Below are 115,343 nucleotides of genomic sequence, written 5' to 3'. Positions count from 1 at the left end.
TCACGTTAGAATAAAATAGCTAAAAAGCACGTTTACTCTCACAACAGGTCTCATTATGATGCGCGCATCTCAACTCTATGGAAGGCCGCTAAGATGCGCACCGCTCTTGTCATTATCACTCTACTATCATCACTTATGACTATTAATACTCAAGCAAAACCTGCAGATACTGCAGCTAGATCTCAGCCAATCGCAATTTTAGGTGCGATGGATGCTGAAATTGAAAAGCTACTACCTGAAATCACACAACGCCAAACTCATACAGTTGCTAAAAATACTTATTACACAGGCTTTATCGAAGGCAAACCTGTTGTTGTTACCCGCTCAGGTGTGGGTAAAGTTAATGCCGCCATCACCACTTACGTGTTGATTAACCAGTTTGATGTAAACAGTATTATCTTTACGGGTATCGCTGGCGCGGCAGGTCCTAAACTGAATGTTGCCGATGTGGTGATTTCGACTGCACTAGTACAACACGATGTAGACTTAACCGCTTTTGGCGCGCCAAAAGGTCAGCTTGATGGTTATGATGATCGCTACTTCTACGCTGATGAAAAGTTACAAGCTCTAGCGCTAGAAGCGGCGAAAGGAGCGGTCGGCGAAGCGCGCGTACACTCGGGCATTATCGCAACGGGCGATCAGTTTATAGCCGATAAAGGCATAGTCAGCATGCTACTTCAAGAGTTCAATGCTATCGCCGTAGAGATGGAAGGCGCTGCAGTGGCGCAGGTCACCGATATGTTTGATATTCCATTGGTTGTCATTCGCACCATCTCTGATAAAGCCGATGGCTCGGCGCATCTTGTCTATGAAGAGGCTAAGCAGGTAACCGCCGACAACTCAGTGGCCATCACACTAAATATGATCCGCGAAATGTAATGAATAAAGTTTGAATTCGCTTCTAGATTAAAAAGGCGCTAAACCTGATGGTTTAGCGCCTTTTTAATCTGGCCTCGGCTAGCCTTGAATAAACCACTATTCTTTTCTGCGGCAACTTGTATACTTTTGACTATCAACCTAACGATCAGAATCTATTATGTTTGTATATGAGCGTACTCGAGGTGTGCTTTTTTCTTTGGGTATGGGCTTACCAATCCTTTACGGGGCAATTACGCAGCATTTTCTCCAAGCTGCATTTATGAGTCTAGGTGCATTACTCGCATTGCTACTCGACCCACGTAGCCAAGCATTAAAGCAAATCTTAGCTATCGTTATTGGAGTTTTGGCGGTGATCTGTGCCGCAGCGCTTGGGTTCACATTAATCGGTCATCCACACATGGCCATTGCGGCATTAATCGTGTTCGGCTTTCTCGCCGGTCTCCCCAAACCAGAACACGCCTACTGGGGGCTATTGGGCAAATATATTGCTACAGCACTATTATTGGCCCAACTAGGATTTCCTGCATCAACCGCTATCGGTATAGCCTATTTTTATGGCGCACTTCTTGCCTTATTCCTTATCTTACTGCAAGGCTGGCTATATAAAATTGACGAGGTTGGTCACTCGCCTAGCAATGAGTTTTTTCAGCTTATTAAAGGTGACACCAACGGCCCTTTTTATGGCTTAACGTTACCACTTACCATACTTGCTGCAACGCTCAGTGCGAATTGGTTGCATGTCAACCAGCCCGGTTGGGTCGGCTTGACGATATTATTCGTGATGCACATCAATGATAGGCTTTCTTGGTACCGCTTATGGGACCGCATAGTTGGCACCTTGCTGGGGATCATTATTGCTTACTTATCGGTTCGCTATCTTGATCAGATTGGCTTAGCGCTGGTAATTGCCGCTTTTGCCTTTTGGATCCCATATAGCCTCAGGAAGAGCTATTTACTGTTTAGCCTCTCGATAACGGTCACTGTGATGGTGGCAATCAATTTTGCGCTATTACCTAATGGTGATTTAAACCTTATGAGTTGGCGTTTCTATGACACCTTAATTGGCTGTTTTTGGGTCGCAATCGCGCTCATTATCACCCATGGGATCCATGTTTTTAAAAGCAAAATATAACAAATAAGCAGAATATCCACTTGAAAGGTAAGGGGAAACCGCGGGGTTAAATTATGACAAAAGCGCTTTTGAAATGTGGCAATGATTATCGAAGCACAAAACGATAATCATCGCACCGTTAGGTTACATAGTGACTTTTAGAGAAGCTAAATAAACCGCAAATTAATCACCGCTATACCCAGTTTTTACGCTATCGCTACATGAGTCACTGAGTATTTTATGCATCTTCTTTTAAATAATCCTTTAATTGGCGACATTTATTCGTTCTGTTTTCACTATCACTTCCGCCCCAGTCGGCCTCAACTTGGTGGATAAGCATCTTAATCACCCGAGTCACACGTTCATCTTGCGACTCCACTCTAACGGTAAACTCATTACTCCCTTGGGTGATTTTAGTTTGGTTTCGGGTTTGCCATTGCTTAAATGCATTTTGGTAAAAAAGCTCTTCATCCTGACGCTGACAAAACTTAGCTAATGGTTGATACATGACCGACTGAACAAACACCAACTCATTAGGCGAATAGCCTTGAGTCTCTTTACCCATGGCTAAGACTTGAAAACTGGTTAGAATACTGCCGAGCAGAAGAAATAGCGCCACAAACCTCATAACAACTCCTTGTCATTGTTGCAAAAATATTGTCATAAGTATCTACTCCATCTACTCTTACAGCTATGATTAAGATCAACTAATGAGTAAAAGCACATATCAAATACATGAAAATAAGTCACGATCCGCCGCCACCATCAACAGCACAATTGCCGTTGGTACCAAGCTGGCTGACAACAACGTAGGCCATACATTTTAAAAAAGGCGCTAAATCATCAGATTTAGCGCCTTTTCACTATCTATGAGCAAAACTCGATTAGACTTCTATACCTCAACTTTCTTGCTTGGATAGGTCTTGCTGAAGCTAACCTTGCCAAAATCTTCTAAAATCGCGTAACAGGCTGGCACCATAAACAGCACCAGCGCCGTTGATGCGAAGATACCGAACACCATAGAGACCACCAGTGGCTGTAACACCTGCGCCTGAATACTGGTTTCTAATAACAGCGGCAACATGCCTGCAGCGGTGGTGAGTGAAGTAATAAATACCGCTCTAAAGCGCTCTTTGCTAGCACTCACTACCGCTTCATGTACCGATTGCCCCTCTTCTACGTGGTAGCGAATATATTGCACCAGTAGAATCGAGTCATTGACGACCACGCCTGCAAGCGCCACAAAACCCATTATCGAGGGCATACTCATGGAGTAACCCAATAACAGATGGCCCCATAGCACGCCGATAAGCCCAAGTGGGATCACCGCCATTACCACTAACGGCTCAATGTAACTCTTGAACTGCAAGCTTAAGATGGCAAATACCGCTAATAGACCGACGATAAAGCCGCTGGCCATGGAGTTTTGCGTAGTCTTGCTTTCTTTGACTTCGCCCTCATAACTGACTCGTATACCCGGGTAGCGCTTTTTAAGCTCAGGCAGTAACTCGGCCTTAAAGGCATCGTTAATCTCACTGGCGTTGGCTAAGTGAGTATCTACTTCGCCGGTAATGGTGACAAAACGCATGCCATCGAGACGAGATATTTTGACGTAGCCTCGCTGCCACTCAAAATCTGCCACCGCCGATAGCGGTACCTGCTCACCGTCGGTGCCGATGGTGATTGGAAAGTTGGCGAGATTTTCAAGCTTAGCGGCATCGGTTTTATCGAGCTGCACATCGATTTGAATACTCTCAGGCCCCACCTGAATATTGTCGGCAGTTTGATGAAAGTAGGCTCCGCGCAGCTGACTGGCAAGCATCATGCCGTTAACCCCAAACGCCTCGGCGCCGGGTTTCAGGGTCATTAATATCTCGGCTTTACCCGGTCTCATGCTGTCCATTACGCCCGAAACGCCGTTAAAGCCTTGCAGATATTGCTGCACATCGATTGCGGCAGACTTAAGCTCGTCTAAATCATCACCACGGACACGAATCTCAATCGCCCGCCCGGCAGGTCCCATTTTCGGTTGCTTAAAGACAATCGCAATCGGGTCGACCATCTCCCCTACGCCCTGCTGCCACTCACGAATAAAGGTGCTCATCAAGGTTTGGCGAACTTCGGCGCTCAGCAGATCGACTTTTACGGTTGCCACATGGGCGCCGTTTTCACCCGCGTCGGCGTTAAAGTTAAAGCGCTCGGTGATATGCTGAATGAGACGATGACCGTCCTCTTTTTCACTGTATTTATCACCTAGCGCCTTGGCGACACTGACGACGCGGTTAACCACATGCTCAGTCTGCTGTAGCGTTGAGCCCGGCGGTAAAATAATGCGCGCCTCGGCCACATCGCCATCAAGCTCGGGGAAACCGACAAACTTAATCGCGCCACCTGCAACTAGAGAGATTGAGATAAACAGCAGGCTTATCACCGAGCCCATAAACACGTAGCGCCAGTTGATCACCCACTCTACCGCCGCCACTAACTGCACGGTTCTAAAGTGTTCAAATTTATGATTAAATTTCTGCTTAAAGCGGCTGGTTTTTCGCTGTTTCCCTTTCGCTGAGTGAGCTAAATGGTTGGGTAAAATCAAAAATGCTTCCACAAGGCTGATGGTTAAGATCAGCAGCAAGGTTTGCGGCACCACTCGCAGCACCTTGCCCATGTCGCCTTCCATAAAGGCGATACTGGAGAAGATAAATACTGTGGTTAAAAATGATGACACGACCCCCGGTAGCACCCGCTTTACGCCTTGGATCACCGCATCGGCCTTGCTCATGCCGCGCTCAATGTGAGCCGCTATCGACTCGGCTATCACGATGGCGTCATCCATCATTATGCCAATCGCCATCAAAAATGCTACCAGCGTCATGATGTTGATGGTTAGCCCAACCTGCGCCATAAAGAACAGGCTGCCCATAAAGGCGATTGGTAGGCCCATGGCAACCCAGAACGAGTAACGCAGACTAAAGAACAGCCACATACACAGGAACACCAGTACCACACCCTGCCAACCGTTCTTAACCAACATGGTTAAGCGGTCCCACAGCAAGGAGCTTAAGTCGTTTGAGGTGCTGATGCTGATCCCATTGGGCGTGCGCAACTTCTCGGCGTCTAAAAATCCAATCACTTCCTCTTTAAGGCGCAGGGAATCTTGAGACTTGTTCTTATACACGGTTAAAATGGCAGCTTGCTCACCATCGAAGCGAATGCTCTCTTCATCGAGCTCGAATCTGTCGGTGATAGTGGCGATATCACGCAGACGCACCACCCCACCCAGTGCATCGGAGCGAATGACAATATTGGCAAGACGCTCTGGCTCAACCTCGCGCTGATCGAAGCGAATAAGAATGTTCTTACTTGGGGTCTCCACTGTGCCGCTAGGTAGCTGCACGTTTTGTTGCTCAATCTGTTTAGCCACATCAGCAACGCTCATGCCTAAGCGCTTGATAGCACCGAGCGAGATCTCAACCAGTAACTGATGGGATGAAAACCCCGAGATCTCAACCTGACTAATGCTGGTATCGAGCTTCAAACGGCGCTTTAAATCTTCCGCATAGGCTTTAAGCTCAGGCTTGCTAGTCGCTGCCGACACAGCGATATCGATAATACGCTCGTTAAAATCGAGTTCTTCGACAATCGGCGGCTCAATTTCCGCCGGGAAATCTTTAATGGCTGAGATTTTAGTTTGTACATCCACTAAGCTGCGACTCAAATCAGCCTTGTCATCAAGCTTTAGTGTCATGCGCGCCACGCCCTCTAATGCATCACACTTGGTTTCGATGATACTGCCAAGACTGTCGACAGCATCCTCCATTCTAAGACAGAGGTTCTCTTCAACATCTTGCGGTGATGCGCCGGGCAGCACCACCTGAGCGGTAATGTAATTTTTTGAAAACTCGGGAAAGGTCTCCCGCTTAAGCTCTGGCAGCGCCTTAATACCCAGCACAATAAAGGCCAGCATCAGCAGTGTTGTCGCCGTGGGATGGCGAACAAAAAATCCAATCACGGCAACATCTCCCCTTTTGCAGGAACAGCTGCCTTTGTGTCGACCCCTTGGCTGCGTAGCGCCATACCATTAACGGCGGGAATAAGGTCGGTTAATACTAACTGCATTCCCTCTATTAGCTTACCTTGCACCGCCGCTTGCCCCTCTTGACGGAACAGCACTTGAACATCGACAAGCTGTAAACGCTTGTCTTGGCTCATGATATAGAGCTTATCACCGTGCAGCGCACGCTCAGGCACCATCCAGTAGTCACGCTCGCCGCCTTTAATACGGGCACTGACAAACATGCCATTCACCAATGGTGGCGACTGGCCCATTTTTAGATCGCGATACTGCTGCTCAACCTGCAAAACAACGCTTACAGTCGCTAATGTGGGATCCACCGTTTCACCGATTCGAGTGATCTGAGCTGGCCAACTAAAGGAGTAAGTGGCGCCCTTTAAGGTGATCTCGGCGCTCAAACCCAAAGTCTCGGCGCGAGGTAACTGCTTCTCTTGCTCCTGTGGTCGGTTAACCGTTTTCATCAGGGTCATCACATCACCCAGTGACACTTGAGCCTCGACCTCCATCACTTCAATGCCATTAATGCGCGCTAACACCTGCTGCGGCGATACCACCTGGCTACTTTCTACATTGACCTCGGCTACGCGGCCTTCAAAGGGGAGACGGATTTCGGTCTTGGTTAGTTGACTCTGCGCTTCCTGCTCACGGGCAACGGCTTGCAGTCGTTGTGCCTCAAGAATTTGTGTCTCGTTTGGCATCAAATTCAGGCTGTTATCTAACTCTTGCAGTTTTTGTTGCTGTGCAAGTAGGTTTTGCCGTTCACCATCGAGCTCTGATTGGGAGATAAGGTTTTGTTTTCGCAGTGTCTCTTTGCGTTTTAGATCGGATTTAACCAAGTCATAGCGATTGTTTTCAATCTCCAGCGATAACTGCAGGTTTTTAAGTTGTAGTTTCTTACCTTCTAGCTGACCTTCTAGGGCCTTACGGTCAGCCTGTGCCTGAGCCAGACGGATTTGATAATCTAGCGGGTCGATAGCCAGTAACAGAGTGTCTTGTGGAAGGATTTTACCCACAGCGAGATCTGGGTGTTTATACACCACACGACCACCGACCTCAGGCAATAGTTGCCACTGGATCTTAGGGCTGACGCGGCCAAAGGCATCCACTTGCGCCACCACAGGGCTCTTTTCTAGAGATATAACCTCAACTAACTTACTCGGCTCTGCCTGTAGCTCTAGTGGTGGGTGACTACGTAGCTTGACCACTAACACCAGCACCACAAAACCCACGGCAACCGCAGGAAAGAAATACCATCGCTTACCCTTAAACGCTGACATTATTGCTTCCCCCCATAGAGACCCTGCTGCAGAAGTGTAATATTGTGTTTGGCCAATTGAGTATAAAATTCATCATTGAGTTGATAACCGTGCAGTTTTGCCATTGATAACGGCATAACAAAGGGAAAAATCATAAGACTGAGTATCGACATCTTCACCATCATAGGATCGAAATCGCCGCACTCTTCGAGTAACTGTTTAGGCATAGGAGTCAGATCAACAATAGGCGTAAATAACTTAAAAATAATGCCTTTTGCTTCACTTGAACCATCAGAGTTCATTAAGCGAAATAGAAAACGGGGAAATTCGGGGTTGGGGATCATGGTTTGGTAAAACTCAGTGATCAGATCCGCTATCGTGGGCTTGTCGTGACTTTTTTGTAGTGCTTTCGCACGTTGATAGATAGGCTGGATCTGCTCGGTCACCATGGCCTCAAACAGGCCTAACTTATCACCAAAGTAATAACGGATCATTGCCATGTTAACGTCAGCCTGCTGGGCAATTAGCCGAATGCTGACGCTATCATAATCTGAAGCGGTAAAGCATTGGTTTGCTGAACGAATAAGCGCGGCGCGAACATTTTGTTCACTCGCTTTATCAAACGCTTTACCGGGGCAGACTTTATTGGTTGTTTTCTCAGGCATGACACCAAACCGCATTATTCACTTGAATAGCGCAAGTCTACTGTCTGGCCTGTTTTTTTGCATGAACTATCGTTATTCAAAAACCAGAGTTTTGAATAACTGCACACTCCATAAAATTAACCCGTTAGCTTGCAAATATTATTGAACTAAAGCTAATAAGATCAATTCATAAGGCTGATGCATTTAGGCTAATGAAAAGCGGATCATATACATAGAAGTGATCCCTGGATAAATCTGCCTAATTAATATCTTAAGCTCTTCAAGGCTCATATTCTCTTGCTTGGCATGGGTGTCATTTAACTCATCAAAAGCCACCTCTTCCACCGATAAAATGTCTAACTCGCCATAGCAGCGACCATCTTCTAAATTTGACACGCTAACACGCTGACCAGCCTGATAGAAAGACTCTGACTCATCACGCAGTGTAATCGTTTTCTTACCCGATAAAATATCGGCCTCGAAGCGGCTAAAAAAGGTGATCTTATTCGGTGGGTTCATTCTGCTATTGCTACTCTTTAATGCACCACTATTGATGCTTTGACATTATTTTAATGTCTTAATTTAAATTGATACACCCCTTTTGTGAGCTGTTTGATGATACCGGTAAAAACATCACTTTCACTTTAGCCGCAATACTGCAGTAGCGGTCACGCTTCGTTTAAGGTAAAATCCGCATCCGATTTCTAGCTTGGCGCACAATGTGCCACAATTGTCGTAATATAGACGTTATTAATAGGCATATCGTAGAGAACTCATGAACAGAAAACAGAAGATGATCAAAAGGACCGCAAAACGTGCTAAGGCTCGCCTTAATAAGCACACTGCGCCTACGATCAAAAAATATGTATCTAAAGCTGAGCGCGCTGAACAGCAGGCTAAACTTGATGCAGAAGCTGCCGAGCAAGCAGTACTCGCTGCCGAAGGGACACCTGACACAGATACAGCAACTAACGACGCATCGGTAGAAGCGAACGAAGAAAAAGCAGCGTCGGCAAATTAATCTCTAAGCCGAGTTTCTGCACGACTTTTATCGTTTGATTGAGCTTACTTGGTTGAAGCGTTATCTTCTTTTACGCCAATAAGCTCAGCTACTTCATTACTGGCCTCACAGTCTTGTTCTTCATTCACCATGGCCATATTGGCACAAGATGACGACATTGGACTCTGGCTACTTAAGCTTAACTCCTCATCAAACTCAGTTTTCTCTTCATCTTTCGGTATATTAGCTCCATAAAGCCCAGCAACGGTCATGGTTTGCACCTTGTCTACCAACTGGTACGCCACTAGCACTCCCAAAATGCCAAAGATAATCGAACCGATTGCCTGCCCTATTAACACACCATAGACTCCCCCCCACTGTGCGCCAAAATACACAAATGGAATGGTGCCTAATGTTGCCTTACCGACATTAAACAGGGTCGAATACTTAGCCTTACCTAAGTTGTTAAATGAGGCGTTAGCGACAAACAAAATACCCGAGAAGATAAAGAACACTGCGATATAGGAGCAGAAAAACAAGATCAGCTCTGCAGCATCGCCTTGCATATCAAACACGCTGACGATTTGGTGACGAGTTAAGAACAGCAGCAGTGACACGCCCAGTACATAGGCTGTGCAAAACTGAATAGCACGGGTTAATGACTCTTTGACTCGCTCAAACTCCAGCGCGCCATAGTTTTGGCCAACGATAGGCCCAACGGCACCCGATAGCGCGAAGATCATACCGAACGACACAGGAATAAGGCGGCCCAGTATGGCCCAGCCCGCCACATAACTATCACCAAAGTCGGCGATAGCGCGAGTCACCACGGCATTGCCGATAGGCGTGGCCACGTTAGTGAGCATCGCTGGTCCGGCAATGGCGAAAATCGGTTTAAGATCTTCGATAAAGTGATCGAAATTAAAGCGGCCAAGTAAGTTATGTTTAACCACCACACCTTTAGCGGCAACCGCAAATACCGCAAATCGAGCCATAACAGAGGCAACTGCCGCGCCCTCTATCCCCATGGCAAACATGAAGATAAAAATCGGGTCAAACACCGCATTCACCCCGCCTCCGATTAAGGTCGATACCATCGACAGCTTGGCATCGCCGACCGCTCTTAGTGCACTACCGAGCGCCATGGCTAAGCAGATAAGCGGCAAGGAAGGTACAAGGATATTGAGATAACTCTCGGCAAGTTCAGCGGTTTTTCCAGTGGCTCCTACAAGACTTAAGAGCTCTGGAATAAACATGTATATGGTAAAGGCCACAAAAACACTAATCAAAAAGGTCACAACTAAGCTGTTTAGCAACAAACGCTTAGCTATTTCAGTCTCTTTAGCGCCGATAGAGCGCGACACTAATGCACCGAGTGCAATAGAGAGACCAATACCAATAGAGGTGGTGAAAAATGAGATAGTACCAGCATAGCCTACCGCTGCGGCCAGCTCTTGCTCCCCGAGTAAACTAAGGAAGAAAATATCTAATAAATCGACCACAAACAGCGCCGAAATACCGATAGCAGCGGTAGAACTCATCACTAAGATATGACGTAATATCGATCCCTGTACAAACTTGGCTACAGCCATATCACCTCGATGCCCTTGGCTAATCCATTATATTGATAGTATTTACAAGTCAGTCTCTAACTCGCTGCCACAATGGTCGCAGTAAAGTGCATTATTGTCATGACCGACTTTAAGACAGTTACTGCAGCGCCTTAGATCACGCGTGCGGCCTATCTCCTGGGAAATTTCAGCAGTTAAAATACCCGTTGGGATCGCAATAATTGAATAACCCAACAACATGGTAAATGCCGCTATTGCCTGGCCTAAAGGAGTTTTAGGAGTAATATCACCATACCCTACCGTTGTAATGGTCACAATGGTCCAATAAATGGATTTAGGAATGGAGCTAAAGCCATTATGAGGTCCTTCAACCACATACATAATGGCACTCAAAACGACCACAATAAGACTGACTGAGAAAAAGAAGATAAATACCTTTCGGCTCGACTGCATCATGGCGCGCAGCAGCAGATTACCTTCGCTTAGATAGCGCAGTAGCTTTAAGACACGGAAAATCCTAAACAGACGTAGGATCCTAATCACCAAAGTGAAGTTTGCGCCCGGGAAAAATAGCGCTAGGTATGAGGGTAATACTGATAATAGATCGACCAAACCATAGAAACTTTTGGCATAGCTGAGCGGTTTAGCCGAGCAATAGAGTCTTAAGATGTACTCGACGGTAAAGATAATGGTAAAGCACCACTCCATGATGACGATGATATCGCCATATCGCTCATGCACTTTAGCTACTGTATCAAGGAAAACAATTAGCACGCTCATCACGATACATATCATTAAACTGATATCAAAATAACGACCAGCCCGCGTGTCGGTGCCAAAAATAACCTGGCGTAACTTAAGTTTTAACAAACTTTCTTGATCTTTCTTTGTTGCCATTACTACAGCAACTCCTTACAAAAAGTGGCGAAGAAGTCGTCGACTTAAACCGACGAATCAACGTTTTAAATTAGATGATATCAATAGTGTGACACGCATATGTGGATAGCTCAAAAATAATCTTAGCCTTTAGCATCAACACTCACGCCATTTTAAGGTAATATGGCCCCCATAATTGACTCTTTTTTAGCTTATTTGCTCAAGGTTTTTCATGCGTTTTATTGTTTTGTCACTCAGTTTGCTAATGACTAGCATGCTTTTTTCGACGCTCACTTTCGCAAGCACTATGGCCAACGGTAAAGCCGACTTAGTGATAGTCACCAAGTCTGAAGCAAGCATGACACTGCTGCGTCAAGGAAAGGTGTTTAAGAAATATCGCATTGCCATGGGTGATAACCCTGTAGGCCACAAGCTGACCGAGGGCGACCAACGCACTCCCGAAGGACGTTATCTATTGGATTATAAAAAATCAGATAGTGCTTACTATCGCGCAATTCATATCTCCTACCCGAATGATGAAGACCGTCTGCGCGCCGACGCTCTGGGGATCAGCCCTGGAGGGCAGATCATGATCCACGGTGAAAACCCTAACTCTAGCCTGAGCCCAGAAGAAGCCCAGATGTATAATTGGACCGATGGTTGTATCGCGGTCACTAATGCCGAGATGGACGAGCTTTGGCGAGCGATTGATGAAGGCACTCCCATAGAGATCTGGCCCTAAGCGTTTTTCACTGTTCTATTCCCCCTAACTTTTTTCAATCAGAAATTAGCATCATTTTTATTTCATGCTCATTTTGCTTTAAGGCACTCCGATGACATACCAAGAATTAATCAATAGCTGGTCGGCATTCAGCCAACGCATACAGGCCTTTACCCAAGAACTAGGCTTAGACTCTCTGTATTTAGAATGTGACCACAGCGCACTTCGCGTCAATAGCGTTGAGGCCGCCGATGAACTACGTCACGGGTTTTCAAGCGTCGGCAAGATCATTTCTGACAACATGATTAACGGCCGACCTATTCTGATTATCGAACTCAACACGCCACTAATGATGGGCACAAGTGCCATTGAGTGTGTGGAGCTGCCCTACCCAAGCGATAAAGTCTACCCGGTCGAAGGTTGGGAGCACATTGAGCTGGTACTCGATTGTAATGCTAAAGATTGCGATACACTGACTCAGGCGCTGCTTGAACATGCCCCACAGCTAGCGCCAGTCTTGGCTGGAACAACCGATATTAAAGTTAAAATGAGCTCACCGAAAGGCGATAAAGAGCGCCTTGCAAATCCAACCATTGCCTTTAAGAAAAACGGCATTTGCGTCAAGGTGCATGCTCACGGCATTAAAGCGGTGATCGCTTCGGAAGCAGAGTAAAGCGCGATAAGGTATAAGGTTAAAGACTTGGAGGTTTTAGGCTTGCGTACTAACTGCTCCTAGGTCCTAGGTCCTAAAAAGCCTACTGCTAAGTCGATTGCCCCACTCACCTAAAACAACAAACGTGAGGCTTGCTTTAAAGCAAGCTTAATCAGGACTCAAGGGTATGTCAGCATCAGGCTTTTTCTTGGCATATCGATTATAGCCCTGCAATAGGGTAAAAATGATAATGACTGAGGTGCCGTTGATAATGCTCACAGTGGAAATCACTACCTCATATAACGTGCTAAAGTTCATTGAAAAACCGCCAAAGCGATACATTAAATAGAGCATAGGTAACTGCATCAAAATGCCGGCAAGCCAGTTAAAAGGAAGGCGTGGCAAAAAACGGCGATAAAGACTTATTACAAACAGTGCCAACAGCAGCGAAATAAAGCCATCGTGTAACAACAGCATTAACCACTCAGGACTATTACGAGTTAGCCCTTGGCTCGCAGTTATAAAACTAAGAATGGGAGAGAAGCTTGCCGAAAAGTGAAAGCCATAAGTGATAAGCAGAGCTATCACTAAGCCAAAACCAAAAGCGGGAATATATTTCATATGCAACTCCTTTGCACTCAGTTAAAAACTGAACAGCCTAGCACTTGATTATCAATAACTTACATTTCTTCGTTCTAGTCTTGTATCTCTTTTTGTACTGCTAGCGCAGCGATAAAAATGAGCCCTAACAGTGGAAAGAGTGACAGCAAAGCGCCAATTATCGCGACGAGTTTAGGAGTAGGGTTTTACGTTGAGCCAGATAGAAGCTTATCCCACCAATCACTAACATTGCCATTAACAATATCAGCAAGATAAATTGACCAAAAAGTGTTGCATTGATACTCATTCGCAAATTTCCTTTTGCTTATTCGCTCTCATTTTTGTAACAATTATGTTAACTGCAAACGGCCTTTCATTTCAATCGTATTGCTTCAAGCTGACTAGAAATAATCATAAAAAAAGTCATAAAAAAGCCTCATCTAAATGACGAGGCCTTTGTATCAAAGCTGCTCACTTCAGTGAATAGCTCAAAGAGTAGTGACTACAGCGTTAGCAAGTAATCCAGTCCACCCGTTATCGCCGCCACTTGCGCTACAATGCAGTTTTCATCATCTGATAATGGGCTATCAGGATAGACTTCTGTGGTCGTCACATATTTAGCGTCTGTCACCCCAGCACATAGGCCAAGTGCCTTAGTGGCGTAGTTAATTACCCCGAACTGGGCCAAGTCCACACCAATTAACTTACCGCTATCATCAGCTGGAGCAATATGTGTCACCTGCTCTACCGATTTAATCATTGCCGTTTGAAATTCATCTTGCGGATTGATGGTATCGCCAACTAAGTAAAATCCATCTGGTATATTCCAGTTAGTGTGCTCTACCGCGTCACGCGCTGCCAATGCAGGTCTAAATTCACTGTTATCGGTATCGGTGGTTTCATGTAAGTCGATATGGGCAAACATCTCGACACCCAGCTCCGCTAACAGCTTGATTAACGCTGCAGACTCTTCTGCCGAGCTATCAGCATAGAAAGAGCGGTTAGGGTCAATAGCCTTTGGATTCCAGCGGTTAATGGTTTCATAGCCCCAAGGGCTAATACAAGGTGTGACTAAAATATTGAACTTATCGCTGTAATTTGCGGCTTGAGTCTCAATAAAGCGAATGGCGCCTTGAACACCACTGGTTTCATAGCCATGCACGCCACCTGTCACTAAAATAGTGGCTTTGTTTGCATCCCAGTTATGCGTCTTCACCGCAAATAAAGGATAACGCTTAGCATCGTATGAAAGCGCGCCGTATTGCTCGACGTCAAAGCGGTCTTTAAGGGCTAGAATTTTACTCACGACTTCATCTTGGTAAGAGCGCTTAATCGACTGAGCATTAAACCACTGCGCTTTTTCTGCATCGCCCCACTTTTTGCCTTTCACACCAATTGAATATGCTTGCTGCTCCATTATTCTTCCTTTTGGCTTGGTTTTCGCTCCAAGCTCTTCTATAACTAATTACCAAATGCCATCTAACCTTATCGCTAAACAGGCGAGATTAAATTGCTCGAAAGCATAAACGTGATATTCATCGATATCAATGCAGTTGTCTGGATTAGTTTTCATGGCGCGAGTGTGATCAAATCAACAAAGACTATATGAAGCGGGTTATCTAACAAGGAGAGTCTATATGAATGCACTAAGACACGGTTTCTCTATCGGCATAGAGAGAGTGAGTGACGAGTTTTTCTTAACCTTAAAAGCCAAGGGTAAACTTACCCACAGCGATTACCTTGCGATTACCCCTGTGATTGACTCGGCACTATCTGAGGTCAAGCAACCTAAGATTAAAGCCTTATTCGATGCGACAGAGCTTGAAGGTTGGGAGCTTAGCGCCGCTTGGGATGACTTTAAGCTGGGGCTTAAGCATGGCAATCAATTTGTTAAAATCGCCCTATATGGTAATAAAGGCTGGCAAGAAACCGCCACAAAACTAGGGCGCTGGTTTGTCGCAGGAGAAATCAAGTTTTTTGAGAATGAAGATGATGCGCTCACTTGGCTACATCAATAAGCCCTCTAAAATAAGCCCTCTAACGCCTTGTTGCCTCATCTGTTGCTTTCTTTATTGCTTCCTCTACGGCAATAGGTAAGCCAAAAAGACCAACGCCAGCAGATGCTGGCGTTATTTTTAAACTTGCAGAGCTTATACCTAGCGGAATTATCTTCCGGCCAATGCTCTCGCAGGCGGAGTTTGGCTCGCTTTCCACGCAGGATATAAAGTCGCGATAACACTCATCACAAAGGCTAAACAGACAACGGTTATCACATCACCACTTTTTAGCTGCGAAGGTAAAAAATCAATAAAGTATACATCTGCCGATAACAGCTGAACGCCTAATACTGACTCTATCGTGCGTGCTATGGCACTTAAATTAAGCGAAATCATCACCCCTAATACGCCGCCAATGGCGCAGCCCAAAATGCCATTAAAGGCACCTTGGACGATAAAGATCAGCATGATTGATGCTTTTCTCATGCCCATGGTGAGTAAGATAGCAATTTCGGACTGTTTATCTCGCACCGCCATCACTAAGGTCGACACAATATTAAAGCAAGCCACGGCGATCACTAACGCAAGCACCAGATACATCACCATACGCACCAGTTGAATATCTTGATATAGGTGACCTTGAGTGCGAGTCCAATCAGAAATATACACATATTGCTGCTGGCTATAACCTAAGTCTCTTATCAGTCTTGGTGCAGCAAATACGTCGTCAACTTTAATGCGCACACCCGAAACGTTGTCACCTAAGTTCAAGGTCTTTGCGGCATATTGCATCGGAATATAAGCTGTGGTCATATCCAGCTCACCGCCAAGCTCAAAAATGCCCGAAACCACGAAACGATGACTTTTAGCCGCGCCAATTTTACTTTGTGACTGGCCATTGATATTGGGCATATACAAGCTTAACGACTGACCAACCTTTAAATCTAAACTCTTAGCTAATCCCTTACCAAGAACGATATTATTAGTGTTTTGCTCGCCTAGGCTCTGCCAGCTCTTGGCAGACATAAACTGCTGAATGTTCGAGACTTTGGATTCGGTGTTGATGTCGATCCCCAGTACAGTCAAAGCTTGAAAGCCACCGACTTTTTGTACTAAACCCTGCATACGCACAAACGGCGCAGCGGCGGTGATCCCCGGCACTTTATTGGCATCACTGACGATGGATTGCCATTGATGAATCGGCTCATTAACACCAATTAACTCACCATGTGACACTACGCCTAACAAGCGATGCTCTAACTCTTTTTCAAAACCATTCATCGCCGATAACACGACGATAAGCACGGTCACACCGAGCGCGATCCCCGCGGTTGACGCAAACGAGATAAAGTTAATAAATCGATTGGACTGACGCGCTAAATAGAAGCGCCAGCCAACCCACATCGCTAACAAACTTCTCATGCGTTAAGTTCCTCGGCTTGCACCAAGCGGCCATCTTTCATATGCAGCTGCCTATCCATTCTTGCCGCTAAGCTTTGATCGTGAGTCACTACAACAAATGCTGTGCCCAGCTGCGCGGCAAGTTCAGTGATCAGCTCATACACGGCTTCGCCGCTATTGGCATCGAGGTTACCCGTGGGCTCATCTGCTAGCACTAACTTAGGATCATTAATCAGGGCTCTGGCAATCGCCACCCGTTGACGCTCACCACCAGACATCTCTGCCGGAGTATGGCTTAGCCTGTGCCCTAACCCCACGCGCTCGAGCAGTGACTTAGCTTTGGCTTCAACTTGTTTACGACGTTGGCCTTGAATTAACGCTGGCATAGAAACGTTTTCAAGCGCGGTAAATTCAGGTAATAGATGATGAAACTGATAGATAAACCCTAAATTTTCATTGCGTATCTTGGCTTGACGCTGACTCGATAACTTATACAAGTCTTCCCCAAGCATAGTGACCGTGCCACTGGTTGGGCTATCAAGTGTCCCCATAATATGCAGCAAGGTACTCTTACCCGAACCTGAGCTACCGACGATAGCCAGTTGCTCACCTTTAAATACCTGTAAGTCAACATTATGCAAAACCTCAGTATCGACAGAGCCTTCTTGATAACGTTTGCTGACACCACTGACTTGTAGCAATAATTCTTGATTCATTGTTAACTCGCTATTGTAACTTATTCTGTTCTTAGTCATATCCGCTACTCGTATCCTTGCTACTCATATCTAAGCGCGGTAGCAGGCTGCACATTCGCCGCTCTAATTGCGGGGTAAACGGTGGCAACCAGCGTGATCACTAATGTACCGACTACAATCCACGTCAGCTGGCTTAGTTCAAGCTGCACAGGTAAATTTTGACCTGCTCCTAAGATGGAGATCCCAAGTGCCTGAGTGATGGTGTTTAAGTTAAGGGTTAGCAAAGTACCGACCGCCACACCGGAGATGAGGCCGATAACAGCATTGAGCGAGCCTTGGATCATAAAAATCCCCATCACATTTGCTGTCGTTAAGCCTTGAGTCTTGAGCACGGCAACGTCAGTGGTTTTATCAACCACCATCATCACCAAGGCAGAGACAATATTGAATGCGGCAACGGCGATAATCAGGCTGAGCATTAAAGACATCATGTTCTTTTCCATCTTAACCGCGCCGAACAGGTGGCCGTAAGTGTCACGCCAATCCGTTGTAGTCACAGGCACGGCAAATTGGTCAATCACTTCAGGCGCTATTTTAGCGGCGTTAAAAGGATCATCTAGATACAAGCGCAACTCTTTAATTTCACCTGCTTTTTGTCTCATCAAGCGCTGAGCGTCATCATGATGGACATAGGCAAGCGTAGCGTCCACTTGTGAACCCATCTCAAATACGCCAGCCACGGTAAACTTGCGCTGGCTTGGCACTGGGCCAAGTGGTGTATACACCACGCCATCGCCGCTCAGCACGCGAATTTTATCCCCGGGGACAACATCGAGCATTCGAGCGAGTTCCGCGCCTAAAATAATGCGATATTTTCCAGACTCTAGTGCATCAAAATCACCGGAATAAACCTGCTTTGTAGTATTGGGTAAGCTTTTTTCCTGCTCTGGATAGATCCCATAAATCTGCGCAGCGCCAATATTACTCGGCGATTGCACCATGGCTTGAGTAGTGATACTGGGGGTCGCGCCAATGATGCCGGGAAGCCCGTTCAGCTTGGCGACTTGTTCAGGCCAATCAACAATCGCGGTTTGCGAATGCACGGTTAATTGCGGCACGGCACCTAAGATCCGCTGTTTAAGCTGCCCTTCAAGGCCGTTCATAACAGAGCTGACCACAATGAGTGCTGCGACACCGAGTAAAATTCCAGAGACGGCAAAGATGGTAATAAATGATGCAAATGCATTGGATTTACGTGCTCGCCAGTAGCGATAACCAATATAAAACGATAATGAAAAATTCATTAAAAAACCCAAATATAATCGACTTAAGCTGAGCTCGATAGCCATGGTAATTAACTGGCTAGCCCCCATTAAAATGGGATAACAGATCCCCAGCGCTTCGCAAAAAGAACTAATATTTCCTCAATATCTTCTTAATACTGATTAAATACTAAGACATTTGTGTGTCTAACCTTGCTAATTCATAAAGATGCGCACGATAATAGGGGTATTAGCCCCCTAAAAACAAGAGGCAAAACCCTTGTTAACCGACTCTACAGCCTATTTTAGTATTAATCATCCATTTGATGTCTATTTGAGTCCTTGGGATAGTGCTAAACCACTACCGTCGCCCGAGCAACTAGCTATGATGTTGCCCACCAGCTTACAGCTTATTAGCGATGTTAACGCCCTTGAATCAGATTGCCTTATACAGCTGCGCCACCTCGATGACGAAGCAAAAGCTGTGGTGGAGTTTTTAAAGCTACAGTCCCGTAAGATTGACATGGTGCTGCAACACGTCATGGCCAAAGAGGAATATGAGGGAACCCGCTATAACGGCAGCCGTTTCGGTGGTAGTGGTATTACCCTTGTTAGCACTGCGCCAATTGAACTTGGACAGATGTTTCAAGTGACATTGCACATTAAAGAGGAGCTCGTGGCTCTGTTATGCCTTGCTAAAGTGAAAAGCTGCACCTTGCTTGAAGCCGATACACAAGCTAACTCTGAAACAACTTCAGAAGCTAAGCCTGCTCAATACGCCTGTGAACTGGCCTTTAGTGTGATCCAAGACAGCGATGTAGAACAACTGGTCAAAGCCAGCTTAAGCATACAGCAGAAGCAACTTAAACTGCGCAAGTTAGCCCGCTAAGACAAACAGAATTTTCACTGGCATGAGTTGAAACAAGCCTCTACAATACTTAGCAACTTTACTGCTAATGGACTTGTTTCCTCGCCTTAATGAATGCTTTTTCCGTATTGACTCCACCAGCGGTCAAGAGTGCCAAATTGGCACAAACGCTGTGTACACTTAGCGGCGCAGCCCAAGCGCTAACCATCGCCAATATTGCTAAGCAACACCAGGGGGTGACCTTGGTCGTGACTGCCGATACGCCTAACGCTATCGGTCTCGAAGCTGAGCTAAGTTATTTACTCAGTGAGCAATCAATACCGATCTGGCTGTTCCCTGACCGAGAAACACTGCCTTACGATAGTTTTTCGCCGCATCAAGATCTGGTTTCTCAGCGACTCGAAGCCCTATCACGGATCCCTCAAGCTCAGCAAAGCGTTGTCATTGTGCCCGTCACCACCTTAATGGTGCGCCTACCGCCGCAATCATTCCTTACCGGCAATGTTCTGATGCTCGAAAAAGGCGATAAATATCGTCTTTTGGATGTGCGAGAGCAATTAATAAATACCGGCTATCATGTGGTTGAGCAAGTTTATGAGCATGGCGAATTTGCCGTGCGCGGCTCTATCATCGATATTTTCCCTATGGGCTCGAGCCAGCCTTTTCGAATCGAGTTATTTGATGATGAAGTGGAAACTATCCGCAATTTTGACCCCGAAACTCAGCGCTCAAGTAAAGAGATAAATGCGATCCGCTTGCTGCCAGCAAAAGAGTTTCCAACCGATGACGCCGCCATCGAAGGTTTTCGACAAAGATATCGCCGCCGCTTTGAAGTCTTGGTCAAAGAGCCGGGGTCGATTTATCAAATGGTCAGCAAGAAAACCATGCCTGCCGGTATTGAAAACTATCTGCCGCTATTTTTTGATGAAACCGCGACCTTATTTGATTACCTGCCCGACTCAACTCAGCTTGTCACCGTAGGCGATATTGAAACAGCGACTCAATCGCACCTTAATGAGGTTGAAGCGCGTTATGAAGATAGGCGCGTCGATCCATTAAGACCATTGTTAGCACCGCAAGAGCTGTACCTGCTTACAGAGCAGGTTTTTTCCTCTTTTAAGGCCCTGCCTCGCTTTGGGCTTAAAAATGAAACCTATACTGGCACGGCTCTACAAGGCAAAGTCAGCAAACTTCCGGATATCAGCGCCAATCATAAACTCAAACAGCCGTTAACCGAGCTTGATAAATATGCGGCACTGGGCGATCGCCTCCTATTTAGTGCCGAATCAGAAGGCCGCCGTGAAGCGCTATTAGAGCTGCTCGCTAAGATTGATATCAAGCCTAAACTGTTTAGTCACTTCGATGAGTTCGTCGCCAGCAAGACAAAACTGGGTCTGATTGTTTCTCCGCTGGCCCAAGGCTGCATCGTTGAGAAGAAAACGGGTGGCAAATTTAGTTTAATTTGCGAAACCGAGCTCTTTGGTCACCGTATTTCACAGCGACGCCGTCGTGATAAACAGCGCCAGATAAGCTCCGATGCACTGGTTAAGAACCTTGCCGAGCTCAAAGTCGGCCAACCCATTGTTCATTTAGATCATGGTGTAGCGCGCTATCAAGGCTTAGAAACCTTAGACACTGGCGGCCTCGTTGCCGAGTACCTTGTACTTGAATACTCAGGCGGCGATAAACTCTATGTGCCAGTGTCATCATTGCATCTCATCAGTCGCTACAGTGTTGGTCCAGATGAAGAGGCAACACTTAACAAACTCGGTAATGAAACTTGGGCCAAAGCGAAGAAAAAAGCGGTTGAGAAAATTCGCGATGTCGCTGCAGAGCTGCTTGATGTGTACGCCCGTAGGCAAGCACGTCCTGGTGAAGCTTGCCACATTGACCAAGAAGAATACGCCCAATTTGCCAATAGTTTCCCTTATGAAGAAACCGTTGATCAAGAGACCTCAATTAATGCGGTACTTGAAGATATGCGCTCACCAACAGCGATGGACAGACTAGTATGTGGTGATGTGGGCTTTGGTAAGACAGAAGTGGCTATGCGAGCCGCCTTTGTTGCCGTCAATGATGGCAAACAAGTCGCCATTTTAGTACCGACGACCCTGCTGGCTCAGCAGCATTATGAGAACTTTAAAGACCGTTTTGCCGACTGGCCATTTAAGATTGAAGTGATGTCTCGCTTTAAAACGGCGAAAGAGCAAACTCAGGTGATGAAAGACTTGCTCAACGGCAAAGTCGATATCGTTATCGGCACCCACAAATTGCTGCAATCGGAGGCTAAGTTTGAGAACTTAGGCTTGTTGGTCATCGATGAAGAGCACCGTTTTGGCGTAAGACAAAAAGAGAAGATCAAGGCGCTACGAGCCAATGTCGATATCTTAACTCTAACGGCGACCCCTATACCTCGCACATTAAATATGGCGATGTCGGGTATGCGTGACTTGTCGATCATTGCGACCCCGCCAGCCAAACGACTCGCCGTGAAAACCTTTGTCAGAGAATACGATGAAGCCACTATCCGCGAGGCATTACTGCGTGAAATCTTAAGGGGTGGCCAAGTCTACTTCTTGCATAACAGTGTTGAAACCATTGAAAAGCGCGCAGCTGAAATTAGCGAACTCTTACCTGAAGCAAGAGTTGTTACCGCCCATGGTCAGATGCGTGAGCGTGAACTTGAGCGGGTGATGTCTGATTTTTATCATCAACGCTTTAACGTATTGGTGTGTACCACCATTATTGAAACCGGTATTGATGTGCCATCGGCCAATACCATCGTCATTGAACGGGCTGACAACTTTGGTTTGGCGCAACTGCATCAGCTTCGTGGTCGTGTCGGACGCTCGCATCACCAAGCCTATGCCTATTTGATGACACCTCATCCAAAGCGAATGACAAAAGATGCCCGTAAACGTCTTGAAGCCATTGGCGCGTTAGAGGATCTCGGTGCAGGCTTTATGCTGGCTACCCAGGATTTAGAAATTCGTGGTGCCGGTGAACTGCTTGGTGACGAACAGAGTGGCCATATCTCCAAGATTGGTTTTACTCTCTACATGGAGATGCTAGAGGATGCGGTTAAGTCACTAAAACAGGGCAAGGAGCCGTCGCTTGACCAGATGCTACGTCATCAATGTGAAGTTGAGCTGCGAATTCCTGCGCTATTGCCAGAAGATTATGTCGCTGACGTCAACATGCGCTTATCTTTATATAAACGCATTGCCAACTGTGAAACCGCTAAAGCCCTTGATGAATTAAAAGTCGAGTTGATTGATCGTTTCGGTATGTTACCCGAAGCCACCAAAAACTTGATGGAAATGACGCTTTATAAGCACTTAGCCACACAGTTAGGCTTAAGAAAAATCGAAATGCATGCTAAAGGTGGTAGTATAGAGTTTGGTGAAAATAACAAGGTTGACCCAACCTTTATCATCGGCTTACTGCAAACTCAGCCCCAAGTATATCGAATGGACGGGCCCAATAAGCTAAAATTTGCTATGCCTTCTGAAACAGCAAAAGATAGGCTCGCATTACTCAAACTGTTAATTGAGCAGTTGTTTCAACATCGTCTTGGAGAATGATCGTGTTAGGACTATCTAAAAACAAGCTAAGCGCAGCTTTAGCTGTTAGCCTTTTATCCAGCCTATCTGTAAGTGCCTTTGCAGCAGAGGAGCGCTGGTTTGAGGTCGAAGTCTATATCTTCGAACGCGATGTACCCAGCGTAGAGCAATGGCCTACGAAGATCACTGAAGCACGTAGCCGAAAAACCGTCGACTTTATCACGCCTATGGTCAGCACTGACTTAACCGCGGTGAGTATGGGGCTTAACGGTTGTACTTCAACTGATTGGGCGACCGACAGCGTAAACTGCAATGAGCAGATGAGCAGTGCGAACCATAAAGCGATGGCGGATGTGCCGATGCAGATAGCGGCGGCAAAGCCTGCTATCGCGCATTTAGGTGATGGCGCTGTGTTACTGGCTCAGAGCCAAAGTCAGTTTCAAGATATTATGGCAACGATTTCTCGCGAAAAAGGCACCCATAGCCTTTTACATATGACTTGGCAGCAATCTATGCTTCCGCGTAATCGCGCTGTTCCCGTTAAGTTGTATTCGGGTCATGATTACTCTGAAGAGTATGAATTTAACGGCCACCCTATTAAAGCTACAGATCCCAGCTCTGAGTTTGGCAACTTTGACTTTATGGGCTCACAGCTTAGCAATGATGCCAACAAACCGGTGTGGAAGTTTGACGGCACAATCAATATCTATCTGCAGCACTATCTGTTTATCGAAACTGACTTTAGATTACGTGAACCGGGTAGCAAAACCGTTTTAGTGGCTAAAAATGAGCTCAGAGCGTCTGCTAATGAGATAGAAACCGGGACAGGAACAGCAGAAACAACGCCTCAAGAAGTGACGACACCTTACCTTTACTCTATTCCTATGGTGCAAAATCGTCGCGTGCGTAGTGATGAGGTGCATTATTTTGACCATCCTAAGATGGGGATGATCATTCAGATAAGAAAAATGGAGCCTCCTACCGCTAAAGTCGCAGAAACAAGCATGGACACCGCGACCTTACCCGAAGCAAGCATTTAAAGCTAAATAATTGAAAAGTCGAGGTAGATCTCATCTGCCTCGTCCTCTTCAACCACCACCGCTTCAACTCGAGACATGGGTGCGCCTATATAGCACCAGCTAATCAGCTTATCCACGGCTAGCTGGCTACCTTGGGCTAAGATCTGTACCGAGCCATCACTCAGGTTACTCACATATCCCGTCACGCCCAGAGCATTGGCTTGAACCAGTGTGTTTTGCCTATAGGAAACACCTTGTACTTTCCCTTTCACTTTAATCATGACACGCTTCATCGCCAGTTCCTTATATGAGCGTTAGTGCAATCCCTATCGAGGGTTTGTTTAACTAATATCAAGATTTAACTTATAAATAAGATAACCCAAACCCCTGCATTGAGCAAAATATCCCCATAAAAAAACCACCTACAGCAAGATTGCTATAAGTGGCTCTATTGGGCTTAAAGTACCAAGACTGAAAGATTAGTCTTTAAACTCTTTAATTCGATTTAGCTGGGCCGCAAGAGATATGAATTTGTGCTGCTGCTCTTCATCCCACTCAATAGAATAATAATCCTTTAACGCAGACTCGACTTGCGTGTTGTCATTAACGTCATCCTGCCTTGCTAAAATACACAGCGACTTACCCGTGTTCAAATCACGAAAGCCCTTCACACATTTATTGGCGATATCGCTGTACTCTTCTGGTCTATCAATACTGCCGACCATATTCTCTTGAGGCTTCAAATTTGGATTAATGAGTACCGACTTAATTCCATTTAAAAAACCAATCCGCTCAGCCCAGTAACCGCCTAAACCTACGCCTATAATTAACGGCGACTCATCATCAGATGATGCGATCTGCTTACTCACTTCATTAAGTAAATGCTGCATATCGTTTTTGGGATGCTGGGTGCTGTAACTCACTAAACGTACATCATCGTCAATGAATTGCAGCTGACGCATCTTGTCGTGATTACCTGGGCTTGTTGCGTCAAACCCATGAAGATAAAGGATCATTCTCGTGCTCCAAATAATTTTGTGTACATAACTAACTGCTAACTTAGCAAGCTGAACTTGTATCTGTGTTGCGTTAAATCAAATTTTTAGCAATAGCTTTTGCACGCTCCCAACGTGTATTGTCTTCAAGGGCTCTGGTCACTCGGCTCAGTTCTGGCTTTAGTAAGTTTGCACTAAGGCCCTTATCATCACTCGGCCACTGAACGTTATTGAGTACCTCAGTCGCTCCTTCGCTATCGTTACACACTAAAATCATGTTGCAGCCCGCATCGAGAGCAGCCTGCGCCCTTGCCGTGTATCCACCAGCCACTGCAGCGCCCTTCATCCCTAGGTCATCAGAGAAAATGACGCCGTTAAACGTTAATTGCTGACGCAGTACGTCTTGCAACCAAAATGAAGAGAAACCCGCAGGCTGACTATCGACTTTAGGATAAATAACATGTGCAGGCATAATGCCTTGTAATCGATTTTTGGCGATTAACGCCTTAAATGGCTGCATGTCATTAGCAAAAATATCATCTTTTGTGCGCTCATCAACTGGCTTAGCAATATGCGAGTCGGCTTCGACGCTGCCGTGGCCTGGAAAATGTTTGCCAACCGCGCACATACCCGCTTGTTCCATACCATCAATAAATGCACCAGCAAGTTCTACCACCTCAGTCTTATCAGGGCTAAAACTTCTTGTGCCTATCACTTGGCTAACACCATTTAAGTCGAGTACGGGGGCAAAACTCAAATCGATATCAACAGCCAATAACTCAATAGCCATTAGATAGCCTAGCTCTGTAGCCCACTCCTTGGCCTGTGCCATATCGCCTTTTGCAGCGGGTAAAATATCTCCCATCGCAGGCAGAACCGTAAAACCATCACGAAAACGCTGTACTCTGCCACCTTCATGATCGACGGCAATCACGATATCGGGACGAACCGCGCGAATAGACTGAATAAGGGTGACAAGTTGGACGCGATCAACATAATTACGACTAAATAGAATCAATCCACCTATCATAGGGTGAGCTAATTGCGCCGATTCAGCTGCACTGAGCTCCGTGGACTCGATATCTAACATCAAATAACTCATATAACCCTCTAAATTTTTAATCACGATGTCGCTATAGTCTAACTAAACTTGGAATAGCCTCGTCCTTTTCTCATAACAGAATGAGCAATAAACACATGTTAAACAACCATTATTTAAAAAATGGCAGCCTAAAAAACGACGATTTTGTTAATAAAGTATAATTAGCTTATCTAATGTTTGAAAATTGCATACAAAAAAACTAATGATAGAGAAAAAGCCAAAGTATGGGATACTTTTTTACATCAATTAATTCAAGCGACTAAGATTAACATTAAGTATCGTTGCTACACGCTGAAGAAATGAAATATATCAAGAATAGAGTCATTCCTCCATTGAGTTCTATCTTCAGTTATATCTTAGCGAATGGGTAATAATTATAACGACTAGAGTAATAAAGGTTTAGCATGATTAGTGTATTCGACATGTTCAAAATTGGCATCGGACCATCAAGTTCTCACACTGTGGGTCCCATGAAAGCCGGCAATATATTTATCGAACAACTACAAGCATTAGATCACCTCGACAGCATAGATGAGTTACGTTCAGAACTGTTTGGCTCTTTAGGTCAAACAGGTAAAGGCCATGGTACAGGTAAAGCGGTGATCTTAGGCCTAATGGGTGAAGCCCCTGATACCGTTGATACAGACCGCATTGATGGAATTCTAGAGCAAGTCAGTAACAATGAACGCTTAGTCCTTGCCTCTGGTCGAGAGGTACTTTTTACACGTGCTAACGGCATTATTTACCATAGACGTAAGAGCCTCCCCGCTCACGCCAATGCTATGACCTTATATGCATATAAAGATGGCCAATGCGTTTATGATCGCACCTATTACTCTGTCGGCGGCGGGTTCATTCTCGATGAGGATGAAATTAAAGCCCAAGATGCTTCACCTGCGGCTCCCATTAAATCGGCTCCTTTTGATTTCGACTCGGCCCAGCATTTGCTCGAGCTTTGCACTGAAAATGGCTTCAGCATTTCGTCACTCATGATGGCCAATGAACTGAGCATTGCCGATGCTGACGATATTCACGACAATTTGTGGCAAATATGGCAAACCATGAAGACCTGTGTCGAACGTGGCTACCAAAAAGAAGGCATACTGCCTGGCGGGCTCAAGCTTAGACGCCGTGCACCTTCACTTCACCGCCGTTTGAAGGCAGAAGGCAGAAACTGTGTTGATCCACTCACGGCGATGGACTGGGTCGACCTATTTGCACTTTCAGTTAACGAGCAAAATGCCGCCGGCGATCGCGTTGTCACCGCTCCAACCAATGGCGCTGCAGGTATTATTCCGGCGGTACTGTGTTATTACGACATGTTTGTGCAAGAAGTCGATAGAGACGTATGCTCTCGCTACCTGCTTACCGCCGCTGCAATTGGTATTCTTTATAAGAAGAACGCATCTATCTCTGGCGCTGAGGTCGGCTGTCAGGGTGAAGTTGGTGTAGCTTGCTCTATGGCCGCTGCCGCGCTGACTGAGATCATGGGCGGCACTGTTGAACATGTTGAGAATGCCGCAGAAATCGGTATGGAGCATAACCTAGGATTAACCTGCGACCCTGTAGGCGGCCTAGTACAGGTGCCTTGTATCGAGCGTAATGCTATGGGTGCGGTAAAAGCGATTAATGCCTCTCGCATGGCGATGCGAGGTGATGGTAACCATAAGGTCTCACTCGACAAGGTGATTAAGACCATGATGGATACCGGTAAAGATATGCGTAGTAAGTACAAAGAAACCGCTAAGGGCGGCCTAGCGGTTAATATCGTAGAGTGTTAATCACTGACTTTTGTATAGTTGGTATAACTCAATAGCTTAACGTCTAAAAACAAAAAACCTCGCAATAGCGAGGTTTTTTATGCTTTTATGTTTTGTTAGCGCACTGGAAGCTCAATATCTTTAAACATCGCCTCTATCTGCTGCGCATCTCTTAGCGCTACGGCTTGCTCAACGACGGGACGAGTCAAGTGCGGAGCGAAATACTCAATAAAATCATACATATAAGTGCGTAGAAAGTTTCCTTTCCTAAAACCTATCTTAGTCGTGCTATGGGCAAATAGGTGACTGGCATCGATTGCGACTAAATCTTTATCCATATGCTCGTCAATCGCCATCGAGGCAATCACTCCGACACCGAGTCCAAGCCTTACATAAGTTTTCAGCACATCGGCGCTGGTTGCACTGAAGACGACTCTTGGTTCAAGCCCTGCGCGGTTAAAGGATTTTTCGATTTCAGATGCACGATCAAAGCCAAATACATAAGTGACCAAGGGGAAACGAGCGAGATCTTCAATACTAATATTGCTTCTCGATGCCAACGGATGATCACGCGTTACCACAATAGAGCGGTTCCAGTGATAACAAGGCAGCATGATCAAGTCACTGTACAGGTGCATTGCTTCAGTCGCTATCGCAAAGTCAGCATCGCCTCTAGCGGCCAGCTCACTGATCTGTGATGGCGTACCTTGGTGCATATGTAAGTTAACTTTAGGATAACGGTCAATGAAGCCTCGAATGATATGCGGCAATGCATAACGTGCTTGGGTATCTGTGGTGGCGATATTGAGTTCACCTTGATCGGGCTTAGTGTACTCTTCTGCCACTTTCTTGATGCTTTCAACCTTACCAAGTATATCATTGGCAATGTTGATCACCTGCTGACCCGCAGGGGTAACATGAGTGAGGTGTTTGCCGCTACGCCCAAAAATTTGGATCCCTAGTTCATCTTCAAGCATACGTACTTGTTTACTGATACCAGGCTGAGATGTATACAGATTTTCCGCGGTAGCAGAAACATTGAGATTGTGATTTACGACCTCTGCAATATACCTAAGTTGCTGCAACTTCATCTTTTATCCTTCCAATGGGCAGGCGAAGTACCTGTCTAATAAATAAGTAATGACGCATTTAACTATAATTATTGGTTATAGTACAAGGCAATAATTAAATCAAATGGAATATAGCATAATAGTCGAACACTGCGAAGCAGTTATATCGAAAGCATGATGAAGATTACTACCCTAGAATGTTGATTTATAGTAGCATTAAACGAATTGTAAATTTATTGGTTTTGCTATGATATTTGCTTCAGTCTTGATTTTACTCGGCGTCCTATTACTTCTAGTAATCGGAATTAGCATCATTCAGCAACAAAAGGCACGAGTAGAAGCTGAGCGACGTATTGAGCTTGCACGCCATAGAGCTGTGATCGATGAGACCGAAGAAGTTTTATCTAATACAGGCCTGTTCCCTTGCTCATCAGATCTTATTCTTATGCTTTACCGAAGAGTTGAAAACGCACTGACTGGCGCGCTTCCTATCGCTCGTAATCAGAGTAGCGATTACGAACGCCGTCTAATTGATTTGCGTGGCCAGATCCAAGTGCTGCAGTCCACGCCAAAACCTGCGCCCGCTATCGAGCTATTTCGTTTGCCAGACAGTGACCGACAGATCCTCACCCTTGTACAAACGCTTAAAAAGATGAAAGCGATTTTACGAGCCGAGCATAACAAGGGCAAAGTTGATCCCAGTGTTTTCAGCCAAGAAGAGCAGCGTATCGATAGCTTACAGCTACGTATAAATGTTGACTCTATGCTAGGGAGAAGTAGAGCAGCCTGCTTTATGAAGCAGTATGGTTCAGCCAAGCAGATGGTCACTAAGGCGTTAGCTACGCTACATACGATTAAGGCCCAGACCCCAAATGATCCATTTATCGCCCAAAAGGTAGAAGAAGCGAAAGCCATGCTTGAGGAGATCACTGGAGCTCAAAAATCCGCTCAACCTGTGGTAATAAAATCAAAAAGCGATGACGATGATATTGATGTGTTGTTCCAACCGAAGAAGAAATGGTAAAGCTAAATCATCATTTTTAGTATGGGGCTAGGTTAAGAGACAGGTTGAGGAGATAAGTTGTTTCTAGTTAGATGACTAATACCAATCAGTATAATTACCAATCAGTATAATCCTGTTAACTTTATACCAATTGCATTAATCCATAAGCACAAAAAAGCCCCGACGATTCGGGGCTTTTTTATGGCTTAGAAAAACAAATTACTCTGCTTTTTTCGCCTTAGCCTTTGGCTTAGCTTTGGCCTTCGGTTTAGCTTTTGCTTTCGCCTCAGTAACCCACTTGCCATCAATATACTTTGATGACCAGCCAGTAGCCTTGCCATCAACATCGGTCGCTACATACTGCTCTTTAGTCTTACGGCTAAAGCGCACAGAAGCCAGGTTACCGTCATCATCTGCCACTGGAGCATCGGCTAGATACTGATACTTAGGCCATAGTAGCTCACGATACTTAATCAGTTCTTCCACTAACGGACCACGTGTTTCTCGTGACTTAGGGAAAGTACTCGCGGCAAGGAAAATACCTGCGGCGCCGTCTCGTAATACAAAGTATGCATCTGATTTAGTACATTTAAGCTCTGGTAAATGAATAGGATCTTCTTTAGGCGGCGCAGCTTCGCCACTCTTAAGCAGTTTACGCGTATTCTTACACTCAGAGTTAGTACAACCAAAGTACTTACCAAAACGACCGTTTTTAAGCTCCATATCGTTGCCACAACGATCACACTCAATAATCGGACCTTCGTAGCCCTTGATCTTAAACTGACCGGCTTCGACTTCGTAACCATTACAGGTAGGGTTATTACCACATACATGCAGCTTACGTTTTTCATCAATTAGGTAGCTATCCATGGCAGTACCACAGATACCACAACGGTGTTTAGCACGCAGCGCTTCAGTTTCAGCATCTTCACCACCTTCACTTATCGCTTCTTCACCAGGCGTTAAGTTCAAGGTCGTCTTACAACGCTCTTTAGGTGGTAATGCATAACCTGAACAGCCAAGGAATACGCCAGTAGTCCCCGTTCGGATCCCCATTGGACGACCACAAGTCGGACACTTAATATCATCAGCGATCACCATTTCATTCGGGCGCATACCGCCCTCTTCTGGTGGTAACTCTGCAATTTCTAGCTGTTTAGTGAAATCTTTATAGAAGACATCAAGTACTTTCTTCCACTCAAGCTTACCCTGGGCAACATCATCTAATGTTTGCTCCATGCTCGCAGTGAAGTCATAGCTCATCAGATCTTGAAAACTACCGACTAAGCTGTCACTGACAATTTCACCCATCTTCTCAGCGTAGAATCGACGGTTTTCAACTTTCACATAACCACGGTCTTGAATGGTTGAAATAATCGTTGCATAGGTAGATGGACGACCAATACCGCGCTTTTCTAACTCTTTAACAAGAGAAGCTTCACTGAAACGCGCTGGCGGCTTAGTAAAGTGCTGCTTAGGCTGTAACTCTTTTAGCGTAACGGCATCACCTTGTGCCACATATGGCAAGGTGTTGTCTTCTTCGTTTTTCTTCTTGATGGCTGTTTGAACGCGTGTCCAACCATCAAAACGTAGAGTACGGCCCGTCGCTTTTAACTCATAATCACCGGCTTTAACGGTCAAACGAGTTGCATCGTATTTTGCAGGAGTCATCTGACAAGACACAAACTGACGCCAAATAAGCTCGTAAAGACGCTGTGCGTCACGCTCCATGTCCGACAAAGATGCTGCGCTAACTTTTACGTTAGAAGGACGAATCGCTTCGTGAGCCTCTTGAGCGCCCTCTTTGCTGCCATAACGGATCGGAGATTCTGGCAGATACTTATCGCCATATTCTTTAGCAATCATATCGCGCACATTATCTAGCGCTTCTTGGCTTAGGTTTGTCGAGTCGGTACGCATATAAGTAATATGGCCCGCTTCATACAAACGTTGAGCCATCATCATGGTCTTCTTAACGCCATAACCTAAACGCGTACTCGCAGCTTGCTGTAACGTTGAAGTGATATATGGTGCAGAGGGCTTGCTTGATGTTGCTCTATCTTCACGAGCAGCCACCACAAAGCTTGACTGAGATAATTGACTAACTGCAGTTTGGGCTTGAGTTTCATTAACCGGGTTAAATGCTTTGCCTTGGAACTTAACGACCTGCATCTTCAGCAAGTCATCGGTTAAGGTATTTAACTCAGCATGAACATCCCAGAACTCTTCTGGCACAAATGCTTTAATTTCGCTTTCACGCTCAACCACTAGACGAACAGCCACAGACTGTACGCGACCCGCAGATAAACCACGTGCCACTTTCTTCCACAACAGTGGTGATGCCATAAAGCCTACAACACGGTCTAAGAAGCGACGTGCTTGCTGTGCATTGACCATGTTAGTGTCGAGCACTGATGGCTGACTAAATGCATCTTGGATAGCAGACTTAGTAATCTCGTTAAATACCACACGCTGATAACGAGACTCGTCACCACCGATCACTTGCTGTAGATGCCAAGCAATTGCTTCTCCCTCTCTATCCAAATCGGTTGCGAGATAGATATGGTCAGCAGATGCTGCCAGAGTTTGAAGTTCTTTAACGACTTTTTCTTTACCAGGTAAAGTTTGATATTTGGCTTTCCAGCCATTTTCGGGATCGACCCCCATACGCGCAACTAACGCTTGCTTCGCTTTTAAACTCTTATACTCAGCCTTCTCCTCTGGAGACATCTTCTTCACTTCAGCAGCCGTTTTACTAACAACTTTAGCTTCTGAACTCGATGATGTAGGCAGATCACGGATGTGACCCACACTCGACTTAACGATGAAATCTTTGCCTAGATATTTATTAATAGTCTTGGCTTTGGCCGGTGATTCGACGATTACTAGCGATTTACCCATAGATTAATTTGCGCCAACGAGTCTCAAAAATCGGAAATTTGGCTCCATATATAGAGTGTTGTGTAATGAGTTTCAAGCTAATCCCTCTTTTTTTTGCACTGAAGTACCATTTTTTAACCGTTTTCGAAATAAATGTGAAAAAAAATAGTGCGTATTTAAAAACTAATATTTCATTAATAGTCATCAAGCATGTATCAGTTGTGCATTTTGATGCAAATTCAATATTCTCACCAAATTATACTCGCTTGTGCAGCACTCAAGCTTAAGTATACTGACCGTAATAATTACAACTCAGAAAAGAAATTACAACCTGAGACACCCTAAAGGAAAACAAGAATGAAGCATTTTGAAGCGAATTTCGACGGCCTCGTTGGGCCAACGCATAATTACGCTGGTTTATCATTTGGTAACGTCGCCTCATTAAATAACGCTGCTGCAACCTCAAGTCCAAAAGATGCCGCAAAGCAAGGACTCAAAAAAGCAAAAGCGTTAGCCGATCTCGGTTTAGTTCAAGGAATGCTTGCCCCGCAAGAACGCCCAGACCTACACACACTGCGTAGAATAGGTTTTACTGGCACAGATGCTGCAATCCTTAATAAAGCTGCGAAAGAAGCACCAGCGCTTCTTCGGGCCTGCTGTAGTGCATCAAGTATGTGGACAGCTAATGCAGCCACGGTCTCTCCGAGTGCAGACACTCACGATGGTAAGCTACATTTCACCCCAGCTAACCTTGTCGATAAGCTTCACCGCAGCATTGAGCCGATAACTACAGGTAACATTCTTCAAGCTACGTTTAACGATAGCCGTTATTTCAAACATCACCAACATCTGCCTGAACATACCAGCTTTGGTGATGAGGGTGCAGCTAATCATACTCGCCTCTGTGAACAATACGGACATGCTGGTGTTGAACTCTTTGTCTATGGCCAGGAAACGACTAACCCTTCGGCGCCAAGACCCCAAAAATTTCCTGCTCGTCAAACTCTCGAAGCTTCACAAGCCGTTGCGCGTTTGCATCAATTGGATGATGACTGCACGGTTTATATTCAGCAAAACCCAGATGTGATTGACCAAGGTGTTTTTCACAATGACGTCATTGCCGTAGGCAACCAGAACGTCTTGTTCTACCACGAGCAGGCGTTTTTAAATACCCAAGCCAAGTTAACTGAAATTAAACGCAAGTTTGGCGAGTCAGCGATTCACTTTGTTGAAGTACCGACCTCAAAGGTTGCGATTCAAGACGCAGTGAAGAGTTATCTGTTCAACACCCAAGTGGTGACCTTACCCTCGGGCGAAATGGCAATTATCGCACCAACAAACTGTCAAGAAAACCCAGCGGTGTTTGCCTACCTCAACGAACTCGTCACCCTTGATACACCGATTAAGCAAGTGCTTTACTTTGATGTTAAACAGAGCATGCAAAACGGCGGCGGCCCAGCTTGCTTGCGCCTACGCGTCGCCATGAATCAAGATGAAGTGGCAGCGGTTAACCAACACACCTTAATGAATGATGCGCAGTTCACTCGCTTAAATCTGTGGGTCGATAAGCACTATCGAGACCGTCTGTTAGTTGAGGACCTAGCCGATCCACAATTGCTCCTTGAATCACGTACTGCTCTTGATGAACTCACTCAAATCATGAAGCTAGGCAGTGTTTATCAATTCCAGAGATAAACTCTCGCACTTAGTTTTTCCGATTTACAAGTGTAAAAAAGCCCCGCATTGCGGGGCTTTTCATTACAATTAATTAGTTTATTGAGATAGGTAATGAAAGCACCTGAGTTTTCACTCCGCCTGGCGTCTCTACAGTGACAAGGAATGTACCTGAGTTTGGCTCATCCTCCCCTTTTAACGTCACGCTAAACTGGCGCCCGCCATTATAATTGGTGCTAGGCCAAACGTACTCTGAACCACTCACAACCGAACCCGCGCTAGCAGTAAAACGAACCTTAGAGCCTGCTGGCATCTGCTGGTTGTGAAGATCGGAGATGGTAAAATACACAGTACCCGTAGCCTTACCGATAATATCGATACTTTGATCATAAGAACCGTTAGCGCCACTATAACTATCAACGATTAATACGCGAGAAGGGTCTGTAGCCAATGCCGAGCTACCAGACATCACGATAACCAAGCTGCCACGAACATAAAGAGACTTAGAGTCACTCACGCCATCGGCGCAGGCGTCATGAACCGGATTTGAGCACAATACCCCGTTATATTTACCATCTTTAACATCAAAGACACCATTAGAGTTAAAGTCTATTAATTCTTCTAACTCGCCACCGAGTTGACCATTATCTTGCTGAGGGTTAAACAGGCCATCTTCATTGTAATCATTGAAGGCATCATCTAAATCAAATGGCATGCCGCTTACATCAGTTTGTGTCCTAAACGCCGTAACTTCATCGGCATCAAAACGACCGTTACCGTTTAAATCAGGGAATGACTCTTCACCAATAGCTGTAGCAGAAATTGTCGCTCGTCCGCCATACTTTTGGCCGTAATGGTTACCGTACACACCTAAATTAGAGTCGAAAGATAAAGTCGCGATGGGATCGTTAACTATCACTCCAGCACCATTGATCAACTGATAGCCTTCAGGCCTCGCTTGTTGACTCGTCCAGATAACGCTACAAGCACCTTTTTTAGTCTGACAAGCATCTTCAATTGAACCGCCTTCGGTGGTAAATGAGATCGTTGTTCCGTCTGGTACAGGGTTGTTAAATGCATCTGCCAAGCGAGCTGTGACACTAACCTCTGTTCCATCAACATCCCACCCTTCGGCATTTAATACTGAAGCAGATAACGAGAAGCTATCTTGATCTGGGATCCCTGTAGACACCACAAGCTCACTCGACTGACTCGAAATGACAGGATTAGAATCGACTACAGTCCCTGTTACACGTACTGACGTTGCAACCGTACCCGTTCTCACCACAGTTTGTGCAATACCTTGATTGTTAGTTGTTGCTGTTTCAGGATCTAAACTAATTCCACCAACATCGGTGTTGAGCTTAAAAGACACAGCTTGATTACTAACAGGGTTACTATTTGTATCTAATACCTTAAATTGAACAACTGATGACTCTACGCCGCCAGTACCTAGAATACTGATATTTTGAGGGGTAGCAGATAGAAATACGATACTCCCTACATCAGCGGCTAATACTTTAATGGTTGCCGTTGCCGCTAAGTTCAATCCTCCAGCATTAGCAGTCACATTAATCGCATCATCCCCTTTACATCCCTTTGCTAAATAAGTGGTGGTCGCCACACCATTGACTGAAGGGACTGGAGAACTAATCTCTGCTTCTGGGCTTGGTTTAGTTGAACAGGTTGAAGAAAAATTAACATCGACAGGTTGAGTAAAAGGATTACCATTTTCATCTTGAATTGCAACCGAGATTGTTGCAGTACCGCCAGCGGTTAGTTCATCAACACTGACATTTGCAACACCTTCTTCAAAAGGCGTACCACTGCCCATTACGACGTTTGTTGCACCAACGACTACGACCGCTTTGCCCTCTTCACCACTTGAAAGTGAAGCAATCACTTCTCCTGCGCCCAGCGTACTGCCCGCATAAATATCAACAGTTGCTTTACCATTTGCATCGGTTACTGCAGATTTGATAGGAAGATCACCAATGCTTGTTTCAAAGGTCACAATAGAGGGTTTATTAATACCACTCACTGTTGCCGTAACCTTACCTGGTATCGTTGTCGTAATAGCATCAATAGGTGCGCCATTAGTATCTGTTAATGACACAACGATTGATGCGCCATTGCTCACTTCACCACCGTCACCTTCCATGACAAAAACCAATGGTTCAGACACCACATCACTATATCCAGCGACCTCCACGGTTAATGAGCCCGCACCAGGAATATTTGAAGTGGCTAATAAGACTTTAGCTGTACCATTACCATCGGTCTTATCTGTACCAATACCGGGGACAAAGGTTCCTATTGAGCCGTTATCAAGTTTAAAAGTCACAAGCTTTCCAGCCAAAGGGCCATTGAGAGAGCTGGTAACAACTGCGGTAACTTCAGCTGGTTCCTCAGCTTTAATGGATTCTGTGTTTGAAATTGAAAGTGTGACAGTAACAACCTCTGTCGGCTCTGGTGGATTAGGGTTGTCTGGATCGGTTGAAATGCTGCCGCCCCCACTACAACCTATAAGGAAAAACGACCATATTAACGCAATAAAAGTGCTATAAGCTGACTTCATGGTCAGACTCCCTGTTACTCAAATTATTATTTTCGGCAATACCTTGATCACCCAAACACCTACATTACACAATTTAACCATAACCTTTCCACAATAAACCATTATTTATTTACTATATTCAATCAAAACTTTAACTTCTACACCATTTCCTCGGTGACACTTTCTTGTTAGGCTTTATGACGCAAATTGAAAAGCATAAAAATTATACAGGAAGCACTATGTCTGCTACGAAAACCAAAAAACTCGGTCTCACGAGTAAGATTATAATCGGTATGTTTACCGGTATTATTCTTGGACTCTTATTACGCAATCTGTTTCCAGAGAGTGACTTTGTCAAAGAGTACATCAGCGAGGGTGTGCTAAATGTAATCGGTACTATCTTTATCTCAAGCTTAAAAATGCTTGTTGTTCCTCTTGTCTTTGTTTCACTAGTCTGCGGTACTTGTTCGCTAAGTGAACCCTCTAAAGTGGGCCGTTTAGGCGGCAAAACCATCGCGTTTTACCTGTTTACGACTGCAATTGCACTTTCAATGGCGATTCTTGTTGCCATTGCGGTTCACCCTGGTAATGCCAGCATGGTGACTGAGGGCATGCAGTTTGACGTCAAGCAGGCGCCAAGCCTTTCTGATGTACTGATTAACCTTGTCCCGACTAACCCACTGCATGCGATGAGTGAAGGTAATATGCTGCAGATCATCATATTTGCAGTAATCTTCGGTTTTGCTATCTCACATATTGGCGAGCGCGGTGCACGCGTTGCAGCGTTGTTTAACGACCTTAACGAAGTGATCATGCGTGTTGTTACACTGATCATGCAGCTTGCTCCATACGGTGTGTTCGCCCTAATGGCAAAACTTGCACTCACACTGGGGATGGAAACCTTTGGTAGTGTGGTCAAATACTTCTTCGTTGTACTTGGCGTCTTGTTGATCCATGCATTTGTTGTTTACCCAACGTTGCTTAAAGTGTTTTCAGGACTTAACCCGTTGACTTTTATTCGCAAAATTCGCGACGTACAACTATTTGCATTCAGCACGGCCAGCTCAAACGCCACATTGCCAGTGACCATTGAAACTGCTGAACACCGTATGGGCGTTGATAATAAGATTGCTTCTTTTACCTTGCCACTGGGTGCAACCATTAACATGGATGGCACGGCAATTATGCAAGGCGTCGCAACCGTATTTATTGCCCAAGTATTTGGTATCGAACTAACCATTACCGATTACGCCATGGTTGTTGTGACCGCAACGCTTGCCTCTATCGGTACGGCGGGTGTACCCGGTGTGGGTCTTATCATGTTAGCCATGGTACTAAACCAAGTTGGCTTGCCTGTTGAAGGTATCGCGCTAATTATTGGTGTGGATAGACTACTTGATATGGTGCGCACCGCAGTTAACGTGACTGGCGATACGGTCGCAACAGTGGTGATTGCTAAATCTGAGAATGAGTTTAATGAAGCGGTATTTAATGACACCCAAGCAGGTAAAGTCGCTCCAGGCTTTAACGCTCAGGTACACGCTGAAGAGAATAAACTGAGCTAATTTTCATAGCTAAAATGGCTCATTAAGCGAGCAACGCACTGGCTTTAAGAGCTGCATGAATAAAAAGGCATCCAGTTGGATGCCTTTTTTGTACTAAATTATGTCCCGTCCTGAGATAAGTTGACACTTTGGAGACTTAACATGAGCTTAAGATCACCGGTGCTTATTCGATATTGAGCTTTTTCAGGAGCCTAGCGGGCGTTCCGCCCACCATAGAGTCCGGCGGTACATCTTGGTTAACCACGGAGCCTGCTGCAACAATAGATCGAGCACCAATCGTCACTCCTTGGTTAATCACCACATTACCGCCTATCCATACGTCATCTTCAATCGTAATTGGTAGGCAAAAGGTTTCCCAACGACGTCGACTTAAATAATCTATCTCATGGGATGCGGTATAAAACTGACAGTTCGGCCCTACCATAACATGGTTACCGATAGTAATTTTAGCGCCATCAAGCATCACTGCCCCCATATTGATAAAGCTGCCGTTACCAATAGTAATCTGTTTACCAAATTCACAATTAAACGGTTCTCGTACTATAGAGCCTTCACCAATATTATTGAGTAGTTGTTTTATCAAGCACAGGGTTTCACTAAAACCTAGACTATTGTTGATTTGCTTTTGCAATAAATAGGCATTGTCTCTTACCGCTGAAATCTCAGGATCTGCGCCTTCAAAAACTTCACCATTGAGCATTTTTTCGTATTCAGTCATAGCTTCATTATTCTTATGTTATTTCCGAGTCGATTCAAAAAAGGCACAACTCAGAATGACCAAGTTATGCCTTTTACAGGATGTCGCTACTATAGGATGCCGCTATCACGCCATGAAGACGCTCAGCTTATCTCTCCCAGTATGACTCTTCTAGGCTGTCTTCACGCTCTGGTAAGCCACGAGACAGTCTTGGGCTGTGCTGGGCAAGCACTTCATAAGCCACACGGTTAGCGTACTTACAAATTTGCGAGAAAGATGAATAACACAATCCATCACGCTTATGCTTGCTAGAACCAGGAACGTTGGTCTTATGGAAGGTATTTGACGCTAAGTCATGCAGCAATGCCGCTAATGCACCATCGCCAGCACCATTGGTATTACGAATAATTTCTGGGCCGCCCATGTAAGGTGAGATATGCGCGTACACCTTCAATGGTGTTTCACAGTCTATTTTTAATTTAGGGCGAGAGAACTCATAACGGTTAAACTCTGGGATAGAGCCCGGTAGCAAGGTGTGGCTTGTTTCGCGCTTTTCAGAATCTTCTGTGTAACCTGCGGTATAAAGCCCTAAAGGACCCGCTGTGGTTAGCACCATGTCACACCATTCAAGCGCAGCTTCACTGGCTTGCAGTGGATCACTAAAGCCTGTTAGTGCTTCACCTTCATCTTCATTCATTGCCAAAATGGTCACATGCTCTTTAATGAACTCCTGCCACCACTTTGGATCTTCTTCAATCAGAAAACGAGTGCCCAGAGTCAGTACAACCGGGACTTCAGCTTCTTTCGCAAAACTGATTGCCGTCATTGCCGCTTCGGTGATCTGATCGTCACCGCTTGCACGCATCAAATAAGCGGTCAGAATCAGCGCAGAGCCACCTTGAACCACCTCTTTGTCGATATATTCTGGCGTCATCTTGTCCATTGAGCCTTTGCTGATAGCAAATGTACGCTCGCCGCACTCAGAGATAAGCGTGAAACAACGACCAATCGGGCCAGCTACTGGCTGAAGGTAGTTCAGATCGACTTTAGAAGAGGTATTACAAAGGTAACGATAAGCATAACTACCAATTTCAATGTTTTGGCTCATAACGCCAAACAGCACTGAACGGTCATCGGCTAAAATAGAATAGTTATGAACCGTATTACCAATCGTACCACCTGCGAACTCGTCACTAATGAGCTCTTGTTGTTTCAACTCGGTATAAAGCGCGTGTGCTCTTTCATCATCGATTAACGTTGAGTTGCCTTTAGGTAACTCGTATCGAGTCAATAATGCATCTTCCACTTTAGCCTCAATGTCTACCAGCGTCTGGTCGATACCAGAGATGTAGGTTGAAATCGGCAGAGGCTGTTGGATCAACTGCGCTAGCAGGGGATCTCGATTTTTAACCGGAAAATAATGTTTAGACTTACGCTGACCTGGAAACTTCATATTGAGCTCTCTTTCATTCGGCATCCATGCAAAATATAAATTAAAACGGGTAAGTTATCTCAAGCTGATCATTCTAATGCGAACAAGCAAACTCGGCACTTCTAACAACTAGCCAGTGTAAAAATTCTACCCTCACTATTTGTTTAGCTTAGTCACAACTATGCAAAAATAGTGAATTTAAAGGGCTAGATGCGCGAAAAGGTGGGGGATTTTACCACACCACACCTCTTTCGCTAGCTGAAATCACTATAGAACTCAGAAAATTTAATACCAACCTTTTGTTTGCTCTTGAACAAGCTCAGCTAACAACGCTATATGAGCTGGTGCATCATTAAGGCAATCGATAAATTCATATCGTTCACCACCAGCCGATAAGAACTCCGCTTTGCCCTCTTGAGAGATCTCCTCGAGTGTTTCCAAGCAGTCAGATGAAAACGCAGGACACATAATATCGACCGACTTAACCCCTTGCTTAGGCAATGATCCTAGCAGCTCATCGGTTGCAGGTTTTATCCACTCCTCTTTACCGAATTGAGATTGGTAGCAGACTCGCCACTGTTCAGGCGTTAACTCCAGCGCCTTGGCCAATAACTCTGCAGTCGCTTGGCACTGCGCCTGATAAGGATCCCCCTCAGTAATATAGCGCAGTGGCACGCCATGAAACGACATCATCAACACATCGGCCTGACCTTTGCTATTCCAGTGGGTCTTAACCGACTCGGCGAGTGCTTGAATATAAGCAGGATGATCGAAATACTGCTTATTGATGCGCATTTCAGGGATGTTGCGCTCAGCTTTAAGTAACTGGGCAATCGCATCATAAACAGGGGCGACGGTTGAGCAAGAGTATTGAGCGTAAAGTGGTAGGACGAAGATCTTTTCAGCCCCTTGAGACTTAAGGCTATCGATCCCCGATTGCAATGACGGGTTGCCATAACTCATCCCTAGTTCAACAGGAATGGTCTGGCCAAACGACTCATGCAGCGTCTGTTTGAGTTTATCACGCTGTTTTTGGCTGATGACCATCAAAGGCGAGCCTTCATCCCACCAGATAGACTGATAGAGCTTGGCCACTTTAGCCGGGCGGGTATTAAGAATGATACCGTTTAAAATCGGCTTCCATATCCAAGGAGACAGATCGACTACTCGTGGGTCGCTCAAAAACTGCTTAAGAAACTTTTTAACATCGGGAGCGGTTGGTGAATCAGGCGTACCTAAGTTTACTAGTAACACGCCAAATGGGGGGACTGAGTCACTCAAATGAATTCTCTTTTTAGCAAGATATTCACCTCAGGCTATCATTGCGAAAAGCATAAAAAAAGCCCATTTTCATGGGCTTTTTAAAATATGAGAACTAGCTCATAAACACATTGTTAGTTAAGCTTTATTTAGCTTACTGCCAAATAAACGTGTACCAAGTTAATTGAGTATCAGTTTAGCTTAGTACTGCAACGATCTCATCGCTAACGGTAGCAACTGACTGAGTGCCGTCAAACTTGTTATACGTCACGTCACCTTTAGCTGCAACCGCGCCGTAGTATTCTACTAGTGGCTTAGTTTGTTCATGATAAATATCAAGACGCTTACGTACTGTTGATTCTTCATCATCAGGACGAATAGCTAGGTCTTCACCGGTCACGTCATCTTTACCTTCAACTTTTGGTTGGTTAAAGACAATGTGGTAAACACGGCCAGAACCAGGGTGAACACGACGACCGCTCATACGCTTAACGATCTCTTCGTCTGGCACATCAATTTCAATCACGTGATCAAGTGCAATACCGCTTGAAGCCATAGCATCTGCTTGTGGAATAGTACGAGGGAAACCGTCTAATAGGAAACCTGCAGCGCAATCATCTTGTGCAACACGCTCTTTTACTAGGCCAATAATTAGCTCATCAGAAACCAACTGACCAGCATCCATGACTTTCTTAGCTTCTAAGCCTAGTGGTGTGCCTGCTTTTACCGCTGCACGTAGCATGTCGCCTGTAGAAATTTGAGGAACACCGTACTTTTCCATGATGAATTGGGCTTGAGTACCTTTACCGGCACCTGGGGCACCTAATAGCATAATGCGCATCTGAATCTTCCTCTTAATTTCGCACTGTGATACCGACATCCGCCTAGAATAAGCAAAAAGCTGTCTAGTCGATGGGTATTATTATATTTAGTGCGGCGATCTTCGCATAAATGGCCGCTATTTTGAAGTTATTTTCATTCGACTTTAGCATCAGTCAGCTGAAAAAAACTTTGACACGAATTAATAAAGTAAGGTGTAAAGCTTGCGCCGATACTGATTTGCCAAACTGTTACCTTGACCTAAAGCCGTTAGGATCTCTAAAAATAACCCCTTCACCTTACCGTCCAATGCCGATACATCTTTTTGCAATGGCGTAAATAACAGGTCTAAGGCTTCATCGTTACGCCCAGCTTGATGCAGCGCTTTGGCTAACTCTAACACTAGGGCTAAGTTATCAGGGGCATTGTCTACATCTTGCTGCAACTTTCTAATCTCAGGCGTATCGGCGGCATCGAGTGCTAAGGCAAGCTTTGCTTTGAGGCTTTGATAATAACTGTCTTGATCCGCAAGACCGACTGAGTCGAGCAGTCCTTTGGCATCTTCAAGCACGCCCAATGACAGATAAACATCGGCTAATGCTAAGGCGATTTCCGCAAGTGGTTTATCGCTATAAGCCTCTTTTAACAAAGGCAAAGCGCCAATGGCATTTTGCTCGGCTAGAAATACTCGTGCTTGATTGAGTTTTAATTGCCACTGAGCAGGCAAATGCTTATCTAGCATCTCTAGGATCTGCGGCGCTTCTTGTACACCAGCAAAACCATCTACCGGTTTGCCTTCATGCAACACTAAGGTTGTTGGCAAACTTTGGATCTGGAAATAGTTAGCGATCTCCATTTCAGTTTCACAGTTAACTTTAGCCAGAACAAAACGACCCGCTTGTTGCTGTGTAATACTCTCAAGGGTTTGCATCAATGCTAAACTCTCAGGGCTTTGACTTGCCCAAAAAGCCATCACAACGACCTGCTCCATCGAGGCATCAACCACTTGCTGAATATTTTCTTTAGTCAGTTCTAGAATCGATTCCATAACTTTCCTTTCGCTTTCGCCTGAACTTATCTGGACCATAAAAAAGAGGCAGTGTAACTGCCCCTTTAATCATAGCTGCTAATTACTTAACGCTAGCTAATAGCATTTGGTTCATTAGCTTAATAAATGCCGATGGATCTGCAAGGCTGCCTTTTTCTGACAACAATGCCTGCTGCAATAGTAGCTCTGACCACTGAGCAAATCGCTGCTCGTCCTGCTCGTCATTTAAACGCGCAACTAGCGGATGCTCAGGGTTTAGCTCAAATGTAGGCTTAGATTCAGGCACGTCTTGTCCAGCAGCTTGCATCAACTTAATCATCTGGGTTGACATCTCGCCCTCACCAGCAACCACACATGCAGGGGTATCGGTTAGACGTGTCGTCACTTTAACCGCTGACACTTTATCGCCTAGGCTGTCTTTAACGCGCTTAACTAGGCCTTCAGATTCAGTTTCTAGCTTCTCTTGCGCCTCTTTTTCGCTAGCATCTTCTAGCTCACCTAGCTCAAGGTCGCCACGTGTCACTGAGTGTAACTTTTTACCGTCAAATTCAGTTAAGTGATTAATCAACCACTCATCGATACGCTCTGACATTAATAAGACTTCAATGCCCTTCTTACGTAGCAATTCAAGATGCGGGCTATTTGCGGCAGCTTCATAGCTATCAGCGACAATGAAATAGATCTTAGACTGACCTTCTTTCATGCGTTCAACATAATCAGCCAACGATACATTGGCTGTTGCTTCGCCTGTGTGAGTCGATGCGAAACGCAGCAGACCCGCTACACGCTCTTTATTAGCAAAATCCTCAGCGGGACCTTCTTTTAGTACTTGGCCAAACTCGGTCCAGAAAGACTGATACTTTTCAGCGTCATTCTTAGCAAGCTTTTCTAGCATGCCAAGTACACGCTTAGTCACTGCGGTACGAAGCGCTGTGGTTACCTTGTTATCTTGCAAGATTTCACGTGATACGTTTAGTGGCAGATCGTTCGAGTCAATCAAACCTTGTACAAAACGCAGGTAACTCGGCATAAACTGCTCTGCATCATCCATAACGAATACACGCTGAACGAATAACTTTAGACCGTGCTTACGGTCGCGGTTCCACATATCCCAAGGCGCTTTCGCTGGGATATACAGTAAGCTGGTGTACTCTTGCTTACCTTCCACGCGGTTGTGGCTCCACAATAGTGGGTCGGTAAAGTCATGAGAGATATACTTATAAAATTCTTGATACTCTTCGTCAGACACATCACTCTTGTTGCGAGTCCAAAGTGCTGTCGCCTTGTTCATTAGCTTCCAGTGACCTTCAGTAGCAGGAATCGCTTCACCGCCCTCTTCTGTCGCTTCAACCGCAGGCGTGCCTTCTTCATACATCTCTACTGGAACAGAGATATGATCTGAGTACTTAGTAATAATTGAGCGTAGACGATAGTCGTCTGCAAACTCTTTTTCGTCATCGCGAAGATGTAGAGTAATTTCAGTACCACGGCTCTGCTTAGTGATGGTTTCAACCGTGAAGTCACCTTCACCGGCAGACTCCCACAGTACCGCTTCATCAGCGCTATGGCCGGCAGCGCGGGTACGCACTGTCACTCGGTCTGCAACAATAAATGAAGAGTAGAAACCGACACCGAACTGACCAATTAACTGTGAGTCTTTTGACTCGTCACCAGACATGTTCTTAAAAAATTCAGCAGTACCAGACTTTGCGATTGTACCTAGGTGCTCAATCACACCATCGCGAGTCATACCGATACCGTTGTCTTCAATTGTTACGGTACCTTTCTCTTTATCGGCACTAATGCGAACACGTAACTCACCGTCACCCTCATAAAGAGCATCATTCGTTAGGGCTTCATAGCGTAGCTTATCGGCTGCATCGGCTGCGTTAGATACTAACTCACGCAAAAAGATCTCTTTGTTTGAGTACAAAGAGTGGATCATTAAATGTAGTAGCTGTTTGACTTCAGTTTGAAAGCCGTGCGTCTCTTGTTGTGACATGAAATGTTCCCTTTAAAAATCAGTTTAAATAAAGCTTACAAATAAGATGGGGCTATAAAATGACTTTTCAAGGGATAAATCTGGCATTGTCTTCAATTGCGCAAAAAAAAACCAGTCGGCAACAAGTCACTGACTGGATTTTAATTTATGAACATAGATTATGCGGCGAATTGTTTTGCAAGAAACAAACTAGATAGGTAGGCGCCCATTAAAGGACAAGGCTAAGGTGGTGCTATCGACATATTCAAGCTCGCCGCCAACAGGCACCCCATGTGCAATCCGACTCACCATCAATTCATGACGCTTTGCCATATCGGCGATATAGTGCGCAGTGGCATCGCCTTCAACCGTTGGATTAGTAGCTAAAATAAGCTCGCTCACATCACCAGATGCTAGGTGCTGTTCAAGTAGCGCAAGCCCAAGCTCTTCAGGTCCGACGCCATCAAGCGGTGACAGATGTCCTAATAAGACAAAGTAACGCCCAGAAAAGTGGCCACCTGCTTCAATCGCCAATACATCGGCCGGCGTTTCTACCACACAAATAATATCCGAATGACCACGCTTCGTACTCACGCAAATGGGGCAGTAAGTTTCTTCGGTAAAAGTACGGCATGACTGACAATGGCCAACATCTGACATGGCTTTAGCCAATGAGTCAGCAAGCTTAGCTCCCGCCTTACGATCACGCTCTAGAAGCTGAAATGCCATTCTTTGTGCAGACTTAGGGCCAACACCAGGTAAACAACGAAGTGACTGGATCAACTCATCAACGAGTGGACTAAATTTCATTTAACATTCCGCTTAGAAAGGCATCTCTATGCCTAAGATAATGGTCGATGAGGTTTACGACTGGGGAAATAACTCACAGACACAGCTCATCATCAAATTAGATGGAGATACTAGCATAAAACTTTAAAGTTTTACTCCCAATCTCCCCAACAACACCGATTGAGTAGCGAAGCTTAGATCAGCAAGGCGATGATGATTAAACATCCTATCTACAGCCGATTCTATGAGTTCTCTTAAATCTCACATCCACTAATGTTTCGATTGGCGATCCCATAAATATCAATAACAAATCGCGACCGTCTATGGAAAAGATGGTTACTCCTTAGACTCGCAGGTTACAGGCAATTAATTTACCGACAGGCAATTGAAACCTCATCATTTCAGTTCGATGGCTTTAACATCAAATGCAATAATCGATGCCTCCCCCTGTGCGATGGCACGCATGCCGGGACGGACAATCTTCCAGTAGGCTCTATCTTCCAAACACACAGTTCCTGAAAAGTGTTCAAAGTTGACGCCACCCTTACAGTTTTTTCCCCAATAATCTTGGTTCTTATCGGAAAAAGTAATGTCTAGTTCTGTGGCCTTGGCGCTGATAACGTGCCATAAATTACAGCCACCAGCAACGAGTGAAAAGCTCAGTATTATATTACCGACAAGTATGGCAAATACTTGTTTAGTCATACTCTGACCCACTTGCTCTGCACGCTCTCTCCCCTCCTGCGACAAAGCCTTGAGCAACAATATCGGCAGTGTGACGGTATAGACTACGCCGCCAGCGATATACGCTAACGGGAAAAACTCGTCACGCCAGATTAACTCGCTGAAAAAAATAAAGGATAACAGGCCTAGACAAGCAGCGGTGATATAGGCAACGCCTAAATATTTGACCGCCTGATTAAAGCGCGTTTTTTTAGGAAAATAGTGTTCAATAAATTTGTCCTCACTCTCACTCAAGAGTCGCTGCAGGTGCTCATCAAGTTCGCTAATGCTGACAAAACCAAACTCCTTTTGACGCTCGATTCCTCCTTTAGCACCGGTATAGAACAGCGCTAATAGCCCCTCTTCTTTACTGAGCAGATCATAAGTGAAAGTGATCTCACACTGCCTCACCTTTGCCTGTACGATTAGCATCGGCATGGTGAGACCGCCACTCCCATCAACGCTAGGTTCTTCAAATATGACGCTATCAAGCATCTCCTTGAGCCGATGCTTTAAGGTCGTGCGGCTAGTCACTACCCCAAACTCTTGAGTTTGACCAGACGCTAACTCCAATGACAGCAAACTTATCTTCATGGTTAAAATACCTGCTCTAACAGTGCGCCAATCTGACTATTGTTCTTGCCATCCCAGTGATGTTCAGCTTTGCTGTTTCTATACGTCTTGTCAGCAATGGCTTTTTCTTGTGGCGTTAAATGCCCTGCCGCTTGTTTAACTAAGCTTCGAGCCTGAGAAAAATCATTATCTCTAGCATAACGTCCCCACAGATAAGCTTGGCTATAATCTCCTAGGTTAAAATAATAAACAGCCAAATTATGCTGGGCAGCAGGGAAAGACTGCGCTGCGGATTTTTCTAGCCAAAATAGAGATTTTAATTGGCTTTGAGGCACGTAATATCCGAAGTGGTACAGCAAGCTTAAATAGTATTGAGCGAAGGCATTATCGCTATTTTTACTAAACCTATAATAAGCCTGCTGGTAGTTATTATTCTCTGTAAGATCGTAAAAATAGAGAGTAGCCAGTGACAGTTGACTCCCCACATCGCCTTGTTGCGCTGCAGGCTTGAAAAATGCTCTCGCCTCGGAGTAACGCTTACTCTTAAACAAGATAAAGCCGAGCTCTCGCGCCTCATCAATTGTGACTTTATCGCTATATTTTTCGATGCCACTCAGGGCAATTGGCGGCGCGCCAAATAGGGAATTGAAGATAACAATGACGATGAATATGACTAAAGAGAATCCTAGCCCCTTGAATTTTTGCTTCACACTATCTATCCAAATCGACAAGCAAAATGTACCAAAAGTGGCGTATTTTTGAGGGAAGAAATTGACCGGAGTTTGACACAGAGTAATTTAGCTCGCAAGAAGCGTAAGTCTCTCATCAAATAAACTATCGATAAAAGCCTATTTTTAGGCCATCTATGCCAACAAACTCACACACCAATACTTAAATATAATATTCAGCCACACACCGCAGTTGCAACCAACTGCCTGAGCGTTTTATCTTACTCATAATTGAATAAAGTAACCTTTTTCAGCCGAAAAAAGGTTACTCCAGCCCACTCATGAACAAAACTTCACAGAGAAACACTTGCCAATCAAAAAGAGCTAATGTAAAAACACACGCGTTTGATTGTAGCCAGCCTAGGGACTCCATCCCAATTAAAGCTCATGCTTAAGCCGAGCACTCAGGGGGATTCCAAAGAGTCCCATAGAGAGTTAATCATCACTCCACTGTCACCACCAGTCTTAGTTAGTCATCTAGTATAAATATTCGGAAATGAGTATGTGTAAAAAAGTTAGTCTGCGACGAAAGTTGAAAAATCTTTCTATCAAATTCTTTTGTAAAAGAAAGAAGGTTATGATTGATAGCATCCCGATATTCAGTGGAGCATGGCCGGAAATACATAACAAAGGTATTATGCGTATTGGTAATCAATGCTCATTTCGCTCTTTTCGCCTACGTCAAAGTATTACGGTTCAAACTGGTGCAATATTAGAGATAGGTGAAGGTTCATTTTTTAATGACGGAGTCAATATTTGTGCTACACAGTCGATCAAAATCGGTCATCACACTAAGGTAGGTGATATGACTTACATTTTTGATACCGACTTCCATCAGTTATCTCCTGAGCGAGAGATGAAAAATGCCCCCATTATTATTGGAAATAATGTGTGGGTTGGTGCGAATTCAATGATCCTTGCAGGTTCTTCTATTGGCAATAATTCTGTCATTGCCGCCGGTTCGATAGTTGTTGGAGAAATTCCACCAAATTGCTTAGCAGCAGGCACCCCAGCAAAAGTGATAAGGTCACTCAATATTCCAGATGGTTGGTTAAGGCAATAACCCCGCTGAAACTCAAACAGATAACCAATCCACATTATAGGCCTTCGTAGCCATATATTAATAAGTTAGCTTCGTAACTGTCCGAGTCAACTCTGCTGAACGACTAACAAAACATACAAACAAAAAAGCTCAAGCAAATTGCTTGAGCTTTTTTTGTTTTTAATCGCTGGATTTGGCCCCTATTTGGGCCACTCCAATTTAACAGCAAAATACACCGTTAAAATAGCAATTTAAACTTAGAACGGCATCTTCATGCCTGGTGGTAGTTGCATACCGCCAGTCACTTCGGCCATTTTCTCTTTTTGATTCTCTTCTACACGGCGCGCCGCATCATTACACGCTGCTGCGATAAGATCTTCTAGCATCTCTTTATCATCTTCAAGCAGACTTGCATCGATATCGACTTTACGTACGCTGTGAGAACCCGTCATGGTCACTTTAACTAGGCCGGCACCGGCTTCGCCAGTGACTTCCATACGTGCGATCTCTTCTTGCACTTTAGCCATTTTGTCTTGCATCTGCTGGGCTTGCTTCATCAAGTTGCCCATACCGCCTTTTCCAAACATACTCTAATTCTCTTCTATTATTTATCACAACAAATAAAGTGGGCTAATCTTACTAAAAAAACAGTGATTAGCAATGAAAGCTGAAATTCAATTGTAAAAATTATGACTCAGTTAACCGCTTAAAGTTCGCAATATCGATCAACTCAATCTGATTTCCTTTCTGTACCAGCAATTCAGGGGCATAGGTTAACGAGTCTGCCGTCATCTGCGCTCCCATATTCTGGGTTAACCAACGAATATTATCGTCAGTCATCAGATCATGATGCGCCTGAACTAAAATCTCTTTATGAAAACGTCGCCTGACCTCTAGTGGCGTTTCTCGATCATTGTCGACTCCCACTGCCACACTAACACTGCATGGTTCACCTAAGGCATTGGTCATTGCCTCTTCAAGCTGTTTAATCGCAATATCGGCGGCTAAATGCTTCTGATCAGGCTTAAGCAATAACGATAGCGGCTGCTCGAACTGGTGACAGACAGAGTTAACCGCTAACTGCCGCACACGCCCACCAACTTCTAACTCAGACATAAACCGATACCATTTCAGATCGACATCATTACCCGTTAACTCACCACTGGGTAATAAAGGTAAGTTTAGCTCAGCATCCTGAACAGGAGATGAATCAGCTGTGACTTGCCCCTGATTGCTATCTGCAGTTCCTTGAGCATCATCAGAAGCATGATTGTCGACCTGAGGACTCATTGCCTGGGCACTCGTTACTTTGGCGTCGCCCTCATCTGCTTTTACTGGCGTTGAGGCATCATCAAAACGCGCACAGGGGTCTTGCTCATGAGGCTCTTCCCATGGCGGCCTATCGATTAGATCTGCTGCGGGTCCTAATTTCGGAGCAGTATTTTCATTTATAGGCGTCTCTTTACTGCTGTTAGTATCACTTACCGTAGGGCTATTGCTTTGCGCAACAGGCTCCTTTCGTGCCGGAGGCGTAAAAGGTTTACGACCCTCTAAAGACTTTTTTGAGGATTCCTCCTTAGGATCATCCTCTCCTAGTCCCTCAAGCAATGTCGCTCTGGCTGCTAAGACCGCATCCAAGATATCATCACTGGCTGCTCGGTCAGCGGTTCCAGTGCTTGATTCTGCAGGTTGAGGTGTTTGACTTGCTTGCTGCGTTTCACTGGTATTATTTTCTGACTGATGTACATTTTGGCTTGTACGTTCAGGTTGATAACTTGATGAGGCATGCCCAAAACCGTAGTCAGTATTTTCGCTATCCTCATTGCTACCATAGGCGCCTGCATAATCAGCATAAGATGCGAGATCATCGTCACCTTGGCCTGCATCTGCATAGCCCTGTACAGAGTGATTTTGAACAGAGCCATCTTGAATAGTATCATCAACCGTTACAGTTTGAGCCACTTGACCTTGATGATAATCAGTATGTGAAACATTCTCTTGGGCACTTGGCTGTGCTTGCTCTGTTCCATCTTTAAACCCTTGACCTTGAGCCTGGCTCATGATCACAGCCATTTCACTGTTTAGGCTATCAAGTTGCTCGCTTAGCACTTCAGGCTCAACATCTGTCGCCGTTGGCGCTTGTGTACTCTCGTCAGCAGATACTTGCTGCTCATTGTTAACTTGAACAGCCGCTGCATCAGCTTCTGGAGTATCAGCCAATTTAGTCGGAGCAGCTTCACTACCCGCTGCGCTATTTACGGGCTCTTGTGCATGCTGCGTTGCATCTTGCTTAGTGGTAGCCGCAGATTCAGCCTGATTTATCACTTGCTGAGACGATGTACTTATATCGGGTAATGCGATATCAGACTTAGTCTCTACGGCCCAACGTGTCACTGGCTTTTCAGGTACGAAAGTTACCGCACGCAGTAGTGCCATCTCGAGTCCAGACTTTGGATCTGGCGCATGAGGCAGGTCTTTGCGACCCGTTAATAATAACTGATAGTAAAGCTGGACTTGCTCGGCTGACAATTGTTGGGCAAATGCACTAATTTGCTCGCTATACAAAGACATTTGCGCCGCAGCGGGGGCAAATTGCGTCAATGTAATCTGGTGTAAGAGCTCTAGTAAGCTACGCAGCACCTCTTCTGGATCAGCGCCAAATGACAACACTTTGGCTGTCACTTGCATCAAATCCATGATATCGGCTTTGGCTAGTGCTTCTAGCAGCGCTAGAACATGCTTTTCATCGATGCTGCCAAGCATAGTTTGTACTTGTTCAAGTTTTACTTGGCCTGCGCCAAATGCAATCGCTTGATCAGTCAGACTTAATGCATCACGCATACTGCCATTAGCCGCTTTGGCTAGCAGAGTTAATGCTGCGTCCTCAAAACTTAACTGCTCTTGACTCAATATATGACTTATTTGCGTGGCAATTTCATCTTGAGTCAAACTCTTTAAGTTAAATTGCAAACAACGTGAAAGTACAGTCACAGGTAAGCGCTGTGGATCCGTTGTCGCCAATAGGAACTTTACATGCTCAGGGGGTTCTTCAAGTGTTTTGAGTAGCGCATTAAAGCTGCTTCGCGATAGCATGTGTACTTCATCGATAAGATACACTTTATAGCGGCCACGACTCGGTCTGTATTGCACATTATCGAGCAGTTCGCGAGTATCATCGACTTTAGTTCTTGATGCTGCATCGACCTCAATCAGATCAACAAATCGCCCCTCGGCAATTTCAACGCACGCAGAACATTTTCCACATGGCGTAGCGGTTACGCCTTGCTCACAGTTTAAGCCTTTAGCAAAAAGACGTGCGAGACTGGTTTTACCGACACCGCGTGTACCGGAAAACAGATAGGCATGATGTAATCTTTGCTGAGTGAGCGCATTGGTTAAGGCATGTAAAACATGCGACTGACCAACCATTTGCTCAAATGTGGCAGGGCGCCATTTTCTGGCCAACACCTGATATGACATGGAACTCCCCAACGTGTCATGAATACGGTTTCGGGAGCACGCTCCTCGACATCATCGAACAATAGCATGCAACGCTTTTACATGCTATCTCAAGCGTCAGAGGAGCGATTTAGCGGTGATTAAATCACCTTTTAAGATAAAGAATCGACAGTTTGTGCGACTCTCTATCACAGCTGCTAGTGACAGCTGCTTAATGGCTTATTCGCCTTCGAATTCGCAAAGGCTCACTAACTTAAGATCCATCTTCTCAAGACGCTGCTCACCACCAAGGTCTGGCAATGAGATAACGAAAGCGGCATCGTTTACACTTCCGCCTAACTGACGAATAAGTTTAACTGTCGCTTCGATAGTGCCGCCAGTTGCAAGTAAGTCATCGATAACCAATACCTTATCTTCGGCGTTGATCGCATCAACATGGATCTCTAGCACGTCATGACCATATTCAAGCTCATAGCTCTCAGAAATCGTTTCTCTTGGTAGCTTACCAGGCTTACGAACTGGCACGAAGCCAATACCTAATTCTAGAGCTAAAGGCGCACCAAACAAAAAGCCGCGCGCTTCAGTACCGACAACTTTAGTAAAGCCTTGATCTTTATAGTGCTCCACTAAAAGGCCAATGGTGAGTTTATAGGCTTGTGGATCTTCTAATAAGCTAGTCACATCTCTAAACAAGATCCCCTCTTTAGGATAGTTAGGGATGGTTTTAATGCTGTTCTTTATTAGTGCCAAGCTGTCAGTATTCATTACCATAATTCTTTACTTAATCTACTTTAGTTTGCTGACATCACCAGCCAAAAATTTGATTATGCCAGTATAGATGTCATCGAAGTGTAAAAATCGGCATCAAGCTTAAGCCGCTTTATAGCGAGTTGCAACCTACTAAGAGCAGAAGTGTAGTCTTAGCCTAGGGTATTTTATTTTCTGATTGTTCCGAAAGAAGGAGGTCGTTATAAAAAAGTAAAAATACACCTTAAATTTCAACATGATGGAACAACACAGTGAGTTATCAGCCCTCGATTTCTGGGATACTTCTAAGATAAACAATTAAACCCGTTCCAAGACAAGCCAACATAATCTTAACCCAGAGCAGAGGCACTATCACAATACTGGTTAAAAAACTCAAGCTACTCACAATATAGGCTTTCTTCTTAAGGCTTTTACGAATGGCTCCCTGAACCTGCCAATTTTTAAGTGCATCGGCAAACCAAGGGTGAGTCATCAGCCATTGATGCATGCGTTCACTTGAACGGGCAAAGCAATACGCCGCTAACAATATGAAGGGAACGGTAGGTAATATCGGCAGCAGAATACCTAAGAGCCCTAAAGCTAAGCTGCAAAGACCAATAATCAGGAAAAAGCTACGTTTTAACGCCATAAATTAAATCCAGAAACAGAAAAGCCACTCTATATTGAGTGGCCAGTATAACCGAGTTTGGCTTAAAGACAGATTAAAGTAAACCCAAGACCATTAACCAAGACAGAGTTGCAGGTAATGTTGGGATCAACAGTAAAAGAATAAAAACAATAAAATAACCAATATTAAATGGGTCTTTAAACGGCTGACTCATAACTTCCTCTACTTATTATTGCGACTGACAACATCAATTTAGATCAACTTTTACAATAATTATAGATATCAATCACACTAACAGTGCGTTTATTTTCCAATAAATCGTTTAATAATACCTTTGTGACCCAAATCCTCGAGTAGCTGTAAACATCCGGCCTTTAAAGCATCAGCTTGGATATGCGTATAAGTATGCACTAACCAATCTAGTAACTCCGTGTAACCAAGGCTCTCATGCTGTGACAGATAAGCGAGCATCTGTGCGGTTAATGGATTTAACAGTAAAAATCGGACCTCTTCATTTAAGTCGCGATAAATACAAAAATACTGCGGTAATTCACTCGGTTCTTCAGGACGATAGTCCGGACTAATGTGCTGAACATCATAGGCATACTGGGCTACTTTGGACGTCGCTGATACGCACAACTTAATAGTTTCAATTTCTGTATCCTCAGAGGTTATAAGCCGTTGGCTTGCATTATCTTGGGCGACGGCCACCACCAGCTCTAACCACTCATAATGGGCCAACTCCAACATAAACGGTGGATCTATCTCGGTGACTTGATATTCGGTTTGGAGAAATAATAGAAACTCCTGAGAGATCCCGACAAAAATAGGTGTGTGGCAGTCATGAGTGGCAAAGAAGCTTTGCACTATTTCTAACCAGTCCTCTTCTTTGTACAGACTTTTTAGCACAGGAAACGCATTTGACACAAAACCATCGACATTATTAAAGAATAGCTCTCGATATATTTTCATCCGCCGCGCTTCAATACCATCTGGAAGCGGCCGTGAGGGATCTTTAATGTAATCCATAAAGTCTTGCTGTACGTCGACAAAGCTCATTAAGCGCTCCTTTTTACGCTAGCAATATACCGATTTTGATAATCATGAATTTGATTAATCTCTAGCAGTAGTTCACTGGTTTCGGGAATATTAAAATCACGTTCCAATAGCGTCGGAAAAACACCATGAAACTCATGACAGGCATCGAGCAACTTCCATACGGGGTCTACAATATCGGCACCATGAGTATCAATGATAAGATCTTTGGCTTCCTTTAAATGCCCCGCGATATGCAAGTAGGCAATTCTATCGGTGGGCATAGCCTTTAAAAATTCAACTGCGTCATATTGATGGTTAATTGAGTTCACATAGATATTGTTAACGTCGAGCAGCATCTTGCAATCAGCTTCCTGCATGACGGCTGTAACAAATTCAGCTTCAGACATTTCAGCGCTAGGTGCGGCGTAAAATGACACATTCTCAAGCACTAAGGGACGCTCAATAATGTCTTCAACTTGCTTAACTCGTTTAGCAACATACTTCACCGCTTCTTCGGTAAATGGGATCGGCATAAGGTCATACATATGCCCTGCCCCAGAACAATAACTTAAATGCTCTGAATAAGTTGCCATCTGATGCAACTCTAAAAAGTCTTTGACGTTTTTAACAAACTGAATATCAAGTGGCGCGGGGCTACCAATTGATAAAGACAAACCATGACAGTAGAACTCATGCTTTTCCGTAAGCTCTCTAAACTGACGGCCAAACTTGCCTCCTAGAGTCATCCAGTTTTCTGGGGCGACTTCGAAAAAATTGATTTCACTCGGTACACCTTGGCAAAACTCATCTAACATTTCTCGCCTAAGGCCTAAGCCGACTTGTCCCTTATTAGTACTGGTCATACTGTACGCCTATTCATTTAGAGGTTAATCAACAAACAGGACCAGCAATTGCTGGTCCAGATCTACTTAATACCCATTGGTATTAAGCCGACAGTTAATTACTTCGAACCACCGCACTTACCTTCTTTAGCTTTCTTATCTGCGCCACACTTGCCTTCTTTGGCTTTCATTTTATCGGCGCCACATTTACCCTCGCCGCATTTGCCTTCTTTGGCTTTCATCTTGTCGGCGCCACATTTACCCTCACCGCATTTGCCTTCTTTGGCTTTCATCTTGTCGGCGCCACATTTACCCTCACCGCACTTACCTTCTTTGGCTTTCATCTTGTCTTCGCCACATTTACCCTCGCCGCACTTACCTTCTTTGGCTTTCTTCTTGTCGGCACCACACTTGCCCTCACCGCACTTACCTTCACCTTCTACGATCTGGTAACCGGCTTGCATTTCACTATAGCCAAATGGGCTTGCTTGAACACTGGTCGCTAAAGCACTTCCCATTACAACAGCACCTACAGCTACAGTGATTGCAGTTTTATTAACTAATTTCATAATCTCTTCCCTCTTACTTAATCAATATTCTATCGGTTACCAACAAGGCATTTTGCCGGCTTGCTTTACTAGACCCGCCAAGCAGGAATTAAATTTCAATAATTTTACATACATCACGCTTATGACGCGCAAAACCTGATAGGTCAACTAAAGGTGATATCAGCCATGGAGTGATATCTATATATTTAAAGCCAACTTTTTGCTGTTTTCACCTAGAAACAGATCGACACAATCCCTATCTTCTACAAACAAAGCATTAACCTTTTGAGAAAGCATTCCCTAGGCGAATCGATAAAAGTATCAAGTCTATTTGGCCGAGGGTTTAGGATGAGGTAGAATGCAGCGCCTTAAAAATACCGATATTTTGGACAGTTCTGTGCGAATAATTTTGGCGCCGATGGAAGGCGTTGTAGATGATTTAATGCGAGAGATCCTCTCTGCAATCAATCCTTATGATCTTATGGTTACGGAGTTCGTCCGTGTCGTAGACCAACTGCTACCTGAAAAGGTCTTTTATCGTCTTTGCCCAGAGTTGCAAACTGGTGGTCAAACACTATCCGGTACACCTGTGCGAGTGCAGCTACTGGGACAAAATCCCGATTGGATGGCAGAAAACGCAGCAAGGGCTATTGAACTGGGATCAAAAGGTGTCGATGTGAACTTTGGCTGCCCTGCTAAAATGGTCAATCGCAGCAATGGTGGCGCCGTGATGTTGCAATATCCGGAGCAACTCTACAATGTTGTGAAAGCGATGCGTGATGCAGTTCCTAGCGACCAGCCCGTTACCGCCAAAATACGCTTAGGCTTTAATGATAAGTCACTCTATATGGAAAATGCTCTCGCTATTTATGAGGCTGGCGCCAGTGAATTAGCTGTACACGCTCGCAGTAAAGTTGATGGCTATAAGCCACCTGCCTACTGGGAATATATCACCGACATTAATGCTAAGTTACCGATCCCAGTTATTGCTAACGGCGAGATCTGGAACCGTGATGATGCCGAGCGCTGTATGAGTATTACTGGCTGTGACAGTGTGATGGTGGGACGCGGAGCAATATCGCTACCGAACTTGGCTGCGAACATTAAAGGCGATACTGCTTATACTTGGCAGCAATCTCTTGATCTCATGCTTGAGTACACGAATAGAGAGTTAGAAGGTAGAAAGAGTACCTATTATCCCGCTCGAATTAAGCAATGGTTTGGCTATCTGAATCGGCAATATCCAGAGGCTGATACCCTCTTTAGAGAGCTTAGGGTATTTAAAACAGCAGATGAGATCATTGGTGTATTAAAACGCGCACAGGACAATTTGGCGAATTAATTAGTATTTAATTGAGCTAAATCCGCAAAATATAGCACTGAATTGATCTTAGTCATAACGCATCACGCCCGCATGTTTAGACTAAAAAGCCGTAGAGTTAATAATTGTAGGCAACCTAGTGAGTACAAACCATATCAAACAAACCTTATCCGAGATCGAGTCGGAACTAAGAGCGAAGATTGGTGCACTCCCCGAAATGCAAGCCAAGCTAATGGAGCAGCATAATTATTCTCTTTGTGAACTCATTCAAATCATGACTGACGTTCACTTATGCGAGCATCCATTATTCTTCAAATTGATGAGTCTTGATGCAACGCGTTGTCAGCTTGAGATAGGTTTGTACGGTGTGTGTAGCGATTGTGAGGGCCAAATTGAGCCTCAGCAGCTAGAGAAAGACCCATTAGAGCAGCGCTGTATAGGTTGTTGTGGAGAGTTTAGTCGTCAACATAGGCAAGAGCTAAGACTTAACCACTAACGCAAGCGGGATTAATATCTGGCTATCAGTATCAAAGAGTAACCCATAAAAAAACCTCCGACTTGCGGAGGTTTTTTATTATCTAACTAAATCAATCAAAAGCTTAAAACTTCACACTTGCTCTTACGAAGAAGAAGCGACCTAGCACATCATAAGTGTACGGATCGGTGTTTGAGTCATTATTACCAGAGTAGTAAGGAGGCTCTTCGTCAAAAATGTTATTAACACCGCCCGACAGACGAACTGTGCTGGTCAAATCATAATTTGCCGAAAGATCATGGTACACCACACTGTCTACACTTGGCGCATAACACTCACTTGGATCATCGTTACATGAGAATGAATCCATTCCGTCAATATAACGCGCTTCGTATGTTGCGCTCCAATCATCACCCGTCGCAGTAAGGTTCAAGTTAGACTTAAACTTTGCATACGAGCCTGAACCACTAGTAATAAAGCCAAGGTAATCAACAGCAACACCATCTTGGTCAAATTCTTCATATTTATCGATAATTGACGTATCTAAGCCCGCTTTCCAATCTAGACCTAGACCTTCGAAGGTATAGGCCACATTAATATCGTAGCCCGCTGTATTGGTTTGACCTAGGTTCTGTAAACCATTGTCAAACGAGATCCTGCCGGTGCCGTCAATAGCGATATTAGCTGACTGACAAAGTGCTGTATCGTTATTAATTTTGTTACCCGTTGCATCCATACACTGGTTGGCAATGTAGTTAGAATCAACTGCGGTAATAGTATTAGTAATTTCAATATTATAGTAATCAAGTGTCAAAGACAGGCCTTCAACAAAGCTTGGTGAATATACCAAACCTAGGGTTGTGATATCTGCTTCTTCTGGTGTTAAGTCAGGGTTACCACCAACGGTAACTTCAGCCTGTGTCTGCTCAGTTGCTGCATGCTTAATTTGGTCGAATGAAGGGGACTTACCACCGTATAGCTCACTGACCGTAGGAGCGCGGAATGCTGTAGACATTACGCCACGAAGCATTAAATCATCAATTACGCGCCAGGTTAAACCTAGTTTCCAAGTACTATCTGAACCAAATGTACTGTAATCAAAGTATCGAATAGCTGCACTTAAATCCACTTGCTCTGCCATTGGCAGGTCGCTAAGTAAAGGTATCGCTAATTCAGCGTAGACTTCATTCACATCAAAAGAGCCGGCAGTAGCCTCTTGGCGAGGGTCATTCGCTAATCCTTGTGAAGTCAACGAGTCAGGCGTGTAATGTGCCGATTCTTTACGGTATTCGTAACCAGCAGCAAAACCAAGCGTACCTGCTGGCAAATCCATAATTTCACCAGAAAGCGTCGCGGCTATGACATCTAACTCACTACCACCACTATTAATTTCTGTGTAAATAAAAGGTTCAATACTCTCACCAACCCAAGATTCTTGACTAAACGGATCGAACTCTTTAGCTAATACCGCATCATTGATAGAACCAAGATTGTGTAAGTTAGCTAATGTATCAACAGAATCATTCTTACCCTTGTTATAAGAAGCATCCCAAGTCCAACCATTGTCGAACTCTCCCTCAAGACCTACAACAAGGCGCACTGTATCAACTACCTGTGAAAAATTACGTGTGCCAGACTCTACCACGCGGCGACCGTAATCTAACATTTCGCCTTCTTGTACTAGACCGACTAAGTCGTCTGTCATCCAAGTTGAATCATACGCCCAAGCAGTACTATTCCAAATTGGTTGCGGTGCCATTTGCTGCTCAGACCAACGCTTAGAATACATTGCTTCTGAGAAGAATAAAATTGAATCAGACAGCTCATAAGTACCAGAGAATGAAAGATTCAAACGCTCCATTGGCGTAGAAAGGTAGCTGTCCTCTGAATAATTATATTTATCTTCATTTGTGAAATCATGGTATTCGCCACCACGACCACTTAAATTCGCTTCTGTAACATTTTCATCATGGTATTCAAACGTAGCTTTACCATCATCACCCGCAACATAGTGGCCATAGTAACCAGAATCTCCAATCTCATATGCACCATCTTCTCCAGAGCCAACAAGATCATGATGTGAATCGCCCCAAATATGGCCGCCTTCAGAGTATGAGCTACCGCCACAATAAAGCTCGCTACCGTCAGAAGTTTCAGTAATAGGACACTCAGAAAAGCTACGGTCAGCTTGGCTTGCTTCGCCACGCTTAGTGTACTGTGCATTGATAACCACATTACCTTTTTCGAAGGTATTACCTATGGTGAAATCCACACTTGATTCATCAGCATCACCTTGACCTGTGACACCCGTTTGTACGTTCATCTCAAAGCCTTCAAAATCACGCTTTAAGATCACGTTTACAACACCGGCTATTGCATCAGTACCGTATACTGCAGATGCACCATCTTTCAGGACCTCTACTCGTTGGATCATAGACACTGGGATAGTGTTTAAATCAACCGATGACGCTGCGCCAGTACCCGATGCAATCATGCGGCGGCCATTAACCAGCACCAAAGTACGGTTTGTACCTAGACCACGTAAATTAACATGCGCATTACCACCAGAGCCGTTGTTAACGGCAGCATTTGTCATCGCACCACCAGATACGGTCATATTTTGCAAGACATCATCAATCGATGTCGCACCGGATGCGATAATTGCTGAAGCATCGATAACCGTTACTGGACTTGCTGATTCCATATCTGCACGCTTAATACGTGATCCAGTAACTTGAATACGTTCTACTTTATTTTCTGCTGAATTATCTGCAGTCGCTTCTTCTGCAAATACAAATCCTGATAAAGCAACACTAGTAGCTGCAGCAGCAATAAGACTACGACGTACTGCTTTTGCGGTTAAGGTTACTGAGCTCATATTTATCCCCTCGTATTTCGATGTGTAAAACCCGAAATTGTTATATTTATTCTTTATTTATCGGTAGAAGTTAATCGCTTCGCAATAAATACTGTTTAAATTTAACTTTTAAGTCAATGGTTATCACATAAAAATAACGCTTAAGATATAAATTGATACATCAATAACTATCAAAACAAATGCCAAAACCAAGAAACAACTTAAAAAATAAGGCGTTACGAATGACCGAAGGTAAATAACATTTAACACAAACTTGTATCAACGATTATTTCAATTGTTAATAAATTGATAACAACAATAGCGCCACCATCTGTTTAAAAATAAACCAGACCCGTTAAGATACACTACATAAATAAGTAAACATGCCTGAACTTCAGGTTTTTAGCAGCACTCAAAACACGGCGTCAAAATAACAAACAGAAAAACAGTAAATTAAAATATTAACAAGTTAATCATTTTGTATCAAAATCGGAAATTAATCGAGCTGCATTTAAAATGCGAAAAATAACAAACCAGCAAATTAACTTAACCTAATTGCTTAATGCGTTTGTAAGCTGGCATGGACAGGTTAATAATTAATCAAAAGATACTTTATCGAAAATTAAAACAGGTGGGGATTTATATTTAAGACGATATGCTAGTTCTTCTTAGCCTGTGAGGCTAGGAAATTGAGTCAGAGGTTGTGTTAGAAGTTAGCCAAAGAAAAATAAATAATAAAGGAAAGTTGACTCGCAGCCTCTACGAGTAGGCATCATCTGTAGCTGCCGCGGGATCTAGTAGGCAAAAAAAAGGAGCCATTAGGCTCCTTTTATTCACGCTCGAATTAACGAGTGCGTGGGCATAGCTCTTCAGTACTGAAGAAATATGCGATTTCACGCTCAGCAGATGCAACTGAATCAGAACCATGAGCAGCGTTCTCGTCGATGCTTTCAGCGAAATCTGCACGAATTGTACCTTCAGCCGCTTCAGCTGGGTTTGTAGCACCTAAAATTTCACGGTGAGCTAGAACTGCGTTCTCGCCTTCAAGAGTTTGAACCATGATAGGACCAGAAGTCATAAATGCAACTAGCGCACCAAAGAATGGACGCTCACTGTGCTCAGCATAGAAGCCTTCTGCTTGTTCTTGGCTTAGGTGAACCATTTTAGAAGCGATGATTTTCAGGCCAGCCGTTTCAAAACGGTTGTAGATAGCGCCAATGTGGTTTTTTGCAACTGCATCAGGCTTAATGATAGAAAAAGTACGTTCGATAGCCATGAAAAGCTTCCTTCTTATATAAACGGGTTTTAATTTTCGCGCGGATTATACGAAATTAAAGGCCCATTGCCTACCCTTAAGCCGCAAACTAGTTGAGGCAAGTCCGGTGCCACAACCAGAAATACTCGACCCGATCACACTTTTAAGCGCACCCAACCTGTTTAATCAGATAAAACAGCATTACCTAAACAATTAAATGACAATGGAATCCAATAAAGCCAAAGTTCGTTACTTACGTTTTTTTACCCAAATTAAGCCTGCTGCAATCACTGCTAACAACGCAATTGCAGGTACTATTTCAATAAAATGATGGAATAAACCAACACCGCCGTGGCCCTCATGTGCCATTACAGTCATGGGTGTTAACAATAGTGCTGCTAGTAATTTACGCATAGGAACTTCCCTTTTGTTTGACATTGTAGTTTTATGATTGCGCTAGGAGTCTGCAAAACTCGACTCTGACCTAAAATGACTCTAGCCACTAAGCACTAAGTTAAAGTTAATCAACTAAGAGCCTTTTGATACGGATCAACCCAAGGCAGAATTATGTTCACCAAAGAAGTCAGATAAGGCAAGGGTCACACTTTAACCACTATCTGACCACAGAAATTCACTTTTCAGCAATCCAATTGGCTTGAATCGCCTCAAGTATTCTTTCATTGCAATGATTTGGATCGTCATCAAAACACTCAAGGCCTAATACCCATTCATTAAGATCGGTGAAGCGGATTTTTTCAGGCTCAACGTCGGGGTACTTATCAATGAGTTGCAGTGCAATCTCTAACGAATCTATCCACTTAAGCTTCATAACGGCTCTCCTTTTAGTCAAACTTAATTAAGTATAAAACATAGATAGCGACTCGCTCGTACAATAGCTACCCTCAATGATTGACGCTCTGTATGAGCCCTTAGGAAGTAAAAGGTCTAGATTGAACGTGGACGCTTATATTTCACTTAGCTCATCTCTCTTGGCTCGAGCCCTAACGACTGAGCACCTAGAAAACTGAAAACAAAAAAGCCAGTAGACTTGGCTACTGGCTTTTATAAATACGCTTGAGTTTGTATAAACGCTTAGCGTGATTAGCCTTCACTAACCATATTAATCGTGTATTTAGGGATATCAACGACGATATCTGAAGCTGGCACTTTTGCTTGGCAAGAAAGGCGGCTTTCAGGCTCTAAACCCCAAGCTTTATCGAGCATATCATCTTCTAGCTCATCGCTTTCTTCTAGCTCGTCAAAGCCTTCACGGATCACGACGTGACAGGTAGTACAAGCACATGATTTTTCACATGCATGCTCAATATGAATACCGTTACGCAGTGCAACGTCTAAAACAGTTTCGCCTTCGTTTGCTTCAACAACGGCTCCATCTGGGCATAACTCTTCATGGGGTAAAAATACAATTTGTGGCATAACCTTACCTATATATTGTCAACCGACTGCCCTTTAAGAGCCAATCGGATTGAATTATCCATACGCTTAGCAGCAAAGTCCTGCGTCGCTGTATCTAGTACTTCGATAGCCGCTTCGATGGCATCGGCATCATCTTCGCTAGCAATCTGTGCTAACGAAGCCATATTAGTTTGAATAACGCTTTGCTCATCTTCCGATAGCAGATCTGCATCTTTATTCAGTGCAGCGTTTAATGACTCAAGCACACGAGCCGCCTCTACTTGCTTTTCAGCCAGCATGCGGCGAGTAATATCTTCTTTGGCGTTGGCCATCGAATCTTTGAGCATGTTACCAATCTCTGCATCACTTAAACCAAATGATGGCTTAACTTGAATACTTGACTGAACACCCGTCGACTTTTCCATTGCGGTAACACTTAACAAACCATCAGCGTCAACTTGGAAGGTTACTCGGATATGCGCAGCACCCGCAGCAAGCGGAGGAATTCCTTGTAGGGTAAACCTAGCAAGCGAGCGACAATCTGCCACTAGTTCACGCTCACCTTGTACCACATGGAATGCCATCGCCGTTTGACCATCTTTAAAGGTGGTAAACTCTTGTGCGCGGGCAACAGGAATAGTGGTATTACGCGAAACTACCTTTTCGACTAGTCCGCCCATGGTCTCAATGCCCAGTGACAATGGGATAACATCTAGCAGTAACAAGTCAGACTCAGGCTTATTACCTACCAAGATATCGGCTTGAATAGCTGCGCCAATCGCAACAACACGATCAGGATCGATAGAGGTCAAAGGCACCTTACCCATGAAGTTTTCAACTTCTTGGCGCACTAACGGCACACGAGTCGAGCCACCCACCATCACGGTTTCTAGCACCTCATCGCTGCTTACGCCTGCATCACGAAGAGCACGGCGGCAGCTGCTAATGGTCTTTTTTACAAGCTTACTAATCAGACCTTCAAACAGCACTCGGCTAACCGTTAACGTTAGCTCGGTACCATTATCATCAATCACAGTTGCAAGCGTTTCACTTGACTCTGTCAATGCTTCTTTTACGCGTCTAGCTTCGATCTGCATTTTCCTGATCATGCTAGCGCTAACGGCTCCTTGCTGCCACTGCTCGGCAAAATGCGCCTGAAGCATATGGTCGAAGTCGTCTCCGCCCAAGGCTGAATCGCCGCCAGTCGCTAACACCTCAAATACGCCTTTATTTAAACGCAAAATAGAGATGTCAAACGTTCCGCCACCTAAGTCATAAACGGCAATAATGCCTTCTTGACCACTGTCTAAACCATAAGCGATTGCAGCTGCTGTTGGCTCATTCAGCAAACGGAGCACTTTAACGCCCGTAAGCGATGCCGCATCTTTCGTGCCTTGGCGCTGTGCATCATCAAAATAAGCAGGAACAGTTATCACCACGCCTTCTAATGTGCCGCCCAAGGTCGACTCTGCACGTGCCACCAGCGGCTTTAAGATCTCAGATGAAATCTGAACTGGGTTTACTTTGCCATTTGGGGTCACAAAAATCGGTAATCCGTTTTCACTCGCTTCGAAAACATACGGCAATGATTGCTCGCCTGATTGAATGTCTTCTAGACTACGACCCATAAAGCGTTTAACTGACACTATGGTGTTTTGTGGATCTTGAGCAGAAAACGCCTCGGCTTCACGACCAACGAAAACACCGCTTTGGGTATAACGGACAACAGAAGGCAATGAATGCTGTGAATCTTCATCGGGTAAAGTATTCGCCACGCCGCTACGTACCGCAGCAACAAGTGAGTTAGTGGTGCCTAAATCGATCCCGACAGCGAGACGATGTTGGTGGGGAGCAGCGCTCTGTCCAGGCTCTGCTATCTGCAAAAGTGCCATATATATCCAACTTAAAAAAATGTTGGCTCAATGTCTTGAGCCAACAGTATTAAAAATTAAGACCGTTGACTAATCAAAGAGTGCATCTTCCACTCTGGTCAACTCATCTTGTAATTTTGCCATAAACTTAAGTTTACGAATTTGCTCTGCGGCCTGCAAATGATCTGCCTCAAGCTCGCTCACCAGTAAAGGCTTTAATTCTGTCGTTATTTGCCTAGCGTATTGCTCAAAAGAATCGTAGAGTTCGGCTATCTCAGAGTCGGGATCATCGCTATGCTTGATCTCTTCAAGTGACTCACGCCATTCCATCTGTTGCATTAAAAACTGGGTATCTTTTAATGTTGTCGACTCATGACTCAGCTCAAGTCCTTTCAATGTAAGCAAGTGCTCAGCTCTTTGAATAGGATTCTTCAGTGTTTGAAAAGCATCATTGATTTGTGCAGTACGCTGTACAGACAGACGCTTATCTTGCTCACTCGCGTTAGCAAATTTGTCGGGATGAACCGCCCGTTGCAGTTCGCGGTAGCGCTCTGCAAGTAAGGCGGTGTCGACATCATAGGAAGGAAGTAAACTAAACAGCTCGAAATAATTCATAGTTTTACTTTTAATGGCTTAGACGGTAAAGCTCTCACCGCAGCCACATTCACCTTTCGCATTAGGGTTATTGAATTGGAAACCTTCGTTAAGACCTTCTTTAACAAAGTCCAACTCAATCCCTTGAAGATAGATAAAGCTTTTGGCATCGATGATGATTTTAACGCCATCAACATCATAAATTTCATCATCATCGTTAAGATCATCAACGAATTCCAGCACATAAGCCATGCCAGAGCAGCCCGATGTCTTAAGCCCTAAGCGTAAGCCTAGACCTTTGCCACGACTCGCTAAAAAGCTTCTAACTCGGTCAGCTGCGGCGGGAGTGATACTAATTGCCATCTTTACTCCAGGTATTACTTAGATTGCTTAGTCTTATACTCTTCTAGAGCGGCTTTGATCGCATCTTCAGCCAAAATAGAACAGTGAATTTTAACGGGCGGTAATGCGAGCTCTTCAGCGATATCGGTGTTCTTAATCGCCAGTGCTTCGGCAACTGTTTTGCCTTTTACCCACTCTGTTACCAGTGAGCTAGAAGCGATAGCGCTACCACAACCGTATGTTTTAAACTTAGCGTCTTCGATGATACCGTTATCGTCAATGCGCAATTGTAGCTTCATTACGTCACCACATGCCGGTGCACCAACCATACCGGTTACCACTGATGGGTCATTCTTATCGAATGAGCCCACATTACGTGGATTCTCATAATGATCGATTACTTTTTCGCTATAAGCCATGATACTACTCCAATTTATCTATTCGTGAATTAAGCTAAGGTTAGTGATGTGCCCACTGGACTGAGTCCAGATCGATACCGTCTTTGAACATTTCCCAAAGCGGAGACATTTCCCTTAAATTACCAATAGATTCTTTAATCGTTTCTATTGCATGGTCGATCTCTTCATCAGTCGTGAAACGGCCGATTGAGAATCGAATAGAGCTGTGAGCCATCTCGTCATTAAGACCTAGCGCACGTAGCACATAGCTTGGCTCTAGGCTTGCAGAAGTACAGGCAGAACCCGATGATACCGCTAAGTCTTTCAATGCCATCATCAAAGACTCACCTTCAACGAAGTTAAAGCTGACGTTTAGGCTACCACAGGCTCTTTTTTCCACGTCACCATTAATATAGGTTTCTTCGATGTGTTTGATGCCGTTCCATAACTTATCGCGTAGACGAGCAATACGCTCGTTATCAACGACCATATCGGCTTTAGCGATGGCCGCGGCTTCGCCCATACCCACAATTTGATGAGTCGCAAGCGTGCCACTACGCATACCACGCTCATGTCCACCACCATGCATAGCAGCTTCTAGGCGGATGCGTGGTTTACGGCTAACATAAAGTGCACCAATACCCTTAGGCCCGTACATTTTATGTCCAGAGATAGACATCAAATCGACTTTAGTGGTTTGCACATCGATAGGTAATTTACCAGCGCTTTGCGCCGCATCGACGTGGAAGATGATTTTGCGTGAACGACATAGCTCACCAATCGCATCGATATCTTGAATCACACCGATTTCATTGTTCACCTGCATGATGCTCACTAAAATAGTGTCTTCACGCATGGCGGCTTCAATCATAGCGACAGGAATAAGACCACTTGGCTCTGGCTGAAGGTAAGTCACTTCATAACCTTCACGCTCAAGCTGGCGGCAAGTATCTAACACTGCTTTGTGTTCAGTTTTGCTAGTGATGATGTGCTTACCCTTCTTATGATAGAAGTGAGCAACACCTTTAATTGCTAAGTTGTCAGACTCTGTCGCACCAGAAGTAAACACGATTTCACGTGGATCGGCGTTAATCAAATCAGCGACTTGGTTACGAGCGATATCAACAGCCTCTTCAGCTTGCCAACCGTAACGGTGAGAACGAGACGCTGGATTACCGAAAATGCCATCCATTGTCAGGCATTGCATCATTTTCTCTGCGACACGAGGGTCAACCGGCGTCGTCGCAGCATAATCTAAATAGATAGGTAGCTTCATCACACACTCCGTACTTTGTAGCCTCTAGCTGAGACCACTTACAACGTACAAAAAATAATTTTTATATTCATAACAAAGGCAGTTAAATACTTACTCTTTGTTCCTGTTGCAATTTATCCTGTTTAACTGAGATAAACTGCACATCTCTTTTATGCATCAATCCTGCTAACGATATGCCATTTAAGAAATCAGAAATTTGATTACTTAAATCTCCCCAAAGCGAATGGGTTAAACATCGAGTTCCACTCTGGCAATTACCTTGACCTTGGCAGCGCGTTGCATCAACGGACTCATCAACCGCGCGTACAACCATTCCAACGGAAATATCACAGGCGTCTGTACCTAGGCGATATCCACCACCAGGTCCACGGACGCTTGAAACCAAGCCATTTTTTCTGAGTTTTGCGAAGAGTTGTTCGAGGTAAGATAGAGAGATCCCTTGACGCTCGGAAATATCGGCCAATGGTACTGGACCATTGGTTGAGTGCATGGCAACGTCTAACATTGCAGTTACTGCGTACCGACCTTTCGATGTAAGTTTCATGGCTACTACGTCTCCCAAAAAAGCATAAGCTAATTTCAACATACCCGACCGTTTCAGTCAAGTATTAAGCCTAGCTATTTGGTCAGGTATTAATAGGATCATGACAGGAATTAAATACCCCGTCATTTTGCTGGGGTATTTAACCTGTTTATTAGGCAAGATTCAATGCTAATTGGGATTTTAGGCGCACATTAATCTATATAATGGGATCAAACTCATCTAAAGACTTCTGACGTTTCTGCGCTGCCGCAGTTTCTGCATCACTAAAATCTTCAACATCAAGCTCCGGTAGTTTTTCAGTGCAGACACTTCCGCCTAAAGTTTGCACAGCCTGGCAGACTTCTTGAACTTTAGAGTCCATTAGATGCATATGATCAAGCATCTGCCCAATGGCATTGGCGACGGGATCTGGATTATCAGGCGATACCGCGTAGGCATCGAAGCCATATTTCTTTGCCATTTCAGTGCGGCGCTGGGAGGTTTCTTTTGATTGTGCCGACGGCGTAGCCACAACGCGGCCAGGAATACCCACCACTGTCGTGTCGACAGGCACATCTTTAACCACCACAGAATTAGAACCAACGCGGGCACCATCGTTCATGGTGATCGGGCCCAATATCTTGGCTCCAGCACCTATCACCACATTATTGCCCAATGTGGGGTGACGTTTACCCGACTGCCAAGTCGTACCACCTAAGGTTACCCCATGATAAAGGGTGCAGTCGTTGCCGATTTCTGCCGTTTCCCCGATCACTACGCCCATGCCGTGGTCGATAAAGAAACGATCACCTATGGTGGCACCAGGGTGTATTTCTACCCCGGTTAACCATCGAGAGAAGGTAGATAAACATCGCGCCGAAAGTCGCCAATTTCTAACCCAGAGTTTATGGCTTACCCTGTGGATCCAAATCGCTTGCATTCCCGGATAATTGAATAAGATTTCAATGGTTCCGTTTGCTGCTGGATCTCTATGGTAAATAGAGGCTATGTCGTCTTTCAGTCTTGCGATAACACCCATTTAGCTACTTCCTTTTTAGCGCTACTTACTTATCTTTAGTCTCAGTCTTGTCAACGACTTTATCAATCGAGGTCAATATACCACGCAAGATGTTCATCTCTTGGCGCTCAATTCGGGTACGGCTGAATAAACGACGTAACTTAGTCATTATTTGGCCGGGGTGATTCTTAACGATAAAGTTAGTCGACAACAGCGTATTTTCGAGATGCTCGAAGAAATTCTCTCGCTCTCTTGAAGATGGATACGCTTCATCATTTTCATCAACAGGTGCAGGTTCAACGCCGCTCTCTACTTGAGCTAGATGCGCAACTCGCGCCTCGTAACAGATAATCTGCACTGCTTGTGCCAGATTCAAAGAGGTGTATTCAGGGTTAGCCGGAATAGCAACGTGATAATCGCAACGTTGCAGCTCTTCATTAGTCAGGCCATTATTTTCACGTCCAAATACGATAGCAACAGGGCCGGTTAATGCCGAGCCAACTAATTTCTCACCCGCTTCACGTGGCTCAAGCATCGGCCAGTCTAACGTGCGGCTACGAGCACTGGTTGCAATCACTAAGCTACAATCTGCAATGGCTTCTTCTACAGAGCCTACGGTAATCGCATGCTTTAGAATATCCGATGCACCCGCCGCTAACGCGATCGAGTGACCATCCGGCTCAACCTTTGGCTCAGCAAGATATAAAGTGGATAACCCCATGGTTTTCATAGCACGGGCTGTAGAACCTATATTCCCTGGGTGGGAAGTACCGACAAGAACGACGCGAATATTGCTGAGCATGAAACTACTTAATTTTCTGAGAGAACATGTGAAAGAATGTTACCACAAGCGACTCATTTTGCTTATACAAAAATCAGCATTTGATATAACCGTCAAATCGGGTATAATCCGCCTCCGATAATTTATATCCGTTCTTTTACATCCAGGGGATTTGCAATGCTTCCAATGCATACCATTGCTGTGCGCGCTGCTCGCGCTGCCGGCCAAACTATTGTACGCGCCTATGCGGAACTAGACCGTATAGAAGTCACCTCTAAAGGTGTTAACGACTACGTAAGTAACGTAGACAAGGAAGCTGAAGCTGCAATCACGTATCAGATCCGTAAGGCTTACCCAGACCACACTATTATTGGTGAAGAGACTGGTGAGAACAAAGGAACTAACAAAGATTACGTATGGATTGTCGACCCTCTGGATGGCACTAATAACTTCGTAAGAGGTATTCCTCACTTTGCTGTATCTATTGCGATGCAGTTCAAAGGTAAAACCGAAGTCGCTGTTGTTTACGATCCTATTCGCGACGAGTTGTTCTCTGCTGTTCGTGGTAAATTCGCTAAACTTAACGATTTCCGCATCCGTGTTAAGAGCAAAGAGTTAAGCGAAACCATCATCGGCACTGGCTTCCCATTCAAAGCTAAGCAACACACTGAAACTTACATGAAGTTGTTTGCAGCAGCATTTACTCAGTCTGCGGACTTACGTCGCGCTGGTTCTGCAGCTCTTGATCTTGCTTACCTTGCTGCTGGCCGTTTAGATGGTTTCTTTGAAATTGGTCTAAAGCCGTGGGATATCGCTGCTGGCGATCTGATCGTACGTGAAGCTGGCGGTACTGTTACTGACTTTACTGGTAACCACAACTACCTAGTGTCAGGTAACATTGTTGCTGGTTCTCCAAAGATAACAACAGCACTTGTTAAGACATTCCGCCCACTATTGAGCGAAGCACTTAAACGTTAATCTGTTTAAGTTGACGATAATAACCGCCTATTAAGGCGGTTTTTTTATGCCTAAAATTCAAAACTGACAGTAATGCTCTAAACTCTTATTACCTAAGAAAATTTCCTTTGGTATTACAAAGACAAATATCAAACGCAATTGTGAACAACATCACACAGCGAATGTCACAACTTTTCCATTTACTGGTACCATTTATCAAACGACTGCATTAGGGAGCATCATGGATAAAATGTATCGAAAATATGGTATTACAAGCATCAAAGCCATAGAACATCTAGTATTGATTATTATTGCCATCGCCACTGTCGTCGCGATTGGGCAAGAGATTAAACATATATTTGATGTAGGGGCGGTTACGCTTGCCGATCTATTATTATTGTTTATTTACTTGGAAGTACTGGCGATGGTGTCGCATTACGCTGAATCAGGCAAACTGCCTATCCGTATGCCGCTATACATTGCTATTGTTGCGCTGGCGCGTTATTTGATTCTGGATATGAAGGCGATGGATGATTGGCGAATTGCTGCCATCTCATTGTCTACGCTTATCCTAGCAGGCACCGTTATTGTGATCCGCTGGGGCCAATTAAAACTGCCTTACCCACGTCGCAAAGAAGACGAACTGTAAACCAAAACGCTCGAAGCCCTCTTCGAGCGTTTTAATTCTGGGATCAAAAAACCTAGCTTAAAATACAGCAACGACTACTTTATGTGATAGCGTTATTGTATAAGCTATTACATTTACAGTTAAACAGACATTGTATGTAAACACTGCTACATCAAGATGATTGAGAAAAGTAAACAAAGGAATGAGGAAATAGTATGGAAAACTATCAAGAAGAAAGACGGACCTCAAAAAGACTCGACATGGAAGGTGAATCAGTCGCGATCAAAGTGCATGATGATATTAACCCACAATTGAACTCCGCTATTTGCATCGATCTTTCACGTCACGGCGCTCTGCTAAAGCACAAACAAGAGATTGCGTTAGGAAGTTTAATAGAGATCACCTTTAATGAAGGCTGCGATAACCAAAACACCATAAAGGGACAAGTTTGTCGCTGCACAAATCCTGAAGAATTAACCTTCCATATCGCTTTACAGCTTATTTAATGCTTCACAAAAAAGAGCCTTTGCTGGAAACAAAACAAGCCTAACATTGTTAGGCTTGTTGGTTAGAACATGCTGGCGCAGGGGTTCACAATAACGAGGCTTCTATGGGTAAGCTCGCTGAGGTGACTAAAGCTAACCTACCAAATCATTAAAATTAAGCTCTGGTTTAAAAAACCATTCTATCGTTAATGATTACAGATCCTATCTGCAGCGGTCTCGATACCATTTTCAGAGTGGATAAACTTGCCTTTTTTCTCTAAAAAAGCGATTAACTCATCAGCATTCATCTCTTGAGCCGAGCATGTGTGATAATGAGCCTGCTCACCAAACTCTTTGTGCATAAGTGCCTTAAGTGCTTCTTTGGTTAATGATTGACCGTGAGCAAGCATAAGCTCCATTACTTGGTGACCATGGATAGATTCTGACATATTCCCTCTTTAATAAGCTGCATATATTAGGCGTTTTATACGCTATCTAAGAGCACAAAACTTTGACCTGGTTAGCACTCACGCCATTCCTACTCAATTTTTGTAGGAAAATAGCCATGATGCACACTATATTAAGTATTTGATTTTGCATAAACCGCGTAAACTAGCTATCGGCAGCTTCGTTGATGATAACCAAGTCTATACAGCTAATATCACATTACTATTCAAAGTGAGTTTTTCATGTCGCTAATTTTGTTACTTACACAGCAGATGAGCCTGTATATGGTAATTGTTTACCTTGTGAGTAAAACTCCCTTCTTTAAAGTCTTCACCGAAGCCGCGACTCGCTTACCACATAAAATTTATATCTATTTCATTTTCTCAGGCTTTTGCATCATGGCCACCTACTTTGGTGAGCAAACCAATGACGCCATTGCCAATACTCGAGCGATGGGCGCCGTACTCGGAGGATTACTCGGAGGCCCCGTCACAGGCTTATTAGTTGGCCTGACGGGCGGATTACACCGTTACAGCATGGGTGGTTTTACCGATTTGGCCTGTGCTATCTCTACAACACTAGAAGGTTTTTCTGCGGGCTTATTTAGCTACTATCTACGTAGAATTGGCCAACAGGAGCTTATCTATTCGCCACTGATGGTATGCATCATTACCTTTGCAGCCGAAGTCATGCAGATGCTAATTATTTTGTTGGTAGCAAAACCATTTACTGACGCTTGGGTTTTAGTGGAACAAATTGCGCTACCAATGCTACTGATTAACTCCATAGGTGCAGCGCTATTTATGAGCATTATCCGCGACCAAAAAGCCATGTATGACAAGATGTCATCGGTATTTTCGACCCAATCTCTACGTATTGCAGAGCGGAGTGTTGGTATTCTATCTACCGGATTTAACGAAGAAACAAGCAAGCAAGTGGCACAAATTGTAATCGAGGAAACCCAAGTCGGCGCAGTTGCAATCACCGACACTGAAAAGCTTCTAGCCTTTATCGGCATTGGTGACGATCACCATATCGCTGGCACTCCTATCTCTTCGAAAATAACTCAAGATGCCATTGAGCAAGACAGAGTCATGTTCGCAGATGGTGTCAATGTCCCCTACTCCTGCTCAATATCAAACAATTGTCAGCTAGGGTCCAGCTTAGTGATCCCGCTTAGATCTGATGCCGAAGTCATCGGAACCATCAAACTGTACGAGCCGAAGAAAAAGCTGTTTCTCAATATCAATAAAACCTTAGGCGAAGGTCTCGGCCGACTACTATCAAACCAGATCCTTTATGGCCGCTTTGCCGCTCAGCAAAACTTACTCACTCAAGCCGAGCTTAAATTATTGCAGGCTCAAGTAAATCCACACTTTTTATTTAATGCCTTAAATACTATCGCAGCAATTATCCGCCGCGATCCCGATACGGCGCGTCAACTTATTCAGAATCTATCACAATTTTTGCGGATCAACTTAAAACGCACCACAGGCCTCGTCACGCTAGCCGACGAACTTGAGCATATCGACTCCTACCTGACTATCGAAAAAGCACGCTTTATCGATAAGTTAACGGTCAATATCGATATTCCAAAATCTTTATTGCACTGCAAACTTCCTGCCTTTACCCTGCAGCCAATCATCGAGAATGCGGTCAAACACGGCACTTCAAACATGCTAAGTTCAGGCATCATCACGGTTAAAGGTGAGCAACTCCCCGATGAGACATTACTGCTTTCTGTCACAGACAATGCAGGCCTTTATAAACCCAAGACCGATAGCGAAGGGTTAGGCATGAATATCGTCGATAAGCGAATTCAAAACATGTTTGGCGCTCAGTTCGGTATTGCCATTGAGTTTGAGCCGAACCAATACACTACAATCAGTATTCACCTACCTATAATGGGATCTTAAACCTTGATTAGCTGCATCATAATTGACGACGAACCTTACGCCAGAGACGAGCTTGCGATTTTGCTTGAGAATGAACCTGACTTTGAAGTGTTAGCTCAATGCAGCAATGCCGTAGAGGCTATGCAAGCCATTACAAAATTTAAACCTCAGCTAATCTTCTTAGATATTCAGATGCCGAAGATATCAGGCCTTGAGCTTGCAACGATGCTGGATCCTGATAACTTACCAAGAATCGTGTTTGTGACAGCATTTGATGAATACGCCATCACAGCATTTGAGAAACAGGCTTTCGATTACCTATTGAAACCGATTGAAGATACTCGCTTTGCTAATACCTTAGCGCGATTGCGTAAAGATTTGACGCCGAAACTACTGGGCCCTATCGCCAGCAAGAAGCTTGAGCATATTCCCTGCTTTTGTGGCAACAGATTAAAGGTCGTAGCAACCGACTCGGTGCAATTTATTTATAGCGATATGAGCGGCGTGCACGTTGTAACCAGCAACGAACTTGTACATACCCATATGACACTCAGAGTACTGGAGGAAAAAACCTCACTCATCTATTGTCACCGGCAGTATTTAATCGCCCCGACAGCCATTGCCGAAATCGAACTGCAAGAGGCTGGCGCCGAGGTAACAACACGCTCTGGCGCTAAGGTTCCTGTATCTAGGCGCTACTTGAAGCAACTCAAACAACTTTTTGGGTTCCAGTAACGATAAAAAGTTCAACCGCTAAGGTCAGCATACAACCACTGACCTTAGCAATTTGACCGCTTAGCTATTTGCAACTTTCCGAAGCCATAAATAAGTTTACACTCCGCACAATTTTAAGTTTAGCGAGTTAATATTATGACATGGTTTTTTCTATGCATCGGTCTGTTAATCGGTGGCTATTTTATTTATGGCGCATTTGTCGAAAAGGTTTTTGGCATCAATACAAAGCGTCAAACCCCAGCTTTCACCAAGACTGACGGTGTCGATTACGTCCCTATCTCTAAAGGTAAAGTTTACCTAATCCAGTTACTCAATATTGCAGGTGTAGGACCCATCTTCGGCCCTATCCTGGGTGCACTTTACGGCCCTGCAGCGATGCTTTGGATCGTACTCGGTTGTATTTTTGCTGGTGCCGTTCACGATTACTTCTCTGGCATGCTATCAATACGTAACAACGGCGAGTCAGTACCAAGCCTTGCCGGTAAATACCTAGGTAAAGGTGCTAAGCACTTTATGAACGTGTTTGCGATTATCTTGCTGCTATTAGTTGGTGTGGTATTTATATCAGCTCCAGCTGGCCTTTTAGCTAAGCTGACAGGTTGGGATTTAAGCATTTTCGTTGGTATCATCTTCGTATATTACTTGCTCGCAACAATCGTTCCTGTAGACAAGATTATTGGTCGTCTATACCCCTTCTTTGGCGCATTACTGGTGTTCATGTCAGTTGGTTTAACTATCGCGTTGATTGTTTCTAGTGAACATACCTTACTTCCTGGTGTTGAAGCAGGTGACTTCCTAACCAACCTTAATCCGAACGATATGCCATTATGGCCAGCCCTATTCATCACCATCGCTTGTGGTGCAATTTCTGGTTTCCACGCAACTCAATCACCCCTCATGGCACGTTGTGTTGAAAACGAGTCGAATGGCCGCTTTGTATTCTACGGCGCAATGATTGGTGAAGGTATTATCGCACTTATCTGGTGTGCTATTGCCTTGTCTTTCTTCGGCGGTGTTGAAGGCTTAAATGCTGGCATGGCGGGTAACCCTGCAAACGTGGTTTACGAAGCATCTACTGGTCTTCTAGGCGCAGTAGGCGGATTCTTAGCGGTATTGGGTGTAATCGTATTGCCTATCACCTCGGGTGACACCGCGTTCCGTAGTGCTCGTCTGATTTTGGCTGAGTTCTTCAAAATGCCACAAACAGAGCTACCAAAGCGTTTAATGTTTGCCATCCCACTATTTGTTGCAGGTGCATTACTTACTCAAGTCGATTTTGGTGTCATTTGGCGTTACTTCGGTGTAGCAAACCAAGCTACCGCGGTAATGATGTTATGGACAGCTTCTGCTTATCTACTTCGTCATAATAAGTTCCACTGGATCTGTACAGCTCCAGCCATGTTTATGACTACCGTTGTAATTAGCTTCCTACTCAGCTCACCAACGCTAGGTGCTGGTTTACCAATGACTATATCGACAGTTGCAGGTATCGTATCAACCCTCATCATTGCTGGTTTGATTATTGTAAAAACTAAAGGCAAAGGTGAAATAGAGGTTGTAGCTGAAGAGGCTTAATCGAAATTTGATTTGAAGTGTAAAAAAGCCAGTCATTTGACTGGCTTTTTAATACCCATAATTTGGGTTGCTCGCTAATATCGCCGCGGATTGGGTAAGCTTACTTATCGCCTTTGAGTAGTTCAGGCTCAACCAGTACGCTGTTATCATTATCAGAGATCCAGATCTGCCCTTCACAGATATTAAACTGCAAAGACATATTGCGACCCACTAATTGCCCCATCGCTTTAACTGAGTCCTCTGGAATATTCCAAACGGTTAAGTTGTCATAACGCTCAAATGCTGCTTCATTTTGTTTCCACCAGATAGGCACACTACGACCACCATAAGTGATCAGTTGCACTTCTTTAGCACGGCCACAAGCCTTACGCAGCCACTTCTCATCGCTTTGACCAAACTCAACCCAAAGGTTAATTTCATCTGATAAAGACTTATCCCAAAGTTCTGGCTCGTCATCAACACACAGTCCTTTACTAAACGTCAGTGAGTCACTGGCGTTCATGGCAAAAGCAAGTAATCTGACCATCATGCGCTCATCGGTTTCTGACGGGTGCTGTGCAACGGTCAATTGATGATCTTGATAATAGCCACGATCCATATCGGCGATTTGGATTGCAATTTTATATACGGTAGCTTTTTTAGCCATTAGGAGTGTTTCACAAAAGAGTTTGCGCCAAGTCTACCTCAAATCAAGCGATGAGCACACAATCGAGAATTAAAAACTCCCCATACCAATACGCACTCTCATTATCTCCTGAAAGCGAATACCCATCGATATCGGTGTTCGTAAGTTAGAGTTAAAAGCTACCTGGCTTTAAATACTTGGCATTAGGAAAGCGACGAGCTAAACCTAAAACCTCATCTGTATCGCCATAGACTAGGCATGATTCGCCTGCAGCGAGTCGTAGCCCAATGCTCTCATCATTATAAGAGCAAGAAAAACTCGCATCTCGCCTTAGCAATTCGTTAAGCTCAAAAGGCACAGGTTGTTTTGAATAGGTGACTTCAATTTTCTGTAGATAGGGCATAGCGCCAATAGGTAATAAGTCTGCGGGAGTACTGCAATCAATCAAGACTAACTCCCCTATTGATGACTTAGAAGCAAAACTCTCTTGGTAATGACGTTCAGTTTCCGAGTCAAAGCGGGAAGCATTGCGATTAAAAAACTGCTCCCAGAATACCCTTCGATGCTTAAAAACCGGTATGCGTTGCTGTACTTCTTCTCGACGCTCAGCAATAAAGTCAAACAGCGGTGTAATAGAAAGTGGCAACCAAGACTCTAAACGGGATCTAAGCTCTCTAGCATAAACTGGCGCAGCGCCCGCCGTACTGATGGCAATTTGTAATCGACCTCTGTCGACAATTGACGGGGTGATAAAACGGCAAAACTTAGGGTTATCGACAACATTAGCCCAGATCCCTTGCGTTTTAGCTATTTCAGCAAGACGCTCATTGAGCGCGGTATTGGCAGTGCAAAGGTAAACTAAATCGCAGTCTTTAATATCTGACTCATTGACCGCTCGCAGCGCAAGGCTAATACGCTTGCTCTGTGCGTAATTGAGAACATCTTGGCATGCATCAATGGCAATAACCCTAATATTCGCATCTGTTCTGCTAAGCAGATCGAGTTTGCAGCTGGCAACATCACCAGCCCCAACTATAAGTACTTTAAGTGATTGAGTATCTATAAATAGCGGAAAATATTGCATTGATGAGCTGTACCTTTGCGATAGTTTACGACTTGTTTAGTCGTGTTCTATCGGCAATTTTCGCTCAAGCCACGCTTTATAACCACCCGCCAACGATACCACTTTCGAATAACCCATAACTTGAAGGTTATTTGCAGCCAGTGCTGAACGATAGCCACCGCCACAATACAAAACCAATGGGCTTTGTTTATCGGGAAAACGCGTTTCAATGTCTCTCTCGATAATACCACGTCCTAGGTGTTGTGAATTAGGTAAGCGGCCTTGTTGCCACTCCGAGTCTTCTCGAACGTCAAGTAAATCCCAGCCTGCCATCGACTGATATTGCTCAACTGTCACTTCGGTGATCTGAGGTAAAATACTTTCTACTAAAGCTAAAAACGCCGGATTATGTTTCATTAACTGTATTTCTCACTGCGTTCGGCACTGCAATTCCAGCAGAGCTCGAAACTTGATTCATTAATTTCATGGCAATTGACACACTTCCATGTGGGACATTGCGCATTTAGTGATGCCATTTGAGTCTTAGCATTTTCATATTGACTCTCTGCGACCCAAAGCTCAACATTTTGAATACCCGTTGGTAATTCGCCAACACCACCCAATAGCGCCTCTCCTTTTAACTCAACCTGTATGCCACTAGACTCCAGCATACCCTTCCAGGTATGAGCCTCTAGCAGATTCCCTGCTGCAACTAATCGTGTTTGCTCTTCCATGTTATTTCCTACTGCTATTGCTCTATTTGGCAAATTTAGGGTTAAGACACTATAAGCGCTATTTAAAAAATAGGTTTACATGCTAACGCTAAATCATCAAGCCTGTCGAGCGCTGCTTTTTCGAACAGCAGAAAATACTTAGCCTAGGCAGAATAGATGGGGTTTATACTCGTTTTTACAAAAAATTAAAGATAATTGCCATCCAATAGCGCATAAAAAAGCCACCTCAACGGTGGCTTTTTTACGCTTATACCGATTAAGGCATCAATGCGTCTTGATCTGCACCTTCTTTCTCGATTTCAACAGGCATCATGTGTTCACGATTAATGCCTAGCTTGATAGCCAAGAAGCTCGCCACATAGATTGACGAGAAGGTACCCACAAAAATACCCATCAGCAATGCAGTCGCAAAGCCGTGGATCATTGTGCCACCTTTAAGGAACAAAGCGACAACCACAACCAAAGTTGTACCAGTTGTAATAATAGTACGACTCATGGTCTGAGTGATTGAAATATTAACCACTTCTTCAGGCGTACTCTTACGCAACTTTAGGAAGTTCTCTCGAATACGGTCAAATACCACGATAGTATCGTTAAGCGAGTAACCCACAACGGTTAACAAACCGGCTAATACCGTTAGATCGAACTCAAGCTGTAACAGCGAAAATACGCCTAAAGTAACGATAATATCGTGCGCGAGTGCCGCAACCGAACCAACTGCTAAACGCCATTCAAATCGGAATGACACATAGATCAGAATACAGATTAGCGCGACTAAAACCGCTAACCCGCCCTGCTCGGCAAGTTCTTTACCTACCTGTGGTCCAACAAATTCGACACGCTTTTGAATAACCGATGAATCAAGCTTAGTCACGGCATCCATGACGTCGTTAACTTGATCTACGCTCTTAAAATCATCTTTTACAGGAAGACGAATAAGCACGTCGCGGCTAGAACCAAAGTTCTGTACCACGGCGCCACCAACAGCCTCTGTAGAAAGGTTAGTGCGAATCGCACTTAGGTTAGCTGGCTTAGAAAACTCAAGCTCTACAACCGTACCGCCAGTAAAGTCTAGGCCCCAGTTAATACCTTTTGTCGCTAAGGTAGCAATTGAGCCTAGCACTAATACAGCAGAGAATATGCTGATTGGCAGTGCATGGCGCAGGAAGTTGACTGTGCCTTTAACATTTAAAATCTGTAACATTATCAACTTCCCCTTAAATAGACAGTTTCTTCACGCGTTTACCACCCCAGATCGCGTTCACGATTGAACGAGTACCTACGATACAAGTAAACATAGAAGTGGCGATACCGATCATTAGGGTTACCGCGAAGCCTTTCACTGCACCTGTACCCACAGCAAATAAGATAAGCGCTGTCATAAAGGTAGTGATGTTCGCATCGGCGATAGTTGAGAATGCGTTACCGTATCCTTCATGAATCGCTTGCTGTACGCTACGACCATTACGCAGTTCTTCACGAATACGCTCGTAAATCAGCACGTTACCATCAACCGCCATACCGACTGTTAACACCATACCGGCAATACCTGGCAGAGTTAGCACAGCTCCTGGGATCATAGACATCACGCCCACAACCATCACTAAGTTAGCGGTTAGCGCAAGGTTTGCGATTAGGCCGAAACCACGGTAGTAAACCAACATGAAGATTAAGACAACAGCCATACCCCAGATCATCGCTTGCATACCGTTTTCGATATTTTCCTGACCTAGGCTTGGACCAATGGTACGTTCTTCAACAATATAAACAGGGGCAATTAGCGCACCAGCACGTAGCAATAACGCTAGGTTCTGTGCTTCTGCATGCTCAAGACCTGTGATAACAAAGTTACGACCAAGACGCGCTTGAATGGTAGCAACCGAAATCACTTCTTCAATCTTCTTCATCTTAACGCTGCCGTCGGCATTCTTTTCACCGGTATCTTTATACTCGATAAATAGCGTTGCCATCGGGTTACCGATGTTATCTTTAGTGACATTAGAGAAGATTGAACCACCTTTAGCATCAAGGTTAATTGATACTTGAGGACGGCTATATTCATCGAAACTTGGCTGCGCACCTTGAATATGATCACCGGTCAACATAACCGCTTTCTTCAATACGACTGGACCACCTGTGCGGCGCTGATAAAGCTCAGAACCAGCAGGTACTCGGCCACTCATCGCAGCTTGAACATCGGCTTTTTGGTCAACCATGTGGAATTCAATCGATGCTGTCGCACTTAAAATCTCTTTTGCGCGCGCAGTATCTTGAACACCTGGTAGCTCAACAATAATACGTTCAGCACCTTGACGCTGCACAACAGGCTCCGCCACACCTAACTCGTTTACACGGTTACGCAGTGTGGTGATGTTTTGCTGTAGTGCTTCTTCTTTCACTTGCTTTAAATAAGCTTCACTTGGATTAGCAACAAGGACATAGTCATCGCCTACAGTCTTGTCAACGAAGACCATGTCATTGCTGCGAGACTTAAGAAAGTTTTCTGCTTTCGTTAAAGTCTCGGCATCGCGAAACTTAATCTCGATGCCTTTGGCGCCATTACGAATACCCGCGTAGCGAATTTTCTCAGCTCGTAAATCAGTTCTGAAGTCTGCAACCTTGGCTTCGCTCATCTTTCGAAGCGCTTCGCCCATATCCACTTCCATCAAGAAGTGAACACCACCACGTAAGTCCAAACCTAGCTTCATAGGCGAACCGCCCATGGCCTCTAACCACTCTGGTGTGGCTGGTGCTAAGTTCAATGCTACGGTGTACTTGTCGCCTAACGCATCGCTAATGATTTCTTTAGCAACTAATTGCTCTTCACCATTGTTTAAGCGTACTAACAACTGACCATTTTCAAGCTCGGAACGCTTAACAGCGATACCTTTGCTCTTTAATACTTCATTTACTGTCGACAGAGTCGACGCTGAGACCTCTGCTCCTCGAGTCGCAACCACTTGAACTGCGTGGTCTTCTCCGAAAAGGTTTGGTATCGCATAGAATCCACCTATGGCGATAATGACTATCACCATTAGGTTTTTCCACATCGGGTATTTATTTAACACGCCATCGCCCTCTTGGCTTAAAGTGACTTAATAGAGCCTTTTGGCAATACGGCCGCGATATAATCCTTCTTAATCGTGATTTCGCTAGTCTCGTTGATGGTCAACAACACGTAGTCATTTTCATCACTGATCTTAGCGATCTTGCCTAGAATACCGCCGCTTGTTAACACTTCGTCACCCTTGCTCAACGAGCTCATTAGGTTCTTGTGCTCTTTAACGCGCTTAGATTGTGGACGGAAAATCATGAAGTAAAAAATTAGGCCAAAAATGACCAACATGAAAATCAATTCCATCGTGCCACCAGCGCCGCCAACAGGTGCATCAGCTGCATATGCGTTTGAAATAAACATAGTATTCTCTTCTTGTCTGAGTAAAAATTAATCGGTTAATTCAGGTACTTCAGGTACTTCTCGACCTTGGCTGGTATAGAATTCCGTAACAAAGGCGTCTAATGTACCTGTCTCGATAGCGCCACGCAAACCTTCCATCAATCTTTGGTAATAACGAAGGTTATGAATGGTGTTTAATCGAGCACCCAAAATTTCATTACAACGATCTAAGTGGTAGAGATATGCCCGAGAGTAGTTCTTACAGGTATAACAATCACACTTATCATCGAGTGGTGAAGTATCATCGCGATGACGTGCATTACGGATCTTGATAACGCCTTCACTGGTAAACAGATGACCGTTTCGAGCATTTCGCGTTGGCATAACACAATCGAACATGTCCACACCGCGACGTACGCCTTCAACTAAATCTTCAGGTTTACCAACCCCCATCAAATAACGTGGTTTATCAGCCGGAATTTTTGGACAAACATGCTCAAGAATACGGTGCATGTCTTCCTTTGGCTCGCCAACTGCTAAACCACCAACAGCGTATCCATCAAAACCAATATCGACTAAACCGTTTAAGCTTTCGTCGCGTAGATCTTCATAAACACCGCCTTGAATAATACCGAACAGAGAGTTCGGGTTTTCAAGTCTGTCAAACTCATCGCGTGAACGCTGTGCCCAACGAAGTGACATCTGCATCGATTTACGAGCTTCGTCCTCTGTTGCTGGGTACGGTGTACATTCGTCAAAAATCATTACCACATCGCTGCCTAATGAATCTTGAATTTGCATCGACTTTTCTGGATCTAAGAAAATCTTCTCGCCATTAATTGGCGAACGAAAATGCACACCCTCCTCGGTGATCTTACGGATATCACCCAAGCTAAATACTTGGAATCCGCCAGAGTCTGTCAGGATTGGTCGTTGCCAGTTCATAAAGTCGTGTAGATCACCATGCTTGCGCATGATCTCTTCACCTGGACGTAACCATAGGTGGAATGTATTACCAAGCAAGATATCGGCACCAGTAGCGCGCACTTCTTCAGGCGTCATACCTTTAACCGTGCCGTAGGTACCCACAGGCATAAATGCAGGTGTTTCAACCGTGCCGCGTTCAAAAATCAAGCGACCGCGACGGGCACGGCCTTGAGTTGTATCTAATTCAAATTTCATTTTTCACCTCGCCAGAGAAACAGTCTGACCTGAGTCGACTCACCATTGAGCCAAGATTATGACAAACATAAGGGCGAACAATACAGTATCCCCCCGAAATGCCAAAATATGCATTAATAAAGTGCAGATAAAAAAATACCCACTTCATATGAACTGGGTATTTTAAAGCAATTTGGATAATTAGTTCGCTTTTTTGGTCACAAACATGGCGTCGCCATAGCTAAAGAAGCGGTATTTTTGAGCAATCGCGTGCTGATAGGCGTTTTTTACCTCATCGAAACCGGCAAATGCACTCAGCAACATTATCAGAGTCGACTCTGGCAGGTGGAAATTTGTCACCATGGCATCGACCACTTGGAACTGATATCCAGGGTAGATAAAGATATCAGTGTCACCACTAAATGCTTCTAACTGCTCAGGCGAGGCTTTGGCTGCACTTTCGAGTGAACGTACCGATGTGGTACCAACGGCAATAACGCGATTGCCTCTGGTTTTCGTCTCAGCGATTAAATCCACAACATTCTGTGGCACTTCAGCCCACTCCGAATGCATCTTATGATCGAGTATATTATCTACGCGCACAGGTTGGAAGGTACCCGCACCAACGTGTAGGGTCACAAATGCAGTGTTAACACCTTTGTCTTTTAATGCCGCAAGCATGGCATCATCAAAATGCAAACCTGCCGTAGGAGCCGCAACCGCACCAGGGTTTTGATTATAAACCGTTTGGTAACGTTCTTTATCGGCGTCTTCATCGGGTCTATCGATATAAGGCGGCAATGGCATATGGCCGACGTCTTCAAGTACTTCTAAAATCGTTTTATCGCTTTGTAATTCGAGTTCAAACAGGGCGTCATGTCTAGCGACCATTATCATCTCGTAGCCGCCATCTAGGCAGATAATCGAATCGACCTTTGGAGATTTAGAGCAACGAACATGGGCTAAGACTCGCTTGTCATCTAGCATACGCTCAACCAAAATCTCGAGCTTTCCACCAGATTGTTTTTGACCAAACATACGCGCAGGAATGACTCGGGTATTGTTAAATACCATCAAGTCGCCAAGATTGACTTGCTCTAAAATATCGGTGAACTGTAGATCGGTTAGCTCGCCGCTATTACCATCGAGTGACAATAACCGGGACGCTGTTCGCTCGGCCGTAGGGTAACGGGCGATTAACTCGTCAGGGAGTTCAAAAGAAAAATCTGCAACGCGCATGGAAAGTCTCAACTGTGTCTAAATCGGCCGCTAGTCTATGGCCAGAGCAAAAGAAGATCAACAATCCGACCTCAAAAAACCGTCAATATACGCGTTTACAGAAGTAAAGTTTGAATTCTAATTGAATGACTTTAGTTTACTCGGCTGCTTTTTAGCTACATCTGCCGACGATTTCACGTCAAAATCTTCAATTCGATAGCGGTGCTGTTCATAAGGAATATCAATTTTGACTTTTTTACGTCTAACTTGATCATTCTTTGCTAGCTTTTGGGTTAACCAGTTCCACATCATCCTTGATCCTCAAACCGTTTAATTGATGGGTATGTAACAATAAAATGATGCGCATCCTTAAAGAGCACCTAAATTTCGACTTTATATGTAAACTTATCGAGAAAGGATTTCCTTAGCATCACCGCGCATGATAACGTGAAGTATGCGTATTACCAAGTATAAAATATGAACTTTCTTGCACACCTGCACTTAGCAGACAATAGCCAAACTTCATTGGCCGCCAATATCGCTGGAGATTTTGCTAAAGGCAGCATTGAACATTTCCCTAAACATCTCCAACAAGGAATATGGTTACACCGTCAAATAGATCAGCTAACCGATAGTCACGAAATCACTAAAGAGTTGTTATCCATCTTCCCAAAAACATTAACTCGTGCCGCACCCATTATCATCGATCTTAGCTTTGATCATATGTTGGCAAAATACTGGGACGAATACCATCACCAAAGCCTCGAAGAATTTGCAGCTAAAGCGTATGACGCCATTGATGAGTGTAAAGAGCTTCCGCAGCAACTGATATCGATAGCACCAAAAATCCGCCAAGAAAACTGGCTCGTCGGCTATCAAACTCGTGAAGGACTCAATCAAACGCTCGCCTCTGTGGCAAAGCGAGTCTCTAAGCCCGAAATTTTTAACGGGGCACAAGAGTGCGTCAAAAAACTCGATACCGAGATTGAAATCGCCTTTCGAACTTTTTATCCACAACTAATGGCCTACAGCCGCTTATGGACACGCAACACCCCACCTGAATACCTATAAAAAAGCGCGATTTTAAAACCGATGGTGTGGCTCATCCTATATCGCCTATAGTTGAGCCCATTTGGAATCAAATTAATTCTTAAATTAACTACATGTCTTCACGCAGAGTATTTTGCTAGAATTGCGCTGCAATAGGAGAACTCATGCAAATTTTTAGCTATCAGCCCCCCAGTATTCCTTGGTTAGATATTCGATATATCGACCGAGATATTATCATTATCAATAAGCCATCAGGCTTGCTATCTAATCCAGGGATCGCTGAATACACCCACGATTGTGCACTCACACGGCTGCAACAGCGCTTTAAAGATGCCATATTAGTGCACCGTTTAGACTGTGCAACATCTGGCATTATGGTATTTGCACGTAATAAGAAGGCAGAGTCGAGCCTCAAGACCCAATTTCAAAACAGACAAACGCAAAAAACCTACATTGCAGAAGTCGATGGCATACTGAAACAACAAAGCGGTGTTATTGAGCTTGCTATCGCGGCGGATAAACTTAACCCACCCAAACAGATAGTCAGTGCCTCTGGTAAAACTGCCATTACTCACTACAAAGTACTGGCTCAAAAGCCTGCGAGTTGTTTAGTCGAGCTAAAACCTGTCACCGGTAGAACCCATCAATTACGCGTACATATGCTCGCACTTGGGCATACCATTTTGGGGGATGACTTCTATGGTGAAGATCAAGTGATCAACGCTGCAAAGAGACTACAGCTACACGCACAAACTTTAAGCTTTACCCACCCTTACTCAGGCAAAGCCATGCAGTTTAGCAGTGCGCATCCTTTCTCAAGCAGTTTGAAATAAAAAAAGAAAAGGGGCCAACGCCCCTTTTCTTTCTGTAGAAGACTGCCTCACCCGAAGCAGTGCTCAATTAAATGATTACAATTTTATGCCGCTTCTACATTAACTTTGGCGGTGTAATAACAGTGATTTGAATTACAGAACTTGAGATCTTTACCTTCAGTAAACATAAAGTATTCACCAAAAATATTCCCCCCCTTGTCTTCAAGCTTGATGCCCTCTTCAGTTTGTTTTGAGATCATTTCATCTAAACTATGGCAACCGTCGAGATACCAGGTCTCCAAGTAATACCTACCCGATTGCTTATAAAGGGTTATATTGTCTCCTAGCAAAGGTCTTTCATCAGTCCAACGGCCAACGACCTCACGAGATTGGAGTTCGTCTTCTCGCCAAGATAAACGTCTACGCTTTTCAACGACTGACAATTCCATCTCTTTGAGTTTTGCTTCTTTCTCAATTTGAATAACTTCATCTGCCTTATTGCGTACAAGAGCCATCAGCTAGTTTTCTCCCTTAAAAAGCATTTGTAATATTTTTGTTTACAACACCAAGTATAAACAAATAAATCAATCACAAGGTTACCGCTACCTTTTAACAGAAAGTGTATCGTACTAAAAAATTTAAAACGCGATATAAATCACTTTCTATGCATTACTTTAGTAAATACGCATCAAAAGACAAGCACAAACTCCCCCTCATCATCTTTTAATCTTTCCCAACCAAATCTGATATAACGTTACGCTCTGGTTGAATAGTTTTAAAAATACGACAGGAGTTCAGATGACATTTAATCGCCGACTGTTTTTAAAAATTGCAGGGGTCATGCCGGTATGAACTTCTTAATGCTCTGGCGCATACTATATCGCCTAAGAAATGCCGAGCCATTATATCGAGACATTTATGACCACGCTTCATGGTCTGTTGTGAATATTTTGAGTGAAGTGTCAGTCAATAACCGTAGTAATTCAGTTAATTTACCCGATTTTATGCGTGGTGCATGGCAAACAGATAAACCACTTGGGATTATCGGCCCGTAAGCTGCACTATCAACCACAAAAAAGCCCGTTCACCTAGGTGAACGGGCTTTTAGTTTAAAGCGATAACGATTTAATTAAGCGTTCTCTTTTCGCTCTGCCGCTTCACACGCCGCAGCAGTAAAGATAACGTCAGTCGAGCTATTTAAGCCAGTCTCAGCTGAATCTTGAATAACGCCAATGATAAAGCCTACTGCAACCACCTGCATAGCCACATCATTTGAAATACCAAATAAGCTACATGCTAATGGAATAAGCAGCAGTGAGCCACCGGCGACACCTGATGCACCACAAGCAGAAACCCCTGCGACTACACTTAACAAAATAGCGGTAAGTAGATCAACTTGAATTCCCATCGTATTTGCAGCAGCAAGCGTCAAAATAGTAATAGTGATCGCTGCGCCGCCCATGTTAATGGTCGCACCTAAAGGAATTGAAACAGAGTAAGTATCTTCATGCAGCTTAAGCTTTTCACACAAGGCCATATTTACCGGAATGTTGGCCGCACTCGAGCGAGTGAAGAAGGCTGTTACGCCACTTTCACGAAGACAAGTAAATACTAATGGGTATGGATTACGACGAATTTTAAAGTACACAATTGCAGGGTTAATAATTAACGCCATAATTGCCATCGCAGCAAGCAATACAAGAAGTAGGTGCATGTAACCTGCAATCGCAGTAAAACCTGTTGTTGCGAATGTTGCTGATACAAGACCAAAAATACCAATCGGTGCTAAACGTATGATGAAACGAACCATCTGAGATACGCCATGACTCACATCGGCAAACACTTGCTTAGTTGAATCCGTAGCATGATGAAGCGCTAAGCCTAAACCCACACCCCAAGCTAAAATACCGATATAGTTGCCAGTCAATACGGCATTAACCGGGTTATCGACAAGTTGGAACAGTAGAGTATGGATCACCTCACCAATGCCTTCTGGTGGTGATGCCTGCGCTGCATCTAACGATAATGCCAGTGTGGTAGGAAACAAGAAGCTCATTAACACTGCGGTGACTGCAGCCGAAAATGTGCCAAACAGATATAAGATCACAATTGGACGCATATTGGTTTTAGCATTTTTCTTCTGGTTAGCAATCGATGCCGCCACCAAGATAAACACTAAGATAGGTGCAATTGCTTTTAAGGCGCCAACAAACAGCTCACCTAAAAAAGCCACACTCTCAGCACCACTTTTTGATACGGTTGCTAAAATAACACCAGCAACAATACCCACGAGAATTTGTAGCACTAAACTGCCGTCTGCCAATCGGGCAAACAAAGATGTTTTTTGTTTCATTAGTTAACCTGTCGTTTTTATAGTATGCAACTATTCCATTTAAGCTCACCATTAGGCAAACCTTAAATAAAATTAATCTCCCTTCGACACAGTTTGTATCGGAAGTGGCAACTATTGTCTAGCTTTGCCTGACAAATAGACTCGGATATTACTCACGATTAACATATTGCTAATAAGGTCCTAAAGATTAGCCTTATCCACGGCCTTCTCTGCCCCGCGTAACATGGCGTCAATCAACTCATGAGCACAAAACTTTGTTAGCGCCTCATTAGCTCCTACTTGATGAGCCTGGCTGACGCTGATTTCGCTAGAAAGTGAGGTGTGTAAGATAATATAGGCAGGTGCAATCGCTGGATTATTCTTAACTTCAAATGCCAGCTCATAACCATCGAGTCCAGGCATCTCGATATCACTCACTAAAATATCAATGGCGTGATTATCGCGCTCAGCTTGCTGCATTATCGACAGAGCCTCCTTACCATCAGCAGTCACCTGATACGGAATATTAATGCTGTCTAGTGCGTCGCTAAGCTGCTTACGTGCCACTTTAGAGTCATCAACCAACAAAATATTGAGTGGCTTAAGACACTCTCGCTGGACGTCTGTAAGGATCGCTCGACTTGTTTCAGGACTAGCCGGAAAGACTTTAGACAGTAGCAGTTCAACATCGAGTAGCTGCACCAGCTTACCTTCGATTTTAGTCACGCCAGTAAGATATGCATTCTTCCCCAAATTACTGGGCGGTTTTTCGATATCACGCCAGTTACATTCTATAATCTTGTCGATTGAACGAACTAAAAAACCAATCACCATTCTTTGGCAGTCGGTAATAATAATATAGCTATCTGCTAGCTCCTCTTTACTAATCGGTCGATAACCAACGGCGGCGGCCATATCTACAATGGGAATGGTGGCGCCTCGGATGTTAGCCGCCCCTAAAATCGTTGGGTGGGAATGAGGAATAGCGCTCAATGGGGTGTAGGGAACCAATTCGCGTATTTTTAAGGTGCCCAAGGCAAATAACTGTGTCAGAGACAGTTGAAACAAGAGTAAGCCTTGAGATTGACTCGCTTTGCTCTTCATTTTATTACCTGTTATTGCTTCCATCTTAGTGCAGCCACTTACTATCTAATAGGTTTGAGCAAACTCTAACTCAATCATAATAAGCACACAATTAAAGCTGCGATTCAATCGGCAATAATGCGATGCAATCGACGAGAAACTTACGCCATAGCCCAGCGTCGGGTTCGGTATAGATTTTTCGCTGATAAAAATCATCAAACCAGACTATCTCCCCCTCCTCGACAACCAATCGATATGTATTTTTCGCTAAGCTAGCCTCGATTCCACCGACGACTTCACCAGCCAGATCTTGGTTATCAATAATTAAGCCCATCTCAGTATTCAACCATGCCGAACGTGGATCAAAGTTAAAAGAGCCAACGAAGATTGAGCGCTTATCTATGATGAAGGTTTTAGCATGCAAACTACTCTTAGAGCTCCCTGTCCAGCTACTACTCTTCTTCTGCTCTGGATTAGCTTTGACTTCATAGATTTTTACACCCGCCTCCAATAACTGTTGTCGATACTGCCGATACCCAGCATGAACAGCCAGCACATCGGTTGCGGCTAAACTATTAGTTAAAATGGTAATATCAATCCCAGCCTTAGCCGACTCTATAATGTTCATACTCCCCTCTCGTGTTGGTACAAAATAGGGAGAAACAATAAAAACATCTTGTTTTGCTTGCTGCAAAAACTCGCCAAGATCGGCCAAAATACTATCACTATCTAATTGATGATTTTGTTTGTCCGGCTGGTCATAAACCAGTTTTGCACTGCCCCAATACCAGTGCAAAGCATGATTTTGCATCTGAGAAATGAGTTCACTACTCAATAAACGTGTCATGTAGGGGTTAGACTGATATGCAGCTTTTTCTGACTCAACGACCGCCAATGCATCGGCGATCTCCTCCGCCGTCACTCTGTGGGGGATCAGCGCTCCAACCTCAACCGTCAATGGCGAGTTCCAATAAAGATCAAATTGATCTGAAACCTCATCGACGGCGCTACCTATGGCCATTAGATCAAAATCACCAAACTCCACACTGGTGTCATTTGAAAAGTACTCATTACCGATATTGCGACCACCAACAACGCTGATCGTATTATCAACGGTTAACGATTTATTGTGCATACGATGATTCAACCGAGAAAATCCTGCAACAAAGGCGATATTCCGAAAATCCCTCTCTGCCGATGGATTATAGAGGCGAACCTGAATATTCTCGTGCTCGGCCAGCATAACGAGGGCTTCATCGGCATTTTTAACGGCCATATCATCGAGTAAAATACGGACTCTGACACCACGCTGTGCTGCATCGATTAAATGCCAAGTTAATAATCTACCGGTATCATCGCCGCGGTAGATGTAATACTGCAGATCAATACTGGCGGTTGCAGCATTGACTAAGGCGAGGCGTGCAATAAAGGCATCAATACCATCGGTGAGAGGTAAAACGCCTGTTTGCTGAGGATGCGCCTTCACATCGGCTTGAACATATTGAACCAATGGCCAATTAGGCTGAACAGCTAACTTTGTGGTGACTGCTTTATCGGGGAAAACGGGAGAGGATTGGCAGCCAATTAACACACTCATGGCTGCCCAAAGTAAAACTATTTTAAAAAAGGTAAGTGCATGCAATCCATTTGCATTCATTTTATTATTCTATTGCTGAGCCTTAGTTAATCTTGTAACGCATAAAGCACATCGAATGCAAATTGATCCCAACCTTCTGCGCTAAATGCAATATCGCGCACAGCTCTAACCTGACTTACTGCATGCAAAGGTGCAGCGCCATTATCCATAAGATAGTAAGCCATTATGAGACCCGTTCTATCCTTACCTGAGCGGCAATGAATAAGTACGGTTTTGTCTTGCGCCTCGCACTCTCGGATAAATGCCAGTGCTTTAGGCACCTGTTCGACACAATAGTCTAAGTCTTCCGGCTTAGGCGGAATATTACGAGAAAAAGGCACACATAGGTAATCCAACCCCGCGCCAGTAAGCTCTGCTTCAATACAATCTTCACCATGATTAACGGATATAATGGCATCGATCCCTGCAGCTTTTAACTCAAGTAGATCCCAAGGATCTTTATTGGGTCCGCTGCGCCCAGCAATTTGTCCGTCAACTAACCAAAATAGGTGCTGCATAGTATTTCCTAAATAAATGATGAGTTTCAAATGACATAAAATCGCCAAGAGAATACCTAAAGCTTAAATGTGACGCTATGGCTTTATTACTGAGCGGGATGATCCATGGTAAAAAAACAGCGCTAATCCACAAAAATGGCAATTCTTATATCAAAAAGGACTCATTAAGAGTCCATTTTGATATGCGATAGGAAAACTTAAATGCTGCTTAAGGTTTCTTTGTCCAAACGTCGGCATTTGCCTTTGGTAACTTATTTCGATTCTTCTTACCTGTTCCAGCAGGTTTAGCCATAGGCTTTAGATCACGGGATGGGCAGTCTTCAGGCGCCTCTGCATCCGCTTCAAAACCAGGGATCTGCTCACGCTCTAATCTCAGTTTGTTTTTCTTTTCAATCAACTTAAAGTGTTGATACTCATCGTGAGAAATCAAACTCATTGCTAGACCTGCTTCGCCTGCACGGCCACTTCGACCAATACGATGCATATAATCAGCAGGACTTCTTGGCAGTTCAAAGTTGATCACAATTGGCAATTTTTCAATATCAATACCGCGGGCAGCAATATCGGTGGCAATCAACACACTGATCTCACCAGACTTGAAACCCTCTAATACACGATTACGTGCACCTTGGCCTTTATCACTGTGGAACACTTCGGCGGTAATGCCTGCGTTCTCTAGCTTTTGCGCAAGTCGGTTACAGCTGTACTTAGCACTGGCAAAGATCAATACCTGCTGCCATTGATTGTCTTTGATAAGCTCCGCAAGTAAAGCCGTTTTGCGATTACGGTTAACCGTGATTACACGCTGAACCAGTGTGCTCTCTTCGCTGCTTTGTAACTGTACTTCTACTGGGTTATTCAGTAGAGAATCAGTAAGCTCACGCACTTCTTCTGGGAAAGTTGCAGAAAATAGTAATGTCTGTTTAGTCTTTGGCAGCTTTGCTAAAAGCTCATTAAGCTCTTCGGTAAAACCAAGACTTAACATGCGATCGGCTTCATCCAGCACCAACGTAGTGGTTTTATCCAGTTTTAGCGCATTGCTTGAAATGAGATCGATCAACCGTCCAGGAGTCGCAACAACAATGTCGGCACCGCCGCGTAGGCTTAGCATTTGAGTATTCGTTGATACGCCGCCATATACCGCTAGCGTTTTTAGGTTAGGCTTAATGAGCTGAGAATAGCGCATAAAGCTATCGGCAACCTGCTGCGCTAACTCACGAGTCGGCACCAAGATTAAACTCGATACGTAGTTCCCCTCTTTAGCTCGAGGCTTTGCTTGGGCAATCTTTTGAATGATTGGCAACGCAAAAGCGGCTGTTTTACCTGAGCCTGTTATTGCGCCACCAAGCACATCCTTGCCGTTTAGCACAGCAGGAATAGTGTGTGACTGAATAGCTGTCGGCGTTGTATAACTCAGCAGTTTAAGCGTTTCGAGCAACTCAGGCATAAGCCCTAGTTGAGTAAAATCACTGTGAGTCGGTTTGCTAGCCACAGTGGGAGTTGCTGCTTTGTCGATTGAAGATACTGACTGAGTCATAATGTACGGGTAAACGCCTAATCAAAAATAAGGCGCCTATTCTACGCTAATATCCACTTAAAAGCTTATTTTTGATCTGATTTTACGCTGACATTTTAAAGCGGGTATTGACCAGATGATTTCAAACCCCAGCCCTCACTCGAGTCACCCTCAACTTATCTCAACTTCTCTCAATTCCTAATTAGACTATCCCTTCGAGTTTAAGCCTTCGAGTTTAAGTAATTTCTGCTTCAAGTCGATGCCATAAGCATAGCCAGTAAGTGTACCATTTTTACCTATCACTCTATGGCAAGGCACAATAATCGCAATGGGATTGGCGCCATTTGCGGTGCCCACCGCTCTCACCGCTTTAGGACGATTAATACGACTAGCAATATCTGCGTAGCTGCAGCTTTCGCCATATTCAAGCTCACTTAATGCATGCCAAACCTGACATTGAAACTCAGTGCCTTTAGGGGCGAGTTTTACCTCAAATTGGCGACGCGCTCCATCAAAGTACTCCGTCAGCTCAAGCTGAGCCTGTAAAAGGTGTTGTTTGGCGAGATGATAACTATCGCAACCGCCATTCTCTGCACATGCGCCAGCGCCCATTAATGCTTGGTTAGTATCAACTTCTCTTGATAACCATTCATCCCCTTGCTGTGGAATAAAGTTAACGTGAGTGATGCCCTCTGCATTAGCGCACACAGAGAGCGCGCCGAACTCGGATTTAAAATTCAATTTAGCTAATGGCAGTAACGGTTTATTCATGAAAGGTTCCAAAGCTGAAATGTGAGATAACTGCCCCATGGAGCAACGTGTTTGGCAAGCTCTTGAGTTAGCTCATCATAGCCATTTGATGTTGCTAACTTATCCGCCTTTGCGGCATAAAGACTTAGCACGCGTTTTTTAACCACAAGATCGCCGCACAGTAAAACATCGGGATAACTCAAGCCACGCATTTTGGCGTAGGCGGTAGTCCATGGTCCAATACCTTTTATCGATAGCCATTGCTCAACCTCAGCTTCTGGGTTATCACTGACAAACTGACCTAGGGCATTGAGCGCACTCTTCCTGACTCCAGGCATTTTTAGCTCGTTTAATTCGGCTTTCGCTATCGTCTCAGGTAATGGAAATAGCGTCACTTGCTTTGCGCCAATCAAGCGCTGCTCCCCGTAGGCAAGTACTAACTGATTCAGTAGCTTAGAGGCCTGTATAATACTGACCTGTTGCCCTAATATAGCTCGGCACCCTGCTTCAAATGCAGACCATACCCCAGGTAAACGTAACCCTGGGATCATCTGTTTTCCTAAAGGGTCTAGCGATGCAAGCACACTGTCGATCTCAAGCACGTTGGCATCTAAGTCCAATACCCTACGAATGCTGCTAATAATGAAACTAAGCTGGGAAAGGCCTGACTCATTATCTAACACAATATCGACATTGAACACATTCGCCTTTGCATCTAGCTTGGCATTGAAGTAACCACTAACTCCATTTAAGGTGAAACTTCGACCATAACTAAGTGGATCTTCAAGCCACTCCATTTGCTCTACGGCACGAACCTCATAAAAGCGATGCTGTTGCGTCCAGGCAAGTGGCGGACGATAGCTAAGCTGTAATCGCAATGTAATTTGTCCTTGTTGTTGCAACTCGTCAGATGGTGGCCTTTTTGTGGACGCTTTTCTCAGCGCTGAGGGAGTTAATTGCAATGCTTGCTTAAAGACTTCATTAAAGCGTCGAATACTGTTAAAGCCCGCCGCAAATGCGACTTGAGTGATACTCAGCTGGGTTTGATGCAATAATTGCTTTGCAAACATGAGTTGTCGGTATTGCACATAACCTTTAACCGAGACCCCCATTTTCTCGCTAAAAAGTTTTCTGAGGTAACGGCTGCTAATCCCTAACCGCTCAGACAGAGCCTCTACGCTCAGCCCATCATCCCCAGAAAGTTCTCCAGCATCGATTATGACCTTTGCCCGCTCTAAGGTAGTTTGTGTCCCCTTCCATGCATAAGAGAGTGGAGCGCTATCTGGCCGGCAACGTAGACAAGGCCTTAAGCCAGCATTTGCAGCTTGAAGAGCTGAATCAAAATACCGCACATTTTCTTCTTTTGGACTCACCGCAGGGCAAATTGGCCTACAGTAAATTTTGGTGGTAAATACCCCAATAAAAAACTGTCCATCAAACCTGGGATCTCGAGCTAATCTAGCCTTGCGGCATGCTTCTCTTTCAATCTTACAGTCGTGATTTAGCATTCCACAGTCCATAAAAACTCATTATGACTATAATCTTACGCAACCTGCCTGCTCATCACTAGCGGAAAACGGAACTGAATATAAGTTGGAAATAAATACCTCGGGTTTATTTACACTTAGCTGATTGATTCCTATATGCTGTCCCTTGTTACATTTTTCCAACACCTAAAAACTGACTGAGTAGTTACATGTTCAAACGATTTGAGTCTTGGGTTGACCCCTTCCCTAGCGCAGAACCACAACAGCCCCCTAAAGGGATCTATGCATTTTGCCGCCATTACACCCGCGGCTTTGAAGTTCCACTGGTTATCATGTCGATTCTAACGGCGCTGCTAGCCATTCTTGAAGTGTCTTTATTTGGTTTTATGGGGGATTTAGTTGATCTATTAATTAATAACGATCCCGATACTCTTTTTGAAAAAGAAGGCATGAAATTACTTGGAATGACACTATTGGTCATAGTCGTCATCCCGGTTTTGGTGTTGCTGCATGCCCTTATTGTCTATCAGGCGCTATTGAGTAATTACCCCATGTCGATCCGCTGGCTAGCCCATAGGTATCTGCTAAAACAAAGTGTCTCATTTTACCAAAGCGATTTCGCAGGCCGTGTTGCAACCAAGGTGATGCAAACCTCATTAGCCGTTAGAGAAACCGTCACTAAGCTATTAGATGTGTTGGTTTATATTCTGGTTTATTTCACCTCTATGGTGGTAATGATAGCGAAGGTGGATCTTAGATTGGTGCTGCCTATGCTTGTCTGGCTTGCTGTTTATATCGCTTTGCAATTTAGGTTCTTACCCAAGCTAAAAAAAGTGTCAACTGAACAAGCCGATGCTCGCTCAACAATGACGGGACGAATTGTCGATAGTTACACTAACATCGCCACGGTAAAGCTTTTCTCACACACCCAAGAAGAAGCCCAATACGCCAAAGGCAGCATGAAAACTTTTTTGCATACCGTATATAGACAGATGCGTTTAGTCACTTGGATTAATGTGAGTGTGCAGATCATCAACTACCTATTAGCCTTTGCTATTGCTGCTGTATCTATTTGGCTTTGGAGTGATAATGCGATTACGGTTGGTGCGATTGCGATTGCCATCAGTTTGGCGTTAAGGCTCAACGGTATGTCGCAATGGATCATGTGGGAAATTAGCTCGCTATTTGAGAACATTGGTACGGTTGCAGATGGTATGAATACGCTGTCAAAGCCTACCGATATCAATGACATCACTAATGCGCCTGAGCTAATTGTCCGTAAAGGAGCCATCGACTTTAATAATGTCAGTTTTCACTACGGTGAGGACTGCGGTGTGATTGATGAGTTAAATCTGAATATCAAAGCTGGCGAAAAAGTCGGTTTAGTGGGTCGTTCTGGCGCAGGTAAGTCAACTTTAGTTAATTTGCTTATGCGTTTTCATGACGTGGAGTCAGGTAGTATTACGATTGATAAACAAGATATTACTCAAGTCAAACAGGACTCACTTCGGACCCATATAGGCATGGTGACCCAAGATACCTCGTTACTGCACCGCTCTATTCGCGACAATATTCTTTACGGTAATCCTGATGCGAGTGATGAAGAGCTTGTACAAGCAATAAAAAACTCTCAAGCGTATGAGTTTATTCAAACCTTGAGCGATCCTGAGGGTAATCAAGGCTTAGATGCACAGGTCGGCGAACGCGGAGTTAAACTTTCAGGCGGCCAACGTCAACGTATTGCTATCGCGCGAGTTCTACTTAAAAACGCCCCGATCCTTCTCTTAGACGAAGCCACATCCGCATTAGACTCCGAAGTCGAAGCTGCAATACAAGAGAGTCTTTATCAACTAATGCAGGGAAAAACCGTCATTGCGATCGCGCATCGACTATCAACCATTGCTGCAATGGATCGATTAATTGTACTCGATGAAGGGAAAATCGTAGAGCAAGGGACGCATCAGGAGTTGATTCGCTCAGGTGGGATCTACGCACAACTTTGGGCACACCAAACGGGGGGATTTCTCGGCGTTGATTAACACCCGATAGTATTAAAGCCAAGTAACAACATATAGGAGCCATCAGTATTGATGGCTTTCAATGCGATATCCGAACGCCGATTGATATCGCCCCTTAAAAACCGACTCACTCAGCAAGCGACCAGCATATTCGAGTTTACCCAATTATATGAATGGTCCACTCTAGGCCTCTTTCTAATGGGCTAACAACTAGACTCTAACATCAGCTTACGCTGGTATCCTTACAAATAAATACCGCTGATAACTGAAATTCACGCGCAGTGTTAAATGACTTTACTGCTGCCATAATCAGAACACTTACCTATCCTTACGGTAGTACAAAGCACTCCCCTTGCGGCAACTAGGTGAGTAGCAGGGAATGTGTCAAATCAAACCTAGAGGCTGGAATGCTTTCGAAGCATTGTCAAAATTCAGATACAAAAAAACCACCTAAAGGTGGTTTATTTGTACTTATCATCTAAATGATAAATTTGGTGGAGCCTAGCGGGATCGAACCGCTGACCTCAACACTGCCAGTGTTGCGCTCTCCCAGCTGAGCTAAGGCCCCATTTCTGGTAAACATCCATGTTATTACTAACACGAATTTATAAATAGTGGTATCCCCTAGGGGATTCGAACCCCTGTTACCGCCGTGAAAGGGCGGTGTCCTAGGCCTCTAGACGAAGGGGACCCGGACTGCATTAGACTCTGCAAAGAGTGAATACTCATTAAGTTCTGTAGGCTAAAACTTAACGCTTGCTTTCCAATCACCCGACATACATCAAGTCATCGTAAAATAGTGGTATCCCCTAGGGGATTCGAACCCCTGTTACCGCCGTGAAAGGGCGGTGTCCTAGGCCTCTAGACGAAGGGGACCCGGACATATTGTTTTACTTCTAATATAACGAAGACCTATAAGTGACACTTTAGAAGGCTATTAAAGTGAAACCGCCGTGCTGCTTTTAATAAAAATAGCACGGTGTCCTAGGCGCTCTCTTCTTTAACTCGAAGGGGACCCGGACTGCATTAGACTCTGCAAAGAGTGAATACTCATTAAGTTCTGTAGGCTAAAACTTAACGCTTGCTTTCAAACTACCGACATTCATCAGTAATTTTAAAATAGTGGTATCCCCTAGGGGATTCGAACCCCTGTTACCGCCGTGAAAGGGCGGTGTCCTAGGCCTCTAGACGAAGGGGACCCGGACATATTGTTTTACTTCTAATATAACGAAGACCTATAAGTGACACTTTAGAAGGCTATTAAAGTGAAACCGCCGTGCTGCTTTTAATAAAAATAGCGCGGTGTCCTAGGCGCTCTCTTCTTTAACTCGAAGGGGACCCGGACTGCATTAGACTCTGCAAAGAGTGAATACTCATTAAGTTCTGTAGGCTAAAACTTAACGCTTGCTTTCCAATCACCCGACATTCATCAAGTCATCGTAAAATAGTGGTATCCCCTAGGGGATTCGAACCCCTGTTACCGCCGTGAAAGGGCGGTGTCCTAGGCCTCTAGACGAAGGGGACCCGGACATATTGTTTTACTTCTAATATAACGAAGACCTATAAGTGACACTTTAGAAGGCTATTAAAGTGAAACCGCCGTGCTGCTTTTAATAAAAATAGCGCGGTGTCCTAGGCGCTCTCTTCTTTAACTCGAAGGGGACCCGGACTGCATTAGACTCTGCAAAGAGTGAATACTCATTAAGTTCTGTAGGCTAAAACTTAACGCTTGCTTTCAAACTACCGACATTCATCAGTAATTTTAAAATAGTGGTATCCCCTAGGGGATTCGAACCCCTGTTACCGCCGTGAAAGGGCGGTGTCCTAGGCCTCTAGACGAAGGGGACCCGGACTGCATTAGACTCTGCAAAGAGTGAATACTCATTAAGTTCTGTAGGCTAAAACTTAACGCTTGCTTTCCAATCACCCGACATACATCAAGTCATCGTAAAATAGTGGTATCCCCTAGGGGATTCGAACCCCTGTTACCGCCGTGAAAGGGCGGTGTCCTAGGCCTCTAGACGAAGGGGACCCGGACTGCATTAGACTCTGCAAAGAGTGAATACTCATTAAGTTCTGTAGGCTAAAACTTAACGCTTGCTTTCCAATCACTCGACATACATCAAGTCATCGTAAAATAGTGGTATCCCCTAGGGGATTCGAACCCCTGTTACCGCCGTGAAAGGGCGGTGTCCTAGGCCTCTAGACGAAGGGGACCCGGACTGCATTAGACTCTGCAAAGAGTGAATACTCATTAAGTTCTGTAGGCTAAAACTTAACGCTTATCTTTAGTTAGATGGTGGAGCCTAGCGGGATCGAACCGCTGACCTCAACACTGCCAGTGTTGCGCTCTCCCAGCTGAGCTAAGGCCCCTCACTAACTAAAACACTTTTGAGTGCACCGCGAACTATTCGTTGCCTGTGTCTCAACTGCGTGGCGCATTCTATGCAGCGCACCCAAAAGAGTCAACCCGTTTTTTATGAATTTACTCTATTTGCTACAAATTCAATCGCTTTGGAGATTCTTTGTTCGCAACGAGCCTTTCCAACCAAGAATAAGGTTAAATCTACAGCAGGTGACATACCTGCGCCGGTAACAGCAACGCGCAATGGCATACCGACTTTACCCATTCCAACGTCTAATTCACTCGCTGTATCTTCAATTGCCTGGTGAATAGCTTCTAAAGTCCATTCATTTAATGCAGCTAACTTAGACTGAATAAGAGTTAGTGGCTCAAGTGCTACACCTCTAAGGTGTTTTTTAGCGGCAGTTTCTTCAAACTCAGCGAAGTCTTCGAAGAAATAGCGACTAGAAGCAGCAAGCTCTTTTAATGTCTTAGCACGTTCTGATAAAGCTGAAACCACTTCAGAAAGTTTTGGACCATTGCTTGTATCAATGTTTTGATCAGCCATGTGCCACTCAAGATGAGAAGCTACATATTCTGGATCCATTTCTTTAATATAGTGCTGGTTCAACCAAATCAGTTTATCTGTATTAAAAGCAGAAGCTGCTTTATTGATATCATCAAGGCTAAAGAACTGCTTCATCTCTTCAATTGAGAACACTTCTTGATCTCCATGAGACCAGCCTAAACGAACAAGGTAGTTAAGCAGTGCCTCTGGCAAGAAACCGTCATCGCGGTACTGCATCACACCGACTGCACCATGACGCTTAGATAATTTAGCTCCATCATCACCTAGGATCATAGCAACATGAGCATATTCAGGTACTGGTGCGCCAAGTGCTTTAAGGATGTTTATTTGACGAGGCGTATTGTTGATATGGTCTTCACCACGTACAACACAAGTAATCCCCATATCCCAATCGTCAACAACCACACAGAAGTTATAAGTAGGCGTACCTTCCGTACGTGCGATAATTAGATCATCTAATGTACTGTTTGCAAATTCGATACGGCCACGTACATGATCATCAAAAACAACACTACCTTCTGTAGGGTTTTTGAAACGCACTACAAATGGTTCATCTGTATCGCGTGGAGCCTTATCACGACAACAGCCATCATATTTTTGCTGTTCACCGTTTGCAGCTTGCTCTTCACGCATCGTTTCAATACGCTCACGACTACAATAACACTTATAAGCAGTCCCCTGCTCTAGCATCTGTGCAATGATTTCGTTGTAACGGTCAAAACGCTTGGTTTGATAATATGGACCTTCATCCCAGTTAAGGTTAAGCCACTCCATGCCTTCTAAAATAGCGGCACATGCTTCAGGAGTTGAACGTTCAATATCGGTATCTTCAATACGTAAAACAAACTCACCTTGGTTTGCGCGTGCATATAACCATGAATAAAGTGCTGTACGAGCACCACCAACGTGCAAAAAGCCAGTAGGGCTTGGAGCAAAACGCGTCTTAATTGTCATAATGGGATACTGACCTATGTAGAAAGTCTAAATAATAGACTGTACTAATGAATGTGGCGCATATTCTAACAGCCAAAAGGGCTAGGGAAAATAGATCTACTACTATATGGCAAATTTTGTGGCAAAAATCCGCCTTTCTTCATATAAGAGCTTTCTCGAGATTGCCTCATTACAAATGAGGCGACTACACGAGACTTATGAATAGGAAAGATTATAGGCAGAGTACCTTTTATAGTGAGAAGGAAAAGTGAAAAACAAATAGTGAAGAGTAAACTCTAGCTTAAACTGCCCTCCTCGCTTTTAATAATTGGTAAAACAAACGCTCTAAATCCAATAAAACCCCTTTAAGGAAATATCAGCCTACAATTTTATCGCGAGGGAAGTTGCAATCAAGGTTAGCAAGCTAGCTAATTTTCAACCAATTTTTGCTATAATCGCTCTTCTCTGATTAACTATGCAGCAACACGCGCAAAATTGAACCGCACTCGTTATTTTATCTAAAAAAAGCGTTGACAGTAGATCGTTCCTCCCTATAATACGGCCCCACACAGCGAGGTCGATTAGCTCAGCTGGGAGAGCACCTCCCTTACAAGGAGGGGGTCACTGGTTCGAGCCCAGTATCGACCACCATTCTTTTTTAAAAGAATTAAATCATTGTGTAAATCCCAGGTCGATTAGCTCAGCTGGGAGAGCACCTCCCTTACAAGGAGGGGGTCACTGGTTCGAGCCCAGTATCGACCACCATTCTTTTCGTAAAGAATTAAAACATTATGAAATCCCAGGTCGATTAGCTCAGCTGGGAGAGCACCTCCCTTACAAGGAGGGGGTCACTGGTTCGAGCCCAGTATCGACCACCATTCTTTTCATAAAGAATTAAAACATTATGAAATCCCAGGTCGATTAGCTCAGCTGGGAGAGCACCTCCCTTACAAGGAGGGGGTCACTGGTTCGAGCCCAGTATCGACCACCATTCTTTTCATAAAGAATTAAAACATTATGAAATCCCAGGTCGATTAGCTCAGCTGGGAGAGCACCTCCCTTACAAGGAGGGGGTCACTGGTTCGAGCCCAGTATCGACCACCATTCTTTTCATAAAGAATTAAAACATTATGAAATCCCAGGTCGATTAGCTCAGCTGGGAGAGCACCTCCCTTACAAGGAGGGGGTCACTGGTTCGAGCCCAGTATCGACCACCATTCTTTTCATAAAGAATTAAAACATTATGAAATCCCAGGTCGATTAGCTCAGCTGGGAGAGCACCTCCCTTACAAGGAGGGGGTCACTGGTTCGAGCCCAGTATCGACCACCATTCTTTTCATAAAGAATTAAAACATTATGAAATCCCAGGTCGATTAGCTCAGCTGGGAGAGCACCTCCCTTACAAGGAGGGGGTCACTGGTTCGAGCCCAGTATCGACCACCATTCTTTTCGTAAAGAATTAAAACATTATGAAATCCCAGGTCGATTAGCTCAGCTGGGAGAGCACCTCCCTTACAAGGAGGGGGTCACTGGTTCGAGCCCAGTATCGACCACCATTCTTTTCGTAAAGAATTAAAACATTATGAAATCCCAGGTCGATTAGCTCAGCTGGGAGAGCACCTCCCTTACAAGGAGGGGGTCACTGGTTCGAGCCCAGTATCGACCACCATTCTTTTCATAAAGAATTAAAACATTATGAAATCCCAGGTCGATTAGCTCAGCTGGGAGAGCACCTCCCTTACAAGGAGGGGGTCACTGGTTCGAGCCCAGTATCGACCACCATTTTCTACATTCAAAACTCCTCATTTTTTCTGTATTTCCCTAAATAAATTTCACCGTTTCTTTGTCACTCAAGAATGTTCTCTACTATTCTTTTAGAATAACGTATCACCGGATAAATCTTATGGCAGACGTCAGCCAATCCGCTTCCTTAGCCAGTATTGCCGCTTACTTAAAGCTCACTTGCCAATACGATCAAGAGACTGCACTTGTGGAAGCAAAATCAGTTATGCAAAACTTAGTTAAAATGCGTCAGAAAGGCTTTATTACTGGTTGGTATTTTGATGAGAACGGTCACCTTGAGCTGTTACCCAGCGACCAAGTTATGCAACTGATAAATCCTAATAAATAGAGGGGGGTCTGCAGTTCGAAGCTGTTAAAGCCTTAATTGCAAACTGCAATTCACATTTACTGAAAAACAATAGAGCTCGCGCCCTGCCCCTCTTTACAGATTTGCTATGACTCCATCACTAACGGACCTGACGAAGACTTTGGCTGGATAAGCTTAAATACCACTAAGGCAAGTACTGATAATCCAAGTACCGAACCTAATACTACCCCTTGCCAGCCCCATACCAGCCAAAACGGCAATAAATAGGGACCGCCGATTGCTGCGCCTAAGTAATAGCTACAAAGATACAATGCCGTCGCTTTTGCTCTGTGCTGCTTTGCTCGATAGGCAACCCAGGCGTTACAGCTACTATGAATTAAGAAGAAACCAAAGGCTGAGATCAAAAAGCCTGCAAAGATCGCTCCTAAGCTATCGAATAGAGTGAGCAGGCTCCCTGAAAGTAACGCCAGCACAGAATAGATAAAAACTCGCTTTAGTCCTAGCTGGCCAACCCACTTAGCCGAACGATAAGAAGCATAGGTCCCACTCAGGTAGCAAACAAAAATAAGTGTCACTTCAAAACGCCCTAGGTAAAACGGGCTGTCCATCAAATGAAGCTGAATATAGCTAAACTGGTTTACCATCACCATGAAAGCCAGCCCACCAACAAGGTATATAAGCCGTAACTTAGGATCGGCTAAATGATGACAAAAACCATTAAAGTCGGAACGTTTTAGCGGCCACTTACTCAATTCAATCTCAGGCTTAACAAAATGGCTCTTTGGCAACAGATAGCTCACAATAAGCGTACCAATCAAAGAAACCGCTGTTAATAAAGCCATAGCTTGCTGCCAGTCTAGATACTGCGCCATGCCTCCGCCTAACAGACGCCCCGCTATACCACCAATACTATTGGCCGCAATGTAGATCGCCCCGGCTTTTAACAGAGCATTATTGCCTAACTCGTCTTTAAAATAAGCCATAGCCATAGCGGGAACAGAGGCAAGCAATGCCCCCTGCACCATTCTAAGTAATATCAGTTGATTAAACTCAGTAATGAACAGTGCACAAAAATCTAGCGCAACCAGAAGGTACAAACTGACTAAGATAGGTTTTTTACGGCCGACACGATCGGAAAGCACAGCAAATAACAGAAGTGAGAATGCCATGGTGAAACTGGTTACCGACAACAGTAGCGTTGCATGGCTTTTTGATACAGAAAAGGAGTCCGCAATCAATGGCAACATGCCTTGGACTAAATATAGGTTGATAAAAATAACCATAGAAGCGAGAGATAAGCTAATGATTAAGCGGATCTCGTTAGTATCTTGCCTCTGGTGAGTAAGGGGATTCATGGGTAACTAACTCAAAGTGTTTCATTACTCGATAGCATATCAAGGGCACCCACATAAGAATAACAACTAAAAAACCCAATAGTTATTGATTTTTGTTATAGTGAATTAAAAGTAGATCCTTATTAAAGGGCAGTTTTAATATTGAGCCGAAAGATAAGCTCTGCCCACCACAAAATAATGCAGCTTAGGAAAATAGATAGAGTCGACATGGATATTAGGCAATTAAAATACTTAGATGCATTAATTACTGCAGGTAGCTTCACCAAAGCCGCCGAGCGGCTCAATATGGCACAGCCCGCATTGAGTCAAAGTATTAAGCGCCTAGAGCAAGAGTTAGGAGTCACTCTAGTTGATAGAGGTGCCAATAAAAGCAGTAAGACGCTTTCGTTAACTGCCGAGGGCAGCGCACTGCATCAACATGCCAAATTAATCATTAAAAATATGGCACAGGCTGAAGCGCACATAAAATCGATGGCCAACCTAACTATGGGCGAAGTGAGAGTCGCGGTGCCCGGTATGCTAGGCTCATTTTATCTACCCAGACGTTTAATGGCATTTCGGCACCGCCACCCTGAACTTAAATTGTCACTATTTGAAGGCGGTACTCGCGATACTTTAAAAATGCTACAGAATGAAGATGTTGATATCGCTATTATTACCGCCAATGATCTAACCGATGAGTTTGACAGTCACCTTCTTTTGCAAGAGCAAATGGTGGTTGCGGTTGGTAGAGAGCACCCGTTAGCCAAGTCTGATGCCGTGACTTTAGAGGAGTTTTTTCAACATGAACTGGTATTCTTTAAGCCCGGATACTTCCACCGAGAGTGGATGCTAGAACAAGCAGAGCAGTTAGGCCTCACTGCAAATATTGCTTTTGAAACTAATCTGATTAACCTCATTAAACAAGTGGTTGCCCAAGAATATGGCATTACCACAGTGTTAGAGATGGTGATAGAAAAGCACGATAACATTTGTGCAAAACCTTTCATCCCACCTATTTTTCTCGACTTGCATATCGCTTGGAAAAAACAGCGCCCTATCAGCCAAGCCGACAGGGCATTCGTCGAGTTTCTAATGCTAAACCGTTAGCTCGCATCCAATTGATTTTCTGGCATGGCATCAATAAACATCAGCCAGGTTAAGCTGTGCGCGTTTTCGCGCTCAATATATTATACCAATCACATATTTAGTACGATTGGTATTAGCCAAGCCAGCAGGGCGTTCGTTGAGTTTCTAATGCAAAATCGTTATACCGCGTCAGCCTGATTCTCTGGCACAGCATCGATAAAAGCTTGCAAGGTTAAGCAGTGCGCGTTTACGCGCTCAATATTGGGATAGGCGCTCATATCAACCTTAAAGCGCTTAGCATTATACACCTGTGGCACCAAACAGATGTCGGCAAGGGTTGGCCTATCACCAAAGCAAAAAACGCCGCTATGCCGCGCTAATTGCTTTTCCAATGCAGTAAAGCCCTCTTTAACCCAATGATGATACCAAGCCGTTTTTTTCTCATCCGCAATATCGAGCTCGCAGGCCAAGTACTGCAGCACTTTTAAGTTATTCAGCGGATGAGTCTCACAAGCAACCATTAACGCCATAGCGCGAACGATAGACTTGTCGAACGGCGCACTAGGTAGTAGTGACGCCTCTGGATAAACTTCATCAAGATATTCAATTATCGCTAAGGATTGAGTTAACACGCGCTGCTCGCCATTTTCTTCAATCATTAAGCTTGGTACTAGCTCTTGTGCATTCATTTGCGCATAAGCCTCGTGATGCTGCTCTCCACCATCATTAACCAGATGAACAGAGGTTTGCTCTGCAACCAGTGACTTTAGATTCATCGCGATACGAACGCGATAGGCGGCGCTAGAGCGCCAGTAACCATAGAGTTTCATCTTCGTATGATCCTTTTGACAGAATATTCGTTACACATAGAAACAACATTTAGAAAAAAGGCTAACTCCCAAGAATTAGCCTTTTATCAATATTCTCAAGACAACACCTTATCAGACTTTATATTCGACCACTTGCTGATCGATCGAACCAAAAATGCTGTTATTGTCGTCATCGAGCATCTCGATACGTACCCGATCACCAAACCCCATAAAAGGAGTCGACGGCTTCCCTTCTGCGATGGTCTCCAACATACGAGTCTCGGCTAAGCAACTGGACCCCGCACTGCGGTCATAATTTGAGATAGTGCCCGAACCGATAATCGCTCCCGCTCCCAGCGGACGTGTTTTAGCCACATGCGATACGAGTTGGCTAAAGTTAAACGTCATATCAACACCGGCATTTGGACGACCAAATAGTTCACTATTAAGATGAGTAATTAACGGCAGGTGGATCTTAGAGTCCTGCCACTTACCTTCTAGTTCATCGGGTGTCACTGCAACAGGTGAAAAGCTACTCGATGGCTTTGACTGGAAGAAGCCAAATCCCTTTGCCAGCTCACCTGGAATGAGGTTTCTTAACGATACATCGTTTACTAGCATCAGCAACTTAATATGCTGCGCGGCATTATCGACTGTGACGCCCATCGGCACATCATCAGTGATCACAGCAATTTCGGATTCAAAATCGATGCCCCACTCTTCACTTGCTAACGGAATATCCGCCTTGGGTGCGATAAAGCAGTCTGAGCCACCTTGATAGACTAAAGGATCTGTCCAAAATGTTTCCGGCATCTGGGCACCGCGCGCTTTACGTACTAACTCAACATGGTTAACGTAAGCGCTGCCATCGGCCCACTGATAGGCTCTTGGAAGCGGAGATAAACACTTTGATTCGTCAAAATCGACGGCGTTATCCATCATGCCACTGTTTAACGCATCATAGAGTTCTACCAATTGCGGGTTAAGTAGCTCCCAAGCATCCATTAACTGCTGCATCGTATGGGCAATAGCAGGCACAGCAACGGCTTTAGTCAAATCTTTGCTAACTAACATCAATTGACCGTCACGGCGACCATTGTTATAACTTGCTAACTTCATTCTTACTCCTAGTTGTTTGTGGTATGACTATCACCTTGTTGGTTTTCTATTGTGATGACAACACTCTATTGGCCTAAATAGAGCTTTGCCATAGAAATACATTAACTAGGAGGATAGTGGAATAGCGTGAGATAAATCACACTGACTAAACTGAACATCAACATTGTAAACTTATACTTACAGGCTATTAAAAATAGCCCGTAAGTATAATTTTTAGTCGCGAGTTGCTTATCAATACACCAACTCGCGGCAAGCCATTTTTACAGCGCTTTTTGTTTACTGATCTTATATTCGCGCAGTTTGTTAGCAATCGCGGTGTGCGATACCCCCAGTTTTTTAGCAAGCTGGCGCGTACTTGGGTAGGCGGGGTAAAGCCTTCGCAATAAGCTCGCTTCAAACTGTTTCATCGCCTCCTCTAAACTGCCCTCAAACTGATGGTCGAAGTATCCAAAACCTTCAGCATAAGAGGGTAACTTTAATTGCTCAACCGTTAGCTCTGCACTGCCATCCCACATTGATACCGCTCTAAAAATGGCATTTTTAAGCTGGCGAACGTTACCCGGCCACGCATAACCGAGAAGATGTTCACGACACTCCCCAGAGATACGACGTATCGGAATAGAGAGTTGCTGGCTGTAATGCTCCAAAAACATCTCAGTAAGCGGAATAATATCAACTTTGCGCTCACGCAAGGCGGGCACATGAAAGCTTAATACGTGGATACGATAATAGAGATCCTCTCTGAACTCGCCACTTTGACATAATTCGGCAAGATTCTTTTGGGTCGAACAGATGATCCGCACATCACTGCGGATCTCTTCATCGCCGCCAACACGTCTAAAGGTGCCATCTTGTATGAATCGTAATAGCTTAACCTGAGCCGACTTAGACATCTCAGCAATCTCATCGAGAAAGATTGTTCCGCCCTTAGCCTCTTCAATAAAACCACGTTTGACCACGTTACCATTGCTAACAAAGCCAAAAAGCTCCTCTTCAGCGGCACTGTCAGGCATGGCTGCACAGTTTATGGCGATGAAAGGGTGTTCACGGCGCATACTGGCATCGTGGCAGGCGCGAGACATCAGCTCTTTACCTGTGCCTGTTTCACCCGTAATGAGTAAAGGTGCATCAAGCTGCGCCATCCGACGAGCCTGAACCAACACCTCTTTCATCTTGTCACTTGTCGCGAGTACATTTTCAAAACCACTTGACTGATTTTGTAGCGCATTAAACTGTTTACCTAAGCGTGCTGGTGACTTAAGTGAAACCACTGCACCCGCTAAAATAGGGGTTTCACTGCCGCTATCAGGCAGGTAAATGGGTAACATTTCCGCAAGGTATTCATTTTCACCAATATTCACCCGTGTGGCCTGCGCTAAAACAGTTGACTCGCTCAGCCAACGGCTGAAATTAAAACCGTGTACCCAATGGTTTATTGATTCATCAATGACCTCATGCTCGGCCATACCCACCGTATGCAGTGCCGATTCATTAACAATACGGATCCGCCCTTTTACATCGATAGAGAACACCGAATCAGGTAGGGTTTTTAATAAGGTCTTAAGTGCGTAATGCTCTTGCTCCGACGGCATAAACGACACCGTACGAACATCATGAACACCTTCGACCTTTCGAATAAGTGGCAATAACTCACTGAGCATATCAAAACTAACTTCAGCAAATTGTAGATAGAGAAAACCTTGGTTGCTTGCATCGATGGCAAACAAATTGATCCCGTAGTCTTCCATGATCAATAAGATATCTTTGGCAAGACCGACACGGTCTAAACAGCTGACTTCCAAGCGCATACTATTGCAGTTCCCTTTTTTAAATACTCGTTATTGGGATAAAACAATCATCAGAAGCAAGTCACTCGATGAGTAAAATAGCCTTGAAAAGCAATACTCACTTCCGTAATTGCCTATACGTTAGAAGTTTATCTTTGCTGTGGCAAGGCTTGTTTACAGTGGTTTTGTAACATTTTACAAGGAAAGACCAACAAGGTTCTCTTAAACACTTTTCTAATCTAACAGCGTGTCGGTTTTCGCTGCCATAATAAAATCATTTTTATGTAGACCTTTTATTGAATGCGACCACCAAGTGACAGTCACTTTTCCCCATTCCGTTAAAATTCCAGGATGATGAAAATCAGCTTCGGCTAAATCAGCCAACTTATTAGTGAACGCCATCGCCAACTTGAAATTCTTAAACTTATAAACGCGCTCTAACTGCATAATACCATCACGCACCTCGACTCCCCAATCAGGGATCTTTGCGATCAGTTGAGCCAATTCGTCATCTGTCACTTTAGGTGCATCAGCTTGGCAGGCTTCGCATTTCATCTGGGCTAATTCTGTCATTTTTATTCCTTTAATGATTCGTTATTTATTATTCAATACTCAGCATTCAATATTTGAAGGCTGATTCTTTACTTAACCCGCTTTAGCTGGGAATGTCGGTTTAAACAGCCCCAACTGTTGTGCCTCTTTAACTGCAGCCATAATATCCATCTCGGCTATCGCGCCTAAATCGCTGATACTCTCAATTGCATAATAGATTGGCTGCATAATATCAATCCGGTAAGGCGTGCGCATTACATCGACTAAATCAAATGGCCTTATCTCAGGTTCTTCGCTCATCACAAACAGGGTCTCCCCTGGAGAGCTTAAGATCCCCCCACCATAGATCCGCAGTTGGTTACTGGATGAACGCAGCACACCGAACTCTACGGTAAACCAATAAAGTCTCGCTAAGAAGACACGTTCCTCCCTACTCGCTGCGAGCCCTAACCGTCCATACAAATGAGAAAAATGAGCAAATGATGGATTAGTTAACAACGGACAATGACCAAACACTTCATGGAAAATGTCAGGCTCTTGCAAGTATTCAAACTCCTCTCGACGACGAATAAAGGTCGCCACAGGGAATGACTTATTCGCAAGCAGCTGAAAAAAATCACCAAATGAAATTAATGCAGGCACCGCTGACGTTTTCCAGCCCGTGGTTTGCTGTAACACATTATCAATGTGCGCCAACTGTGGGATTCTATCAACTGGTAAGCTCAACTTATCTAAACCATCTAGATATTCTGGACAGGCTCGACCGGGAAGGTTTACCCGCTGCCGCGCATACAGCTCAGACCAAATATCATGTTCTGGTTGAGGGTAATCAATATACCCATCGGCATCAGGCAAGTGTGCTATGTAATTTGGTTGTTTACTCATAATTCTAGGTAATAGTCCTAAGACGCAAGATAAGCTCTTACTTCATACTTAACTAAAGCTAATGTTTTGTTAACTAGATCACGGTTTATTTTCCAGCTAAAAAAACTCGCCAAGTGTAACGAAGTTGTTACACTTAAAATTAAGTAAGCAATGCTCACCTTAATGAATCGCCATCTCTAAGGTATACCGAACTTTATAGCCGCTAAGGTAGTAGCGTGCTTAAAGACAGTAGGTTACGTCTATATGCTGACAAATATATACCGACAAGATTCCACTCTACTTTTAGGCTTGAATATCTATAGAAAATAGTGACTAAATAATCGCCAAGCCAATAAAATAAATACAAATTACAGCCCGTTTTCTACAATTCTTACCCAATGAATACTCATTTCAGTATAGAATGTAAGTTTGTGTGCCAATTCCTAATTAGGAACAGATAGGATTAGAATGAAACAACATAAAATTCGCAAGGCAGTGATCCCAGTAGCAGGCTTAGGCACGCGTATGCTTCCAGCCACTAAAGCTATCCCTAAAGAGATGCTGCCCGTTATGGACAAGCCGCTGATCCAATATGTTGTCAGCGAGGCTATTGCTGCTGGCATTAAAGAAATTGTCTTAGTGACCCATGCCAGTAAGAACTCTGTTGAAAATCACTTCGATACCAGCTTTGAATTAGAGACCCAACTTGAGCGTCGCGTAAAACGTCAGCTCTTAGCAGAAGTACAAGCTATCTGCCCTGACGACGTCACTATTATTAGTGTACGTCAGTCACAAGCAAAGGGCTTAGGTCATGCGATTTTATGTGCTAAAAGCATCATAGGTGACTCACCATTTGCCGTACTTTTACCTGACGTACTAATTGATGACGCTAGCAGTGACCTAACTAAAGAAAACCTTGCCCAGATGGTCGCACTGTACAATGAAACTGAAGTCGGTCAAATCATGGTAGAAGGCGTGCCCCATGAGCTCGTTAACCAATACGGTATTGCCGATATCAACGGTAAAGATTTGCAGCCAGGTGAGTCGCTACCGCTATCTCAACTGGTCGAGAAGCCTAGCATCGAAGATGCACCGTCTAACCTAGCCGTTGTCGGCCGTTATATATTACCTGCCGAAATCTGGACTTACTTAGCTAAGACTCCTGCTGGGGCTGGTGATGAAATTCAGCTTACCGACGCTATCGCAATGTTGATGGAAAACCAAACTGTCAACGCTTACTACATGCAAGGTAAAAGCCATGACTGTGGTAATAAGCTAGGCTATATGCAAGCTCATGTAGAACACGCGCTGCGCCATAAAGAAATTGGAACTGAGTTCGCCGAATATTTAAAGGCTATCGTTAAGACTCTTAAATAATAGCCTCTTAAGTAACAGACGCTTGAGTAATAAACGCTTAGCGAATGTCTCTTGAACATCAGCCTAGATGAAAGGATTTTAAATAATGACGATTTTAGTTACTGGCGGCGCCGGTTATATCGGTACTCATACGGTTGTTGAGCTACTCAACAGCGGTAATGAGGTCGTTATCTTAGATAACCTCAGCAACTCGAGTGTGACAGCACTTGAGCGAGTCGAGCAGATCACTGGAAAAGCAGTGACATTTTATCAAGGCGATGTTCTCAATAGAGCCTTTTTGCAAAAACTGTTTACAGATCATGATATTAAATCTGTCATTCACTTTGCAGGTTTGAAAGCCGTGGGTGAATCTGTTGCTCAGCCACTGCGCTACTATGAAAACAATGTCACTGGCACCATAGTATTATGTGAAGTGATGGCAGAGTTTAATGTCAAAAATTTAGTATTTAGCTCTTCAGCCACAGTCTATGGCGATCCAGCTAGCCTACCGATTACCGAAGACTTCCCAACTGGGGCGACTAATCCCTATGGCCAGTCCAAGTTAATGGTTGAGCACATTCTTGCGGATCTCTATCACTCTGACAACAGCTGGAATATCGCGCTATTACGCTACTTTAATCCGGTTGGAGCCCATAAGAGCGGCTTAATTGGTGAAGACCCCAATGATATTCCTAATAACCTAATGCCTTTTATCACCCAAGTTGCGGTGGGTAAGCGTGAGCAATTAAGCGTATTCGGAAGCGACTATGATACTGTAGATGGCACTGGCGTAAGGGATTACATCCATGTCGTCGACTTAGCCATTGGTCACCTACGAGCCCTTGATAAGCTACATAGTCAGTCAGGGTTAGTGACCTATAACTTAGGTACAGGTCAGGGTTACAGTGTACTTGAGATGGTTAAGGCGTTTGAAAAAGCGAGCGGCACTCAGATTAAGTACCAGTTGGTTGCAAGAAGACCTGGTGATATCGCCGCATGCTATGCAAATCCAGACAAGGCTCATAAAGAGTTAGGCTGGCAAGCGACCCATAGCATCGATG

Annotated in this window: 103 protein-coding genes, 20 tRNA genes and 1 pseudogene (1 of these 124 cut by a window edge); 41 read left to right on the top strand and 83 right to left on the bottom strand. The window is 44.3% G+C overall.

Annotated elements, in window-relative coordinates:
* Positions 1 to 93: 93 nt before the first annotated feature.
* Both SHAL_RS08460 and SHAL_RS08455 read left to right on the top strand, forming a co-directional pair.
* Positions 94 to 879, top strand: coding sequence for a 5'-methylthioadenosine/adenosylhomocysteine nucleosidase (locus tag SHAL_RS08460; RefSeq protein WP_012276736.1), 786 nt, complete (start codon positions 94 to 96; stop codon positions 877 to 879).
* A 157-nt stretch (positions 880 to 1,036) separates the two neighbouring features.
* Positions 1,037 to 2,011 (top strand): FUSC family protein, encoded by a 975-nt coding sequence (locus SHAL_RS08455; RefSeq protein ID WP_041415921.1) that lies wholly within the window; start codon positions 1,037 to 1,039, stop codon positions 2,009 to 2,011.
* 217 nt (positions 2,012 to 2,228) lie between these two features.
* Here SHAL_RS08455 and SHAL_RS08450 read toward each other — a convergent pair whose 3' ends face one another.
* The 5 genes from SHAL_RS08450 to yqfB form a co-directional block, all read right to left on the bottom strand.
* Complete coding sequence (locus SHAL_RS08450) at positions 2,229 to 2,618, bottom strand: hypothetical protein (RefSeq protein WP_012276734.1); 390 nt, start codon at positions 2,616 to 2,618, stop codon at positions 2,229 to 2,231.
* Between the two features lie 264 nt (positions 2,619 to 2,882).
* On the bottom strand, positions 2,883 to 5,999 hold the full coding sequence (locus SHAL_RS08445; protein ID WP_012276733.1) for an efflux RND transporter permease subunit: 3,117 nt from the start codon (positions 5,997 to 5,999) through the stop codon (positions 2,883 to 2,885).
* On the bottom strand, positions 5,996 to 7,339 hold the full coding sequence (locus SHAL_RS08440; RefSeq protein ID WP_012276732.1) for an efflux RND transporter periplasmic adaptor subunit: 1,344 nt from the start codon (positions 7,337 to 7,339) through the stop codon (positions 5,996 to 5,998). The genes SHAL_RS08445 and SHAL_RS08440 overlap by 4 nt, the downstream gene beginning before the upstream one ends.
* Positions 7,339 to 7,983 carry a TetR/AcrR family transcriptional regulator gene (locus SHAL_RS08435; protein ID WP_150102075.1) on the bottom strand — a complete coding sequence of 215 codons (645 nt, stop codon included), beginning with the start codon at positions 7,981 to 7,983 and terminating at the stop codon, positions 7,339 to 7,341. The genes SHAL_RS08440 and SHAL_RS08435 overlap by 1 nt, the downstream gene beginning before the upstream one ends.
* 183 nt (positions 7,984 to 8,166) lie before the next feature.
* A complete protein-coding gene (gene yqfB / locus SHAL_RS08430; protein ID WP_012276730.1) occupies positions 8,167 to 8,481 on the bottom strand; it encodes a N(4)-acetylcytidine aminohydrolase in 315 nt (104 codons plus the stop codon).
* 256 nt (positions 8,482 to 8,737) lie between these two features.
* On the opposite strand from yqfB, the gene SHAL_RS08425 reads away from it, so the two are divergent.
* Positions 8,738 to 8,983: a DUF2986 domain-containing protein gene (locus tag SHAL_RS08425; protein ID WP_012276729.1), complete on the top strand. Its 246-nt coding sequence runs from the start codon at positions 8,738 to 8,740 to the stop codon at positions 8,981 to 8,983.
* A 44-nt stretch (positions 8,984 to 9,027) separates the two neighbouring features.
* Here SHAL_RS08425 and SHAL_RS08420 read toward each other — a convergent pair whose 3' ends face one another.
* Together SHAL_RS08420 and SHAL_RS08415 are read right to left on the bottom strand one after the other, a co-directional pair.
* Positions 9,028 to 10,554 carry an MATE family efflux transporter gene (locus SHAL_RS08420; protein WP_012276728.1) on the bottom strand — a complete coding sequence of 509 codons (1,527 nt, stop codon included), beginning with the start codon at positions 10,552 to 10,554 and terminating at the stop codon, positions 9,028 to 9,030.
* A 42-nt stretch (positions 10,555 to 10,596) separates the two neighbouring features.
* Positions 10,597 to 11,430, bottom strand: a complete 834-nt coding sequence (locus tag SHAL_RS08415; RefSeq protein ID WP_012276727.1) for an ion transporter — start codon at positions 11,428 to 11,430, stop codon at positions 10,597 to 10,599.
* Positions 11,431 to 11,641: 211 nt separating this feature from the next.
* Here SHAL_RS08415 and SHAL_RS08410 point away from each other — a divergent pair, with 211 nt between their 5' ends.
* Together SHAL_RS08410 and SHAL_RS08405 are read left to right on the top strand one after the other, a co-directional pair.
* Complete coding sequence (locus SHAL_RS08410) at positions 11,642 to 12,151, top strand: L,D-transpeptidase family protein (RefSeq protein ID WP_012276726.1); 510 nt, start codon at positions 11,642 to 11,644, stop codon at positions 12,149 to 12,151.
* A gap of 91 nt (positions 12,152 to 12,242) precedes the next feature.
* The gene (locus tag SHAL_RS08405) at positions 12,243 to 12,803 is read left to right on the top strand and encodes a VOC family protein (RefSeq protein WP_012276725.1); all 561 of its coding nucleotides are present in this window, start codon (positions 12,243 to 12,245) and stop codon (positions 12,801 to 12,803) included.
* Between the two features lie 147 nt (positions 12,804 to 12,950).
* Here SHAL_RS08405 and SHAL_RS08400 read toward each other — a convergent pair whose 3' ends face one another.
* The 3 genes from SHAL_RS08400 to SHAL_RS08395 form a co-directional block, all read right to left on the bottom strand.
* Positions 12,951 to 13,403 (bottom strand): hypothetical protein, encoded by a 453-nt coding sequence (locus tag SHAL_RS08400; protein WP_041415920.1) that lies wholly within the window; start codon positions 13,401 to 13,403, stop codon positions 12,951 to 12,953.
* Positions 13,404 to 13,560: 157 nt separating this feature from the next.
* A complete protein-coding gene (locus tag SHAL_RS23570; RefSeq protein WP_263053414.1) occupies positions 13,561 to 13,689 on the bottom strand; it encodes a hypothetical protein in 129 nt (42 codons plus the stop codon).
* 195 nt (positions 13,690 to 13,884) lie between these two features.
* Positions 13,885 to 14,799 carry a M14 family metallopeptidase gene (locus tag SHAL_RS08395; protein ID WP_012276723.1) on the bottom strand — a complete coding sequence of 305 codons (915 nt, stop codon included), beginning with the start codon at positions 14,797 to 14,799 and terminating at the stop codon, positions 13,885 to 13,887.
* Between the two features lie 220 nt (positions 14,800 to 15,019).
* Between SHAL_RS08395 and SHAL_RS08390 the strand changes: the two genes are divergently transcribed.
* A complete protein-coding gene (locus SHAL_RS08390) occupies positions 15,020 to 15,400 on the top strand; it encodes a SpoIIAA family protein (RefSeq protein WP_012276722.1) in 381 nt (126 codons plus the stop codon).
* A gap of 147 nt (positions 15,401 to 15,547) precedes the next feature.
* Here the strand turns inward: SHAL_RS08390 and lolE are convergent, their stop codons facing one another.
* From lolE to SHAL_RS08375, 3 genes are read right to left on the bottom strand one after another with little or no spacing between them, the layout of a single operon-like run.
* Entirely contained in the window at positions 15,548 to 16,801 is a 1,254-nt protein-coding gene (gene lolE, locus SHAL_RS08385; protein WP_012276721.1) for a lipoprotein-releasing ABC transporter permease subunit LolE, read from the bottom strand.
* On the bottom strand, positions 16,798 to 17,496 hold the full coding sequence (lolD, locus tag SHAL_RS08380; protein WP_041415919.1) for a lipoprotein-releasing ABC transporter ATP-binding protein LolD: 699 nt from the start codon (positions 17,494 to 17,496) through the stop codon (positions 16,798 to 16,800). The genes lolE and lolD overlap by 4 nt, the downstream gene beginning before the upstream one ends.
* A gap of 59 nt (positions 17,497 to 17,555) precedes the next feature.
* Positions 17,556 to 18,779 carry a lipoprotein-releasing ABC transporter permease subunit gene (locus tag SHAL_RS08375; protein WP_012276719.1) on the bottom strand — a complete coding sequence of 408 codons (1,224 nt, stop codon included), beginning with the start codon at positions 18,777 to 18,779 and terminating at the stop codon, positions 17,556 to 17,558.
* A gap of 238 nt (positions 18,780 to 19,017) precedes the next feature.
* On the opposite strand from SHAL_RS08375, the gene SHAL_RS08370 reads away from it, so the two are divergent.
* From SHAL_RS08370 to SHAL_RS08360, 3 genes are all read left to right on the top strand, one after another.
* Positions 19,018 to 19,626: a hypothetical protein gene (locus SHAL_RS08370; protein ID WP_012276718.1), complete on the top strand. Its 609-nt coding sequence runs from the start codon at positions 19,018 to 19,020 to the stop codon at positions 19,624 to 19,626.
* Between the two features lie 89 nt (positions 19,627 to 19,715).
* Entirely contained in the window at positions 19,716 to 23,189 is a 3,474-nt protein-coding gene (gene mfd / locus SHAL_RS08365) for a transcription-repair coupling factor (RefSeq protein ID WP_012276717.1), read from the top strand.
* A gap of 2 nt (positions 23,190 to 23,191) precedes the next feature.
* On the top strand, positions 23,192 to 24,208 hold the full coding sequence (locus tag SHAL_RS08360; RefSeq protein ID WP_012276716.1) for a peptidoglycan binding protein CsiV: 1,017 nt from the start codon (positions 23,192 to 23,194) through the stop codon (positions 24,206 to 24,208).
* Positions 24,209 to 24,210: 2 nt separating this feature from the next.
* Here SHAL_RS08360 and SHAL_RS08355 read toward each other — a convergent pair whose 3' ends face one another.
* The 3 genes from SHAL_RS08355 to nagZ all read right to left on the bottom strand — a co-directional run bounded on the left by SHAL_RS08355 (position 24,211) and on the right by nagZ (position 26,284).
* Entirely contained in the window at positions 24,211 to 24,480 is a 270-nt protein-coding gene (locus SHAL_RS08355; RefSeq protein WP_012276715.1) for an acylphosphatase, read from the bottom strand.
* A gap of 186 nt (positions 24,481 to 24,666) precedes the next feature.
* Positions 24,667 to 25,203, bottom strand: a complete 537-nt coding sequence (gene ycfP / locus SHAL_RS08350) for an alpha/beta hydrolase YcfP (protein ID WP_012276714.1) — start codon at positions 25,201 to 25,203, stop codon at positions 24,667 to 24,669.
* Between the two features lie 73 nt (positions 25,204 to 25,276).
* Positions 25,277 to 26,284 carry a beta-N-acetylhexosaminidase gene (gene nagZ / locus SHAL_RS08345; RefSeq protein ID WP_012276713.1) on the bottom strand — a complete coding sequence of 336 codons (1,008 nt, stop codon included), beginning with the start codon at positions 26,282 to 26,284 and terminating at the stop codon, positions 25,277 to 25,279.
* A gap of 404 nt (positions 26,285 to 26,688) precedes the next feature.
* On the opposite strand from nagZ, the gene SHAL_RS08340 reads away from it, so the two are divergent.
* Positions 26,689 to 28,065: an L-serine ammonia-lyase gene (locus tag SHAL_RS08340; RefSeq protein ID WP_012276712.1), complete on the top strand. Its 1,377-nt coding sequence runs from the start codon at positions 26,689 to 26,691 to the stop codon at positions 28,063 to 28,065.
* Positions 28,066 to 28,160: 95 nt separating this feature from the next.
* On the opposite strand, the gene cysB is transcribed toward SHAL_RS08340, so the two are convergent.
* On the bottom strand, positions 28,161 to 29,135 hold the full coding sequence (gene cysB / locus SHAL_RS08335; protein WP_012276711.1) for an HTH-type transcriptional regulator CysB: 975 nt from the start codon (positions 29,133 to 29,135) through the stop codon (positions 28,161 to 28,163).
* A 226-nt stretch (positions 29,136 to 29,361) separates the two neighbouring features.
* Here cysB and SHAL_RS08330 point away from each other — a divergent pair, with 226 nt between their 5' ends.
* Positions 29,362 to 30,138 (top strand): hypothetical protein, encoded by a 777-nt coding sequence (locus tag SHAL_RS08330; RefSeq protein WP_012276710.1) that lies wholly within the window; start codon positions 29,362 to 29,364, stop codon positions 30,136 to 30,138.
* 198 nt (positions 30,139 to 30,336) lie between these two features.
* Here SHAL_RS08330 and topA read toward each other — a convergent pair whose 3' ends face one another.
* On the bottom strand, positions 30,337 to 33,018 hold the full coding sequence (gene topA, locus SHAL_RS08325) for a type I DNA topoisomerase (RefSeq protein ID WP_012276709.1): 2,682 nt from the start codon (positions 33,016 to 33,018) through the stop codon (positions 30,337 to 30,339).
* A gap of 336 nt (positions 33,019 to 33,354) precedes the next feature.
* Here topA and astB point away from each other — a divergent pair, with 336 nt between their 5' ends.
* A complete protein-coding gene (gene astB, locus SHAL_RS08315) occupies positions 33,355 to 34,692 on the top strand; it encodes an N-succinylarginine dihydrolase (RefSeq protein ID WP_012276708.1) in 1,338 nt (445 codons plus the stop codon).
* Positions 34,693 to 34,765: 73 nt separating this feature from the next.
* Here astB and SHAL_RS08310 read toward each other — a convergent pair whose 3' ends face one another.
* Complete coding sequence (locus tag SHAL_RS08310) at positions 34,766 to 37,249, bottom strand: Ig-like domain-containing protein (RefSeq protein ID WP_012276707.1); 2,484 nt, start codon at positions 37,247 to 37,249, stop codon at positions 34,766 to 34,768.
* A 218-nt stretch (positions 37,250 to 37,467) separates the two neighbouring features.
* On the opposite strand from SHAL_RS08310, the gene SHAL_RS08305 reads away from it, so the two are divergent.
* Positions 37,468 to 38,793: a dicarboxylate/amino acid:cation symporter gene (locus SHAL_RS08305; RefSeq protein WP_012276706.1), complete on the top strand. Its 1,326-nt coding sequence runs from the start codon at positions 37,468 to 37,470 to the stop codon at positions 38,791 to 38,793.
* 163 nt (positions 38,794 to 38,956) lie between these two features.
* Here the strand turns inward: SHAL_RS08305 and SHAL_RS08300 are convergent, their stop codons facing one another.
* The 9 genes from SHAL_RS08300 to SHAL_RS08260 form a co-directional block, all read right to left on the bottom strand.
* Positions 38,957 to 39,511, bottom strand: a complete 555-nt coding sequence (locus SHAL_RS08300; RefSeq protein WP_012276705.1) for a sugar O-acetyltransferase — start codon at positions 39,509 to 39,511, stop codon at positions 38,957 to 38,959.
* A 127-nt stretch (positions 39,512 to 39,638) separates the two neighbouring features.
* Positions 39,639 to 40,943, bottom strand: a complete 1,305-nt coding sequence (locus SHAL_RS08295) for an inosine/guanosine kinase (protein ID WP_041415917.1) — start codon at positions 40,941 to 40,943, stop codon at positions 39,639 to 39,641.
* A 264-nt stretch (positions 40,944 to 41,207) separates the two neighbouring features.
* Positions 41,208 to 42,203: a ferrochelatase gene (gene hemH / locus SHAL_RS08290; RefSeq protein ID WP_012276703.1), complete on the bottom strand. Its 996-nt coding sequence runs from the start codon at positions 42,201 to 42,203 to the stop codon at positions 41,208 to 41,210.
* A 175-nt stretch (positions 42,204 to 42,378) separates the two neighbouring features.
* On the bottom strand, positions 42,379 to 43,023 hold the full coding sequence (gene adk, locus SHAL_RS08285; protein WP_012276702.1) for an adenylate kinase: 645 nt from the start codon (positions 43,021 to 43,023) through the stop codon (positions 42,379 to 42,381).
* A 180-nt stretch (positions 43,024 to 43,203) separates the two neighbouring features.
* The gene (locus SHAL_RS08280; RefSeq protein WP_012276701.1) at positions 43,204 to 44,049 is read right to left on the bottom strand and encodes a tetratricopeptide repeat protein; all 846 of its coding nucleotides are present in this window, start codon (positions 44,047 to 44,049) and stop codon (positions 43,204 to 43,206) included.
* Between the two features lie 82 nt (positions 44,050 to 44,131).
* Positions 44,132 to 46,051, bottom strand: a complete 1,920-nt coding sequence (htpG, locus tag SHAL_RS08275; protein WP_012276700.1) for a molecular chaperone HtpG — start codon at positions 46,049 to 46,051, stop codon at positions 44,132 to 44,134.
* A gap of 189 nt (positions 46,052 to 46,240) precedes the next feature.
* Positions 46,241 to 46,840, bottom strand: coding sequence for a recombination mediator RecR (gene recR / locus SHAL_RS08270; RefSeq protein WP_012276699.1), 600 nt, complete (start codon positions 46,838 to 46,840; stop codon positions 46,241 to 46,243).
* Positions 46,841 to 47,215: 375 nt separating this feature from the next.
* The gene (locus SHAL_RS08265) at positions 47,216 to 48,136 is read right to left on the bottom strand and encodes a hypothetical protein (RefSeq protein ID WP_012276698.1); all 921 of its coding nucleotides are present in this window, start codon (positions 48,134 to 48,136) and stop codon (positions 47,216 to 47,218) included.
* Between the two features lie 2 nt (positions 48,137 to 48,138).
* Positions 48,139 to 48,825, bottom strand: a complete 687-nt coding sequence (locus tag SHAL_RS08260) for a tetratricopeptide repeat protein (protein WP_012276697.1) — start codon at positions 48,823 to 48,825, stop codon at positions 48,139 to 48,141.
* A gap of 595 nt (positions 48,826 to 49,420) precedes the next feature.
* Between SHAL_RS08260 and SHAL_RS08255 the strand changes: the two genes are divergently transcribed.
* A complete protein-coding gene (locus SHAL_RS08255) occupies positions 49,421 to 49,906 on the top strand; it encodes an acyltransferase (protein WP_223296256.1) in 486 nt (161 codons plus the stop codon).
* A gap of 236 nt (positions 49,907 to 50,142) precedes the next feature.
* On the opposite strand, the gene SHAL_RS08250 is transcribed toward SHAL_RS08255, so the two are convergent.
* The 7 genes from SHAL_RS08250 to SHAL_RS08220 form a co-directional block, all read right to left on the bottom strand.
* Entirely contained in the window at positions 50,143 to 50,472 is a 330-nt protein-coding gene (locus SHAL_RS08250; RefSeq protein ID WP_012276695.1) for a YbaB/EbfC family nucleoid-associated protein, read from the bottom strand.
* Between the two features lie 100 nt (positions 50,473 to 50,572).
* Entirely contained in the window at positions 50,573 to 53,365 is a 2,793-nt protein-coding gene (dnaX, locus tag SHAL_RS08245; protein ID WP_012276694.1) for a DNA polymerase III subunit gamma/tau, read from the bottom strand.
* A gap of 198 nt (positions 53,366 to 53,563) precedes the next feature.
* Positions 53,564 to 54,115, bottom strand: a complete 552-nt coding sequence (apt, locus tag SHAL_RS08240; protein WP_012276693.1) for an adenine phosphoribosyltransferase — start codon at positions 54,113 to 54,115, stop codon at positions 53,564 to 53,566.
* Between the two features lie 256 nt (positions 54,116 to 54,371).
* Positions 54,372 to 54,740 (bottom strand): YbaN family protein, encoded by a 369-nt coding sequence (locus SHAL_RS08235; RefSeq protein WP_012276692.1) that lies wholly within the window; start codon positions 54,738 to 54,740, stop codon positions 54,372 to 54,374.
* A gap of 282 nt (positions 54,741 to 55,022) precedes the next feature.
* Entirely contained in the window at positions 55,023 to 55,778 is a 756-nt protein-coding gene (locus SHAL_RS08230) for an HvfC family RiPP maturation protein (RefSeq protein WP_012276690.1), read from the bottom strand.
* Entirely contained in the window at positions 55,778 to 56,620 is an 843-nt protein-coding gene (locus SHAL_RS08225; protein WP_012276689.1) for an HvfB family MNIO-type RiPP peptide maturase, read from the bottom strand. The genes SHAL_RS08230 and SHAL_RS08225 overlap by 1 nt, the downstream gene beginning before the upstream one ends.
* Before the next feature lie 98 nt (positions 56,621 to 56,718).
* Complete coding sequence (locus tag SHAL_RS08220) at positions 56,719 to 57,168, bottom strand: HvfA family oxazolone/thioamide-modified RiPP metallophore (protein ID WP_012276688.1); 450 nt, start codon at positions 57,166 to 57,168, stop codon at positions 56,719 to 56,721.
* A gap of 376 nt (positions 57,169 to 57,544) precedes the next feature.
* On the opposite strand from SHAL_RS08220, the gene dusC reads away from it, so the two are divergent.
* Both dusC and SHAL_RS08210 read left to right on the top strand, forming a co-directional pair.
* Entirely contained in the window at positions 57,545 to 58,489 is a 945-nt protein-coding gene (gene dusC, locus SHAL_RS08215) for a tRNA dihydrouridine(16) synthase DusC (RefSeq protein ID WP_041416312.1), read from the top strand.
* A 118-nt stretch (positions 58,490 to 58,607) separates the two neighbouring features.
* Complete coding sequence (locus SHAL_RS08210) at positions 58,608 to 58,964, top strand: TraR/DksA C4-type zinc finger protein (RefSeq protein WP_012276686.1); 357 nt, start codon at positions 58,608 to 58,610, stop codon at positions 58,962 to 58,964.
* Positions 58,965 to 59,067: 103 nt separating this feature from the next.
* Here the strand turns inward: SHAL_RS08210 and SHAL_RS08205 are convergent, their stop codons facing one another.
* From SHAL_RS08205 to trmJ, 13 genes are all read right to left on the bottom strand, one after another.
* Positions 59,068 to 61,821, bottom strand: a complete 2,754-nt coding sequence (locus SHAL_RS08205) for a TonB-dependent receptor (protein WP_012276685.1) — start codon at positions 61,819 to 61,821, stop codon at positions 59,068 to 59,070.
* Positions 61,822 to 62,644: 823 nt separating this feature from the next.
* The gene (ndk, locus tag SHAL_RS08200; protein ID WP_012276684.1) at positions 62,645 to 63,076 is read right to left on the bottom strand and encodes a nucleoside-diphosphate kinase; all 432 of its coding nucleotides are present in this window, start codon (positions 63,074 to 63,076) and stop codon (positions 62,645 to 62,647) included.
* A 228-nt stretch (positions 63,077 to 63,304) separates the two neighbouring features.
* On the bottom strand, positions 63,305 to 63,469 hold the full coding sequence (locus SHAL_RS23235; RefSeq protein ID WP_012276683.1) for a hypothetical protein: 165 nt from the start codon (positions 63,467 to 63,469) through the stop codon (positions 63,305 to 63,307).
* Between the two features lie 217 nt (positions 63,470 to 63,686).
* Positions 63,687 to 63,884: a Fe-S cluster assembly protein IscX gene (gene iscX / locus SHAL_RS08195; RefSeq protein ID WP_012276682.1), complete on the bottom strand. Its 198-nt coding sequence runs from the start codon at positions 63,882 to 63,884 to the stop codon at positions 63,687 to 63,689.
* 272 nt (positions 63,885 to 64,156) lie between these two features.
* A complete protein-coding gene (fdx, locus tag SHAL_RS08190; protein ID WP_012154744.1) occupies positions 64,157 to 64,492 on the bottom strand; it encodes an ISC system 2Fe-2S type ferredoxin in 336 nt (111 codons plus the stop codon).
* An 8-nt stretch (positions 64,493 to 64,500) separates the two neighbouring features.
* Positions 64,501 to 66,363 carry a Fe-S protein assembly chaperone HscA gene (gene hscA, locus SHAL_RS08185; RefSeq protein ID WP_012276681.1) on the bottom strand — a complete coding sequence of 621 codons (1,863 nt, stop codon included), beginning with the start codon at positions 66,361 to 66,363 and terminating at the stop codon, positions 64,501 to 64,503.
* A gap of 69 nt (positions 66,364 to 66,432) precedes the next feature.
* Entirely contained in the window at positions 66,433 to 66,957 is a 525-nt protein-coding gene (hscB, locus tag SHAL_RS08180) for a co-chaperone HscB (RefSeq protein WP_012276680.1), read from the bottom strand.
* Between the two features lie 18 nt (positions 66,958 to 66,975).
* Positions 66,976 to 67,299, bottom strand: coding sequence for an iron-sulfur cluster assembly protein IscA (gene iscA / locus SHAL_RS08175; protein WP_012276679.1), 324 nt, complete (start codon positions 67,297 to 67,299; stop codon positions 66,976 to 66,978).
* 14 nt (positions 67,300 to 67,313) lie between these two features.
* On the bottom strand, positions 67,314 to 67,697 hold the full coding sequence (iscU, locus tag SHAL_RS08170; RefSeq protein WP_012276678.1) for a Fe-S cluster assembly scaffold IscU: 384 nt from the start codon (positions 67,695 to 67,697) through the stop codon (positions 67,314 to 67,316).
* A 40-nt stretch (positions 67,698 to 67,737) separates the two neighbouring features.
* Positions 67,738 to 68,952, bottom strand: coding sequence for an IscS subfamily cysteine desulfurase (locus SHAL_RS08165; RefSeq protein ID WP_012276677.1), 1,215 nt, complete (start codon positions 68,950 to 68,952; stop codon positions 67,738 to 67,740).
* 82 nt (positions 68,953 to 69,034) lie between these two features.
* The gene (gene iscR, locus SHAL_RS08160) at positions 69,035 to 69,496 is read right to left on the bottom strand and encodes a Fe-S cluster assembly transcriptional regulator IscR (protein WP_012276676.1); all 462 of its coding nucleotides are present in this window, start codon (positions 69,494 to 69,496) and stop codon (positions 69,035 to 69,037) included.
* A 196-nt stretch (positions 69,497 to 69,692) separates the two neighbouring features.
* Positions 69,693 to 70,514, bottom strand: a complete 822-nt coding sequence (gene cysE, locus SHAL_RS08155; RefSeq protein WP_012276675.1) for a serine O-acetyltransferase — start codon at positions 70,512 to 70,514, stop codon at positions 69,693 to 69,695.
* A gap of 25 nt (positions 70,515 to 70,539) precedes the next feature.
* Entirely contained in the window at positions 70,540 to 71,295 is a 756-nt protein-coding gene (trmJ, locus tag SHAL_RS08150; RefSeq protein WP_012276674.1) for a tRNA (cytosine(32)/uridine(32)-2'-O)-methyltransferase TrmJ, read from the bottom strand.
* 156 nt (positions 71,296 to 71,451) lie between these two features.
* Here trmJ and suhB point away from each other — a divergent pair, with 156 nt between their 5' ends.
* The 3 genes from suhB (at position 71,452) to SHAL_RS08135 (ending at position 73,365) form a co-directional block, all read left to right on the top strand.
* Positions 71,452 to 72,252 carry an inositol-1-monophosphatase gene (gene suhB, locus SHAL_RS08145; protein ID WP_012276673.1) on the top strand — a complete coding sequence of 267 codons (801 nt, stop codon included), beginning with the start codon at positions 71,452 to 71,454 and terminating at the stop codon, positions 72,250 to 72,252.
* 220 nt (positions 72,253 to 72,472) lie between these two features.
* Entirely contained in the window at positions 72,473 to 72,880 is a 408-nt protein-coding gene (locus SHAL_RS08140) for a phosphate-starvation-inducible protein PsiE (RefSeq protein WP_012276672.1), read from the top strand.
* A 194-nt stretch (positions 72,881 to 73,074) separates the two neighbouring features.
* Complete coding sequence (locus tag SHAL_RS08135; RefSeq protein WP_012276671.1) at positions 73,075 to 73,365, top strand: PilZ domain-containing protein; 291 nt, start codon at positions 73,075 to 73,077, stop codon at positions 73,363 to 73,365.
* A gap of 185 nt (positions 73,366 to 73,550) precedes the next feature.
* On the opposite strand, the gene SHAL_RS08130 is transcribed toward SHAL_RS08135, so the two are convergent.
* Positions 73,551 to 73,793, bottom strand: a complete 243-nt coding sequence (locus SHAL_RS08130; RefSeq protein ID WP_012276670.1) for a YecH family metal-binding protein — start codon at positions 73,791 to 73,793, stop codon at positions 73,551 to 73,553.
* 240 nt (positions 73,794 to 74,033) lie between these two features.
* Here SHAL_RS08130 and SHAL_RS08125 point away from each other — a divergent pair, with 240 nt between their 5' ends.
* From SHAL_RS08125 to SHAL_RS08115, 3 genes are all read left to right on the top strand, one after another.
* Positions 74,034 to 75,707 (top strand): sensor histidine kinase, encoded by a 1,674-nt coding sequence (locus SHAL_RS08125; protein WP_012276669.1) that lies wholly within the window; start codon positions 74,034 to 74,036, stop codon positions 75,705 to 75,707.
* A 3-nt stretch (positions 75,708 to 75,710) separates the two neighbouring features.
* Positions 75,711 to 76,421: a two-component system response regulator BtsR gene (gene btsR / locus SHAL_RS08120; protein ID WP_012276668.1), complete on the top strand. Its 711-nt coding sequence runs from the start codon at positions 75,711 to 75,713 to the stop codon at positions 76,419 to 76,421.
* Positions 76,422 to 76,556: 135 nt separating this feature from the next.
* Complete coding sequence (locus tag SHAL_RS08115; RefSeq protein ID WP_012276667.1) at positions 76,557 to 77,996, top strand: carbon starvation CstA family protein; 1,440 nt, start codon at positions 76,557 to 76,559, stop codon at positions 77,994 to 77,996.
* A gap of 100 nt (positions 77,997 to 78,096) precedes the next feature.
* Here SHAL_RS08115 and SHAL_RS08110 read toward each other — a convergent pair whose 3' ends face one another.
* From SHAL_RS08110 to SHAL_RS23230, 10 genes are all read right to left on the bottom strand, one after another.
* Positions 78,097 to 78,642, bottom strand: coding sequence for a YaeQ family protein (locus tag SHAL_RS08110; protein WP_012276666.1), 546 nt, complete (start codon positions 78,640 to 78,642; stop codon positions 78,097 to 78,099).
* 151 nt (positions 78,643 to 78,793) lie between these two features.
* Positions 78,794 to 79,705 carry a precorrin-2 dehydrogenase/sirohydrochlorin ferrochelatase family protein gene (locus tag SHAL_RS08105; protein ID WP_012276665.1) on the bottom strand — a complete coding sequence of 304 codons (912 nt, stop codon included), beginning with the start codon at positions 79,703 to 79,705 and terminating at the stop codon, positions 78,794 to 78,796.
* Positions 79,706 to 79,741: 36 nt separating this feature from the next.
* On the bottom strand, positions 79,742 to 80,101 hold the full coding sequence (locus tag SHAL_RS08100) for a rhodanese-like domain-containing protein (protein WP_012276664.1): 360 nt from the start codon (positions 80,099 to 80,101) through the stop codon (positions 79,742 to 79,744).
* A complete protein-coding gene (locus SHAL_RS08095) occupies positions 80,101 to 80,418 on the bottom strand; it encodes a putative signal transducing protein (RefSeq protein WP_012276663.1) in 318 nt (105 codons plus the stop codon). Before SHAL_RS08095 ends, SHAL_RS08100 begins: the two co-directional genes overlap by 1 nt.
* Positions 80,419 to 80,674: 256 nt before the next feature.
* Positions 80,675 to 81,622: a protein translocase subunit SecF gene (gene secF, locus SHAL_RS08090; protein ID WP_012276662.1), complete on the bottom strand. Its 948-nt coding sequence runs from the start codon at positions 81,620 to 81,622 to the stop codon at positions 80,675 to 80,677.
* Between the two features lie 13 nt (positions 81,623 to 81,635).
* Complete coding sequence (secD, locus tag SHAL_RS08085; RefSeq protein ID WP_012276661.1) at positions 81,636 to 83,486, bottom strand: protein translocase subunit SecD; 1,851 nt, start codon at positions 83,484 to 83,486, stop codon at positions 81,636 to 81,638.
* 17 nt (positions 83,487 to 83,503) lie between these two features.
* Positions 83,504 to 83,836 carry a preprotein translocase subunit YajC gene (yajC, locus tag SHAL_RS08080; RefSeq protein ID WP_012154722.1) on the bottom strand — a complete coding sequence of 111 codons (333 nt, stop codon included), beginning with the start codon at positions 83,834 to 83,836 and terminating at the stop codon, positions 83,504 to 83,506.
* A gap of 27 nt (positions 83,837 to 83,863) precedes the next feature.
* Positions 83,864 to 84,997: a tRNA guanosine(34) transglycosylase Tgt gene (tgt, locus tag SHAL_RS08075; RefSeq protein ID WP_012276660.1), complete on the bottom strand. Its 1,134-nt coding sequence runs from the start codon at positions 84,995 to 84,997 to the stop codon at positions 83,864 to 83,866.
* A 180-nt stretch (positions 84,998 to 85,177) separates the two neighbouring features.
* The gene (gene queA / locus SHAL_RS08070; RefSeq protein ID WP_012276659.1) at positions 85,178 to 86,215 is read right to left on the bottom strand and encodes a tRNA preQ1(34) S-adenosylmethionine ribosyltransferase-isomerase QueA; all 1,038 of its coding nucleotides are present in this window, start codon (positions 86,213 to 86,215) and stop codon (positions 85,178 to 85,180) included.
* A 117-nt stretch (positions 86,216 to 86,332) separates the two neighbouring features.
* Positions 86,333 to 86,506 (bottom strand): hypothetical protein, encoded by a 174-nt coding sequence (locus SHAL_RS23230; protein WP_012276658.1) that lies wholly within the window; start codon positions 86,504 to 86,506, stop codon positions 86,333 to 86,335.
* A 165-nt stretch (positions 86,507 to 86,671) separates the two neighbouring features.
* Between SHAL_RS23230 and SHAL_RS08065 the strand changes: the two genes are divergently transcribed.
* Positions 86,672 to 87,265, top strand: a complete 594-nt coding sequence (locus tag SHAL_RS08065; protein WP_012276657.1) for an acyl carrier protein phosphodiesterase — start codon at positions 86,672 to 86,674, stop codon at positions 87,263 to 87,265.
* A gap of 143 nt (positions 87,266 to 87,408) precedes the next feature.
* On the top strand, positions 87,409 to 88,077 hold the full coding sequence (locus SHAL_RS08060) for an RluA family pseudouridine synthase (protein WP_012276656.1): 669 nt from the start codon (positions 87,409 to 87,411) through the stop codon (positions 88,075 to 88,077).
* Between the two features lie 83 nt (positions 88,078 to 88,160).
* On the opposite strand, the gene SHAL_RS08055 is transcribed toward SHAL_RS08060, so the two are convergent.
* Entirely contained in the window at positions 88,161 to 88,571 is a 411-nt protein-coding gene (locus SHAL_RS08055) for a hypothetical protein (protein WP_012276655.1), read from the bottom strand.
* Between the two features lie 321 nt (positions 88,572 to 88,892).
* On the opposite strand from SHAL_RS08055, the pseudogene SHAL_RS08050 reads away from it, so the two are divergent.
* A pseudogene (locus SHAL_RS08050) lies at positions 88,893 to 89,111 on the top strand (alpha-N-acetylgalactosaminidase); the annotation flags it as partial.
* 74 nt (positions 89,112 to 89,185) lie between these two features.
* Here the strand turns inward: SHAL_RS08050 and sstT are convergent.
* From sstT to SHAL_RS08015, 7 genes are all read right to left on the bottom strand, one after another.
* On the bottom strand, positions 89,186 to 90,409 hold the full coding sequence (sstT, locus tag SHAL_RS08045; RefSeq protein ID WP_012276653.1) for a serine/threonine transporter SstT: 1,224 nt from the start codon (positions 90,407 to 90,409) through the stop codon (positions 89,186 to 89,188).
* Between the two features lie 180 nt (positions 90,410 to 90,589).
* Positions 90,590 to 91,492 (bottom strand): chemotaxis protein CheV, encoded by a 903-nt coding sequence (locus tag SHAL_RS08040; protein WP_012276652.1) that lies wholly within the window; start codon positions 91,490 to 91,492, stop codon positions 90,590 to 90,592.
* A 91-nt stretch (positions 91,493 to 91,583) separates the two neighbouring features.
* Positions 91,584 to 93,068 carry a phospholipase D-like domain-containing protein gene (locus SHAL_RS08035; RefSeq protein WP_223296255.1) on the bottom strand — a complete coding sequence of 495 codons (1,485 nt, stop codon included), beginning with the start codon at positions 93,066 to 93,068 and terminating at the stop codon, positions 91,584 to 91,586.
* Between the two features lie 86 nt (positions 93,069 to 93,154).
* The gene (locus tag SHAL_RS08030) at positions 93,155 to 93,625 is read right to left on the bottom strand and encodes a phosphatase domain-containing protein (RefSeq protein WP_012276650.1); all 471 of its coding nucleotides are present in this window, start codon (positions 93,623 to 93,625) and stop codon (positions 93,155 to 93,157) included.
* A 208-nt stretch (positions 93,626 to 93,833) separates the two neighbouring features.
* Complete coding sequence (locus tag SHAL_RS08025) at positions 93,834 to 95,072, bottom strand: DEAD/DEAH box helicase (RefSeq protein WP_086020050.1); 1,239 nt, start codon at positions 95,070 to 95,072, stop codon at positions 93,834 to 93,836.
* 276 nt (positions 95,073 to 95,348) lie between these two features.
* Positions 95,349 to 95,912 (bottom strand): methylated-DNA--[protein]-cysteine S-methyltransferase, encoded by a 564-nt coding sequence (locus tag SHAL_RS08020; RefSeq protein ID WP_012276648.1) that lies wholly within the window; start codon positions 95,910 to 95,912, stop codon positions 95,349 to 95,351.
* The gene (locus tag SHAL_RS08015; RefSeq protein WP_041415916.1) at positions 95,909 to 97,399 is read right to left on the bottom strand and encodes an Ada metal-binding domain-containing protein; all 1,491 of its coding nucleotides are present in this window, start codon (positions 97,397 to 97,399) and stop codon (positions 95,909 to 95,911) included. The genes SHAL_RS08020 and SHAL_RS08015 overlap by 4 nt, the downstream gene beginning before the upstream one ends.
* Before the next feature lie 188 nt (positions 97,400 to 97,587).
* On the opposite strand from SHAL_RS08015, the gene SHAL_RS08010 reads away from it, so the two are divergent.
* A complete protein-coding gene (locus tag SHAL_RS08010; RefSeq protein ID WP_012276646.1) occupies positions 97,588 to 99,417 on the top strand; it encodes an ABC transporter ATP-binding protein in 1,830 nt (609 codons plus the stop codon).
* Between the two features lie 471 nt (positions 99,418 to 99,888).
* Here the strand turns inward: SHAL_RS08010 and SHAL_RS08005 are convergent.
* The 10 genes from SHAL_RS08005 to gltX form a co-directional block, all read right to left on the bottom strand.
* Positions 99,889 to 99,964: transfer RNA gene (locus tag SHAL_RS08005), tRNA-Ala, on the bottom strand.
* A gap of 47 nt (positions 99,965 to 100,011) precedes the next feature.
* Positions 100,012 to 100,087 (bottom strand) — tRNA-Glu (locus SHAL_RS08000).
* A gap of 109 nt (positions 100,088 to 100,196) precedes the next feature.
* Positions 100,197 to 100,272, bottom strand: a tRNA-Glu gene (locus tag SHAL_RS07995).
* Between the two features lie 247 nt (positions 100,273 to 100,519).
* Positions 100,520 to 100,595: transfer RNA gene (locus SHAL_RS07990), tRNA-Glu, on the bottom strand.
* A gap of 249 nt (positions 100,596 to 100,844) precedes the next feature.
* Positions 100,845 to 100,920: transfer RNA gene (locus SHAL_RS07985), tRNA-Glu, on the bottom strand.
* Between the two features lie 247 nt (positions 100,921 to 101,167).
* Positions 101,168 to 101,243: transfer RNA gene (locus tag SHAL_RS07980), tRNA-Glu, on the bottom strand.
* 109 nt (positions 101,244 to 101,352) lie between these two features.
* Positions 101,353 to 101,428, bottom strand: a tRNA-Glu gene (locus SHAL_RS07975).
* A gap of 109 nt (positions 101,429 to 101,537) precedes the next feature.
* Positions 101,538 to 101,613 (bottom strand) — tRNA-Glu (locus SHAL_RS07970).
* 80 nt (positions 101,614 to 101,693) lie between these two features.
* A tRNA-Ala gene (locus SHAL_RS07965) sits at positions 101,694 to 101,769 on the bottom strand.
* A 104-nt stretch (positions 101,770 to 101,873) separates the two neighbouring features.
* Entirely contained in the window at positions 101,874 to 103,283 is a 1,410-nt protein-coding gene (gene gltX / locus SHAL_RS07960) for a glutamate--tRNA ligase (RefSeq protein ID WP_012276645.1), read from the bottom strand.
* A 554-nt stretch (positions 103,284 to 103,837) separates the two neighbouring features.
* Here gltX and SHAL_RS07955 point away from each other — a divergent pair.
* The 12 genes from SHAL_RS07955 to SHAL_RS07900 all read left to right on the top strand — a co-directional run bounded on the left by SHAL_RS07955 (position 103,838) and on the right by SHAL_RS07900 (position 105,393).
* Positions 103,838 to 103,913, top strand: a tRNA-Val gene (locus SHAL_RS07955).
* A 38-nt stretch (positions 103,914 to 103,951) separates the two neighbouring features.
* Positions 103,952 to 104,027: transfer RNA gene (locus SHAL_RS07950), tRNA-Val, on the top strand.
* A 37-nt stretch (positions 104,028 to 104,064) separates the two neighbouring features.
* Positions 104,065 to 104,140, top strand: a tRNA-Val gene (locus SHAL_RS07945).
* 37 nt (positions 104,141 to 104,177) lie between these two features.
* A tRNA-Val gene (locus SHAL_RS07940) sits at positions 104,178 to 104,253 on the top strand.
* Between the two features lie 37 nt (positions 104,254 to 104,290).
* Positions 104,291 to 104,366 (top strand) — tRNA-Val (locus tag SHAL_RS07935).
* Between the two features lie 37 nt (positions 104,367 to 104,403).
* Positions 104,404 to 104,479 (top strand) — tRNA-Val (locus tag SHAL_RS07930).
* Between the two features lie 37 nt (positions 104,480 to 104,516).
* Positions 104,517 to 104,592 (top strand) — tRNA-Val (locus SHAL_RS07925).
* Positions 104,593 to 104,629: 37 nt separating this feature from the next.
* Positions 104,630 to 104,705: transfer RNA gene (locus SHAL_RS07920), tRNA-Val, on the top strand.
* A gap of 37 nt (positions 104,706 to 104,742) precedes the next feature.
* Positions 104,743 to 104,818 (top strand) — tRNA-Val (locus SHAL_RS07915).
* A 37-nt stretch (positions 104,819 to 104,855) separates the two neighbouring features.
* Positions 104,856 to 104,931 (top strand) — tRNA-Val (locus SHAL_RS07910).
* Between the two features lie 37 nt (positions 104,932 to 104,968).
* Positions 104,969 to 105,044 (top strand) — tRNA-Val (locus SHAL_RS07905).
* A gap of 121 nt (positions 105,045 to 105,165) precedes the next feature.
* Complete coding sequence (locus SHAL_RS07900; RefSeq protein ID WP_012276644.1) at positions 105,166 to 105,393, top strand: hypothetical protein; 228 nt, start codon at positions 105,166 to 105,168, stop codon at positions 105,391 to 105,393.
* A 104-nt stretch (positions 105,394 to 105,497) separates the two neighbouring features.
* Here the strand turns inward: SHAL_RS07900 and SHAL_RS07895 are convergent, their stop codons facing one another.
* Positions 105,498 to 106,727 carry an MFS transporter gene (locus SHAL_RS07895; RefSeq protein WP_012276643.1) on the bottom strand — a complete coding sequence of 410 codons (1,230 nt, stop codon included), beginning with the start codon at positions 106,725 to 106,727 and terminating at the stop codon, positions 105,498 to 105,500.
* Between the two features lie 207 nt (positions 106,728 to 106,934).
* Between SHAL_RS07895 and SHAL_RS07890 the strand changes: the two genes are divergently transcribed.
* On the top strand, positions 106,935 to 107,816 hold the full coding sequence (locus SHAL_RS07890) for a LysR family transcriptional regulator (protein WP_041415914.1): 882 nt from the start codon (positions 106,935 to 106,937) through the stop codon (positions 107,814 to 107,816).
* A gap of 158 nt (positions 107,817 to 107,974) precedes the next feature.
* Here the strand turns inward: SHAL_RS07890 and maiA are convergent, their stop codons facing one another.
* From maiA to phhA, 5 genes are all read right to left on the bottom strand, one after another.
* Positions 107,975 to 108,625, bottom strand: coding sequence for a maleylacetoacetate isomerase (maiA, locus tag SHAL_RS07885; RefSeq protein WP_012276641.1), 651 nt, complete (start codon positions 108,623 to 108,625; stop codon positions 107,975 to 107,977).
* Positions 108,626 to 108,736: 111 nt separating this feature from the next.
* Complete coding sequence (locus SHAL_RS07880; protein ID WP_012276640.1) at positions 108,737 to 109,723, bottom strand: fumarylacetoacetate hydrolase family protein; 987 nt, start codon at positions 109,721 to 109,723, stop codon at positions 108,737 to 108,739.
* A 260-nt stretch (positions 109,724 to 109,983) separates the two neighbouring features.
* Positions 109,984 to 111,531 carry a transcriptional regulator TyrR gene (tyrR, locus tag SHAL_RS07875; RefSeq protein WP_012276639.1) on the bottom strand — a complete coding sequence of 516 codons (1,548 nt, stop codon included), beginning with the start codon at positions 111,529 to 111,531 and terminating at the stop codon, positions 109,984 to 109,986.
* A gap of 213 nt (positions 111,532 to 111,744) precedes the next feature.
* Positions 111,745 to 112,083, bottom strand: a complete 339-nt coding sequence (locus SHAL_RS07870; RefSeq protein ID WP_012276638.1) for a 4a-hydroxytetrahydrobiopterin dehydratase — start codon at positions 112,081 to 112,083, stop codon at positions 111,745 to 111,747.
* A gap of 72 nt (positions 112,084 to 112,155) precedes the next feature.
* On the bottom strand, positions 112,156 to 112,947 hold the full coding sequence (gene phhA / locus SHAL_RS07865) for a phenylalanine 4-monooxygenase (RefSeq protein WP_012276637.1): 792 nt from the start codon (positions 112,945 to 112,947) through the stop codon (positions 112,156 to 112,158).
* A 447-nt stretch (positions 112,948 to 113,394) separates the two neighbouring features.
* On the opposite strand from phhA, the gene galU reads away from it, so the two are divergent.
* The gene (gene galU / locus SHAL_RS07860; protein ID WP_012276636.1) at positions 113,395 to 114,303 is read left to right on the top strand and encodes a UTP--glucose-1-phosphate uridylyltransferase GalU; all 909 of its coding nucleotides are present in this window, start codon (positions 113,395 to 113,397) and stop codon (positions 114,301 to 114,303) included.
* A gap of 85 nt (positions 114,304 to 114,388) precedes the next feature.
* Positions 114,389 to 115,343, top strand: the 5' portion of a protein-coding gene (galE, locus tag SHAL_RS07855; RefSeq protein WP_012276635.1) for a UDP-glucose 4-epimerase GalE. Its footprint extends 65 nt past the window's final position; only the first 955 of its 1,020 coding nucleotides appear in the window; it begins with the start codon at positions 114,389 to 114,391; its stop codon lies beyond the right edge, outside the window.

This window comes from Shewanella halifaxensis HAW-EB4, from assembly GCF_000019185.1.
In the GTDB taxonomy this organism is placed as follows: Bacteria; Pseudomonadota; Gammaproteobacteria; order Enterobacterales; family Shewanellaceae; genus Shewanella; species Shewanella halifaxensis.
Note: the sequence above shows the minus strand (reverse complement) of the source record. Positions and strands in the feature narration are given on the sequence as shown.

Excerpts from the sequence above, each read along its gene's own strand:
- SHAL_RS23570 (WP_263053414.1), bottom strand. The coding sequence starts at position 13,689 with ATGAGTATCAATGCAACACTTTTTGGTCAATTTATCTTGCTGATATTG.
- tyrR (WP_012276639.1), bottom strand. The coding sequence starts at position 111,531 with ATGCGCTTGGAAGTCAGCTGTTTAGACCGTGTCGGTCTTGCCAAAGAT.
- SHAL_RS08130 (WP_012276670.1), bottom strand. The coding sequence starts at position 73,793 with ATGTCAGAATCTATCCATGGTCACCAAGTAATGGAGCTTATGCTTGCT.
- SHAL_RS08375 (WP_012276719.1), bottom strand. The coding sequence starts at position 18,779 with ATGAATTTTTCATTATCGTTTTATATTGGTTATCGCTACTGGCGAGCA.
- SHAL_RS08125 (WP_012276669.1), top strand. The coding sequence starts at position 74,034 with ATGTCGCTAATTTTGTTACTTACACAGCAGATGAGCCTGTATATGGTA.
- htpG (WP_012276700.1), bottom strand. The coding sequence starts at position 46,051 with ATGTCACAACAAGAGACGCACGGCTTTCAAACTGAAGTCAAACAGCTA.
- SHAL_RS08310 (WP_012276707.1), bottom strand. The coding sequence starts at position 37,249 with ATGAAGTCAGCTTATAGCACTTTTATTGCGTTAATATGGTCGTTTTTC.
- adk (WP_012276702.1), bottom strand. The coding sequence starts at position 43,023 with ATGCGCATTATGCTATTAGGTGCCCCAGGTGCCGGTAAAGGTACTCAA.
- SHAL_RS08305 (WP_012276706.1), top strand. The coding sequence starts at position 37,468 with ATGTCTGCTACGAAAACCAAAAAACTCGGTCTCACGAGTAAGATTATA.
- SHAL_RS08250 (WP_012276695.1), bottom strand. The coding sequence starts at position 50,472 with ATGTTTGGAAAAGGCGGTATGGGCAACTTGATGAAGCAAGCCCAGCAG.
- cysB (WP_012276711.1), bottom strand. The coding sequence starts at position 29,135 with ATGAAGTTGCAGCAACTTAGGTATATTGCAGAGGTCGTAAATCACAAT.
- lolD (WP_041415919.1), bottom strand. The coding sequence starts at position 17,496 with ATGAATCAAGAATTATTGCTACAAGTCAGTGGTGTCAGCAAACGTTAT.
- cysE (WP_012276675.1), bottom strand. The coding sequence starts at position 70,514 with ATGGGTGTTATCGCAAGACTGAAAGACGACATAGCCTCTATTTACCAT.
- queA (WP_012276659.1), bottom strand. The coding sequence starts at position 86,215 with ATGCGCGTTGCAGATTTTTCTTTTGAACTCCCTGACGAGTTAATCGCC.
- SHAL_RS08030 (WP_012276650.1), bottom strand. The coding sequence starts at position 93,625 with ATGCAGCACCTATTTTGGTTAGTTGACGGACAAATTGCTGGGCGCAGC.
- SHAL_RS08390 (WP_012276722.1), top strand. The coding sequence starts at position 15,020 with ATGAATGCACTAAGACACGGTTTCTCTATCGGCATAGAGAGAGTGAGT.
- SHAL_RS08035 (WP_223296255.1), bottom strand. The coding sequence starts at position 93,068 with ATGAGTGTGTTAATTGGCTGCCAATCCTCTCCCGTTTTCCCCGATAAA.
- ndk (WP_012276684.1), bottom strand. The coding sequence starts at position 63,076 with ATGGCTATCGAACGTACTTTTTCTATCATTAAGCCTGATGCAGTTGCA.
- SHAL_RS08230 (WP_012276690.1), bottom strand. The coding sequence starts at position 55,778 with ATGAGCTTTGTCGACGTACAGCAAGACTTTATGGATTACATTAAAGAT.
- SHAL_RS08440 (WP_012276732.1), bottom strand. The coding sequence starts at position 7,339 with ATGTCAGCGTTTAAGGGTAAGCGATGGTATTTCTTTCCTGCGGTTGCC.
- SHAL_RS08060 (WP_012276656.1), top strand. The coding sequence starts at position 87,409 with ATGCAAATTTTTAGCTATCAGCCCCCCAGTATTCCTTGGTTAGATATT.
- topA (WP_012276709.1), bottom strand. The coding sequence starts at position 33,018 with ATGGGTAAATCGCTAGTAATCGTCGAATCACCGGCCAAAGCCAAGACT.
- SHAL_RS08280 (WP_012276701.1), bottom strand. The coding sequence starts at position 44,049 with ATGGAATCGATTCTAGAACTGACTAAAGAAAATATTCAGCAAGTGGTT.
- SHAL_RS08410 (WP_012276726.1), top strand. The coding sequence starts at position 11,642 with ATGCGTTTTATTGTTTTGTCACTCAGTTTGCTAATGACTAGCATGCTT.
- SHAL_RS08420 (WP_012276728.1), bottom strand. The coding sequence starts at position 10,554 with ATGGCTGTAGCCAAGTTTGTACAGGGATCGATATTACGTCATATCTTA.
- SHAL_RS08010 (WP_012276646.1), top strand. The coding sequence starts at position 97,588 with ATGTTCAAACGATTTGAGTCTTGGGTTGACCCCTTCCCTAGCGCAGAA.
- ycfP (WP_012276714.1), bottom strand. The coding sequence starts at position 25,203 with ATGATCCTTTATCTTCATGGGTTTGACGCAACAAGCCCAGGTAATCAC.
- SHAL_RS08025 (WP_086020050.1), bottom strand. The coding sequence starts at position 95,072 with ATGCCTGAGTTGCTCGAAACGCTTAAACTGCTGAGTTATACAACGCCG.
- nagZ (WP_012276713.1), bottom strand. The coding sequence starts at position 26,284 with ATGAGTTATTTGATGTTAGATATCGAGTCCACGGAGCTCAGTGCAGCT.
- SHAL_RS07870 (WP_012276638.1), bottom strand. The coding sequence starts at position 112,083 with ATGACAGAATTAGCCCAGATGAAATGCGAAGCCTGCCAAGCTGATGCA.
- SHAL_RS08455 (WP_041415921.1), top strand. The coding sequence starts at position 1,037 with ATGTTTGTATATGAGCGTACTCGAGGTGTGCTTTTTTCTTTGGGTATG.
- SHAL_RS08355 (WP_012276715.1), bottom strand. The coding sequence starts at position 24,480 with ATGAAGCGTGTCATGATTAAAGTGAAAGGGAAAGTACAAGGTGTTTCC.
- SHAL_RS08115 (WP_012276667.1), top strand. The coding sequence starts at position 76,557 with ATGACATGGTTTTTTCTATGCATCGGTCTGTTAATCGGTGGCTATTTT.
- SHAL_RS08220 (WP_012276688.1), bottom strand. The coding sequence starts at position 57,168 with ATGAAATTAGTTAATAAAACTGCAATCACTGTAGCTGTAGGTGCTGTT.
- SHAL_RS23230 (WP_012276658.1), bottom strand. The coding sequence starts at position 86,506 with ATGATGTGGAACTGGTTAACCCAAAAGCTAGCAAAGAATGATCAAGTT.
- SHAL_RS08425 (WP_012276729.1), top strand. The coding sequence starts at position 8,738 with ATGAACAGAAAACAGAAGATGATCAAAAGGACCGCAAAACGTGCTAAG.
- yajC (WP_012154722.1), bottom strand. The coding sequence starts at position 83,836 with ATGTTTATTTCAAACGCATATGCAGCTGATGCACCTGTTGGCGGCGCT.
- SHAL_RS08020 (WP_012276648.1), bottom strand. The coding sequence starts at position 95,912 with ATGAATAAACCGTTACTGCCATTAGCTAAATTGAATTTTAAATCCGAG.
- SHAL_RS08015 (WP_041415916.1), bottom strand. The coding sequence starts at position 97,399 with ATGCTAAATCACGACTGTAAGATTGAAAGAGAAGCATGCCGCAAGGCT.
- galU (WP_012276636.1), top strand. The coding sequence starts at position 113,395 with ATGAAACAACATAAAATTCGCAAGGCAGTGATCCCAGTAGCAGGCTTA.
- SHAL_RS08065 (WP_012276657.1), top strand. The coding sequence starts at position 86,672 with ATGAACTTTCTTGCACACCTGCACTTAGCAGACAATAGCCAAACTTCA.
- SHAL_RS07880 (WP_012276640.1), bottom strand. The coding sequence starts at position 109,723 with ATGAAGTTAGCAAGTTATAACAATGGTCGCCGTGACGGTCAATTGATG.
- hscB (WP_012276680.1), bottom strand. The coding sequence starts at position 66,957 with ATGAATTATTTCGAGCTGTTTAGTTTACTTCCTTCCTATGATGTCGAC.
- SHAL_RS08330 (WP_012276710.1), top strand. The coding sequence starts at position 29,362 with ATGATATTTGCTTCAGTCTTGATTTTACTCGGCGTCCTATTACTTCTA.
- SHAL_RS08405 (WP_012276725.1), top strand. The coding sequence starts at position 12,243 with ATGACATACCAAGAATTAATCAATAGCTGGTCGGCATTCAGCCAACGC.
- SHAL_RS08165 (WP_012276677.1), bottom strand. The coding sequence starts at position 68,952 with ATGAAGCTACCTATCTATTTAGATTATGCTGCGACGACGCCGGTTGAC.
- SHAL_RS08395 (WP_012276723.1), bottom strand. The coding sequence starts at position 14,799 with ATGGAGCAGCAAGCATATTCAATTGGTGTGAAAGGCAAAAAGTGGGGC.
- iscR (WP_012276676.1), bottom strand. The coding sequence starts at position 69,496 with ATGAAACTTACATCGAAAGGTCGGTACGCAGTAACTGCAATGTTAGAC.
- hscA (WP_012276681.1), bottom strand. The coding sequence starts at position 66,363 with ATGGCACTTTTGCAGATAGCAGAGCCTGGACAGAGCGCTGCTCCCCAC.
- SHAL_RS08435 (WP_150102075.1), bottom strand. The coding sequence starts at position 7,983 with ATGCCTGAGAAAACAACCAATAAAGTCTGCCCCGGTAAAGCGTTTGAT.
- maiA (WP_012276641.1), bottom strand. The coding sequence starts at position 108,625 with ATGAAACTCTATGGTTACTGGCGCTCTAGCGCCGCCTATCGCGTTCGT.
- apt (WP_012276693.1), bottom strand. The coding sequence starts at position 54,115 with ATGGTAATGAATACTGACAGCTTGGCACTAATAAAGAACAGCATTAAA.
- SHAL_RS08340 (WP_012276712.1), top strand. The coding sequence starts at position 26,689 with ATGATTAGTGTATTCGACATGTTCAAAATTGGCATCGGACCATCAAGT.
- SHAL_RS07890 (WP_041415914.1), top strand. The coding sequence starts at position 106,935 with ATGGATATTAGGCAATTAAAATACTTAGATGCATTAATTACTGCAGGT.
- SHAL_RS08300 (WP_012276705.1), bottom strand. The coding sequence starts at position 39,511 with ATGACTGAATACGAAAAAATGCTCAATGGTGAAGTTTTTGAAGGCGCA.
- lolE (WP_012276721.1), bottom strand. The coding sequence starts at position 16,801 with ATGAGAAGTTTGTTAGCGATGTGGGTTGGCTGGCGCTTCTATTTAGCG.
- yqfB (WP_012276730.1), bottom strand. The coding sequence starts at position 8,481 with ATGAACCCACCGAATAAGATCACCTTTTTTAGCCGCTTCGAGGCCGAT.
- SHAL_RS08140 (WP_012276672.1), top strand. The coding sequence starts at position 72,473 with ATGGATAAAATGTATCGAAAATATGGTATTACAAGCATCAAAGCCATA.
- SHAL_RS08055 (WP_012276655.1), bottom strand. The coding sequence starts at position 88,571 with ATGGCTCTTGTACGCAATAAGGCAGATGAAGTTATTCAAATTGAGAAA.
- SHAL_RS08265 (WP_012276698.1), bottom strand. The coding sequence starts at position 48,136 with ATGAAGATAAGTTTGCTGTCATTGGAGTTAGCGTCTGGTCAAACTCAA.
- trmJ (WP_012276674.1), bottom strand. The coding sequence starts at position 71,295 with ATGCTCAGCAATATTCGCGTCGTTCTTGTCGGTACTTCCCACCCAGGG.
- SHAL_RS08460 (WP_012276736.1), top strand. The coding sequence starts at position 94 with ATGCGCACCGCTCTTGTCATTATCACTCTACTATCATCACTTATGACT.
- SHAL_RS08040 (WP_012276652.1), bottom strand. The coding sequence starts at position 91,492 with ATGAAGAGCAAAGCGAGTCAATCTCAAGGCTTACTCTTGTTTCAACTG.
- SHAL_RS08110 (WP_012276666.1), bottom strand. The coding sequence starts at position 78,642 with ATGGCTAAAAAAGCTACCGTATATAAAATTGCAATCCAAATCGCCGAT.
- astB (WP_012276708.1), top strand. The coding sequence starts at position 33,355 with ATGAAGCATTTTGAAGCGAATTTCGACGGCCTCGTTGGGCCAACGCAT.
- mfd (WP_012276717.1), top strand. The coding sequence starts at position 19,716 with ATGAATGCTTTTTCCGTATTGACTCCACCAGCGGTCAAGAGTGCCAAA.
- gltX (WP_012276645.1), bottom strand. The coding sequence starts at position 103,283 with ATGACAATTAAGACGCGTTTTGCTCCAAGCCCTACTGGCTTTTTGCAC.
- recR (WP_012276699.1), bottom strand. The coding sequence starts at position 46,840 with ATGAAATTTAGTCCACTCGTTGATGAGTTGATCCAGTCACTTCGTTGT.
- SHAL_RS07900 (WP_012276644.1), top strand. The coding sequence starts at position 105,166 with ATGGCAGACGTCAGCCAATCCGCTTCCTTAGCCAGTATTGCCGCTTAC.
- SHAL_RS08135 (WP_012276671.1), top strand. The coding sequence starts at position 73,075 with ATGGAAAACTATCAAGAAGAAAGACGGACCTCAAAAAGACTCGACATG.
- phhA (WP_012276637.1), bottom strand. The coding sequence starts at position 112,947 with ATGAGTAAACAACCAAATTACATAGCACACTTGCCTGATGCCGATGGG.
- SHAL_RS08100 (WP_012276664.1), bottom strand. The coding sequence starts at position 80,101 with ATGAAACATAATCCGGCGTTTTTAGCTTTAGTAGAAAGTATTTTACCT.
- iscA (WP_012276679.1), bottom strand. The coding sequence starts at position 67,299 with ATGGCAATTAGTATCACTCCCGCCGCAGCTGACCGAGTTAGAAGCTTT.
- dnaX (WP_012276694.1), bottom strand. The coding sequence starts at position 53,365 with ATGTCATATCAGGTGTTGGCCAGAAAATGGCGCCCTGCCACATTTGAG.
- iscU (WP_012276678.1), bottom strand. The coding sequence starts at position 67,697 with ATGGCTTATAGCGAAAAAGTAATCGATCATTATGAGAATCCACGTAAT.
- SHAL_RS08205 (WP_012276685.1), bottom strand. The coding sequence starts at position 61,821 with ATGAGCTCAGTAACCTTAACCGCAAAAGCAGTACGTCGTAGTCTTATT.
- SHAL_RS23235 (WP_012276683.1), bottom strand. The coding sequence starts at position 63,469 with ATGCGTAAATTACTAGCAGCACTATTGTTAACACCCATGACTGTAATG.
- SHAL_RS07895 (WP_012276643.1), bottom strand. The coding sequence starts at position 106,727 with ATGAATCCCCTTACTCACCAGAGGCAAGATACTAACGAGATCCGCTTA.
- SHAL_RS08415 (WP_012276727.1), bottom strand. The coding sequence starts at position 11,430 with ATGGCAACAAAGAAAGATCAAGAAAGTTTGTTAAAACTTAAGTTACGC.
- SHAL_RS08095 (WP_012276663.1), bottom strand. The coding sequence starts at position 80,418 with ATGGAAGAGCAAACACGATTAGTTGCAGCAGGGAATCTGCTAGAGGCT.
- suhB (WP_012276673.1), top strand. The coding sequence starts at position 71,452 with ATGCTTCCAATGCATACCATTGCTGTGCGCGCTGCTCGCGCTGCCGGC.
- sstT (WP_012276653.1), bottom strand. The coding sequence starts at position 90,409 with ATGAAACAAAAAACATCTTTGTTTGCCCGATTGGCAGACGGCAGTTTA.
- SHAL_RS08235 (WP_012276692.1), bottom strand. The coding sequence starts at position 54,740 with ATGGCGTTAAAACGTAGCTTTTTCCTGATTATTGGTCTTTGCAGCTTA.
- SHAL_RS08105 (WP_012276665.1), bottom strand. The coding sequence starts at position 79,705 with ATGCAATATTTTCCGCTATTTATAGATACTCAATCACTTAAAGTACTT.
- SHAL_RS08255 (WP_223296256.1), top strand. The coding sequence starts at position 49,421 with ATGATTGATAGCATCCCGATATTCAGTGGAGCATGGCCGGAAATACAT.
- tgt (WP_012276660.1), bottom strand. The coding sequence starts at position 84,997 with ATGAAATTTGAATTAGATACAACTCAAGGCCGTGCCCGTCGCGGTCGC.
- SHAL_RS08295 (WP_041415917.1), bottom strand. The coding sequence starts at position 40,943 with ATGAAGTTTCCAGGTCAGCGTAAGTCTAAACATTATTTTCCGGTTAAA.
- SHAL_RS08450 (WP_012276734.1), bottom strand. The coding sequence starts at position 2,618 with ATGAGGTTTGTGGCGCTATTTCTTCTGCTCGGCAGTATTCTAACCAGT.
- SHAL_RS08225 (WP_012276689.1), bottom strand. The coding sequence starts at position 56,620 with ATGACCAGTACTAATAAGGGACAAGTCGGCTTAGGCCTTAGGCGAGAA.
- secF (WP_012276662.1), bottom strand. The coding sequence starts at position 81,622 with ATGTTACAGATTTTAAATGTTAAAGGCACAGTCAACTTCCTGCGCCAT.
- iscX (WP_012276682.1), bottom strand. The coding sequence starts at position 63,884 with ATGAAGCTTAAGTGGATAGATTCGTTAGAGATTGCACTGCAACTCATT.
- SHAL_RS08400 (WP_041415920.1), bottom strand. The coding sequence starts at position 13,403 with ATGAAATATATTCCCGCTTTTGGTTTTGGCTTAGTGATAGCTCTGCTT.
- fdx (WP_012154744.1), bottom strand. The coding sequence starts at position 64,492 with ATGCCACAAATTGTATTTTTACCCCATGAAGAGTTATGCCCAGATGGA.